At 64.2% G+C, this 115,343-nt stretch carries 102 protein-coding genes, 1 tRNA gene and 1 pseudogene (2 of these 104 only partly in view); 60 read left to right on the plus strand and 44 right to left on the minus strand.

The features are described 5' to 3' along the window. The 15 genes and pseudogenes from cpaB (QFZ40_RS04810) to QFZ40_RS04875 all read right to left on the minus strand — a co-directional run. Positions 1-81: the start of a Flp pilus assembly protein CpaB gene (cpaB, locus tag QFZ40_RS04810; protein WP_306903145.1), read on the minus strand. 687 nt of this gene lie to the left of the window's left edge; the window shows 81 of its 768 coding nt (coding positions 1-81); its start codon is at positions 79-81; the stop codon falls past the left edge of the window. 27 nt (positions 82-108) lie between these two features. Continuing rightward, the gene (locus QFZ40_RS04815) at positions 109-1,134 is read right to left on the minus strand and encodes a TadE/TadG family type IV pilus assembly protein (RefSeq protein ID WP_306903146.1); all 1,026 of its coding nucleotides are present in this window, start codon (positions 1,132-1,134) and stop codon (positions 109-111) included. Next, entirely contained in the window at positions 1,122-1,496 is a 375-nt protein-coding gene (locus tag QFZ40_RS04820; RefSeq protein WP_306903147.1) for a TadE/TadG family type IV pilus assembly protein, read from the minus strand. Before QFZ40_RS04820 ends, QFZ40_RS04815 begins: the two co-directional genes overlap by 13 nt. Positions 1,497-1,648: 152 nt before the next feature. After that, positions 1,649-1,840 (minus strand): Flp family type IVb pilin, encoded by a 192-nt coding sequence (locus QFZ40_RS04825; protein ID WP_306903148.1) that lies wholly within the window; start codon positions 1,838-1,840, stop codon positions 1,649-1,651. A 273-nt stretch (positions 1,841-2,113) separates the two neighbouring features. Next, complete coding sequence (locus tag QFZ40_RS04830; protein WP_306903149.1) at positions 2,114-3,019, minus strand: type II secretion system F family protein; 906 nt, start codon at positions 3,017-3,019, stop codon at positions 2,114-2,116. A gap of 8 nt (positions 3,020-3,027) precedes the next feature. Further along, positions 3,028-3,975: a type II secretion system F family protein gene (locus tag QFZ40_RS04835; RefSeq protein WP_306903150.1), complete on the minus strand. Its 948-nt coding sequence runs from the start codon at positions 3,973-3,975 to the stop codon at positions 3,028-3,030. After that, on the minus strand, positions 3,972-5,417 hold the full coding sequence (locus QFZ40_RS04840; RefSeq protein WP_306903151.1) for a CpaF family protein: 1,446 nt from the start codon (positions 5,415-5,417) through the stop codon (positions 3,972-3,974). Before QFZ40_RS04840 ends, QFZ40_RS04835 begins: the two co-directional genes overlap by 4 nt. After that, positions 5,417-6,610 (minus strand): AAA family ATPase, encoded by a 1,194-nt coding sequence (locus tag QFZ40_RS04845; RefSeq protein ID WP_306903152.1) that lies wholly within the window; start codon positions 6,608-6,610, stop codon positions 5,417-5,419. Before QFZ40_RS04845 ends, QFZ40_RS04840 begins: the two co-directional genes overlap by 1 nt. Further along, entirely contained in the window at positions 6,607-7,365 is a 759-nt protein-coding gene (gene cpaB / locus QFZ40_RS04850) for a Flp pilus assembly protein CpaB (RefSeq protein WP_306903153.1), read from the minus strand. The genes QFZ40_RS04845 and cpaB (QFZ40_RS04850) overlap by 4 nt, the downstream gene beginning before the upstream one ends. A 38-nt stretch (positions 7,366-7,403) precedes the next feature. After that, positions 7,404-8,255: a hypothetical protein gene (locus QFZ40_RS04855; protein WP_373427490.1), complete on the minus strand. Its 852-nt coding sequence runs from the start codon at positions 8,253-8,255 to the stop codon at positions 7,404-7,406. A gap of 63 nt (positions 8,256-8,318) precedes the next feature. Beyond that, a pseudogene (locus QFZ40_RS21600) lies at positions 8,319-8,546 on the minus strand (pilus assembly protein TadG-related protein); the annotation flags it as partial. Then, positions 8,459-8,902 (minus strand): TadE/TadG family type IV pilus assembly protein, encoded by a 444-nt coding sequence (locus QFZ40_RS04860; RefSeq protein ID WP_306903155.1) that lies wholly within the window; start codon positions 8,900-8,902, stop codon positions 8,459-8,461. The pseudogene QFZ40_RS21600 and the gene QFZ40_RS04860, both read right to left, overlap by 88 nt. Before the next feature lie 208 nt (positions 8,903-9,110). Next, entirely contained in the window at positions 9,111-9,293 is a 183-nt protein-coding gene (locus QFZ40_RS04865) for a Flp family type IVb pilin (RefSeq protein ID WP_306903156.1), read from the minus strand. Between the two features lie 25 nt (positions 9,294-9,318). Then, positions 9,319-9,510, minus strand: a complete 192-nt coding sequence (locus tag QFZ40_RS04870) for a Flp family type IVb pilin (RefSeq protein WP_306903157.1) — start codon at positions 9,508-9,510, stop codon at positions 9,319-9,321. Positions 9,511-9,784: 274 nt separating this feature from the next. Beyond that, positions 9,785-10,450 carry a prepilin peptidase gene (locus QFZ40_RS04875; protein ID WP_306903158.1) on the minus strand — a complete coding sequence of 222 codons (666 nt, stop codon included), beginning with the start codon at positions 10,448-10,450 and terminating at the stop codon, positions 9,785-9,787. 298 nt (positions 10,451-10,748) lie between these two features. Between QFZ40_RS04875 and rplM the strand changes: the two genes are divergently transcribed. Both rplM and rpsI read left to right on the plus strand, forming a co-directional pair. Next, the gene (gene rplM, locus QFZ40_RS04880; protein WP_015937805.1) at positions 10,749-11,192 is read left to right on the plus strand and encodes a 50S ribosomal protein L13; all 444 of its coding nucleotides are present in this window, start codon (positions 10,749-10,751) and stop codon (positions 11,190-11,192) included. Positions 11,193-11,230: 38 nt separating this feature from the next. Beyond that, positions 11,231-11,737 carry a 30S ribosomal protein S9 gene (gene rpsI, locus QFZ40_RS04885; RefSeq protein ID WP_214960656.1) on the plus strand — a complete coding sequence of 169 codons (507 nt, stop codon included), beginning with the start codon at positions 11,231-11,233 and terminating at the stop codon, positions 11,735-11,737. 63 nt (positions 11,738-11,800) lie between these two features. Here the strand turns inward: rpsI and QFZ40_RS04890 are convergent, their stop codons facing one another. Next, on the minus strand, positions 11,801-13,636 hold the full coding sequence (locus tag QFZ40_RS04890) for a glycosyltransferase family 39 protein (RefSeq protein ID WP_306903160.1): 1,836 nt from the start codon (positions 13,634-13,636) through the stop codon (positions 11,801-11,803). Positions 13,637-13,798: 162 nt separating this feature from the next. Here QFZ40_RS04890 and glmM point away from each other — a divergent pair, with 162 nt between their 5' ends. Beyond that, positions 13,799-15,160: a phosphoglucosamine mutase gene (glmM, locus tag QFZ40_RS04895; RefSeq protein ID WP_306903161.1), complete on the plus strand. Its 1,362-nt coding sequence runs from the start codon at positions 13,799-13,801 to the stop codon at positions 15,158-15,160. Positions 15,161-15,228: 68 nt separating this feature from the next. On the opposite strand, the gene mscL is transcribed toward glmM, so the two are convergent. The 4 genes from mscL to coaA all read right to left on the minus strand — a co-directional run bounded on the left by mscL (position 15,229) and on the right by coaA (position 19,074). Continuing rightward, a complete protein-coding gene (gene mscL / locus QFZ40_RS04900; RefSeq protein ID WP_306903162.1) occupies positions 15,229-15,618 on the minus strand; it encodes a large conductance mechanosensitive channel protein MscL in 390 nt (129 codons plus the stop codon). Positions 15,619-15,745: 127 nt separating this feature from the next. Next, complete coding sequence (locus QFZ40_RS04905) at positions 15,746-17,143, minus strand: glycosyltransferase family 87 protein (protein WP_306903163.1); 1,398 nt, start codon at positions 17,141-17,143, stop codon at positions 15,746-15,748. 80 nt (positions 17,144-17,223) lie between these two features. Further along, on the minus strand, positions 17,224-18,096 hold the full coding sequence (locus QFZ40_RS04910) for a M15 family metallopeptidase (protein WP_306903164.1): 873 nt from the start codon (positions 18,094-18,096) through the stop codon (positions 17,224-17,226). 3 nt (positions 18,097-18,099) lie between these two features. Further along, a complete protein-coding gene (gene coaA, locus QFZ40_RS04915; protein WP_306906820.1) occupies positions 18,100-19,074 on the minus strand; it encodes a type I pantothenate kinase in 975 nt (324 codons plus the stop codon). 123 nt (positions 19,075-19,197) lie between these two features. Between coaA and glmS the strand changes: the two genes are divergently transcribed. From glmS to QFZ40_RS04955, 8 genes are all read left to right on the plus strand, one after another. Beyond that, entirely contained in the window at positions 19,198-21,090 is a 1,893-nt protein-coding gene (gene glmS, locus QFZ40_RS04920; RefSeq protein WP_306903166.1) for a glutamine--fructose-6-phosphate transaminase (isomerizing), read from the plus strand. A gap of 4 nt (positions 21,091-21,094) precedes the next feature. Continuing rightward, positions 21,095-21,442 (plus strand): holo-ACP synthase, encoded by a 348-nt coding sequence (locus tag QFZ40_RS04925; RefSeq protein ID WP_306903167.1) that lies wholly within the window; start codon positions 21,095-21,097, stop codon positions 21,440-21,442. A 34-nt stretch (positions 21,443-21,476) separates the two neighbouring features. Continuing rightward, positions 21,477-23,069, plus strand: a complete 1,593-nt coding sequence (locus QFZ40_RS04930) for an NAD(P)H-hydrate epimerase (protein ID WP_306903169.1) — start codon at positions 21,477-21,479, stop codon at positions 23,067-23,069. A gap of 74 nt (positions 23,070-23,143) precedes the next feature. Next, positions 23,144-25,399, plus strand: coding sequence for a glycogen debranching protein GlgX (gene glgX / locus QFZ40_RS04935; protein WP_306903170.1), 2,256 nt, complete (start codon positions 23,144-23,146; stop codon positions 25,397-25,399). Then, positions 25,396-27,735, plus strand: a complete 2,340-nt coding sequence (gene treY, locus QFZ40_RS04940; protein ID WP_306903171.1) for a malto-oligosyltrehalose synthase — start codon at positions 25,396-25,398, stop codon at positions 27,733-27,735. Before glgX ends, treY begins: the two co-directional genes overlap by 4 nt. After that, positions 27,732-29,501 carry a malto-oligosyltrehalose trehalohydrolase gene (treZ, locus tag QFZ40_RS04945; RefSeq protein ID WP_306903172.1) on the plus strand — a complete coding sequence of 590 codons (1,770 nt, stop codon included), beginning with the start codon at positions 27,732-27,734 and terminating at the stop codon, positions 29,499-29,501. Before treY ends, treZ begins: the two co-directional genes overlap by 4 nt. 84 nt (positions 29,502-29,585) lie before the next feature. Next, a complete protein-coding gene (gene mgrA / locus QFZ40_RS04950) occupies positions 29,586-30,626 on the plus strand; it encodes an L-glyceraldehyde 3-phosphate reductase (protein ID WP_306903173.1) in 1,041 nt (346 codons plus the stop codon). A 172-nt stretch (positions 30,627-30,798) separates the two neighbouring features. Next, on the plus strand, positions 30,799-31,884 hold the full coding sequence (locus QFZ40_RS04955; protein WP_306903175.1) for an inositol-3-phosphate synthase: 1,086 nt from the start codon (positions 30,799-30,801) through the stop codon (positions 31,882-31,884). 159 nt (positions 31,885-32,043) lie between these two features. Here QFZ40_RS04955 and QFZ40_RS04960 read toward each other — a convergent pair whose 3' ends face one another. The 3 genes from QFZ40_RS04960 to mshA form a co-directional block, all read right to left on the minus strand. After that, the gene (locus tag QFZ40_RS04960) at positions 32,044-33,000 is read right to left on the minus strand and encodes a DUF559 domain-containing protein (protein ID WP_306903176.1); all 957 of its coding nucleotides are present in this window, start codon (positions 32,998-33,000) and stop codon (positions 32,044-32,046) included. A 185-nt stretch (positions 33,001-33,185) separates the two neighbouring features. Beyond that, positions 33,186-34,868 carry a formate--tetrahydrofolate ligase gene (locus QFZ40_RS04965; RefSeq protein WP_306903177.1) on the minus strand — a complete coding sequence of 561 codons (1,683 nt, stop codon included), beginning with the start codon at positions 34,866-34,868 and terminating at the stop codon, positions 33,186-33,188. 51 nt (positions 34,869-34,919) lie between these two features. Next, entirely contained in the window at positions 34,920-36,185 is a 1,266-nt protein-coding gene (gene mshA, locus QFZ40_RS04970) for a D-inositol-3-phosphate glycosyltransferase (protein ID WP_306903178.1), read from the minus strand. 133 nt (positions 36,186-36,318) lie between these two features. Here mshA and QFZ40_RS04975 point away from each other — a divergent pair, with 133 nt between their 5' ends. Continuing rightward, positions 36,319-36,846 (plus strand): GNAT family N-acetyltransferase, encoded by a 528-nt coding sequence (locus QFZ40_RS04975; RefSeq protein WP_306903179.1) that lies wholly within the window; start codon positions 36,319-36,321, stop codon positions 36,844-36,846. A gap of 52 nt (positions 36,847-36,898) precedes the next feature. On the opposite strand, the gene QFZ40_RS04980 is transcribed toward QFZ40_RS04975, so the two are convergent. After that, positions 36,899-37,849 (minus strand): LysR family transcriptional regulator, encoded by a 951-nt coding sequence (locus QFZ40_RS04980; RefSeq protein ID WP_306903180.1) that lies wholly within the window; start codon positions 37,847-37,849, stop codon positions 36,899-36,901. A 227-nt stretch (positions 37,850-38,076) separates the two neighbouring features. Here QFZ40_RS04980 and QFZ40_RS04985 point away from each other — a divergent pair, with 227 nt between their 5' ends. The 5 genes from QFZ40_RS04985 (at position 38,077) to QFZ40_RS05005 (ending at position 44,820) form a co-directional block, all read left to right on the plus strand. Continuing rightward, the gene (locus tag QFZ40_RS04985) at positions 38,077-39,198 is read left to right on the plus strand and encodes a PrpF domain-containing protein (protein WP_306903181.1); all 1,122 of its coding nucleotides are present in this window, start codon (positions 38,077-38,079) and stop codon (positions 39,196-39,198) included. 10 nt (positions 39,199-39,208) lie between these two features. After that, positions 39,209-40,669 carry an SLC13 family permease gene (locus QFZ40_RS04990; RefSeq protein WP_306903182.1) on the plus strand — a complete coding sequence of 487 codons (1,461 nt, stop codon included), beginning with the start codon at positions 39,209-39,211 and terminating at the stop codon, positions 40,667-40,669. A gap of 118 nt (positions 40,670-40,787) precedes the next feature. Further along, positions 40,788-41,885 (plus strand): ABC transporter ATP-binding protein, encoded by a 1,098-nt coding sequence (locus QFZ40_RS04995; protein ID WP_306903183.1) that lies wholly within the window; start codon positions 40,788-40,790, stop codon positions 41,883-41,885. Then, positions 41,882-43,669 carry an ABC transporter permease gene (locus QFZ40_RS05000; protein ID WP_306903184.1) on the plus strand — a complete coding sequence of 596 codons (1,788 nt, stop codon included), beginning with the start codon at positions 41,882-41,884 and terminating at the stop codon, positions 43,667-43,669. The genes QFZ40_RS04995 and QFZ40_RS05000 overlap by 4 nt, the downstream gene beginning before the upstream one ends. Positions 43,670-43,707: 38 nt before the next feature. Further along, entirely contained in the window at positions 43,708-44,820 is a 1,113-nt protein-coding gene (locus QFZ40_RS05005) for an ABC transporter substrate-binding protein (protein WP_306903185.1), read from the plus strand. A 154-nt stretch (positions 44,821-44,974) separates the two neighbouring features. On the opposite strand, the gene QFZ40_RS05010 is transcribed toward QFZ40_RS05005, so the two are convergent. Then, positions 44,975-46,405 (minus strand): family 4 glycosyl hydrolase, encoded by a 1,431-nt coding sequence (locus QFZ40_RS05010; RefSeq protein ID WP_306903186.1) that lies wholly within the window; start codon positions 46,403-46,405, stop codon positions 44,975-44,977. Between the two features lie 68 nt (positions 46,406-46,473). Between QFZ40_RS05010 and QFZ40_RS05015 the strand changes: the two genes are divergently transcribed. The 6 genes from QFZ40_RS05015 (at position 46,474) to tsaD (ending at position 51,782) form a co-directional block, all read left to right on the plus strand. Beyond that, positions 46,474-47,565 carry a carbohydrate kinase family protein gene (locus QFZ40_RS05015; protein ID WP_306903187.1) on the plus strand — a complete coding sequence of 364 codons (1,092 nt, stop codon included), beginning with the start codon at positions 46,474-46,476 and terminating at the stop codon, positions 47,563-47,565. A gap of 108 nt (positions 47,566-47,673) precedes the next feature. Next, positions 47,674-48,882, plus strand: coding sequence for an alanine racemase (gene alr, locus QFZ40_RS05020; protein WP_306903188.1), 1,209 nt, complete (start codon positions 47,674-47,676; stop codon positions 48,880-48,882). Further along, entirely contained in the window at positions 48,879-49,493 is a 615-nt protein-coding gene (gene tsaE, locus QFZ40_RS05025; protein WP_306903189.1) for a tRNA (adenosine(37)-N6)-threonylcarbamoyltransferase complex ATPase subunit type 1 TsaE, read from the plus strand. Before alr ends, tsaE begins: the two co-directional genes overlap by 4 nt. Continuing rightward, positions 49,493-50,164 carry a tRNA (adenosine(37)-N6)-threonylcarbamoyltransferase complex dimerization subunit type 1 TsaB gene (gene tsaB, locus QFZ40_RS05030; RefSeq protein WP_306903191.1) on the plus strand — a complete coding sequence of 224 codons (672 nt, stop codon included), beginning with the start codon at positions 49,493-49,495 and terminating at the stop codon, positions 50,162-50,164. The genes tsaE and tsaB overlap by 1 nt, the downstream gene beginning before the upstream one ends. A gap of 44 nt (positions 50,165-50,208) precedes the next feature. Next, the gene (gene rimI / locus QFZ40_RS05035; RefSeq protein ID WP_306906821.1) at positions 50,209-50,673 is read left to right on the plus strand and encodes a ribosomal protein S18-alanine N-acetyltransferase; all 465 of its coding nucleotides are present in this window, start codon (positions 50,209-50,211) and stop codon (positions 50,671-50,673) included. Then, a complete protein-coding gene (gene tsaD / locus QFZ40_RS05040) occupies positions 50,670-51,782 on the plus strand; it encodes a tRNA (adenosine(37)-N6)-threonylcarbamoyltransferase complex transferase subunit TsaD (protein WP_306903192.1) in 1,113 nt (370 codons plus the stop codon). Before rimI ends, tsaD begins: the two co-directional genes overlap by 4 nt. A gap of 138 nt (positions 51,783-51,920) precedes the next feature. Here tsaD and QFZ40_RS05045 read toward each other — a convergent pair whose 3' ends face one another. Beyond that, positions 51,921-53,072 (minus strand): glutamate--cysteine ligase, encoded by a 1,152-nt coding sequence (locus QFZ40_RS05045; protein WP_306903193.1) that lies wholly within the window; start codon positions 53,070-53,072, stop codon positions 51,921-51,923. 459 nt (positions 53,073-53,531) lie between these two features. Here QFZ40_RS05045 and QFZ40_RS05050 point away from each other — a divergent pair, with 459 nt between their 5' ends. Beyond that, positions 53,532-54,977, plus strand: coding sequence for a glycoside hydrolase family 3 N-terminal domain-containing protein (locus QFZ40_RS05050; RefSeq protein WP_306906822.1), 1,446 nt, complete (start codon positions 53,532-53,534; stop codon positions 54,975-54,977). A gap of 89 nt (positions 54,978-55,066) precedes the next feature. Then, a complete protein-coding gene (locus QFZ40_RS05055) occupies positions 55,067-55,897 on the plus strand; it encodes a shikimate 5-dehydrogenase (RefSeq protein WP_306903195.1) in 831 nt (276 codons plus the stop codon). Here the strand turns inward: QFZ40_RS05055 and QFZ40_RS05060 are convergent, their stop codons facing one another. Further along, the gene (locus QFZ40_RS05060; protein WP_306903196.1) at positions 55,898-57,139 is read right to left on the minus strand and encodes a class I SAM-dependent methyltransferase; all 1,242 of its coding nucleotides are present in this window, start codon (positions 57,137-57,139) and stop codon (positions 55,898-55,900) included. A 53-nt stretch (positions 57,140-57,192) separates the two neighbouring features. On the opposite strand from QFZ40_RS05060, the gene QFZ40_RS05065 reads away from it, so the two are divergent. The 3 genes from QFZ40_RS05065 to groL all read left to right on the plus strand — a co-directional run bounded on the left by QFZ40_RS05065 (position 57,193) and on the right by groL (position 59,781). After that, on the plus strand, positions 57,193-57,573 hold the full coding sequence (locus QFZ40_RS05065; protein ID WP_306903197.1) for a hypothetical protein: 381 nt from the start codon (positions 57,193-57,195) through the stop codon (positions 57,571-57,573). 225 nt (positions 57,574-57,798) lie between these two features. Beyond that, entirely contained in the window at positions 57,799-58,095 is a 297-nt protein-coding gene (groES, locus tag QFZ40_RS05070; RefSeq protein WP_050054380.1) for a co-chaperone GroES, read from the plus strand. A gap of 75 nt (positions 58,096-58,170) precedes the next feature. Continuing rightward, positions 58,171-59,781, plus strand: coding sequence for a chaperonin GroEL (gene groL, locus QFZ40_RS05075; protein WP_306903198.1), 1,611 nt, complete (start codon positions 58,171-58,173; stop codon positions 59,779-59,781). Positions 59,782-59,944: 163 nt separating this feature from the next. Here the strand turns inward: groL and QFZ40_RS05080 are convergent, their stop codons facing one another. Together QFZ40_RS05080 and QFZ40_RS05085 are read right to left on the minus strand one after the other, a co-directional pair. Further along, a complete protein-coding gene (locus tag QFZ40_RS05080; RefSeq protein ID WP_306903199.1) occupies positions 59,945-60,544 on the minus strand; it encodes a dihydrofolate reductase family protein in 600 nt (199 codons plus the stop codon). Beyond that, positions 60,544-61,143, minus strand: a complete 600-nt coding sequence (locus QFZ40_RS05085) for a dihydrofolate reductase family protein (protein ID WP_306903200.1) — start codon at positions 61,141-61,143, stop codon at positions 60,544-60,546. Before QFZ40_RS05085 ends, QFZ40_RS05080 begins: the two co-directional genes overlap by 1 nt. Before the next feature lie 88 nt (positions 61,144-61,231). On the opposite strand from QFZ40_RS05085, the gene QFZ40_RS05090 reads away from it, so the two are divergent. Together QFZ40_RS05090 and QFZ40_RS05095 are read left to right on the plus strand one after the other, a co-directional pair. Beyond that, positions 61,232-62,755 carry an ATP-dependent DNA ligase gene (locus QFZ40_RS05090; RefSeq protein ID WP_306903201.1) on the plus strand — a complete coding sequence of 508 codons (1,524 nt, stop codon included), beginning with the start codon at positions 61,232-61,234 and terminating at the stop codon, positions 62,753-62,755. Between the two features lie 137 nt (positions 62,756-62,892). Further along, positions 62,893-64,527 (plus strand): helix-turn-helix transcriptional regulator, encoded by a 1,635-nt coding sequence (locus QFZ40_RS05095; protein WP_306903202.1) that lies wholly within the window; start codon positions 62,893-62,895, stop codon positions 64,525-64,527. Between the two features lie 75 nt (positions 64,528-64,602). Here QFZ40_RS05095 and QFZ40_RS05100 read toward each other — a convergent pair whose 3' ends face one another. Together QFZ40_RS05100 and QFZ40_RS05105 are read right to left on the minus strand one after the other, a co-directional pair. Next, a complete protein-coding gene (locus tag QFZ40_RS05100; RefSeq protein WP_306903204.1) occupies positions 64,603-66,210 on the minus strand; it encodes an alpha-N-arabinofuranosidase in 1,608 nt (535 codons plus the stop codon). A gap of 31 nt (positions 66,211-66,241) precedes the next feature. After that, positions 66,242-67,246, minus strand: coding sequence for a LacI family DNA-binding transcriptional regulator (locus QFZ40_RS05105; RefSeq protein ID WP_306903205.1), 1,005 nt, complete (start codon positions 67,244-67,246; stop codon positions 66,242-66,244). A 209-nt stretch (positions 67,247-67,455) separates the two neighbouring features. Here QFZ40_RS05105 and QFZ40_RS05110 point away from each other — a divergent pair, with 209 nt between their 5' ends. The 12 genes from QFZ40_RS05110 to QFZ40_RS05165 all read left to right on the plus strand — a co-directional run bounded on the left by QFZ40_RS05110 (position 67,456) and on the right by QFZ40_RS05165 (position 85,716). Continuing rightward, the gene (locus QFZ40_RS05110; RefSeq protein WP_306903206.1) at positions 67,456-67,800 is read left to right on the plus strand and encodes a hypothetical protein; all 345 of its coding nucleotides are present in this window, start codon (positions 67,456-67,458) and stop codon (positions 67,798-67,800) included. Continuing rightward, positions 67,800-68,906 (plus strand): flavin-containing monooxygenase, encoded by a 1,107-nt coding sequence (locus tag QFZ40_RS05115; RefSeq protein WP_306903207.1) that lies wholly within the window; start codon positions 67,800-67,802, stop codon positions 68,904-68,906. Before QFZ40_RS05110 ends, QFZ40_RS05115 begins: the two co-directional genes overlap by 1 nt. Positions 68,907-69,000: 94 nt before the next feature. Then, positions 69,001-71,121, plus strand: a complete 2,121-nt coding sequence (locus QFZ40_RS05120) for an acyltransferase family protein (protein ID WP_373427391.1) — start codon at positions 69,001-69,003, stop codon at positions 71,119-71,121. Positions 71,122-71,315: 194 nt separating this feature from the next. Next, positions 71,316-72,827 (plus strand): IMP dehydrogenase, encoded by a 1,512-nt coding sequence (gene guaB / locus QFZ40_RS05125; RefSeq protein ID WP_306903208.1) that lies wholly within the window; start codon positions 71,316-71,318, stop codon positions 72,825-72,827. A 5-nt stretch (positions 72,828-72,832) separates the two neighbouring features. Then, on the plus strand, positions 72,833-74,674 hold the full coding sequence (locus QFZ40_RS05130; protein WP_306903210.1) for an ABC transporter ATP-binding protein: 1,842 nt from the start codon (positions 72,833-72,835) through the stop codon (positions 74,672-74,674). 21 nt (positions 74,675-74,695) lie between these two features. Further along, a complete protein-coding gene (locus tag QFZ40_RS05135; protein ID WP_306903211.1) occupies positions 74,696-75,832 on the plus strand; it encodes a GuaB3 family IMP dehydrogenase-related protein in 1,137 nt (378 codons plus the stop codon). Between the two features lie 86 nt (positions 75,833-75,918). After that, a complete protein-coding gene (locus tag QFZ40_RS05140; RefSeq protein ID WP_306903212.1) occupies positions 75,919-77,658 on the plus strand; it encodes a glycerol-3-phosphate dehydrogenase/oxidase in 1,740 nt (579 codons plus the stop codon). A gap of 45 nt (positions 77,659-77,703) precedes the next feature. Further along, the gene (locus tag QFZ40_RS05145) at positions 77,704-78,192 is read left to right on the plus strand and encodes a PTS sugar transporter subunit IIA (RefSeq protein ID WP_306903213.1); all 489 of its coding nucleotides are present in this window, start codon (positions 77,704-77,706) and stop codon (positions 78,190-78,192) included. Between the two features lie 77 nt (positions 78,193-78,269). Beyond that, complete coding sequence (locus QFZ40_RS05150) at positions 78,270-79,163, plus strand: SURF1 family protein (protein WP_306903214.1); 894 nt, start codon at positions 78,270-78,272, stop codon at positions 79,161-79,163. Further along, positions 79,160-79,714: a DUF3817 domain-containing protein gene (locus QFZ40_RS05155; protein WP_306903215.1), complete on the plus strand. Its 555-nt coding sequence runs from the start codon at positions 79,160-79,162 to the stop codon at positions 79,712-79,714. Before QFZ40_RS05150 ends, QFZ40_RS05155 begins: the two co-directional genes overlap by 4 nt. 89 nt (positions 79,715-79,803) lie before the next feature. Continuing rightward, positions 79,804-81,393 (plus strand): glutamine-hydrolyzing GMP synthase, encoded by a 1,590-nt coding sequence (gene guaA / locus QFZ40_RS05160; RefSeq protein WP_306903216.1) that lies wholly within the window; start codon positions 79,804-79,806, stop codon positions 81,391-81,393. Positions 81,394-81,519: 126 nt separating this feature from the next. Then, positions 81,520-85,716, plus strand: coding sequence for a DUF4011 domain-containing protein (locus QFZ40_RS05165; protein ID WP_306903217.1), 4,197 nt, complete (start codon positions 81,520-81,522; stop codon positions 85,714-85,716). Positions 85,717-85,762: 46 nt separating this feature from the next. Here the strand turns inward: QFZ40_RS05165 and cpaB (QFZ40_RS05170) are convergent, their stop codons facing one another. The 3 genes from cpaB (QFZ40_RS05170) to QFZ40_RS05180 all read right to left on the minus strand — a co-directional run bounded on the left by cpaB (QFZ40_RS05170) (position 85,763) and on the right by QFZ40_RS05180 (position 87,657). Continuing rightward, on the minus strand, positions 85,763-86,527 hold the full coding sequence (gene cpaB, locus QFZ40_RS05170) for a Flp pilus assembly protein CpaB (protein WP_306903218.1): 765 nt from the start codon (positions 86,525-86,527) through the stop codon (positions 85,763-85,765). Positions 86,528-86,637: 110 nt separating this feature from the next. Next, positions 86,638-86,913, minus strand: a complete 276-nt coding sequence (locus QFZ40_RS05175; protein WP_306903219.1) for an FmdB family zinc ribbon protein — start codon at positions 86,911-86,913, stop codon at positions 86,638-86,640. Positions 86,914-87,009: 96 nt separating this feature from the next. Next, positions 87,010-87,657 carry a 5-formyltetrahydrofolate cyclo-ligase gene (locus QFZ40_RS05180; RefSeq protein WP_306903220.1) on the minus strand — a complete coding sequence of 216 codons (648 nt, stop codon included), beginning with the start codon at positions 87,655-87,657 and terminating at the stop codon, positions 87,010-87,012. A gap of 124 nt (positions 87,658-87,781) precedes the next feature. Here QFZ40_RS05180 and galU point away from each other — a divergent pair, with 124 nt between their 5' ends. The 6 genes from galU (at position 87,782) to QFZ40_RS05210 (ending at position 94,181) form a co-directional block, all read left to right on the plus strand. Next, positions 87,782-88,687 (plus strand): UTP--glucose-1-phosphate uridylyltransferase GalU, encoded by a 906-nt coding sequence (gene galU, locus QFZ40_RS05185; protein WP_306903221.1) that lies wholly within the window; start codon positions 87,782-87,784, stop codon positions 88,685-88,687. 5 nt (positions 88,688-88,692) lie between these two features. After that, positions 88,693-89,322, plus strand: a complete 630-nt coding sequence (locus QFZ40_RS05190) for a GNAT family N-acetyltransferase (RefSeq protein WP_306903222.1) — start codon at positions 88,693-88,695, stop codon at positions 89,320-89,322. Positions 89,323-89,394: 72 nt separating this feature from the next. Beyond that, entirely contained in the window at positions 89,395-90,318 is a 924-nt protein-coding gene (locus tag QFZ40_RS05195) for a hypothetical protein (protein ID WP_306903223.1), read from the plus strand. 123 nt (positions 90,319-90,441) lie between these two features. Next, positions 90,442-90,514 (plus strand) — tRNA-Ala (locus QFZ40_RS05200). 144 nt (positions 90,515-90,658) lie between these two features. Then, the gene (locus QFZ40_RS05205) at positions 90,659-92,440 is read left to right on the plus strand and encodes a molybdopterin-dependent oxidoreductase (RefSeq protein ID WP_306903224.1); all 1,782 of its coding nucleotides are present in this window, start codon (positions 90,659-90,661) and stop codon (positions 92,438-92,440) included. 145 nt (positions 92,441-92,585) lie between these two features. Continuing rightward, positions 92,586-94,181: an ABC-F family ATP-binding cassette domain-containing protein gene (locus QFZ40_RS05210; protein WP_306903225.1), complete on the plus strand. Its 1,596-nt coding sequence runs from the start codon at positions 92,586-92,588 to the stop codon at positions 94,179-94,181. A gap of 22 nt (positions 94,182-94,203) precedes the next feature. Here QFZ40_RS05210 and zapE read toward each other — a convergent pair whose 3' ends face one another. Genes zapE through QFZ40_RS05230 form a run of 4 tightly spaced genes read right to left on the minus strand, consistent with a single transcriptional unit; the run spans position 94,204 to position 96,709 of the window. Then, positions 94,204-94,692, minus strand: a complete 489-nt coding sequence (gene zapE / locus QFZ40_RS05215) for an AFG1/ZapE family ATPase (RefSeq protein ID WP_306903226.1) — start codon at positions 94,690-94,692, stop codon at positions 94,204-94,206. A gap of 3 nt (positions 94,693-94,695) precedes the next feature. Beyond that, positions 94,696-95,691 carry a magnesium/cobalt transporter CorA gene (gene corA, locus QFZ40_RS05220; protein WP_306903227.1) on the minus strand — a complete coding sequence of 332 codons (996 nt, stop codon included), beginning with the start codon at positions 95,689-95,691 and terminating at the stop codon, positions 94,696-94,698. A gap of 43 nt (positions 95,692-95,734) precedes the next feature. Then, entirely contained in the window at positions 95,735-96,160 is a 426-nt protein-coding gene (locus QFZ40_RS05225) for a DUF1761 domain-containing protein (protein WP_306903228.1), read from the minus strand. Positions 96,161-96,169: 9 nt separating this feature from the next. Beyond that, on the minus strand, positions 96,170-96,709 hold the full coding sequence (locus tag QFZ40_RS05230) for an Lrp/AsnC family transcriptional regulator (RefSeq protein WP_306906824.1): 540 nt from the start codon (positions 96,707-96,709) through the stop codon (positions 96,170-96,172). A gap of 170 nt (positions 96,710-96,879) precedes the next feature. Between QFZ40_RS05230 and QFZ40_RS05235 the strand changes: the two genes are divergently transcribed. Beyond that, positions 96,880-98,133, plus strand: a complete 1,254-nt coding sequence (locus tag QFZ40_RS05235; RefSeq protein ID WP_306903229.1) for an MFS transporter — start codon at positions 96,880-96,882, stop codon at positions 98,131-98,133. Between the two features lie 85 nt (positions 98,134-98,218). Here the strand turns inward: QFZ40_RS05235 and QFZ40_RS05240 are convergent, their stop codons facing one another. Beyond that, complete coding sequence (locus QFZ40_RS05240) at positions 98,219-98,722, minus strand: Lrp/AsnC family transcriptional regulator (protein WP_306903230.1); 504 nt, start codon at positions 98,720-98,722, stop codon at positions 98,219-98,221. A gap of 117 nt (positions 98,723-98,839) precedes the next feature. Then, complete coding sequence (locus QFZ40_RS05245; protein WP_306903231.1) at positions 98,840-100,123, minus strand: MFS transporter; 1,284 nt, start codon at positions 100,121-100,123, stop codon at positions 98,840-98,842. 110 nt (positions 100,124-100,233) lie between these two features. Here QFZ40_RS05245 and QFZ40_RS05250 point away from each other — a divergent pair, with 110 nt between their 5' ends. Together QFZ40_RS05250 and QFZ40_RS05255 are read left to right on the plus strand one after the other, a co-directional pair. Next, the gene (locus tag QFZ40_RS05250) at positions 100,234-101,220 is read left to right on the plus strand and encodes a LysR substrate-binding domain-containing protein (RefSeq protein WP_306903232.1); all 987 of its coding nucleotides are present in this window, start codon (positions 100,234-100,236) and stop codon (positions 101,218-101,220) included. Positions 101,221-101,296: 76 nt separating this feature from the next. Then, positions 101,297-102,301, plus strand: coding sequence for an N-acetylglucosamine kinase (locus QFZ40_RS05255; protein ID WP_373427393.1), 1,005 nt, complete (start codon positions 101,297-101,299; stop codon positions 102,299-102,301). Between the two features lie 59 nt (positions 102,302-102,360). Here QFZ40_RS05255 and QFZ40_RS05260 read toward each other — a convergent pair whose 3' ends face one another. Continuing rightward, positions 102,361-103,389: a pirin family protein gene (locus QFZ40_RS05260; RefSeq protein WP_306903233.1), complete on the minus strand. Its 1,029-nt coding sequence runs from the start codon at positions 103,387-103,389 to the stop codon at positions 102,361-102,363. Between the two features lie 229 nt (positions 103,390-103,618). Here QFZ40_RS05260 and QFZ40_RS05265 point away from each other — a divergent pair, with 229 nt between their 5' ends. The 6 genes from QFZ40_RS05265 (at position 103,619) to QFZ40_RS05290 (ending at position 109,423) form a co-directional block, all read left to right on the plus strand. Further along, positions 103,619-104,716, plus strand: coding sequence for an ABC transporter ATP-binding protein (locus tag QFZ40_RS05265; RefSeq protein WP_306906826.1), 1,098 nt, complete (start codon positions 103,619-103,621; stop codon positions 104,714-104,716). Then, complete coding sequence (locus QFZ40_RS05270; RefSeq protein ID WP_306903235.1) at positions 104,716-105,426, plus strand: ABC transporter permease; 711 nt, start codon at positions 104,716-104,718, stop codon at positions 105,424-105,426. Before QFZ40_RS05265 ends, QFZ40_RS05270 begins: the two co-directional genes overlap by 1 nt. Then, positions 105,423-106,169 (plus strand): ABC transporter permease, encoded by a 747-nt coding sequence (locus tag QFZ40_RS05275; RefSeq protein ID WP_306903236.1) that lies wholly within the window; start codon positions 105,423-105,425, stop codon positions 106,167-106,169. The genes QFZ40_RS05270 and QFZ40_RS05275 overlap by 4 nt, the downstream gene beginning before the upstream one ends. Beyond that, a complete protein-coding gene (locus tag QFZ40_RS05280) occupies positions 106,166-107,125 on the plus strand; it encodes an ABC transporter substrate-binding protein (RefSeq protein WP_306903237.1) in 960 nt (319 codons plus the stop codon). The genes QFZ40_RS05275 and QFZ40_RS05280 overlap by 4 nt, the downstream gene beginning before the upstream one ends. A gap of 173 nt (positions 107,126-107,298) precedes the next feature. Beyond that, positions 107,299-108,519, plus strand: coding sequence for a pyridoxal phosphate-dependent aminotransferase (locus tag QFZ40_RS05285; protein WP_306903238.1), 1,221 nt, complete (start codon positions 107,299-107,301; stop codon positions 108,517-108,519). A 49-nt stretch (positions 108,520-108,568) separates the two neighbouring features. Continuing rightward, positions 108,569-109,423 carry a polyphosphate kinase 2 family protein gene (locus tag QFZ40_RS05290; RefSeq protein ID WP_306903239.1) on the plus strand — a complete coding sequence of 285 codons (855 nt, stop codon included), beginning with the start codon at positions 108,569-108,571 and terminating at the stop codon, positions 109,421-109,423. Positions 109,424-109,500: 77 nt separating this feature from the next. Here the strand turns inward: QFZ40_RS05290 and QFZ40_RS05295 are convergent, their stop codons facing one another. After that, a complete protein-coding gene (locus tag QFZ40_RS05295) occupies positions 109,501-109,719 on the minus strand; it encodes an exodeoxyribonuclease VII small subunit (RefSeq protein WP_306903240.1) in 219 nt (72 codons plus the stop codon). Beyond that, the gene (gene xseA / locus QFZ40_RS05300; protein ID WP_306903241.1) at positions 109,712-111,025 is read right to left on the minus strand and encodes an exodeoxyribonuclease VII large subunit; all 1,314 of its coding nucleotides are present in this window, start codon (positions 111,023-111,025) and stop codon (positions 109,712-109,714) included. Before xseA ends, QFZ40_RS05295 begins: the two co-directional genes overlap by 8 nt. A gap of 196 nt (positions 111,026-111,221) precedes the next feature. Between xseA and QFZ40_RS05305 the strand changes: the two genes are divergently transcribed. Together QFZ40_RS05305 and QFZ40_RS05310 are read left to right on the plus strand one after the other, a co-directional pair. After that, the gene (locus QFZ40_RS05305; protein WP_306903242.1) at positions 111,222-112,073 is read left to right on the plus strand and encodes a hypothetical protein; all 852 of its coding nucleotides are present in this window, start codon (positions 111,222-111,224) and stop codon (positions 112,071-112,073) included. Between the two features lie 9 nt (positions 112,074-112,082). Further along, a complete protein-coding gene (locus QFZ40_RS05310; protein ID WP_306903243.1) occupies positions 112,083-113,162 on the plus strand; it encodes a 4-hydroxy-3-methylbut-2-enyl diphosphate reductase in 1,080 nt (359 codons plus the stop codon). 6 nt (positions 113,163-113,168) lie between these two features. Here the strand turns inward: QFZ40_RS05310 and QFZ40_RS05315 are convergent, their stop codons facing one another. Next, complete coding sequence (locus QFZ40_RS05315) at positions 113,169-114,389, minus strand: DNA recombination protein RmuC (protein WP_306903244.1); 1,221 nt, start codon at positions 114,387-114,389, stop codon at positions 113,169-113,171. A 131-nt stretch (positions 114,390-114,520) separates the two neighbouring features. Here QFZ40_RS05315 and ychF point away from each other — a divergent pair, with 131 nt between their 5' ends. After that, a protein-coding gene (gene ychF, locus QFZ40_RS05320; RefSeq protein ID WP_306903245.1) for a redox-regulated ATPase YchF crosses the window boundary here: on the plus strand, positions 114,521-115,343 show its 5' portion. It continues 263 nt past the right edge of the window; only the first 823 of its 1,086 coding nucleotides appear in the window; the start codon lies at positions 114,521-114,523; its stop codon lies beyond the right edge, outside the window.

The raw sequence follows: 115,343 nt of genomic DNA on the forward strand, positions 1-115,343 counted from the left end.
TTGGGCGTAGGTGAACATCAGAATGGCGCCAATAAGGGCTAACACCACTGCTGCGACACCTGCCAACAGACGTGACTTCACTGACTGCTCCTGAATATTCGGGCTGAGTTAACTCAGACGGACGATGGTGGCACCAAAGGCGTCAACGGGCCCAAGGGTGTAACCATCAGCGAGAGATGTGTACTTGACGAAGCTTCCGATGATGCCGCGACAGTTGCCGTCGCAGATGAGCGATGCGCCCACGAAATCGGCTGTGTTCTGGAAAGTAAGGGGTGCCCCGCCATTGCCGGTAAACTTCCAGCCCTTTACTTTGAAGGCGGCGAACGAGATCAGGTGGTAAACGGCTCCGTTTCCCGTCCCAGTCACGGTCGTATACACGGGCAAGAGCACTATGACGTCTCGCCCGGCCGTAATCTCGTCGACCCATTTCTGCAACGTGGCCGAACAATTGTTGGGAGCGTTATTGCCGGGATCGCTGCCGCCTTCATTGACTGCAATATCTATGGTGCCGCCGCAAACGCCGGTGTCCTGGACCAGCCAGCCGAAGCCGCCTTCGACGGCTGCACCCGACGGGCCGTAGAGGCAGTCGGCATTCTGGTTCACGCCGTGATCCTGGAGTAATTGCAGGGCTCCACCGATAGAGTCCTTGACCTGACACACCGAAAACGCCAGTGGGAATGCAGTGCGTCCTGCCATCGGGCTGCCCCACGTAACCGTGGATTGGGCGTTGACCTCAGTCACAGTTATTCCGAGGGCTCGGGCGAAGAAAAATGATACCTTGTTGGGTACGTTTCCGGTCTCTTGCGCCCCTGCCGTAACGGTCACAGTTCGATTGGTTTTGTCCAGCAGCGTGGACTTGATGTTGCTTAGGCTGTCGTTGGCATTTGCATTGGCATAGCTGCTAGCGAGGGTAGAGGTGGTGGAGCAGTCCGAATCGCTTGTGTTCTTGGCGCATTTCTGGGCCACAAGGAGGGCCGCTGCGTCAGCCCCATTCTGAAGCTGTGCCTTCTCGGAATAGAGCATGCCGACGTCGACTGCAACGGCGGTGAAACCCAAGAGTGCCACCAGGACAAGGGCCACGATAACGCTTATGGCGCCACGTTCCCTCTGCTGCCGTTCGTCTAACCGCCGCATAGCATTACTCCCTTGCCCGTCATGGCGAATGGTCCAGCAATTCCAGTCAGGGTGCTGAGCGTGTAGTTGATGGTGACAGTCATCTGGGCATCTGTTGTGCAGGTGGTGGCGCTGAACGTGATGTTGGAATCCGCGAGGGATGGGTTAAGGGCGACGGCGGCGTTCTTTGCCGCAGTCCGCGCGGACGCCTGGTTATTGGAGATCGCCATGACCCGGACGCCCTCCCTGGCGGCATTGGTGAGAGAGACCTGAGCGTTGTAGGCGCGGCCGAACTCCATGATGCCCATGAGAAGCGTGATCAGTATTGGCGCAAGAATGGCGAACTCAACGGCAACTGCACCACGCTCCGATCGTCCACGCATCCGTTGCGTCCCTCTCTTTTCAAGCATTGATCTGCCCGATGGTGGTCCAGCAAATAGATTGTGCGGTGCAGGTTTAGGCCTGCACCGCACAATGGTTCAGCGTGGTTCTCCCGGCAGGTCCCAGGTCCAGCCTGCTCCCCGGTGCCGGCTGGCTAGACTTCGTTGCTGATCTTGGTGAACATGGCAGTCAGGTTTGTACCCAACGCGGTGACCGCGACGATGATGACGACGGCGATGAGGCCGACCATGATGCCGTATTCAACGGCGGTTGCGCCCTTTTCTCCGTTGAGGCGGTTCTTGAGGTGGAAGCCGAGGGTCTGGAAAGTGGCGATGAGAGAAAGCATTTGAAACTCCTGAGCGAGTTGGGGTGGCTGGTCCTGCACCAGCTCTGAAAAAAAGATAGCAACGCTTGACGCGTCGTTGACCGAAACTTGCAGCATCCTGTGCTAAGCCTTCCCGGCCTGTGCTTTTCCTGCGCTTTCCCTTCGCCGATGCTGCGCTGGAGCTTGGAAACGGGATCATCTGGACGCACAAACGGACCCCCTCGGTTCTGGGTGCCGAGGGGGTCCGGTCTTTGGGGCGCCAATGGCGCCGGGGGTCGCTCAGGGAGAATCAGTTCAGAAAGCGCCGACGAAGTTCTTCATGACATTGATCACTGCCGGGCCGATGATCACGATAAACAGGACCGGAAGTATGCAGAACATCAATGGGAAAAGGACCTTCACCGGGAGTTTCATCGCCTTTTCTTCGGCCCTTTGCCGGCGTTTGACACGCATCTGCTTGGCTTGAGCCCGCAGCACGTTAGCTATGGCGATTCCGTAGATGTCTGCCTGGACAACAGCCCGGACAAAGCTTCGCAAGTCTGATACGTCGGTTCGCGCTGCCATGGCCATATAGGCGTCCCGCCGGCTCCGTCCGACCTGCATGTCCTGCAACGTCCTCATGAGTTCGGCAGCGAGCGGCCCTTTTCCATTCTGGGCAGCCCGGGCCATGGCCGTCTCAAAACCGAGTCCTGCCTCCACCGAGATCAGCATTTGATCGAGGGTGTTAGGAATCTCCAGTTCTATCTCATTTTGCCGCTTAGCCCCACGGCCGTGAATCAAGATGTCGGGCGTGAAGTATGCGAGTGCCGCGAGGGCTACTACAAAAAGCACAGCTGGCCCGGTGGGACTCTTCATGATGTAAACGATGCCAAGGACGCCAACCACCAGTGCCAGAGCCGGCTTGGCGATCAGCAGGCGCTCCAGGGGCAGTCCGGCGGGCCTGCCAGCACGCGCGAGCAGCTTGTCCAGCCACGCAGTGTAGCCCTTGGGTGTCAAACGCAGCCCCAAGGGGATGGATGGTTTCGACTCTGTCGATAGACCAGACCCGGCCACGGCTATTCCCTCTGTCAGCCGAAGCCCGCGACCGAGGTTACTGCGAACAGCTGCAAAACCTCTCCTGTCCACGGACACAAGGGACCAGACCATGAAGGAACAAGGAAGTACGATCAGCCCTACGATTACCCACGCCATTGCCGTCATGATTCCTCCTAGAATTTGATCTGGACTACGCGGCTGAGCCAGAAGGTGCCGACAGCGAGCAGGACGGCTGCCGTCGCCAGCATGAACCAACCCAGCATGTTGGTGTACAGCGTCGAAATGTAGACGGCGTTAACCGCGCTCATATAAATGAACATTCCAACTGGCAGTGCAACAAGAATGTAGGCGGAAAGACGGCCTTCGGCGCTCAGGGCCTTCACCTGCCCCTTGATCTGCGATCTCTCACGAATGGTCTCGCCAACGTGGTCCAGCACTTCTGCCAGATCACCGCCGACCTCACGGTGAATTTCGATCGCCTGGCTGATCCAGTCGAAGTCTTCGCTGCGCAACCGCCGGGCGGCATCAACCATCGATTCCTGCAGATCCCGGCCAAGCCGCGACTCGTTGATTAGGCGGGCGAACTCCTCGGACGTTGGAGCCTCTGCTTCCTGCGAAACGGCGTCAATTGAACGCAGAAGGCTGTGGCCGGCCCGCAACCCTCCCGCGAGCATTTGGAGCGTGTCGCCGAGTTGCGCGTCGAACTTGCTGCGGCGACGCGCGGAAAGGATGCCCAAAAATAGCTTGGCGGCGAGCGGGGTGGCACAAACGAAGAGAATGCAAGCGACGGTGCCGCCCAAAATAAAGCCAACAACGCCCGCCGTTACGGCGATACACGCGATCAACAGGATGAAGTCCGCTTGCCGCATTTTGAGGCCGGCCTGCTCGAGTGAAACCCGACTTCCGAAGGCCGCATTCCTGCTGACTTTCCGGTCCAGGAATGTCGTAGCGGTAGCGGTCACCTTCGTCAGCATGGAGGGGCCGTTGACCACACCGGGCCGTCGCCGGGAGATGGCAATTTCCCCGCGACCGCTCTTGAAGGTAATCACGAGTAGAACTGCCAACGCAATGAAACAAAGCGCTATCCCAAGGGCCAGAAATACCGGATCTGTTACCGTCACCGGAAAACACCTCCTGCCGGCACGCTGCCAAAGACGGTTGGTGATAGCGGAATACCAAGCTCCGCGAAGTGATCCACGAATCGTGGACGGACTCCGGTCGGCATTGGCCGTCCAAGGAACTTTCCGCTGGCATCAACCCCCGCGCTGTAGTCGAAGACAAAGGCGTCCTGGAGTGTGACAACATCCCCCTCCATGCCCTGAACCTCCGTCACGTGGGTTACCCTGCGGCTTCCGTCCCGGAGCCGGGAAATATGGACTATCAGGTTCACCGCCGATGCTATTTGTTCTCTGATGGCACGAAGAGGCAAATCCATTCCCGCCATCAGGACAAGAGTCTCCAGGCGGGAGATCGCGTCCCTGGGGGAGTTGGCGTGAACGGTGGAGATAGAGCCGTCGTGTCCGGTATTCATGGCTTGAAGCATGTCCAGTGATTCCCCGCCACGGACTTCGCCGATGACAATCCGGTCAGGCCGCATGCGCAGGGAGTTTCGAACCAGATCGCGGATGGTGATCTCGCCCTTACCCTCAATGTTCCTCGGGCGGCTTTCCAGCCGCACTACGTGCTCCTGTTGGAGTTGCAGTTCCACGGCGTCCTCGATCGTGACAATGCGTTCTTCTGCCGGAATGAAGGAAGACAACACATTGAGAAGCGTTGTCTTGCCTGTGCCAGTTCCGCCGGACACGATGACGTTCAGCCGAGCCCTGACGCAGGCCTGCAGCAGTTCTGCGATCTCGGGAGACATGGAACCCAGCGAAATGAGGTTGTTGACAGTCAACGGCACCTGCCCGAACTTCCGGATGGTCAGCGACGAGCCGCTGACCGCTAGCGGAGGAATGATTGCATTGACACGGGAACCGTCAGAAAGCCGGGCATCCACGAGAGGAGAGGACTCGTCAATACGTCTGCCCACCTTGGTGACAATCCGTTCGATGACTTTCCTCAGGTGCCCCTCACCGCTGAATCTCGCGCCTGTTAGGGTTAGCTTTCCGTTACGTTCCACATAGATTTTGTCTGGCCCATTGACCATGACCTCTGTGATCTCGGCGTCGCTCAGAAACTTCTCGAGAGGACCCAGTCCCAGAACGTCATCGATGATTTCCTGGACCAATCGCTGACGCTCCGAGACGGTGAGGGGGATTTCATCCTCCTCGATAATGCTTCTCAGCTCATCTTTGACGTACTGCTGCAGTTCAGATTCCTCTATCGAAGAATCTGTAATCCGGCTGCCCATCCGCTCGTAGAGTGCAGTCCCCGCACGTTCTTTAACTGCAGTAAGGGCCTCGTTTGGTTCCGTGGCATAGTTTCGGGTGTCGAAGGGGTTCACAGATGGGTCTGTGCCTGCAGGGGAAGCCTTCCACTGTAGGTCCGGCCTCGGGCCAGCGGCGGCGTCCTTACCGCCATCGCTGCCTCGTGCGGCCTCTAATCTTCTGGCCAGGCTCATTAGACTATTACCCTTCTGTGAAGTTTCTTGTGTGGCCGTTGTTCCCAGTTGGGCTTAAACCTTTCCACGAGCTGTGCCATGCCGCGGGCAGCTGGGTCTCGGCTGCCGTCCTGCAACAGGGGTATCCCCTTGTTAGTGGAGAAAGGCACTGCCCGCGACCGCGGTAGGACGATGTCCACTGGGCAGCCAATGGTTGCCTCAACGTCTTGCAAAGTCAGGCCGCTCTTCCTGTCCGCAAAGTTGAGCACCACGTGGCGATTACCCGGCAGGAGATCAAGCTCGGTGAGAATACCGAAACCAGTCCTCAGGCCGCGGATGCTCGGTATGTCCATGCCGCAGATCCAGACGGCGTCAGTGGCCTGATCCAAGGTGGCCAGAACGTGCTCCCCCAACCCCGGAGCTGTGTCAACCACGACGAATTGGAATTCATTCGCAAGTTGACTGATCAGGTGGCCCACCTGTTCTCCACTGATTTTGTCCGCGTGGGCGGGATTCAGCGGGGCGCACAGTGCATAGATTCCCGACGGATGAAGGGTCAAGTACGACTTGAGGACCATATTGTCCTGCACAGCGGCTCCGGTCACAGCATCAGCCAAGGTGCGTTCCGGTTCGAGCATCAGCCCCGAAGCGACGTCGCCGAACTGTAGATCCAGGTCGAGCACCACGACGCTCATCGGGGCAATCTTGCCAAGTCCGACAGCCAGGTTGGTTGTGACCGTTGTTTTGCCAACGCCCCCTTTCGGGGACATGACCGCGACGATTCGACCTCCGGACCCGCCGTCCTCGACCGACGCCCCCAGGCCGCGTCGCCTGCCGGCCGCCGCCAGACTGGCCCGTTCAAGCATGTTGCGGATTTCCTCGCTGGTTGCGTCCGGGTGAAGTAGGTCGCGGATACCTGCCCGCATGGCCGGCAGAGCAATGTCTGCCTCACCTTCCGTCACCAGAACCACGCTGATCTCCGGATACTGGAGATCGAAAAGGCTGGCGAGGCGAATCGAATCTTCCGTGGGTAAACCTGGACCGAGCAGTATTACCTCAGCAAGTTCGCCGCTCAGAACCCGAAGGATGTCGTCCGGGCTGGGGGGCAAATAGTCGGCCGCCAGGGTTTGGAGACTGCCGTGCAGGCCGGCGGCCGCCTGTTGTGCCCTGTGGGAGAAGCCGGAGTCCGCTGTAATCAGCACGAATCTGCTCATCGGTACAGCTCCATTTTCTTGACTGTGAACGGAGCATTCTCCGTCGCGGACTCAGGTTCCTTTGTCAGCCACAGCTTCCCGAACTCTGCAGCGAAGGCGATCTTGGCTGCGTCGGTGTCACTCCGTGCAAAGGTGACCAGTAACGAACCTGTGGGCAGCTGCGTGTTTGCCTGTTCGGCAGAAGCCGTCTGGCTAGTGTTGCCGGACGCTTGGGCAGTAGCTCGCTGGACGCTTGTGACAAGCACCTTATGGAAAATCTGCTGTGCGGTTTCGACTGCGGGTGCCTCTTTGTTGGCCCCGTCTGCGAAAAGAGCAACGATGCCAACGGTGTCGCCTGCGACGATTCGACCACCGACGACCCGCTGTGCATCCAGCTGGACGGAGACCTCCTGCATTCCCGCAGGGACAGGGACGGATCCGGGGGCAGCCAGGCTGGTCGGATCAACAAGGCGGACTCCAAGAAGCGGCTCTCCCGGTACCAATTCTGCTGAGGTCACTTTGCCGTCCAATCCGTCAAAGCTCTTGAGTGCCCCGTTCGGCACAGATGCCGCCGGGAGGGAAGCCAGTCTGACGGAGGCTTTCACCTCGTCCAGGGTTGAGCCCACAGGAATCTGTTTCTCAACCACCAGAACATCAATTGGCTGTAGGTCTTGTTGGGCCCTGGCTTCAGAACCTTGAACATATGAGACGAGTAGCAGGGTGCCGACTATTGCCAGCACGAGTGCGACGATGCCTCCCAGTAGGCGGGTTTTCATTGGTGAATCTCCTTAGTAATGGTGATCGGAATAGTCGACTACTTAGATAGCCCTGCACCCGTAGCGCCGTAGGTGGTAGGACCTCCCATGACCGCTGCCTCTTCAAGAGAGACTTTCTTGATGAACCTCCCGAACAGTCCCGTGTCGGGGTTTTTGAGCTTCAATGAGCTGCTGAGGGCCGACGCTTCAGGCGTGTAGTAGGTATCCCCGCCTCCGCTGAAATGCCAGCCGCGGAGGGATATCTGGGCAAAAGCCTCAATATGGAAGCCCTTTCCGTTCTTGCCATAGGGAGAGGCCGAACACGGATCTGTACCAGTGCCGCCACTGTCAGGACAGGCGATGTCGAAGATTGGAACGAGGATCTCCACCGTCTTCCCCGCGCTGAGCGTTGCCTTCCACCCTGCGAAGACACTGGTGCAGGTGCCATCGAAGTCCTGGCCGGTATCGGCACTAACCCAAGGAGCCGCGATGTCGACGAGGACAGTGCAATTGGTTGTTCCGTGTTTTATCCAGCCAAAACCACCAGACAACTCCCACCCCGACGATGGCCCCTGTTTGCACTCATAGCCAGGATCGTCGTCTAGTCCGCTCCCGTGTGACGGAAAGAATTGAAGGTTCTTGGTGAAGCCCGGGTCAGATTCACATTTGGAGAATGCCAGTGGAACGACGTTTGCGGCCGAAAAACCGCCGAACCTTGCCTGCGCGGAGGCCTGAATGTCTGAGGTGTTGATACCGAGGGCTCGGGCAAAGACGAGGGAGAAGTGATTATTGCCGGCCGGGTCCTGGGCTTGGGTGGTGACATTGACGACCCCCGCTCCGACCGTTGCACTAACAAGGTTGCTATGCGCGTCCAAGGCGTTGTCGTTCGCCAGGCCTGTGGCCGCGGCCACGGGTGCAGCGCAGGCCGGCCCCGGGGGAGTCGCAGCGCAGGCTTGCGCGATCGCGAGGGCGGACGAGTCAGCGCCATTCTGCAGCTGGGCATGCTCGGAGTACATGGTGGCCACGTCTACTGCAAAGGCCGCCATTCCCAACAGAACAACCATTATTAGAGCCGTTAATGGGGCGACGACCCCACGCTCCGAACCCTGGACTTTCATCCGCCGCATCGCATTACACCCTTGCCTTGAATTGTGAGGCTGGCAGGCATGCCCGGAATCAGCGCGGGGAAGCCTGTCATCCATGGAGTTGTATAGCTCACCGTGACCACGGCATTGTTGCCGGGGGAACAGGTGCCAGTGCCGGAATAGCTGATGCCGATGTCCGCGGAACTCAGGGATACGGACGGCGCTGCGGCCACTCCGGCAGCCTGGGCGTTGGCGGCCGAGTACGTGCTCTCTGCGCAGTGGATGGCTGCATAGCGCGCAGCTTCACGACCTGCCTCCGTGAGCGAAACCTGAGTATTGAATGCCCTGCCGAATTCGGCGATGCCGAGCACAAGTGCCAAGAAGATCGGTAGTACGAGTGCAAACTCGACGGCGACAGCGCCTGCCTCGCGTGCACGACGTTTACGCCGTTCCGGGTTGCCAAGAGTCTTCATGATGATGTGACCGGATTCTCTGAAGCCCGGAAAACCTGACTGACCGGGCAAGCTTCTGTGGCGATGGGTTGGTGCAAAGAGTTCCCAACCGGACCGGGTCTCCAACGGTAGGCGTGACCCAAAAAACGAAACCCAGGCGCGGGGTGGGAGCCGGCGAGCGGTCTGCTCGCCATCCCGCCCCGCCCCTGGGCTTCGATAGCCTTGCTAGCTATAACGCGTTGGACATTGTGGTGAAAGCCGTGTTGAGTTGGCCTCCGAGAGTCGCGACGATGGTGACGATGACCGCCGCGATCAAAGCCACGAGAAGGCCGTATTCAACTGCCGTCGCGCCCTTTTCCGAGCGGAGTTCAGCCTTGACTTTCGTAATGAATCCCAGAATTGAAAGCATCATTGAATTCATAGCTTTCGGCTTTGCTCTAGAGCTTGTTGGAAATAGTGGTGAAGGCCGTGTTGATCTGGCCGCCCAGTGTTGCGACGATGGTGACAATCACGGCGGCGATCAGTGCCACGAGAAGGCCGTATTCAACCGCGGTGGCGCCCTTCTCGGAAGAGAAGCGATCCTTGACCCCGGCGACAAATGCGATCATTGAGACCATGAGAGAAGTCATTTTAGTTTCCTTAATTCGATGAAATTGATTGGGATACTTTCAACGAATTTCCAGCTGCCCCCATATTTCCTTAGCGGCTGGACTTCGCTAGGAAAAGATTGTCACTGGCGTTCAATGGCAACAATGCGTAGTGGTACTCGACTTTTTGCTGGCTAATGTACAGGCATACGCGCGACGTGATTTTGAGTACTCAGTTTTTGGCACGGATCAGGAGCAGGTACTACATGGTGCGGGCACAGCGAAGCTCCCAAAAAGTGAGTGGGGGAGCGTTCGCTCAACCCCAAATAACTGACACAGCGACGACGGCGGCGAGCATCGACGGACCGTAGGCCACTTCGGCAGGCCTTTCTTTCAGGTGAAACCTCAACACGAGAGCGGATGCGATTCCTCCGACAATGAAGCCGAGCAGGCCGCCGTACAGCAGTTGGTCCCAACCTAGGTAGCCCAAGTACAGGCCGACGGGTCCGGCGAGCTTCACGTCGCCCATTCCGATGCCGCCGGGGGTAATAATCGCCAAAATCAAGTAGGAAACGAACAACATCGCGGCGCCGGCCACCGCACGAAGGAGTTCTGTCCAGTGCGCCCCTGCAAAAACAGGCAGGAGAAACAGGACGAGGCCCGCCAGGAGAAGAGACAGGACTAAGGGATTGGGCAGCAAATGAAGCGAAATATCAATTCTTGCGAGTTGAACGCCCAGAACGGCAAGCAGGATAAATGCCGATAGCGCCGGATCGGAGCCAAACCTTATGGCAAAGGCTCCACAGATGAATCCGGTGATTATCGCCGTCGTAACTCTGGAAACGGTGGAAGGCAATCCTCCAAGCCGGGGGAGGAGCTTCGCGATAGCCCACTCGGCGAACGGGGACAGAATGAACCCCAGGAGGCCGAGGCAGGCCACCAAGAGTGTGCCAGCCGAGCCGGCATTGCCCAGAAAAGTCACGAAGTCCCCTGTATGCGTCAGTCCGGCACGTGGCGTGAAGAGCGTCCGGCTACCCCAATTTTGACCCTGACGCCCGGTACAAGCTAATATTGGTAGTCGTTGTGCGTGTCCTTTCTCGATGATGCGTGCCCGCTTGAGAATCCGGTTGCAGGATGACTACTCAACGAGCACATTCGGGACCTCAGGATGACTGGTTACATGGAGCCCTCACCTCTGTTCCGGTAGCGCATAGATAGTAGGTGCACACGCTTGAGTGACACCTAAACAAGAACGCCAGAACAAGAACGAGGCAAAAACCGTGCGTACGTACACCCCGAAGCCCGGCGATATCAACCGCCAGTGGCACGTCATTGACGCCACAGACGTTGTCCTTGGTCGTCTTGCGAGCCAGACCGCAATCCTGCTGCGCGGCAAGCACAAGGCCACCTTTGCGTCCCACATGGACATGGGCGACTTCGTCATCATCATCAACGCCGAGAAGGTAGCCCTGACCGGCGCCAAGCTGGAGCAGAAGCGCGCTTACCGCCACTCCGGTTACCCGGGCGGCCTGACCTCCGTCAACTATGCGGAACTCCTGGAATCCAACCCGGTCCGCGCCGTTGAGAAGGCCATCAAGGGCATGCTCCCCAAGAACTCCCTCGCTGCACAGCAGCTGGGCAAGCTGAAGGTGTACCGCGGTGCAGAGCACCCGCATGCCGCCCAGCAGCCCAAGACTTTCGAAATTACCCAGGTCGCCCAGTAGTCCTGGCCACCAAACAACTTATCTATACAAGGAGAATCGTGGCTCAGAACGAAGAGACCACCGAAGCCGTTGAGGCTGAGGAAACCCTGACCAGCTACACCTCGGAAAGCGGAGCTGCCGAGGCTGCTGCGCCGAAGAAGGAGCGCCCGGCCCTGACCGTGGCCGGCGCAGCTGTTGGCCGCCGCAAGGAAGCCGTTGCACGCGTTCGCGTTGTGCCGGGTTCCGGCAAGTGGACCATCAACGGCCGCGAGCTGGCAAACTACTTCCCGAACAAGCTGCACCAGCAGGACGTCAACGAGCCCTTCAAGATCCTCGATCTTGACGGTGCCTATGACGTCATCGCCCGCATCCACGGCGGCGGCATCTCCGGCCAGGCCGGTGCGCTGCGCCTCGGCATCGCCCGTTCACTCAACGAGATCGACGTCGAGAACAACCGCGCCATCCTGAAGAAGGCCGGTTACCTGTCCCGTGACGCCCGCGTCATCGAGCGCAAGAAGGCCGGTCTCAAGAAGGCCCGTAAGGCTCAGCAGTACTCCAAGCGCTAATCCCGCTTTCACGGAAGCCCGTCCCGCCGTTTTGGTGGGATGGGCTTCCTTTTTGGTGGTTTGTCAGGAATTCGGGAGCCGCAGGCGAAGATCGAAGACGTCCATCTCACCTATCTGGATGTGTGCAAAATGTTCTCGAACCCAGTTAGTCACCTCGTCGGCGAACCCAGCTTCGGCCTGGATATCGTGAGAGTCGTGCCGAACAAGGTAGTAGCGGATCTGGCCCGATTCAATGTAATTGCTGAACTGGGAAACGCTCGGATATGGTGTACCTCCGTTGAAACCTCCGACGGGCATGACCGGCCGTTGCAGGGTGAGCTGATACTGTGCAGCGTTCAGGGCGCCGGGAGAAGCTGCAGCCCAGCGTGACGCGGGATTGTCTGCCTGCCGAAGGAATGCTACAACTTGGGGATCGGCCAAGTGACCCAGTGCCGTTCCCCTCGTACTTTCGGTGTTGCCATCCGGCCAAAGCGACGGGTCAGGCGAGTCGAGAACCGCGTGGCTCCCGACCATGGATGCGGCGGGGGAGACTCCAGTGTGAGCGCTGGCTATGGCGGAAACTGAGAACAACAGCGGCCCGAAGCCACAGGTAGCCACAAGAGAGACAACCAAAAAACGGCGTGCCCTATGGTTCCGGAGGCGAAATACGGTTAATTCGCAGCCGACAAGGCAGAAGGCCAAGACAACCAAGGCAAGAACAGGGCCGAAGGGTGATGAGTTTGAGAGATAACCAAAGGCGACGATACCGCAGACTAATACCGCTGACGCTGCAACGAGCCGAAACGGTACCCACCTCTGGGCCGGGCGGAGCATTTCCCAAGTTGCCCCGATGACCATCGCGATTGGAGGAGCGATTGCAATCAGGTAGTAGGCGTGTACCACGCCTCCCATGAAACTGAAAGTGACCCAATAGCTGAGTATCCATCCTCCGGAAAAAAGCAGAGTCGCACGCCTTGCGTCGCAGCGAGGCTGAAATCGCAAGAGGACCAGCGTGGCGGCAAGAAGAAGGACCGCTGCCGGCAACAACCACGCCCCCTGGCTGCCGAAGGACGAATACTGTATGAGCCTCAAAAGCCCCGGGGGTGCAGCTTCCTGTCCTGGGGTCCCGCCGCCAGCAGATCCCAGGATCCTCCCCAAGCCATTCTGTCTGAGGAGTACTTCAACAAAGCTGTTGCTGAACGAGCCGCCTGCATAGGGTCTGGATTCTTGAGGTGTGGCTTCGGCAATGACCACCCACCATCCTGCCGCGGCGGCGACAGTGGCCAGACCTGCCACCAGCTGTAAGAACCGCCGCTTAAGCTGGCCCGGGCCTGAGTACAAGTACACCCCGCCCAGTGTGGGAAGGAGCAGTAGCGCCTGAGCGGACTTTGTCAGGAAGGCAGCTCCAATAACCGCCCCCGTGCCCAGCACCCACTGCCACCGCCCATCTTCGCAGGCACGGATCATGAGGTAGGTCGCGAGAGTCAGAAGAAAGGTGAGGAGAGCATCTGGATTGTTATAGCGAAACATCACTGCAGCGGCAGGAGTAAGCAGCAGGACAGTGCCGGCTATCATGGCAGAACTATGCCGAAAGTGCCGGCGGACGGTGAAATAGGTAAGGACTACGGTTCCGACACCGAGAAGGGCTTGCGGCCCCAAGAGACTCCATGAGCTGAGGCCAAACAGCCGCACTGACAATGACGATAACCAGATGCTGGCCGGCAACTTGTCCACCGTGATGGCGTTGCCGCCGTCCGAAGACCCGAAGAAGAATGCCTCCCAGTTGACAGCGCCGGCCTGAGCTGCTGCAGCATAGTACCCATTGCCCCAGCCGTTGGAATCCAGTCGCCAGAAAAACATGATCCCGGCAGCAGTGACGAGGGCCGCAAGGCCGAGCGCATCTCCACGTTTCACAGGCATGCCCCCAATGTTCATAACTCTGCTGCCGGTACGGGGAATCCCGAAGGCTATGTAGGTGAAGATACATGAGGCAGGTGCGGCGGACCACACGCACCACACGAAAACCGCAAGCAATGGAAGCCATCGGACGGCACGCTCACGGCATCCTCTACACTTGACCCGATGTCTAGATTATTTGGAACAGATGGTGTCCGGGGCCTGGCTAACGGCCTGTTGACAGCGGAGCTGGCGATGCAGCTGGCCCAGGCGGCCGCCGTTGTGCTCGGTCATGACCGCAACACCAACGGCACCCGGCCCCGCGCTGTGGTGGCTCGTGACCCCCGAGCCAGCGGGGAATTCATTGCCGCTGCCGTTGAGGCCGGGCTCTCAAGCTCGGGCATCGACGTATACGACGCCGGTGTCCTCCCGACGCCGGCGGCGGCCTATCTCGTGGCTGACTTGGACGCCGATTTCGGCGTGATGATCTCCGCCTCGCACAATCCGGCACCGGACAACGGCATCAAATTCTTTGCCCGTGGCGGCCAGAAGCTCCCGGACGACGTCGAGGACGCCATCGAGGAACGGCTGGGGACCGAGCCGGCCCGGCCGGTCGGGGCGGACGTAGGGCGCATCCAGCGGTTCTCGGATGCTGAGGACCGCTACGTCGTCCACCTGCTCCGCACCCTCCCGCACCGCCTCGAGGGGCTGAAAGTGGTCCTGGACTGCGCCCACGGTGCCGCGAGCGGCTGCTCACCTCAGGTCTTCAAAGACGCCGGCGCCGATGTCGTGGTCATTGGCGCGGATCCCGACGGACACAACATCAACGACGGCGTTGGTTCCACCCACCTGGGCCCGTTGAAGGCCGCAGTGGTGCAGCACGGAGCGGACCTCGGCATCGCGCATGACGGCGACGCCGACCGCTGCCTCGCTGTAGACCACGAAGGCAACGAGGTGGACGGCGACCAGATCATGGCCATCCTGGCCGTGGCGCTGAAAGCCTCCGGCAGGCTCAAGGACGACGTCCTGGTCGCCACGGTGATGAGCAATCTGGGCCTGAAGATCGCGCTCCGCGAAGCAGGTATCAGCCTCCGCGAAACTGCCGTGGGGGACCGCTACGTCCTTGAAGGCATGCGCGACGGCGGCTACAACCTTGGCGGTGAACAGTCCGGTCACGTGATTTTTGCCGACTACGCCACCACGGGCGATGGCATCCTAACGGGCCTCCAGTTAGCAGCGCAGATCGCCTTGACGGGACGTTCCCTTAAGCAGCTTGCTACCGTGATGACAAAACTCCCGCAGGTATTGATTAATGTCGCGGGTGTGGACCGCACCCGCGTGAACCATTCGGAGGCGCTGTCACAGGCAGTGTCCGCCGCTGAGGCCGAACTCGGCGAAACTGGACGTGTGCTGCTGCGACCGTCGGGAACCGAACCCGTAGTACGCGTCATGGTGGAGGCAGCCGACGAGGCGACTGCCCAAGCGATCGCCGAACGCCTTACCCAGATTGTCCGCACCGAGTTGGCGCTGGAGCTCGTCAGGGACTGATCCTGAAACGGATAAACAGAAATGGCCCGCCTCTCAACAGAGGCAGGCCATTTTCGCTGCACACGTTGTCAGGGCTGCCGAGCCTGCAGCGCATCCCGGATTTCGGTGAGCAGGGCGATCTGCGGGTCTTCCGCAGCTTCTTCCTTCACGTCCTTGTCGATTCCGAGCTTGCGGTTGCGGAGCGCGATCATGTGGTTCATCGGCAGCACCACCACGAAGTAGATCGCGGCGGCCACCAGCACGAACGAAATGACTGCGGAGATGACGGATCCGTACATGAATCCCTCCCATTGCATTTCTTCGATGCCCTTGGCACTGAACAGACGTCCGATGAGCGGCGTCAGCAGGCCCTGGACAATAGAGGTCACGACAGAGCTGAAAGCAGCACCCATCACGACGGCGACGGCAAGGTCAACGACGTTGCCCTTCATAATGAAATTCTTGAATCCTGTGAGCATGACAACCACGGTAGCCCACGGGGGTGGAGCCCAGATGGCGGATTTGTCGATTCCCGGAGAACGTGTCGTGCGCTAAGTCAGTGCGCTACGTGTTGTACGGCCATTCGATTCGCCGAGGGGTGGTCAATTATCGGCCCGCTTCTGGCTGACCTTCAATCTTGGGCACGGGCTTCACCGGCCGCGGCTGTGCGGAATTTCGATTGACCTTGCTGCTCGCTAGGCTTTCCGTGCGATTGGGTTGGAGTGCTTTAAGCGATTCAAACCATATGAGGGCCAAGGGTATGGCAGACCACGGTGCATCGATGACTGCAAGTGGCCAAGGGAGGGGAGCCGCTGCCAAATGAAGGACGGGCACCATCCACAAGAGGATAAAGGCGGCTGTAGAAGCTACACGAATCAACGGTGATGGCCGCCGCTGGAGGAGGTAAAGGATGATTGGAATGAAGAGAACTGCATCATAAGTGGCTAGGTGCGGCGAAAAGGTGGCCGTCGTTGCCAGAGTTGCGATCCATATTGCCTGAGCCTCGACCAGTTGCCCGCGGAGCCTGTGCAGCCAGAGGAGCAGTATTCCAGCTCCCACTGGGAGTGCTGAGGTCGTCAGTACCGGTGCCAGCACGCTGCCCCAAGCCGGCGGAAGTAGCGCCTGCACAAGAGAAGGTAGGCCTACCATCTTCCATGCTTGACCCTGCTGAACGTGATCCAAATACAGGGGACCCGAAAGCGTGGCAACCCATTGATACAGACCCTCACCTCCGACTATTCCCAGTGAGATGCCCATGAGAAGGGCGCAGACCGCCACAAAGGCGGCAAGGGCCCGGTAGTTCCGGGTAGCCAAAAGGACGAGCGGCACCAGGACGACAAGCTGAGGCTTGGCAAGGCCTAAGCCCAACACGGCTCCGGCCCAGAAAGAGTGACGGCTGATGAGCAACCGAATGCCGGCTAGCCACGCTGCGAGGATGAACGCAGAGTCCTGGCCGCTGCCGAGTATTTCAAAGACCACAGGTGATGCTAGGACCGCGATGACCACGAGGCTCCGCTTTCGAAGTATTAGTCCTGGCGCGAGAGACTTCAAACTTAGGGTGGTGCAGACGATCAGAGAGGCGCTCAAGATCAGCCAGACCAGCCCGCTCAGACCGTAGGGGAGGAGAGCCAAGGGGGCGTAGAAAGCGGCGACGAATGGGGGGGAGACAAACCACGAGAAGTCTACTTCCGTGCCGAGGGCATTCTTTTGGAACTCGTGCTGAATTTCAGGGTCATAAAGGTCCGTCGAATCCCCGAGAAGTAGCAGGCCCCCTCCACTCCAATGGGCCAGGTAGTCGGGCAAAAATGCACCCTGGACTGTGGGGTCCATTACCCGGACAAGCGAGGAGATTGTCAGGCCAAGCAGGGACGCGGCCAAGAATATTCTTGGGTATATTCGCACCCGATCCGGTGTGATAAGGCTGTCTAGCTTGCGCGTGAACAGGGCAGCACTTAGCTTGCCCGGTTCAACAAGAACGGCCTTTACCCTTCTGGTTCCCCACATGGATAGTGAGAATACATGCCCAGGACTCTTGGTGAGGACAGCAGGGAGCAGATCTCGGCCAGGCTCGAAGAACTTGTCGTTCAGGGATACCCAGGCGCCGCTTCCAGGCCGAAGTATTCCTCCAGGGTGTTGATGCCCCGGTTGGCCATGTCGGTGGCAGCCTCCACGCCGATGTACCGCAGGTGCCAGGGTTCGTAGTAATACCCGGTGATCGTATGGAACATCCATGGGTACCTGACCACAAAGCCGTACCGGTGGCAGTTCGCCTTGGCCCATACCGCGGCTGGCTGTTCGGCGAAGCACGGCTGGAAGCTGCAGGCCCCGCCGCCGTCGCCGATGTCGAAGGACCAGCCCGTCTGGTGCTCGGAATATCCGGGGCGCGCGCTGGCCGTGTCGGCGTCGGCCTGACCGCGCGAAGCCACGTAGCCGTTGTACGTCGAAACCTGGGTGGAGTACGAGCGGTAGCCGCTCGCCAGGGTCATGGTCACGCCATCCTTCGCGGCCGCAGCAAACAACGCTTCCGCGGCAGCCGCCGTCGTGCTGTTCAGATGCGTGGCCTCGCCGGACACCGCGAGCCTGATGCCCGGCAGCACCAGGTCCGCCGGAACGTAGTCGGCCGGAACCAGCGGGCGGTGCTTGTTGACCACCAGCCACGGGCTGGCAGGGTCTGTCAGTGAGTACTTCCGCGGCATCGCGGCAGCCGGCGACGGCGGAGCCGGCACCTCTGTGGGGGACTGTACAGCCGGCGTCGGACCTACGGTGGTCGTGTCCACGACAGGCGAGGGGGATGCGGAGGGAGCCGGGGGAGCGGTGGAGGAAGCGGACGACGACGGCGCCTCCTGGGCCGGGACGTCCGGCGTGCAGGCGGAAAGGACAGTCAGGCCGGCTCCTGCGGCCAGGAACCGGGCGAAGCTGCGCCGGCTGGCTCCCGCCGATCGGCAGTCTTGGCACATCCGCTAGACCTTCCGCAGGAGCATGCGGCGGATGGAGTGGTCAGCATCCTTGGTCAGCACCAGCTGGGCGCGGCCCCGCGTTGGCAGCACGTTTTCCTCCAGGTTGGGCTCATTGATGCGCTTCCAGATGTCCCGTGCGGTGCGTTCCGCCTCTTCAGCGGACAGTGTGGCGTAACGATGGAAGTATGACTCCGGCTGCGCGAACGCTGTGCTCTGGAGCTTGCGGAAACGGTCCACGTACCACTCCTCGATGTAGGACGTTTTGGCATCCACATAGATGGAGAAGTCGAAGAAGTCACTCAGCGCCAGGCCCTGCCTGCCGTCATGGCGCGGGCGGGCAGGCGCCAGCACATTCAGGCCTTCGACGATCAGGACATCCGGGCGGCGGACCACCACTTCCTTGCCCGGAACGATGTCGTACGTGACGTGCGAGTACCACGGTGCCCTTACTTCCTCGGCGCCGCCCTTGATCTCGCTCACGAAGCGCAGCAGCGCCCGCCGGTCATAGGACTCCGGGAAACCTTTGCGTTCCAGGAGCTGGCGCCGTTTCAGCTCGGCAAGCGGGTACAGGAAGCCGTCCGTGGTGATGAGCTCCACGTTGGGCGTGCCGGGCCAGCGCCGGAGCATCTCCCGAAGCACACGGGCAATGGTGGACTTGCCCACCGCCACAGACCCGGCCACGCCGATGACAAACGGTGTGCGCTGCGTCTGCTCGCCTAAAAACGTCGTGGTGGCCGAATGAAGCTGGTGGGAGGCCTCAACGTACAGGTGAAGCAGCCTGGACAGCGGCAGGTAGACCTCCCGGACCTCGTTCATGTCCAGGGGGTCGCCGAGGCCGCGCAGACGGACAATGTCCTCTTCATTCAGAGGCTGTTCCATCTGGGCTGCCAGCCGGGACCACGTTTGCCGGTCCAGCTCAACGAACGGGGAGACACCCTCGCCGTTCGTTTCATTGCGTTGCAAGGTCACGTTAGTGATTCTGCCCTTCACCCGGCTGAGAGTGAAATGGACGCACCTGTACCTGCGGGCGTGTCAGCGTTAGGGCCGCGTGGTCGACGGGTCAGTTTAGATCTCAACCCCGCTCCGGATAGGCTAGAGGCCATGTGTGGAATCGTGGGATACGTGGGTCGTTCGGCTGGCCGTGAAGATGCCGGTCATAGTGCACTGGATGTTGTCCTCGAAGGATTGCGCCGCCTGGAGTACCGGGGCTATGACTCAGCAGGGGTCGCTGTTGTTGCCGACGGCATGATCTCGTCCCGGAAGAAGTCCGGGAAGCTGAGCAACCTGCTGGCTGAGCTGGAGGCCCGGCCGCTGCCTGAAACGGCCACCGGCATCGGGCACACGCGGTGGGCCACCCACGGCGGTCCCACCGACCAGAACGCCCACCCGCACCTCTCCGACGGCGGCAAGCTCGCGCTAATCCACAACGGCATCATCGAGAACTTCGCCGAGCTGAAGAGCGAGCTGCTGGCCAAGGGCGTCACGTTCGCCTCCGAAACCGACACCGAAGTGGCTGCAGCGCTGCTGGGTGATATCTTCCGCAACAAACTGAACGGCGACGTGAGCGACGGCGGCCTCACCACCGCCATGCAGCTCGCCTGCCAGCGCCTCGAGGGGGCATTCACCCTCCTGGCCGTGCATGCCGACCAGCCCGACGTCGTGGTCGCGGCGCGCCGCAACTCGCCGCTTGTTGTGGGGCTGGGCGAGGGGGAGAACTTCCTGGGCTCGGACGTCTCCGGCTTCATCGACTACACGCGCCGTGCCGTGGAACTGGGCCAGGACCAGATTGTCACCATCACGGCTGACACCGTGGAAATCACCGACTTCTATGGTGCCCCTGCCGAGGGCAAGGAATACCACGTGGACTGGGACCCTGCCTCTGCGGAAAAGGGCGGGTTCAGCTCTTTCATGGCAAAGGAGATCAACGACCAGCCCGACGCCGTGGCGCAGACCCTCCTGGGCCGCTCGGACATCAACGGCAAGCTGACCCTCGACGAAATCCGCATCGACGTCGAGCTGCTGAAACAGGTCAACAAGATCATCGTCCTGGCCTGCGGCACGGCAGCCTATGCGGGCACCGTGGCCAAGTACGCCATCGAGAACTGGTGCCGGATCCCCACGGAAGTGGAGCTCGCACATGAGTTCCGCTACCGCGACCCCATTCTCGACAGCAATACCTTGGTGGTCTCCATCAGCCAGTCCGGGGAAACCATGGACACGCTGATGGCCGTGCGCTACGCCAAGGAGCAGGGCGCCAAAACCCTGTCCATCTGCAACACCAACGGCTCCACCATTCCGCGCGAGTCGGACGCCGTGCTGTACACGCACGCCGGCCCGGAAATCGCGGTGGCCTCCACCAAGGCCTTCCTCGCCCAGATCACCGCCGCCTACCTGCTGGGCCTGTACCTTGCCCAGCTGCGCGGCAACATCTTCTCCGGCCAAATCAAGGACGTCCTCGCGGACCTGAACAAGATCCCGGCGAAGATCCAGAGCATCCTGGACAACTCCGGTCCCCTCCGCGAGCTGGCCCGCAGCATGAAGGACGAGAAATCAGTCCTCTTCCTGGGCCGCCACGTGGGTTACCCGGTGGCCCTGGAAGGCGCCCTGAAGCTCAAGGAAATCGCCTACATCCACGCTGAAGGCTTCGCCGCCGGCGAGCTGAAACACGGGCCCATCGCCCTGATCGATGACGGCCAGCCGGTGTTCGTGGTGGTCCCGTCGCCTCGCGGCCGGGATTCGCTGCACGCCAAGGTGGTCAGCAACATCCAGGAGGTCCGCGCCCGTGGCGCCCGGACCCTGGTTGTCGCCGAAGTGGGTGACGAGGCCGTGAAGGCCTACGCCGAGCACGTTTTCTACGTGCCGGAGACTCCTCCGCTGCTGATGCCCTTGCTGACTACGGTGCCGCTGCAGATTTTCGCCCTGGAACTTGCCTCGGCCAAGGGCTACGACGTGGACCAGCCTCGCAACCTGGCCAAGAGCGTGACCGTAGAATAGCCCAATGATTGTTGGCATAGGCGTAGACGTTGTAGACATCGAGCGGTTCGGCCGCCAGCTTGAACGGACCCCCGGTCTCCGTGACAGGCTGTTCGTGCCTGCCGAGCGGGACCTGAACACCCGGTCTCTGGCCGCGAGGTTTGCCGCCAAGGAAGCCGTAGCCAAGGTTCTCGGCGCGCCCGCGGGCATGAACTGGCAGGACTGCTGGATCGGCCTGGACCAGCACGGGCCCACCATCCAGGTCAAGGACACCGTGCTCGCGGTGGCCGACGCCAAGGGCGTCAAGCGCTGGCACTTGTCCATGAGCCACGATGGCGGAATCGCCACCGCCACGGTATTGGCCGAAGGCTGAGTCGCAAAGCTGAGCCCGCCAGGAACCCGAGCCCATGATCAGCGGCTATACCGGAACCCAGATCAGGGCGGCTGAAGAGCCGCTCCTCGCCGCCGGCATGGGTGCCGTCCTGATGCAGCGTGCCTCCCACGGGCTCGCCAACGCGGTCATCCGCGAGCTGAAAGGCCGCGGGCACCGCATTTACGGAACGAGCGTTGCTGTTCTCGTCGGCAAAGGAAACAACGGCGGCGACGGTCTCTTCGCTGCGGCGTTCCTGGCGGCCAGGGGGATGAGTACGACTGCGGTGCTTACCGCCGAGGCTGCGCACCCCGAAGGTTTGGCTGCTTTTGAACGGGCCGGCGGCCGTGCGCATCTGCTCACCGACTCCACGCTCCGCCGGCTCACCGCGGACGTGGCGCGCGCCGACGTCGTTATTGACGCTGTCCTGGGGACTGGGGCCAAGGGCGGGCTGCGAGGCACTGCGGCCGCCCTGGTGTCCAGGCTTGCAGGCTCCGGAACATCAGGCGAGAGCCTGGTGGTGGCCTGCGATGTTCCCAGCGGCGTCGATGCCGATACCGGCCAGGTTCATGAGCCCGTGCTGGCCGCGGACCTGACAGTGACCTTCGGCGCCGCTAAGGCGGGCCTGCTTGCCGACCCCGGAGCCGACTATGCCGGACGGGTTCACGTCGTCCCGATCGGCATCGAGGAGAATCTTCCGCTGCCTGCGCTGCACCGTTTTGAGGCCGGGGACCTCTCGCGGTTACTGCCGCAGCCGGGACGGCGTTCGCACAAATACTCCCGCGGCGTGCTCGGGGTAGTGGCCGGTTCGGCCGATTACCCTGGCGCTGCCGTGCTGGCCTGCCGCGGCGCGCTGGCTGCCGGAGTGGGAATGGTGCGCTACCTCGGACCGCCGGAGGTGGCCAGCCTGGTCCGCCAATCCTGCCCCGAAGTGGTGTGCAGCATCGGCTCTGTGGCCGACACGCATGTCCAGGCCTGGCTGGTGGGATCCGGAATGGGTCCTGGTGATTCTGAGCAGCTCCAGCGGGCCCGGGAGGCCGTGGAATCAGGACTCCCGGTCATCGCCGATGCCGGTGCGCTCCCTGCCCTTCCCGCAGTTTTGGCCCCTCACGTCGTGCTCACCCCGCATGCAGGCGAACTCGCGTCCCTGCTTAAACGGCTGGGGTCAGGCCGGGATCCCGAGCTTGACCGTGCGGCGGTTGAAGCTGACACCCTTCGCGCCGTCAGGCTGGCAGCCGGCCTGACCGGAGCCACCGTCCTGCTCAAGGGCGCCACGACGCTCGTGGAATCCCCTTCACGGCACTCCTATAGCCAGGCCGAGGGCACGCCCTGGCTGGCTACTGCCGGCAGCGGCGACGTCCTGGCCGGAGTCATCGGTGCGCTGCTCGCACAGCTGGGTTCCGACGTCGGGCACTTCCGGGAATCAGGCATCGGTCCGGATGATCGCTGGGCAGCCATCGCAGCCCTGGCGGCAAGTCTTCACGGTCTTGCCGGAAGGGCCGCCACGGCCGGCGGACCGTTGACCGCAAGCCGCATCGCGGACACGCTACCGGAAGCATGGGATAAAGTAAGCAGGCTTACTACAGGGATGGAGCAGGGCCGTAATAGTCACGCCCACCCGTTACGGTAGGCATAGGTTCTGTATCGGCAGCGGGCACCGGAGGCGTTTCGAAACCTGCTGGCGAACAATGATGAGGAGCATGCATGGAAATCTGGCCCGGATCGGCTTACCCCCTTGGCGCCACTTTTGACGGGACAGGCACCAACTTCGCACTGTTCAGCGAACGCGCCGAAAAAGTGGAGCTTTGCCTCTTCGATGACGCCGGAGTGGAAACGCGGTACAGGCTGGACGAGGTGGACGGCTACGTCTGGCACTGTTACATCCCGCAGGTCCAGCCTGGCCAGAAGTACGGCTACCGCGTCCACGGGCCATACGACCCCGCCTCCGGCAACCGCTTCAATCCCCACAAGCTCCTCCTGGACCCGTACGCCAAGGCTGTGCACGGCCAGATTGACTGGGACCCGGCGCTGTTTGCCTACAACCTGGGCGAGCCGGACTCGATCAACAATCAGGACTCCGCACCCCACATGATGCTGGGCGTTGTCATTAACCCGTTCTTCGACTGGGACGGCGACCACAACCTCCGGGTCCCGTACCATCGGTCGGTCATCTATGAGGCCCACGTCAAGGGCCTGACCCAGCTGCACCCCGAGATTCCGGAAGAGCAGCGCGGCACCTATGCTGGGGTGGCGCACCCCTCGGTGATCTCGCACCTCCAGAAGCTGGGGGTGACCGCCATCGAGTTGATGCCCGTGCACCAGTTCGTCAACGACGGAACCCTGCAGGACAAGGGCCTGAACAATTACTGGGGATACAACACCATCGGCTTCTTCGCCCCGCAGAATACCTACAGCTCCACGGGCGACACCGGCCAGCAGGTCCAGGACTTCAAGGCCATGGTCCGTTCGCTGCACAAAGCCGGGATCGAAGTGATCCTGGATGTGGTCTACAACCACACGGCCGAAGGCAACCACCTTGGCCCCACCCTCTCCTTCAAGGGTATCGACAACCAGTCCTACTACCGGCTGATGGAGGGGGATGAAAAGCACTACATGGACTACACGGGCACCGGGAACTCCCTCAACGTCCGCCAGCCGCACTCCCTCCAGCTGCTCATGGATTCACTGCGCTACTGGGTCACGGACATGCACGTGGACGGGTTCCGCTTCGATCTCGCCTCCACGCTGGCCCGGGAATTTTACGACGTCGACAAGCTGTCCACGTTCTTCGAACTCATCCAGCAGGACCCGGTTGTTTCCCAGGTGAAGCTCATTGCCGAGCCGTGGGACGTCGGGCCCGGCGGCTACCAGGTGGGCAATTTCCCGCCGCAGTGGACAGAATGGAACGGGAAATACCGTGACACGGTGCGGGACTTCTGGCGCGGTGAACCGGCGACGCTGGGCGAATTCGCCTCCCGGATCACCGGCTCGGCCGATCTCTACGAACACTCCGGCCGCCGGCCTGTCGCGTCCATCAACTTCGTCACTGCCCATGACGGCTTCACCCTGTCTGACCTGGTGTCCTACAACGAGAAGCACAACGAGGCCAACGGCGAGGGCAACAACGACGGCGAATCCCACAACCGTTCTTGGAACTGCGGGGTCGAGGGGCCCACTGATGATCCTGCTGTCCTGGGCCTGCGCGCCCGCCAGCAGCGGAACTTCATCGCCTCTCTGCTGCTGTCCCAGGGCGTCCCGATGCTGTCCCACGGCGACGAACTGGGCCGCACGCAGCGCGGCAACAACAACGGATACTGCCAGGATTCGGAACTGACCTGGATCAACTGGGAGACCATCGACCAGCCGTTGGTCGAATTCACGGCCGCCGTCAACGCGCTGCGCGCCAAGCACCCCACGTTCCGCCGGAGCCGCTTCTTCGACGGGCGGCCCGTCCTGCGGGGCGAAGGCGAACGGCTCCCGGACATCGTATGGCTGGACGTCGACGGCGCGACCATGACGCCGGAGGACTGGCACAGCGGCTTCGGCCGGTCGGTGGGCGTATTCCTCAACGGCGACGGCATCCAGGGCAAGGACACCCGCGGACGACGGATCACGGACGTGAACTTCCTCCTGTATTTCAACGCCCACGACGACATGGTGCAGTTCACCCTGCCCTCTGACGAGTACGCCCCGGCGTGGGACATCATCATCGATACCGCTGGCCACAACGCTGACACTGAACCCGTGAAGGCCGGAGAGTCATTGCAGGTTGACGCGAAGTCGCTGGCGGTCCTCAGGGCCCACAGCGTGCCCGAGACCGAGCCGGACCACTCAGTGGCCGCATCGCTGGCGGCGCTGACGCAGACGTCCACCAGCGAGACGGAGGCATTGAGCACACCCACTGTCGCCGAACCGGGGAAAACCACGAAAGTCGGGGTCCGGAAGGACAAGAAGAAATGAGGGTTCCAGCTTCGACTTACCGGCTTCAGATCCGCCCCGGTTTCACTCTTCATGACGCCGCCAGCAAGGTGCCGTACCTGAAGTCCCTGGGTGCGGACTGGCTCTACCTGTCGCCCCTCCTGACGGCCGAGCATGGTTCCGATCACGGCTACGACGTGACTGACCCCTCCTCAGTGGATCCGGAGCGTGGGGGTCCAGAAGGGCTGGAGGCAATCTCCAAGGCCGCCCGGGAGCACGGCATGGGCGTGCTCGTGGACATCGTGCCCAACCACGTAGGCGTGGCCTCGCCGCCGCAGAACCCCTGGTGGTGGTCGCTTCTGAAGGAAGGCCGCGCCTCCCGCTATGCCGAAGCTTTCGACGTCGACTGGGACCTTGGCGGCGGCCGCATCCGGATCCCGGTGCTGGGCAGCGATGAGGACGTCCACCAGCTGGAGATCAGCGATGGCGAGCTCCGCTATTACGGGCACCGCTTTCCCCTCGCCGCGGGCACGTATGCAGACGGTGACTCGCCGGCCGCAGTCCATGACCGGCAGCACTACGAGCTGGTGGCGTGGCGCCGGGCGGACGCCGAATTGAACTACCGGCGCTTCTTCGCGGTCAGCACCCTGGCCGGGATCCGGGTGGAAATCCCCTGGGTCTTCGATGAGGCCCACGCCGAGGTCGCCCGGTGGTTCCGCGACGGCCTGGTTGACGGGCTGCGCGTGGACCACCCCGACGGGCTGGCGGACCCCGCCGGCTACCTGAACCGGCTCAAGGAAATCAGCGGCGGCGCGTACGTGCTGGTGGAAAAGATCCTGGAGCCGGGGGAGGAGCTGCCGCCGGAATTCAACTGCGAAGGAACCACCGGTTACGACGCCCTGGCCGATGTAGACCGCGTTTTCGTGGATCCCGCCGGCCAGGCGCCCCTGGACGTCCTCGACGCGCAACTCCGTCAGGCAGAGCAGCCGGCCGACTACGCTGCCATGATCCTGGGCACCAAACGCGCCGTCGCTGACGGGATGCTTCGTTCCGAGATCCTGCGGCTGGCGCGCCTGGTCCCTTCCGACACCAACCTGGGACAGGATGCAGCGGCTGATGCTCTCGCCCAGATCATCGCGGCCTTCCCGGTCTACCGCACCTACCTGCCCACGGGAGAGGACGTCCTGCGTGAAGCGTGCGCAGCGGCCGCCGAATCGCGCCCGGACCTGTCGGATGCGGTGGACACGCTGCTGCCCGTGCTGCTGAAGCCGGAGACCGAACTCGGGCGCCGGTTCCAGCAGACGTCCGGGATGGTCATGGCCAAGGGTGTTGAAGACACCGCGTTCTACCGCTACACGCGGCTGGGGACCCTGACGGAAGTGGGAGCAGATCCGACGGAATTCTCAGTGGACCCGGAGGAATTCCACCGGCGGATGCAGAAGCGCCAGGATACCCTCCCGTTGTCCATGACCACCTTGAGCACCCACGACACCAAGCGAAGCGAGGACACCCGGGCACGGATTTCCGTCATCGCCGAACGTGTTCCGGAATGGACAGCGGTGCTGACCGCCCTCCGGGAGGCCGCACCGCTGCCCGACGGACCGTTCTCGGCACTCCTGTGGCAGGCAGTGGTCGGCGCCTGGCCGGCCAGCAGGGAACGCCTGCATAGCTACGCGGAAAAGGCCGCGAGGGAAGCCGGCAACTCCACCACCTGGACGGACCCGGACGAAGAGTTCGAGGCCACGCTGGCCAAGGCCGTCGACTCTATATTCGACAACCCCTCTGTCAACGCCCTGATCGAGGATTTCGTGGCAGCCATAGATCCCTTCGCCGCGTCCAACTCGCTGGCCATGAAGCTGATCCAGCTCACCATGCCCGGCGTTCCGGACGTCTACCAGGGAACAGAGTTCTGGGACCGCTCCCTGACGGACCCGGACAACCGGCGGGCTGTCGACTTCGATGCGCGCGGGGCCGCACTGGCCGCGCTGGACGGCGGCCAGCTTCCTGAGACCATCCTGGACGAGACCAGCAAGCTGCTGGTGACGTCCCGGGCCCTGCGTCTGCGCCGTGACCGGCCCGAACTGTTTCAGGGCTACCGGCCGGTCCAGGCGTCCGGGCCCGCTGCGGACCACCTCGTCGCCTTCGACCGCGGTGCTTCCGGGTCCGGCCCCGGCCAAGGTGTCCTCACGCTGGCCACCAGGCTTCCCTACGGGCTGGAACAGGCTGGCGGCTGGCGCGGCACCGCCGTCGAACTCGCCACCGAAATGCGGGACGACCTCACCGGAAGCCGCTTTGGTCCGGGCGCGGTACCGGTGGCGGACCTCCTGCAGACCTACCCTGTGGCACTCCTGGTGCCCGTGAACGGAGACAGCGCATGAGCCTGGCACACAACGGATCCGGCCGCTTCGACGTCTGGGCGCCGGGCGCTGGATCAGTGACCTTGCTCGCCAACGGGGAGCAGTATCGGATGGCCAGGATCGATGCGGGGCCGGGAGCCGAGGGCTGGTGGTCGGCCGCAGGTGCACCCGGCGAGGGGGACGTGGACTACGGCTATTTGCTGGACGGGGATACCCATCCCTTGCCTGATCCCCGTTCACGCCGGCTGCCGGAAGGTGTCCATGCGCTGTCACGGACCTTCAGCCCGGCAGTGCACGAATGGCAGGACAGCGGCTGGCAGGGCAAGGAGTTGCGCGGCTCAGTCATCTATGAGCTCCACGTGGGCACTTTCACTCCGGCCGGAACGCTGGACGCCGCCGCGGACAAGCTCGGATACCTGGTGGACCTGGGCGTCGATTTCGTGGAACTGCTGCCGGTCAACGGCTTCAACGGAACCCACAACTGGGGCTACGACGGTGTGCAGTGGTACACCGTCCACGAAGGCTACGGAGGCCCGGCCGCCTACCAGCGTTTTGTCGATGCCGCGCACGCCGCGGGTCTGGGAGTCATCCAGGACGTCGTTTACAACCACCTCGGCCCCAGCGGCAACTACCTGGCCAGATTCGGCCCGTACGTCAAACAGGGCGACGCCAACACGTGGGGGGACTCCATCAACCTGGACGGACCGGGCTCGGATGTGGTCCGGCAGTACATCCTGGACAATGCCGCGCTCTGGCTCCGTGACTACCACGTGGACGGGCTCCGCCTGGATGCCGTGCACGCTCTGAAGGACGAGCGCGCCGTACACATCCTGGAGGACCTCGGCGCACTGGGCGACGCCATCTCGGCCGAGACCGGGCTTCCGAAAACCCTCATCGCCGAATCCGACCTGAACAACCCCCGACTCATCTACCCGCGAAATGCCAACGGGTACGGCCTGGCCGGACAGTGGAGCGACGACTTCCACCACGCGGTCCACGTCAATGTCAGCGGCGAAACCACCGGCTACTACGGGGACTTCGTTACCCTGGGCGTCCTGGCGAAGGTCCTCAAGGACGGGTTCCTGCACGACGGGAGCTACTCCAGCTTCCGCGGGCGCCACCACGGCAGGCCCATCAATACCTCCCTGGTGCATCCCGAGGCGCTTGTGGTCTGCAACCAGAATCACGACCAGATCGGCAACCGGGCAACAGGGGACAGGTTGTCCCAGTCGCTGCCCTTCGGGCCGCTGGCCGTGGCCGCCGTGATCACCCTGACCTCCCCGTTCACCCCGATGCTGTTTATGGGCGAGGAATTCGGCGCCTCCACGCCATGGCAGTTCTTCACCTCGCACCCTGAACCGGAGTTGGGCAAAGCCACTGCCGAGGGCAGGATCCGTGAGTTCGAGCGGATGGGGTGGGATCCCGCCGTCGTCCCCGATCCGCAGGACCCGGAAACCTTCCGCCGCTCCAAGCTCGACTGGGCGGAAACGTCCGCGGGCGAGCATGCGAGGCTCCTGGAGCTCTACCGTGATTTGACGGCTTTGCGCCGGCAGCACCCGGAGCTTGCGGATCTCGGGTTCACGGAGACGGAGGTCGGATTCAACGACGACGACGGCTGGCTGCGTTTCCGGCGCGGGTCCGTCGAAGTGCTGCTGAATTTTTCCGAACAAAAGATCCGGCTCGAGGATGCCCGGGGCGACCTGCTGCTCACCACCGACGAGGCCACGGTGCTCGACGGCGGTTCTCTGACTCTCGCCCCGTGGAGTGCGGCCGTGGTGAAGGGGTAGTGCTGCCGCGGTGTTTTGCCAGCCGGCGGCGTAACACTGCGAGAAGGTTCTGTAGCCTGCGTCACAGCTGGCAGGATAGGTAATATGACTTATTCTGCGGCAGATGACCGTTACGAATCCATGCCCTACCGCCGCGTTGGTCGCAGCGGACTGAAGCTTCCGGCCATCTCGCTTGGCCTGTGGCACAACTTCGGCGACGACAAGCGTTTTGACGAGCAGCGCGCCATCCTTCGTCGCGCCTTCGACCTGGGCGTCAACCATTTCGACCTCGCCAACAACTACGGCCCGCCGGACGGCACTGCGGAGATCAACTTCGGACGCCACCTTGCGGACGATTTCAAGCCCTACCGGGACGAACTCGTCATTTCCACCAAAGCCGGCTACTACATGTGGCCGGGCCCGTACGGTGAATGGGGCTCCCGCAAGTACCTGATTTCCAGCCTTGACCAGTCCCTGCAGCGGATGGGCCTGGACTACGTGGACATCTTCTACAGCCACCGCCCCGATCCGGAAACGCCAATGGAGGAAACCATGGGTGCGCTGGACTATGCTGTCCGCTCGGGCAAAGCCCTGTACGCCGGCATCTCGTCCTACACTCCGGAGCAGACCCTGGAGGCTGCCCGGATCCTGAAGGAACTGGGCACCCCGCTGCTGATCCACCAGCCCAGCTACTCAATGCTGAACCGCTGGACGGAGAACGGCACGCCCAACCTTTACGAAGCCTTGGACGAGGTAGGGGCAGGCTCGATCGCGTTCTCCCCGCTGGCCCAAGGGATGCTCACGGACCGCTACCTCAACGGTATTCCGGCAGATTCGAGGGCAGCGAAGGAACGCTTCCTGTCAGAATCAGCAATTACGGAAGAGAAGCTGGACCGGATCCGCGGCCTGAACAAGATCGCAGCGGACCGCGGACAGTCACTGGCCCAGATGGCGATTGCGTGGATTCTGCGTGACCAGCCTAAGGGCTCTCCGGTCACGTCGGCCCTGGTAGGCGCTTCAAGCGTCAAGCAGCTGGAAGACACCCTTTCCGCCATCAACAACCTTGAGTTCACGAGCCAGGAACTGACATCCATCGATGAATTTGCGGTGGAGTCGGACATCAACCTCTGGAAGCAGACGCCGTAACGTCACACCTTCGTGGCGGTAATACCCGGAGCAGGGGCGAGGAAACAATCCCCGCCCCTGCTCTGTTGGGTACTATGAAAAGGCGCCAAGTGGCGCCGTGCCGTCTGCCCGCCGTCGTACTCTCCGGTACCGACTGTTCCGGTGGCTGAAGTTTTGTCCTCAAAGGAGTTCCGTGTCTTCAAATCCGATTCGTGTTGCCATCGTCGGTGTGGGTAACTGCGCCGCCTCGCTCGTCCAGGGTGTGCACTACTACCGTGACGCCGATCCCGAGGCTACGATCCCCGGCCTGATGCACGTGGAGTTCGGCAAGTACCACGTCAACGATGTTCAGTTCGTTGCGGCCTTCGACGTGGATGGCAAGAAGGTCGGCGTTGACCTCGCGGATGCCATCCTGGCCAGCGAAAACAACACCATCAAGATCGCTGACGTTCCCCCCACAGGTGTGACCGTCCAGCGCGGCCACACCCTCGACGGGCTTGGCAAGTACTACCTTGAGACCATCGAGCAGTCCCCGGCAGAGCCCGTGGACGTGGTTCAGGCCCTCAAGGACGCCAACGTTGACGTCATGGTCTGCTACCTGCCCGTCGGTTCCCAAGAAGCCGCCGAGTTCTACGCCCAGGCTGCCATCGACGCCGGGGTTGCCTTCGTCAACGCCCTTCCCGTGTTCATCGCCGGCACCAAGGCGTGGGCTGACAAGTTCACGACCGCCGGCGTGCCGATCGTGGGCGATGACATCAAGAGCCAGATCGGTGCCACCATCACGCACCGTGTCATGGCAAAGCTCTTCGAAGACCGCGGCGTGACGCTGGACCGCACGTACCAGCTCAACGTGGGCGGCAACATGGACTTCAAGAACATGCTGGAGCGTGACCGCCTGGAGTCCAAGAAGATCTCCAAGACCCAGGCCGTCACCTCCAACGTCGAGGCCGAGCTGGCGGCCAAGGACGTCCACATTGGCCCGTCTGACTACGTCCAGTGGCTCGATGACCGCAAGTGGGCCTTCGTCCGCCTCGAAGGCCGCAACTTCGGCGACGCCCCGGTCTCGCTGGAGTACAAGCTGGAGGTCTGGGACTCACCCAACTCCGCAGGTGTGATCATCGACGCCATCCGCGCCGCCAAAATCGGCCTGGACCGCGGCATCGGCGGCCCGCTGCTGTCCGCCTCAAGCTATTTCATGAAGTCCCCGCCGGAGCAGTTCAACGACGACCTCGCCCGTGAAAAGGTCGAGGCCTTCATCCGCGGCGACCTGGAGCGCTAACCCCGACGCTCTCTCACTTCCTGCAGGTTTTGGCGCAACGCTCTCTCACTTCTTGGTGGGGGAGCGTTGTTCTGTCCGGGGCTTCCGACGCTTCCTCACGTCTTGCGGGGTTTCTCCTGACGCTTCCTCACGTCTTGCGGGGTTTCTCCTGACGCTTCCTCAGGTTTCGTCAGCGAAACCCGAAGCGGCCGTGTGGTCGCGCCTCGCTGCGCGTAGCGCCCGCTTGATTCTTACGACGGCCTTCTCGAATCCTTGGGCGAGATCGTCTTTGTCGAACGCCAGCACGTCCCAACCGGCGGATCTGAACGCTTTATCGCGCCGCCTGTCACTCAGGCTCTGGGGCGCCTGGAGGTGATGTCCGCCGTCGTACTGAATGGCCAGACGGTGCCGACGATAGCCAAGGTCACACGTCGGCGAGTTGGGGTCCTCCGGCCGCAGCGCGAGCTGGAGGTCAGGGTCCGGGAGGTTTGCGTCCCCCATTGCCAGACGAAGCAGTGTTTCAGGGGCGGAGCCCGCGCCCACCCTCATCATTTCCAAGGCCTCGCGGGCACGCACGACGCCCTGAAGATTGGGGTGTCGGGCAACGAGGGAATGCAGGCCTTCTAACGTGGCGAACGGCTGGGACCGCTCTTCAAACTGCGGCCGCGGAACACGGATCAGCTGATCGCCCATGCATATCAGCTCGCTTAACGACAGGTGTCTCGCCAGATCCAGCCAGGTGCGCGATCGGGTGCTGATACGGATAGCGTTGATTTCCTCGACCTCGTCTTCCCAGGCCAGCACCGAATGGCCGGTCACGCCCTTCCGGCGAGTTTCGGGCAATGACCGTGGTTTGCTCAAGTGCAGCTCTGTTGAGTCCGAAAGCCAGGGCGGCAGCAGCAGGCCCTCGATACGGGCAGCGGTGACATGGGAGATCCAAGCTGCCGGTGATGCTTCGGATAGCGCTCTCGCCGCTGCCTCCAGCTCGAAGTTCCAGTTTGAAGGGCGGTACAGCCCACGGCTGACATGCGCGATGTCGCCACCCCTCAACCTGGCCGGAGGAACACCCAGTTCCTGAGCTGTTGTAAGTGTGAACGGCGCAGTTCGCAGGGTGTGCGGGAGGTCCAGTTTGTGCATAGGGGAATTGTTGCCCAGTTTGACCTTCGGCGCAGAAGTTATCCACAGCTTTCCAACACGGCCTGAGAGAACGGTGGGGGAAACGTGCGAAAGGTGAGGAAGCGTTGGGGGAAAGGTGCGAAAGGTGAGGAAGCGTTGGGGGGAAACGTGCGAAAGGTGAGGAAGCGTCCGGACGGGGACGGGCCCTAGGAGAGGCCGACGGGGTTGCCGGCGTCGTCCACGTCCATGCGCATCGCGGCAGGCACTGGGGGAAGGCCCGGCATGGTCATCACCGCCCCCGTAAGGGCCACGATGAATCCGGCCCCCGTCTTGGGGATGAGGTCGCGCACGTGGATGGTGAAGCCCTTCGGCGCGCCAAGCCGGGAGGCGTCGTCGCTGAACGAATACTGGGTCTTCGCCATGCAGACGGGAAGCCCGGCCCAGCCGTTCTTTTTGATGTCAGCCAGCCGCTTCAGGGCCGGCACGGAGAAGTCCACGCCGTCGGCGCCGTAGATCTCCTGGACGATACTCATGATCTTCTCCTCGACAGGCAGGTCAAGGCTATACAGGTGCCTGAAGCTGTTGGGTGCGGAGAGCACAGCCGCGACCTTGGCTGCCAGTTCGTCGCCGCCGTCTCCGCCGCCGCCCCGCCCCCAGACATCGGCGACGGCCGCCTCTACTCCTTCCGTCGCACACCACTCCAGCAGCCAGTCCAGCTCCTCCTGCGTGTCGGTCGCGAACCTGTTGATGGCCACCACAGGAGTCACCCCGAACTTTTCCACGTTGCGCAGGTGCCGCCGGAGGTTGTCGACGCCGGCGAGGAGCGCTTCGAGGTCCGGCGCGGTGAGCTTGTCCTTGGCGACGCCGCCGTGCATCTTCAGCGCACGGACGGTGGCCACCACGACGACGGCGGACGGCGCCACGTCAGCCAGCCGCGCCTTGATGTCCATGTACTTCTCCGCTCCGAGGTCCGCGCCGAAGCCTGCCTCGGTGACCACGATGTCAGCAAGGCGCCGTGCGGTCTGGGTGGCGATGAGGGAGTTGCAGCCGTGGGCGATGTTGGCGAACGGGCCGCCGTGGACCAGGGCTGGCGTCCCCGCGATGGTCTGCACCAGGTTGGGTTTGATGGCTTCCTTCAGGAGCAGGGTCAGGGCACCCTGGACTCCGAGGTCGGCCACGGTGACCGGAGCGCGGTCATAGGTGTAGCCGAAGGTGATCTTGCCCAGGCGGTCGCGGAGATCGGCAAGGTCCGTGGCCAGGCAGAACACCGCCATGATCTCCGAAGCCACCGTGATGTCGAAGCCGTCCTGGCGGGGGACGCCCTGGGCGGGCCCGCCCAGCCCGATGACCACTTCACGCAGGGACCTGTCGTTCATGTCCAGGACCCGCTTGAACGTCATGCGCCGCGGATCGATGTTCAGTTCGTTGCCCTGGTAGATGTGGTTGTCCACCAGTGCCATGAGGGCATTATTGGCGGAGGTCACGGCATGGAAATCGCCCGTGAAGTGCAGGTTGATCTCGTCCATGGGCAGCACCTGCGAGTAGCCGCCGCCGGTGGCCCCGCCCTTCATGCCAAGGATGGGGCCCAGCGACGGCTCCCGCAGCGCGATCATCACTTTGTGCCCTGCACGCGCAAGCGAATCAGCGAGCCCTACGGTGGTGGTCGATTTCCCTTCGCCGGCCGGAGTGGGCGACATCGCGGACACCAGCACCACTTTCCCCGCCGGAGCAGGAGCGTCCAAGCGGGCCGGGTCGACCTTGGCTTTGTAGCGCCCGTACAGTTCCAGCGCCTCGGCGTTGATGCCCGCAGTCGCCGCGATATCCCCAATCGGCCTGATGTCGGCCTGCCGGGCGATGTCGAGGTCGCTTAGGGAATTCCGTTCAGACATCTTTGTCCTTTGTTCGGGGATCGTCTCCGGCGGGCACGGGCGGCTCCGGATTCAGGGTGCGCGGACCGCCGGTACCAGCCGGTGTCCCGCGTAATTGTCGACGGCGGCGTGGTAGCTTTCCAGCGTGATGGCGGCTGTCCGCTGCCACCCTGAGTTCTCTGCCCGGATGGAAGCAGCACGGCCCATGTCTGCGCGGGTGCCCGGGTCGTCATACAGCGCTTCGAGGGCATCGGCCCAGTCCGCGGCGTGATGGCCGTCCACCAGGAGCCCGGTCCGGCCGTGGCAGATCGCGCGTGAGAGCCCGCCCACCCGGGTTCCCACCACAGGCGTTCCGCAGGCCTGCGCCTCCAGGGCCACGAGGCCGAAGGACTCGCTGTAGGAGGGCATTACCACAACGTCGGCGGACCTGAACCAGGAAGCCAGCTCCGGCGCCCTGACCGGCGGCAGGTGCGTGACGACGTCGTCCATTCCTGCCTCCGCTATCAGCTGCCGCAGGTTGAAGTCCTTGTTGCCGCTCAGCGCGCCCAGGATGGTGAGCCGAAGATTGATGCCCGGACGGTGGGAGCGCAGCAGCGCCGCCGCCTTCAGCAATACGTGCGGCCCTTTCAACCGCTGGATGCGGCCGGCGAAAACCAGATGGAAAGTGTCAGGTGGCACGCCGCGCTCGGCCCGGGACCGTGCACGGAAGGCCGGCGTGAAGATACTGAGGTCCACGCCCGGCGGCGCCACATCGATGACGTCGAAATCCGCACCATAGTGGGACACGAGTTCCGCGGCTTCGGCACTGGTATTGGCGATGAGGCGGGCGGCTCCGTCAACGATCCTGTGCTCGCCCACCTCCCTGCGCCGCGGCTCGGGCTGTTCCCCGGACTCGAGCAGCAGGTTCTTGACCTTTGCCATGGTGTGCATGGTGTGGACCAGTGGCACGTCCCAGAGTTCGGACAGTTCCAGTCCGGCGATTCCCGATACCCAGTAGTGCGAATGGATGATGTCGTACCGGCCGTGGGGCTGGCGCCGGCGGATCTGCTCGATTTCGGCGACCATGCTGTGCAGCAGTTCCGGAAGGTGCTCCTTGGGGATTTTCCGCACCGGTCCGGCCAGGACGTTGTGCACGCACACGCCGGGATAAGGATGCTCGACGGCGGGCTGCCCGGCCGAGGTGGAGCGCGTGAAGATCTCCACTTCCACGCCGGCTTCCGCCAGCGCCGAGGCCAGCTCCCGAATATAGACGTTCATCCCGCCGGCGTCCCCGGAGCCAGGCTGCTCCATGGGGGAGGTGTGGAGGGAGAGTACCGCGACCCTGCGGATCACTGCCATGGCGTCTCCTTCCGACTACCGGGTGCCGCCACCGGTACTGCCCGGGCGGTGCCCTCGTGGTGCATCCGATAAAACATTACTCCTCTGTTAACCGGCGTCTTCACGGTCTGTGCCGGCTGCTAACGTGGCGTGCGTGAGAGCAACCGAGGATCCAGCAGCCAATTCCGCAGATTTTTCGGTCCGCCCTGCCACCGCGGCCGACTGGCCGGGCATGTGGGCCGTGCTGGAGCCCGTCATCAGGGCCGGCGAGACGTTCACTTGGGAGCGGGACACCGCCGAGGACGTTGCCCGTGGACGCTGGTTCAAGGAAGCGCCGGGCCAGGCTTTTGTGGCGGTCACCTCCGATGGCGGCGTGATCGGCACCGGGGAGCTCCACCCCAACCAGGGCGGAGCCGGCAGCCATGTGGCCAACGCCGGCTACATGGTCCACCGTGACCACGGCGGCAAGGGTGTGGCGCGGGCGCTGTGCAAGTACTCCCTGGACGCCGCGCGTGCAGCCGGCTTCCGTGCAATGCAGTTCAACGCGGTGGTGGAAAGCAATACCCGGGCTGTGGCGGCGTGGAAGGCCATGGGTTTCGAGGTGCTCACCACCATTCCCGAGGCTTTTAACCATCCCGTGCTCGGGTACGTCGGCCTGCACGTGATGTACCGGAAGCTCTAATTCACGTCTGCGGGCTCGTGGTTTTTAATCCTGGGCAACCCAACCTCCCGATCTAGAGGTAATCGCCGGCTCGTTCACCGGCGATTTCCAGCAGGGTGGAGTGAAAGGCCACCTCTGCCGGGGCGTAGACCTTGTCCTCGCGCTGGGCCAGCAGTACCCGTCGCAGAGGGGCGGCAGAACCGAGGCTCAGTACCGTCACGTCGGGATGCTGAAGCGCCACGGCAGTCTTGGGCACCATGGCAACGCCCATTCCCACACTGACCATCGCCTGGGCCTCCTGATAGTCGTTGGCCAGGAAGGCAATCTCCGGTTCGAACCCGGCGTCGTGGGCGGAACGCTGCAGGACCTCCACCACGGGGTGGGCCTCGGCGCGCACTATCCAGGACTCCTTGCGGAGATCCTCCATGCTCACCTCCTCCCGGTCGGCGAGCCGGTGGCCACGGGCTACCAGAATCACTGTGCTCTCCCGGAAGACCTCGGTCACACGAATGGAATCATCCCGGAAAGGATTCCAAGGGTAGTCCCAGAGCAGGCAAAGCCCTGTGACCCCGGACTGCAAATCCGCCACCAGTTCATCGAAGCGGGCGCTCCGTACAGAGAGGCCGATGGCCGGATATCGCTTCTTGAAGGTCCGGATGACGATGGGAAGAAAGGATCCGGCCACGGTGGGGAAGGTGCCCACGGTCAGCGACCCTCGTTTCAGGCCGGCCATCTGGCCCAGATCCGACCGCGCTGCCTGCATCTGCCGCACTATCTTGCGGGCGTGTCCGGCAAGGACCTGACCAGCCTCTGTGGGCACGACGCCGCGGGAGCGCCGGTTGAGCAAAGGCTGCCCCACCTCCTGTTCGAGCTTGCGCAGCTGCTGGGAGACAGCCGAGGGGGTATACATCATGAGCTCGGCCGCAGCTGTAATGGATCCCTGCTCCACCACCTCCAGCAGCAGTGCCAGCCGCCTCATGTCGAACAAATCAAGACTCTCATCGTTAAGCAATTCTTTACCCATTTGAAAAATCCGTTCATTGACTACCCGAAGCCAGTTTCGCAAGGCGATCCCAAGACAGAGTCTGCATGGGTAAGGCCGGAAGAGTGGTCAAAATCGCCTTGGCCTTCCATGAATTAAGTAATTCTACATCCCCCCTCTAAAATCCAACATTGTCTAAAGGTGTGACCTGGCTCAATCTCTTCTTAGGAACCTCATCAAAAATCCGAACCAAGAGAAGCGGGCTACCCATGAAGATTGAAGCGCAGTGGATGCGGGGAGGCACCAGCAAGTGCTGGGTGTTCGAGGCGGAGCATCTCCAGGAGGGCGGCGCCAGCCTGGATGTGCTGCTCCCGCGATTGTTCGGCAGTCCCGACCCTCGCCAGATCGACGGCGTCGGCGGGGCAACCTCAACCACCAGTAAAGCGGTGATCCTGCACCGCCCAGCCGGGGACGACGTTGACGTGGAGTACACCTTCGCCCAGGTGGGCATCGAGGAAGCTGCCGTGGACTGGGGAAGCAACTGCGGGAACGGCTCAGCGGTTGTGGGCTTGTACGCCATCGAGAAGGGGTGGGTGCTCCCCAGCGGAGACGTCACCCGGATCGTTACCCGCAACACCAACACCGGACAGATCATCGTCCAGCGCGTGGGCACCCCCGACGGCGCCCTGGCCGACGTTCCGGATGCGCAGATGCCGGGCGTACCGTTCCCCGGCTACCCCGTGGGGCTCGGCTTCCAGGACCCTGCCGGTAGGACCACCGGGTCGCTGCTGCCCACCGGATCGGCCACCGATACCATCACCGCCGGCGGAACCCGCTGGACCGTGTCGATGGTTGATGCCGGAGCACCTGTGGTGATGCTGCGCGCTGAAGAGCTGGGCCTGGATCCGGCCCGATACGACAGCTGGCGTGCAGGAGTGGAGCTGCAGTTGGATACCTTGGAGCTGGTCCGCCGGCAGGCCGCTGTCCGGATGGGGCTCTCGCCCACAATCGCCGGAGCGGCCCGGGCGATACCCAAACTCGCCATCGTCGCCGCGCCGTCCGAGGTCGAGGCCGGCTCCTTCGATGCGAACGTCCTGATGCTCTCGATGGGCAAGCCCCACCCGGCCCTGGCCGTTACCGGCGGCATCGCGCTGACCCTCGCGGCCAGCACCCCCGGCACTGTGATGCACACCATCACAGGGAAGGCTCCAGGAACCACCCTCCGGCTCCGCACACCCGCCGGAATGATCGAGACGTGGAGCGAGGAACACAACGGGAGCCTCCTCGTAGGCGTCGACCGCACAGCCCGCACCATCGCCAGCACCATCATCCACCTCCCCGAGGTTCCCGGCAGCGCAGTTGCTGCTTCCCTCGCGGGAGCCACCCGCTGAGGAGACCATCATGACCAAGACTGAGGACCGCACCACTGCCGCTGCGCGCGAGACTGTCGACGAGGCGCGGGGCGAAGGTGCCAGGCGTCCAACCCGACGGCGCCGTATCCTACTGGTGGCAGTGGCTGCGGGTTTCGCGATCCTGGCTTTGATTGCCCTCGTGCTGGGGGGTGGCATCTTCAATCCAGGGGCCACTGCGGAACCGGAGCACACCATGACCGCTGTCCAGATCGTCCCCCTTGTCATCCTCGTCTTGATGTTCGTGGTCGCCACCAAATGGCCGCTGAATATCGGCGTGATGGGGCTGGTGGCCTCCTTCGGCGTCGGCTATTTCATGCTCGGGATGACGGACAAGGAGATTCTCGAGGAGTTCCCGGCCAGCATCGTTCTGACGATCATCGGAGTCACCTACTTCTTCAGCATGGCCCAGCGGAACGGCACCATCGACATCATCGTCCAGAACTGCGTTCGCCTCGTCAGGGGCAGGACGATGCTGCTGCCCTGGGTGTTTTTCCTGATCGCAGCCGCCCTGACCTCGCTGGGCACCTTCTCGCCGGCTGCAGTCGCGCTGCTGGCACCGGCAGCCATCGGCTTCGCCTACGAGTCCCGCATCCATCCCGTGCTTATGGGCGCGTTCATCATCAACGGAGCCCACGCCGGCGGCTTTTCCCCGCTGTCCGTGGCCGGCGTGCTCGTCCACGACATTGCCCTCAAAAACGGCTTTCCCATCTCTTCGGGCGCGCTCTTCGTGGCCAGCTTCGCCCTGAACCTCATTCTCTCCGCGCTGACCATCGTGCTGTTCGCCATCATCGGCCGGTTGCGCGACGGCGAAGGCGGCCACCGTGCCGACCTGGACTCCCCCCGCACCACCCGTCCCCGCGGCCAGCAGATCCTCACGCTGGCGCTGATCGCAGTGATGCTCGTTTGTACCCTGGTTTTCCATATGCCGATCGGCTTTGTGGCCCTCTCCGCCGGACTCCTGCTTGCGCTGGTCAACATCAAGGAACACCAGACCTTCATCGGCGGCGTTTCCTGGTCCACCGTCCTGCTGGTTGCCGGCATGATCACCTACGTCTCCCTGCTCCAGCATGTGGGCGTCATCGATACCCTCGCCGAGCAGGCCCTGGCCCTGGGCGCACCGCTGCTGGTCGCACTGGTCCTCTGCTACGTCATCGGCGTCGGCTCAGCCTTTGCCTCCTCCACGGCGTTGCTGACTGCTTTCATCCCCCTCGCCGGTCCGCTGCTGGCCACGAGTTCACTGAGCGCCTCCGGAACAGTGGCAGCCCTGGCCATCGCCGCCACCGTAGTGGATGTCTCGCCCTTCTCCACCGACGGCGCGCTGGTGGTCGCCAACGCCCGCGCTGACGACAGGCAGCGCGTCTACCGGCAGCTGATGGCGTATGCCGGGGGAGTGGTGCTGGTGGCACCGGCCCTGGCGTGGGTTCTGCTGGTCCCCACCGGCATCATGTAACCCTTCCCTCTTCTTCTGCCGGATCCCCAAACGCTTCCATCGTGGGTCTGGCGGCGATGGAACCTGCCGTTTTCGCGAAAACCTCTCCCGACCAAAATCTCATTCACAAGGACGTGTCATGAAAATCAGCATTCAGAACCTGCAACTGAAATACGGCGATTTCGTCGCCATCGAAAACCTCAACCTCGATATCGGAGACGGCGAGGCTCTGGTCCTCCTGGGCCAGTCGGGCTGCGGCAAGACCAGCACCATGCGGTGCCTGGCCGGCCTGGAAGAGCCCAGCGCCGGCAGGATCATCATCGATGACGTCGTCGTCTTTGATTCGGAAAGAGGCATTAATCTGCCTCCCAACAAGCGCAACGTCGGCATGGTCTTCCAGTCCTACGCCGTCTGGCCGCACATGACTGTTTTCCAGAACGTCGCCTATTCCCTGAACCTGCAGAAACTCTCCAAGAATGAAGTCAAGGAACGCGTGACGGAAGTCCTGACGATGGTCGGACTGGAAAAGTTCGCAGACCGTGGCGCCAGCCTTCTGAGCGGTGGCCAGATGCAGCGCGTCGCCCTGGCCCGCAGCCTGGTCATGCGACCCAGCGTGCTGATGCTTGACGAGCCTCTCTCGAACCTGGATGCAAGGCTTCGTGACAGGCTCCGCGTCGAACTCCGGGAAATCCAGTTGCGCCTGGGCCTCACCTGCGTCTACGTCACCCACGACCAGCACGAAGCATTCGCCCTGGCCGACCGCATTGCCCTGCTGCAAGGGGGCAAGATTGTTCAGATCGGAGGCCCCCGCGAGATGTACGAAACGCCGGCCAGCGCCTCCATAGCCCACTTCCTCGGCGTCTCCAACGTCATGGACTGCGAGGCGGTGGCAGGCGGAGACGGTTCCTCGTCCGCGACGGTCGCCGGACACGACTTCACTGTCCACTCCTCACAACGCATCCCGTCGGGCACGCGGCAGATGAAGGTCTGCATGCGGGCCGAAGACCTCCAGATCAGTGCCCAGCCTAAAACTGCAGCCAACGCGTGGAAAGGGAAAGTCATGGTCGCCGGATTCCAGGGCAACGATGTCCGATACGCCGTCGAACTGGACAGCGGACTTGAACTTGACGCCCTCGGAACAATCAAACGGGGCGAACAACACGACGTGGGAGACTCCGTCTGGGTCACGATCGAACCCGGTCAGGTACAGATCCTCCCGGCGGAGGTGCTCGCATGAGCATCAAAACGCCACTGGCAACCCCCGCCATCGCAGCCGGGGAACGGAACACCGGACCGGCGCGCCACCGCCGAACCAAAGCACTGGCAAAACTGCGCAAGAGCACACCCGCGACGATCATCATCGCAATACTGAGTGTCCTGGTATTGCTCCCGCTGGCTCTGGTCCTGCTTGCTGCCTTCTCGGACGCAGTTCCCCGCCCGGGAAACATCTCCCTCGGTGGACTGACTTTTGACAACCTCGTGCTCCTGGCCACTCCCGAGGCCCTCGGAGCCCTCGGTAATTCGCTCATGGTGGGCGCCGGCTCAGCGGTTGTTGCACTGATCATCGGCGCCTTTCTCGCCTTCGTCTGTGCCCGCACCGACGCCCCGATGCGCAAGTTCATCTTCTTCATCGGCATGGCGCCCATGTTCATCCCGGCACTCGTCGGGGCACTGGCCTGGTCACTGCTCTCTTCCCCCAGTGCCGGCTACCTCAATATTCTGCTCCGGGACCTGGGCCTGGACTTCATCATCAACATTTACAGCCTGCCCGGCCTGATCTTCGTCCTCGGCATTTTTTACGCCCCCTATGCCTTCCTCCTCATGCACAGCTCGTTGTCCATGATGAACGCCGACCTCGAAGAAGCCGCGACAGTCCACGGGGCAACACTGAAGACCATGCTGCGGACAGTCACCCTCCCTTTGGCGCTGCCGGCAGTCCTCGGGTCAGCAATTCTGGTTTTTGCCCTGACCATGGAAAACTTTCCCGTCGCCCAGGTAATCGGCAACCCGGCAGGCATCGACACACTGCCCACCTACATCTACCGGCTGATGAACGCGACACCGGCCAAGAGCAACCAGGCTGCCAGCATCGCCATCGTTCTGACTGCAGCCCTGCTCATCATCACCGTCGTTCAGCAGCGCATCATCAACAAACGCAAGTTCACCACTGTGACCGGAAAAGGCAACCGGCCCCGCCAAGTACCGCTGCGGAAACTCCGCTGGCCGTTCACCATCATCGCCCTTGCCTACTTCGCGGTCGCAGTCATCCTTCCGATGCTTGCACTCCTGACAGCCTCAATGCAGGCGACACCGTTCGTTGCCTCAATTCCACAGCTGTTCGAAACGGGGGCGCTCAGCTTCTCCAAGCTCGGAGACGTCCTCAATTCCCATGATTTCCAGCTCGCCCTGCGAAACAGCGTCCTCGTTGCGATTTTCGCCGCCGCGGCAGGGACGACGTTGAGCTTCGTGGCCTCCTACGTCCGCTACCGGACCAAGTCCCGCGGCGGCCAACTCATCGAACTGATAGCCATGACTCCGCTGGCGGTTCCGGCCATCGTGATGGGCATAGGACTGCTCTGGACCTGGCTGCTCCTGCCCGTTCCGGTCTACGGAACACTGGCCATCCTCGCCATCGCCTGCGTCGCCGTATTCCTTCCCCAGGGCTACCGCGGCATCTCGGCCTCGATGCTGCAAATGGACCAGGACCTGGAAGACAGCGCCGTCATGCTCGGTGCCCGCAGGGCGAAGGCCATCATCTCAGTCACCCTTCCACTCATGCGTGTCGGCATCACGTCCTCATTCCTGCTCTTCCTCATGCTCTCCATGAGGGAGCTCAGCGCTTCCATCTTCCTGTTCACGTCCAATACGCGGATCCTCTCGATCCTGGTATTCGACAACTTCGACAACGGACAAAGCCAAGCCGCCGCAGCGGTCAGCGTGCTGTACATCGTCGTCATCGCCGTGCTGGCCGTGATCGCCCAAAAAGTGGGCGCCAACCGCAAGCTCGCCACCATCAAATAGAGCTGCTCCACCCAAAAACAGTTGAAAGGGTCCACACAATGAAGTTAACGTCCAAAATCCCCCTGATCGCCGCCAGCGTCCTTCTCTCCCTGGGCATGGCCGCCTGCGGGACAGCCCAAAGCAACAGCGTCGTCACGGCCGCTGCCGAAGTTAAGACCGACGACGGGCTCGTCATCAATGGCGAGTCAATCGCGGACAAGACGACCTACGACAAGGCCAAAACGCAGACCCTGAGCCTCTACTCCGGCTACACAGAGTCATCCGAAAGCGCACTGGTCGCAGCCTTCACCAAGGACACCGGCATCAAAGTCAACGTCGTGCGGTTGACCCCCAACAAACTTGCAGAACGGGTCCTGTCCGAACAGGGAGCCGGCAAGCTCGGGGCCGACGTGGTCCGCACCTCGGATTACCGGATCGCGAAGTCCCTGGAGGATGCCAAAGTCTGGCAGACCTACGACGTCCCGGGTGCCGCGCAGTTCAAGGACGTTACTGTCGACGGCGGACAGTTCACCCGCATGTTCAACTCCATCTACACCATCGGCTACAACAGCCAGCTGGTCAAAGAAGCCGACGCCCCGAAGTCCTGGTCCGACGCCGTCAGCGGAAAATATCAGGGCAAGCTCGGCATCGTCCAAGGCGGCTCAGGTGGCAGCACTGCGGCACTGAACAGGTTCATGGAAACCAAGATGGGCCCTGACTACTTCCAGAAATATGCGGCACAGAAACCGACCATCTACGACTCCCTCGGCGCTGAAGCCACCGCCCTCGCCCGCGGCGAAGTGGCCGTAGGAACCGTAACCGTCAGCGGAACCAACATCTCCGCCGTCCAGGACAAAGCGCCCGTGAAGTTCATCATCCCGGAAGAAGGCCTGGTCGCCTACGACTATTACCTCGGCATGGCAGCCTCAGCAACGAACGTTGAGGCCGCAAAGGTATTCATGAACTACAACCTCTCCAAGCAGGGACAGAAGGTCTTCGCGCAGCTCGGTGAATACCCGGCCCGGACCGATGTTGAACCGCCCACGATCATGGGTGTCCAGCTTCCTGCAGTCGACTCCGGCAAGGTCTACCGCATGCCGAACACTGACGCTGGAACCTTTGGCAAGGATGATCTGGCCAAGTGGAACAAGGTATTCGGTTACAGCAAGTAACCGCTGCTGGCTGCCCGGGCTGTTTCTGTCCGGGCCGGTAACCGCAGTGGGGCGGCGAATGATGATCACCGGGATCATCGCCTATTCGCAACGCGCGCCGCCCCACTGCCCTGATCTGCTTGCGCCACAAGCAACAGCACCGCAGCCTGCTGCGTTACGTCCAGGTGCGCCAGCGCAGCTGCAGTGCCGGAAATTCCCGTTCATATCCGGCCAATAAAGCAGCACCAAGTTCCGCTGAGTCCACCAGCGGGTGCCGGGCAAAGGCCTCGACGGCGGCCGCCCGGTCTCCCTGCGTTGCGGCTTGGACAGTGAGCCGTTCCACCTCCTTGACCTGCTGGAGGAGGGCAAGCTGCTCAGCTGCCGGCGCCGATTGCGCAAGCGGCACCGCCCCGTCGGGCGTTACGGTGCAGGGGACCTCGACGACGGCGTCCGGGGGCAGTCCGGGGATGGCTGCTTCTGCAGGACCCGGGTCCGCAGCACTGCCGCCACCCGGGTCGGCAGCAGCGCCCGCCGCCGGCAGCCTGTTGCGTGTGTTGAGGATCAGCTGGGCGCCACCGCCGCCGGAAATTGCCTTCATGACAGCCAGGGCCACGCGTTCGTACCCGCCGCCGGCGAGGTCGTCTTCGTCGCGCTGCTCACCATGGGTGCGGGCTTCGGCAAGGTAGCCTTCCTCCCGGGCTCTTCGGGCGCCGTCCCACAGGCGATAGGCTCCGGCTCCCGCCTCCGCCAGCCGGGGATAGAGGTCTGCCTGCTGGCGGTGGATGGACTCGCCGCGGGTCTGTGTCATTGCGCGAATCGCCGCGGCCGCACTGTCCCGCTGGTAGTAGTAGTACAGGTATTCATTGGGAAGGGCGCCCAGGCGGGCAAGGAACGGCTGGGGGAACAGCCGGCCTTCCTCGAACGATGCGAGCGCCTGCGGGTCGGACAGCAGGCCCGGAAGCAGGTCCCGGCCTTCGGACTCCAGCCGGTAGAGCCAGCCCAGGTGGTTGAGGCCGTAGTAGCCCACGCCGTCGAGCCTTCCATCAGGCAGCGACAGGCCGGCGGCCCGTGCGGCCCGGTGGACCAGCCCGCCCGCGGAGTCGCAGATCCCGATGACTTTCCGTCCCAGGACGGGCAGCAGGGCCTCGGTGACCATTCCGGCCGGGTTGGTGAAGTTGATGAGCCAGGCATCGGGGCAGTGTTCCCGCATTTCCCGGGCGAGGTCCAGCATTTCGGGGATGGTGCGCAGGGCGTAGGAAATACCTCCCGCCCCAGTGGTCTCCTGGCCCAGCAGGCCAAGGTCCTGGGCCACGCGTTCGTCGGCGATGCGGCCTGCCGTGCCGCCCGGACGGATGGCCGCGAAAACCAGCTGGGACCCTGCCAGTGCTTCGGGCAGGGAACTGGTGGTGCGTATGGCCGGCGGCCGGGCATCGGCTTCCGGCGGGAGCGGCATGGAGCGCAGCACCGCGGTGATGGCCTGGAGCCGGGCGGGGTCGACGTCGAACAGCACCAGTTCGCTGACCAGCCCGGCGAAGGCGCCGGAGGACAGCGCCCGATAGACAAGCGGAACGCGGAAGCCGCCGCCGCCGGCAATCATGAGCCGCATAGGCAGCAGTCTAGGCCCTGGCGGCGGGCCCCCTACCGCCGGAAGGCGCCAGGGCGTAGTGTGCCGACATGGACGCGATCCCCGCCCGCCGCTTCGACCCGCTGTCTGCCGTCCGCGCCCCGTCAGACGGGGAGTTTGACCTGATCCTCGCCGGAACAGTGTTCCAGGACATTATCTTCACCGGGCTGCCCCATGCCCCGGAGCCCGGGACGGAGATCTGGAGCGAGGGCATGGGCAGCTGCCCTGGAGGCGTGGCGAACCAGGCCATCGCGGCGGCACGGCTGGGCCTGCGGACAGGCCTGGCGGCGGCCTTCGGGGATGACGGCTACGGGGACTACAACTGGAAGATCCTGGCCGGACAGGAACACGTTGACCTCAGCCTCTCCCGCCGTATTCCGGGCTGGCACTCGCCGGTAACGGTCTCGCTGAGCGTGGAGAAGGACCGCTCCCTGGTGACGCACGGCCACCCGGCTCCGGTGACGTCCTCCGAGCTGATCGGCCTGCCCCCTGCCGCGCTCGCAGGCATCGCGGAGCTGGGCACGGAAATTGAGCCGTGGGCCAAGGCAGCGCACGCGGCCGGGGTCAAGCTTTTCGGGGACGTGGGGTGGGACCCCAGCGGTGAATGGGCGCCGGTGCGGCTGGACAACCTGCAGTATTTCCACGCTTTCCTTCCCAACCAGCGCGAGGCCATGGCGTTCACCGGGAAGGACGATCCGTGGGCCGCCCTGTACGCCCTCGCCGACCGTGTCCCGGTTGCCGTGGTGACGCTTGGCGCCCAGGGTGCCATGGCCGTGGACTCCGAGACGGGTGAGGAGGAATGGGTGCCGTCGCTTCCGGTCACGGCCTACGATCCGACCGGCGCGGGCGACTGCTTTGATGCGGCCTTCATTGTGGGCAGCCTGGCCGGCTGGCCGCTGGGAAACAGGCTGCGGTTCGCCAACTTGTGCGCCTCACTGGCGGTGCAGGAGGTGGGCGGTTCACTGGCCGCCCCCGGATGGGGCGACATCGCCGACTGGTGGCAGCGGGCCAACGCCCGGCGGGAACGCCAGAGCAGCCAGTGGCTGCGCCGGTTCGCGTTCCTCGCTGAGATCGTCCATGATGTCCCGCTGGCCGCACAGCGCCGGGCCACCGCCACCATCGCCCATCTCTCCGACGCCTGACGAACGGACTGAGCAAGGGACTGGGCAACCGCCTCAACAGGCGCGATTATCCGCCTGTGATTTGCGGCCGTGATTTGCGGCTGCGCTGCCCGCACTAGAATCACTAGGGTGACTTACCCCGTAGCATCCGGCGACTTCGGCGCGGCCTCAGGAGGGGACCCCCTGTACGAGAGGTCCGCCGTCATCGACCTCGACGCCATCCGGCACAACGTGCGCCGGCTGGCGGATGCGGCGTCACCGGCGAAGGTCATGGCCGTGGTGAAGGCCGATGCTTATGGACATGGGGCTGTGCCGGTGGCCAGGGCTGCCCTGGAGGCCGGGGCGTCGTGGCTGGGGGTTGCCCACATTTCCGAGGCCCTTGCACTTCGGGCTGCCGGAATCGAAGCCCCGATGCTGGCCTGGCTGCACACCACGGAAAGCAACTTCGGCGCGGCCGTGGCTGCCGGCGTCGACATCGGGTGCTCCGGCTGGGAGCTGGACCGGATCGTGGCCGCCGCCCGTGAACAGGAGCGGCCGGCGCGGATACACCTGAAAGTGGATACAGGACTGGGCCGGAACGGCGCGCCAATGGACGCCTGGGACCACGTTGTCGGCGAAGCCCTGGAGTACCAGGACCAGGGACTCCTCCGGGTAGTGGGTATTTTCTCCCACCTGTCCGTTGCCGATGAGCCGGAGCGGCCTGAAACCGACCAGCAGCTCGCGGCCTTCCGTGAAGTGCTGGCGGTGGCCGAGGACGCCGGCGTGGACCCCGAAGTCCGGCACCTCGCCAACACTCCAGCCACACTCTCCCGTCCGGATACCCACTTCGACCTGGTCCGGGTGGGGCTGGGCATTTACGGCCTCTCGCCGTTCGAAGGCCAGACATCCGCCGAACTTGGACTTCGCCCGGCCATGACCCTGCGGACGCTGGTGTCCCTGTGCAAAGACGTGCCCGAGGGACAGGGCGTGTCCTACGGGCTCCGCTACCACACGAGCGGCCCCAGCACCCTGGCCCTGATTCCGATGGGTTACGCCGACGGCGTTCCCCGGATCGCCACCGGCGGACCTGTGCGGGTGGCAGGGAAGACCTACCCCGTCGTGGGCCGTATCGCGATGGACCAGATGGTCATCGACCTCGGCAACATCGGCCCGGCCGGGGCCGGCCTGCTGGGTGCCGAGGCGGAACTGTTCGGCACCGGGGCCGGCGGCGGACCAACAGCGGATGACTGGGCGCGGGCGGCCGGCACCAACAACTATGAAATCGTGACCAGGATCAGCCCGCGTGTTCCGCGGCAGTTCGTCAACGAACCCGCACTCAGCGGACAGGAAAGGCCATGAGCCTCCCCGCCCCGGCGGACCGTCCGAACTGGGAAATAACACTAAGCGTTTCGACGGCGGAGCAGACCCATGCCCTCGGCGCCGCGTTGGGAGGATCACTGGAAGCAGGGGACCTGCTTGTACTCTCCGGCGAACTCGGGGCGGGCAAGACCACCTTCACGCAGGGGCTGGGGGAAGGGCTGGGCGTGCGCGCCGGGATCATCTCGCCCACCTTTGTGCTGGTCCGCATCCACCCGAACCTGCCGGACGGTCCCCGCCCCGGTGGTCCGGACCTGGTCCACGTGGATGCCTACCGGCTGGGATCGGCGTCGGAAATAGACGACATCGACCTGGAGAACACCCTCGACTCATCCGTGACCGTGGTGGAATGGGGACATGGGCGCGTGGAGCACCTGAGCGAAAGCCGGCTGGAAGTGGACCTGCACCGCCCCGTCGGCCAGCAGCCTCCTGCCAGGGCCGCCGGAACTACGGGCTCCGACAGTTCCGTACCTGACGCCCTGGACTTTGACACCGATGACGACGACGAACCCCGCACCATCGTGATGCGCGGCTTCGGTCCGCGCTGGATCGGCGCACCGACGCTCGCCGGGATCCCCGAAGGGACAGCCTGATGCTCATCCTTGCCATCGATACCTCCGCCGTGGCCAGCGCCGCGCTGGTCTCCGACGACGCCCTGGAAGGGGTAGTGGCGAGTTTCTCCACCGAAGACACGCGCAGTCATGCCGAGGTGCTGGCACCGGGCATCGAGGAGCTTCTCGCCTCGGCCGGTGTCACGGGCAGCGATATCGACGCGATCGTGACCGGAGTCGGCCCCGGCCCCTTCACAGGCCTGCGGTCAGGCATCGCTACGGCCCGGACGCTGGCCTTCGTGTGGGACAGACCGCTGTACGGAATGATGAGCCTGGACGCCGTCGCCCTCGAAGTCGCCGAATCGACAGCGGCGACGGCCGAGTTCCTGGTAGTCACTGACGCCCGCCGCAAAGAGGTCTACTGGGCGCGCTACAGCCTGGCACCGGGGCAGCTGCCGCAGCTTGAGGACGGCCCGCATGTCAGCTTCGCGGCGGACCTGCCGGACCTGCCGGCCTTTGGTGCAGGAGCGGGACTATACGCGGACGTCCTCCGTGCAGATCCAGCCTTCAGCGCCGAGCAGCCTGATGCGCTCTACCTGGGACAGTTCGCCCTCGCCCGGCTGGCCGCAGACGTGAAACTGCCCGATTCGACACCGCTCTACCTCCGCGAATCCGACGCGCAGGTCCCGGGACCGCGGAAGCGGGCACTGTGAGCACGCCGGCGGCGCCCGGCGTCGAGGGTGTCTTCCTGCGGGACATGACTCTGGAGGACGTGCCGGCCGTCAACGCACTGGAACAGCGGCTGTTCCCCGCGGACGCGTGGCCGCTGCAGATGTTCCTTGACGAACTGTCACAGACCACAACCCGCCGCTACCTCGTGGCGGAAACCAGTTCCGGGATCGTGGGCTATGCAGGCCTCATGTGCATCGAGCCGATTGCCGACGTACAGACGATCGCTGTGGTCCCTGAACTGGAAGGCCGGGGGATCGGCTCCGCCCTGCTGACGCAGCTCATCGAGGAAGCCCGGCGCCGCCGGGCCGAAGACGTCCTGCTCGAGGTCCGTGCGGACAATCCGCGCGCCCAGCAGCTGTACCTGAGGTTCGGCTTCGAGCAGATCCATCTCCGGCGGAAGTACTACCGGGACGGCGTGGACGCCCTCATCATGCGGCTCCAGCTGACCGGGCCCTCCGCCGCCCCGACAACGGAAGCAGGCCGGCCATGAACCGCTCACAGCCCCTGGTGCTGGGCATCGAATCCTCCTGCGACGAGACCGGCGTCGGCATCGTGCGGGGAACCACCCTCCTCACCAACACGGTGTCCTCCTCGATGGATGAACATGTGCGCTTTGGCGGCGTGATCCCGGAAATTGCCTCAAGGGCACATCTGGACGCTTTCGTGCCCACCCTGCGGCAGGCACTGTCCGACGCGGAAGTGGACCTGGAGGAAGTGGACGCCATCGCCGTCACGTCCGGACCGGGCCTGGCAGGGGCCCTGATGGTGGGAGTATGCGCGGCGAAGGCCCTGGCCGTCGCCACAGGCAAGCCGCTGTACGCGATCAACCACCTGGTGGCGCACGTCGGCGTGGGGCTCCTCAACGGGGGGCCCGCCGGAAATGCGGATGGCTCCGCCGACGGCGGTCTCCCGCTCCGGGACAACCTGGGCGCCCTGCTGGTATCCGGCGGGCACACCGAGATCCTGAAGATCAGCAGCATTACCGATGATGTGCAGCTGCTGGGCTCAACCATCGACGACGCCGCCGGCGAGGCCTACGACAAGGTGGCCCGTATCCTGGGACTGGGCTATCCGGGCGGCCCGGCGATCGACAGGATGGCCCGTACCGGGAATCCGAAAGCCATCCGCTTCCCGCGCGGTCTTTCCCAGCCCAAGTACATGGGTACGCCGGAAGAACCAGGGCCGCACCGGTATGACTGGTCATTCAGCGGGCTGAAGACGGCGGTGGCCCGGTGCGTGGAACAGTTCGAGGCCCGCGGCGAGGACGTTCCGGTGGCTGACATTGCCGCCGCTTTCCAGGAGGCGGTGGTGGACGTGATCTCGTACAAGGCGGTACTGGCCTGCCGCGAGCACGGAATCAAGGATGTGCTGCTGGGCGGGGGAGTGGCAGCCAACTCCAGGCTGCGCGAGCTCACCGGCCAGCGCTGTACTTCTGCCGGAATCAGCCTGCACGTGCCGCCGCTGGACCTGTGCACGGACAACGGTGCCATGGTGGCCGCCCTGGGTGCGCAGCTGGTCATGGCAGGGATCGGTCCGAGCGGCCTACGCTTCGCCCCGGACTCCTCGATGCCGGTGACCTCGGTGTCGCTTCCCGCCTGAGGCAGCCCGCACTCCCGAACCCCGGCGAACTGAACCCCCGGCGAACCGTCACGGGGCACCTTGGGGGCGTCGTCGTCGTAAATCACGACGGCGGCGGGCGTGTCCGTGTCGAAGTGCCCCGTTTCGGGAGGGCAACAGTCAGGCGGTGGGTCCGTTCCGCATCTGCCTGACGAGGTCCAGCACCACTGCCCTGAGGTCACCGCCGTGTTCGGCGGCCACCCGGCGCTGGCGCTGGTACCCGGCGCCGCGGCGGATGATCTTCTCGACGTCCGCCAGTTCGTCCGGGCAGCCCAGCTTGGCAGCGACCGGCTCGAGCCGGTTGAGGGTCTCAAGCAGGTGGTCCGTCACCAGCTGCTCCCTGCCCGCGGCGTCGAGGATGATGATGGCGTCCATCCCGTAGCGGGCGGCGCGCCACTTGTTCTCCTGGATGTGCCAGGGCGGCATGGTGGGAATGGTCCCGCCGTCGTCCAGGGTGGTGGAAAATTCCTCAACCAGGCACTGGGTCAGTGCTGCGATGGCGCCCACCTCCTCCAGCGTGGCCAGGCCGTCACAGATGCGCATTTCGATGGTGCCCAGGTTGGGAACCGGCCGGATGTCCCACCGTATTTCAGACAGGGTGTCTATCACGCCTGTAGTAAACATGTCCTGGACATAGGATTCGTACTCGTCCCACGACCGGAACTGGAACGGCAAGCCGGCGGTGGGAAGCTGCTGGAACATCAGGGCCCGGTGCGAGGCGTAACCGGTGTCCTCGCCGCCCCAGAACGGGCTCGACGCCGAGAGCGCCTGGAAGTGCGGGAAGTAGTTGACCAGGCCGTCCAGCACGGGCAATGCCTTCTCGCGCCTGTCCAGCCCGACGTGGACGTGAACGCCGTAGATCACCATCTGGCGCCCCCACCACTGGGTCCGGTCGATCAGCTTCGCATAGCGGGCTTTGTCCGTCACAGGCTGGAGCTGCGGCGGGCTGAAGGGATGGCTTCCGGCGCAGAAGACCTCCACACCCATGGGGTCGGTGATTTCCCGGACCGCGGCCAGTGACAGGCTGAGGTCTTCCTTCGCTTCGCCGGCCGTTTCGCAGATCCCGGTGACCAGCTCGACGGTGTTGAGCAGCAGCTCCTGCTTGATGTGGGGGTGCTCGTCGTCCTCATTGAGTTCGGGATGCTTGGAAGCGACGCCCCGAAGCACCTCGTTGGCCACGGACGCCAGTTCGCCGGTCTGGCCGTCCACCAGCGCCAATTCCCATTCCACCCCAAGAGTCGACTGCCTCGAAGAAGCGAAATCAATCTTCACGCGTTTCCTTACTATCCTGTCGTGGCTGGCTCACGCCGTACTGACAGGCCGCAAAGAAGGGGCAGAGAAAGGCGGCGGCCGGCAGGCGAACGGGTGTCTCAAGTCTAGTGCAGGGGTAGCATCGTATTGATGTCGTTGTTCCCTCGGACCCGTGGAAGTCTTCACAAGACCGCTGTGCACAGGACCACTCTGCACAGGGCCACCCTTCGCAAGACCATCCTCGCCGTGGCGGCCTTCGTCGCCGCGGCCAGTCTCGCCTCTTGCAGTGCGGCTCCGGCCCCGACGCCGTCGCCTACACCTTCGGTGCCCGTTCCGTCGTCCTCATCCGAGGAGCCGACGACGACGCCCGCACCATCCGCTGCTGCCTCCCCGGACGCCTCACCCGAGGATGGAACGCGGCCGCTGGGGTGGGGCCCTGAGCAGCGGGACCAGGATACGGCCGCGGCAGCCGTCGCAGCCATGACGGTGGAAGAGAAGGCCGGACAGGTCCTGATGCCGTCCTATGCCGGACCCAATGCCGAAGTCCAGGCAGCCACGATTGAACGGATGCATCTTGCCGGCTCCATCATCATGGGGGACAACGTTCCGCTGGACGCGCAGAACCAGCCAGACCCTGCGGCCATGGCTGCGGTGAACGCGCGGCTGGCACAGGCAGCCCGCGCCGACGGCAGGCCATGGCCCGGGCTTATCGGCGTGGACCAGGAAGGCGGGATCGTGGCACGGCTCGGGGCGCCGCTAACCGAATGGCCGGCGCCGATGAGCTACGGCGCGGCAGGCAGCCCGGAACTGACCAGGGATGCCGGCCGGGCCCTTGCCTCCGAGCTTGTGCCCCTGGGCTTCACCGTCGATTTCGCGCCCGACACCGACGTCACGGTCGGCCCGGCCGATCCCACCATCGGCGCGCGCTCCATGTCCGGCGATCCGGACACCGCGGCACGGCTCGGGGTGGCCTTTTCCCAGGGCATGCAGGAGGCAGGCATCCTGCCCGTTGCCAAGCACTTCCCGGGACACGGCTCAGTCACCACGGACTCGCACCTGAGCCTCCCCCTGCAGCCGGCCACGATCAACGAGCTCAGGGCCCGGGACTGGAAGCCCTTCTCGGCAGCTATTGGTGCCGGAGCTCCCGTGGTCATGACCGGGCACATCGCCGTCCCTGCCCTGGAACCCGGCGTTCCGGCGTCGTTGTCGAAGCCGGCTTACGCAGAACTGCGGGCGCTGGGCTTCAACGGGGTGGCAGTGACAGACGCACTGAACATGGGTGCCATCCAGGAGCAGTTCCCGGGCGGCTCCGCAGCCCCCGCGGCGCTCGCCGCCGGAGCGGACCTGCTTCTGATGCCGCCTGACGTGGACGCGGCACACGCCGCCATTGTCAGCGCAGTAGCCACCGGCAGCCTGCCGGCATCACGCCTGGACGAGGCCGCCCGACGCGTTGCTACCATGATGGTCTGGCGGGCCAGGACAGCACCGTCGCCCGGGTCAGTGTCCGTGTCAGCGCCCGGAAGCGGCGGCGCTGTCTCCGCACGGGTTTCCGCGGCCGCAATCACCATCCTGTCCGGCCAGTGTTCGGGACCCTTGGTCCCCGGAACTGTCAGGCTCGACGGCGGCTCCGCGCAGGACCGGGCCCGGTTCGAGGCTGCTGCGGCAAAGGTGGGCCTGGGTGTGGGGGAAGGTCCACTCCTCACCCTGATCGGTTATGGCGGGGTCCCGGCCGCTGGTGACGTCGCGGTGACCCTGGATGCGCCCTGGCCTTTGCAGGGCTCCAGCGCGCCGGTCAAAATAGCGCTGTACGGCCGGAGCCAGGGCGCCTTTGACGCCCTGGCGGCCGTCCTGGCCGGAAAGGCGGGGGCGCCGGGAAAGCTGCCGGCCGCCGTCGGAGGTTTCCCGGCGGGGACCGGCTGCCCCTAGCCCCAACTAAGTAGCAACAGGTGTCGTTTTCGACCCTCAGAACGACACCTGCTGCTACTTACTTGGGTGGGAACGCGTTTAATGGACAGGTGCCCATTCTCAATAAAGACATGACCCTCTGCATCTCGCTTTCGGCCCGGCCGAGCAACAACGGGACCCGTTTCCACAACCATCTGTACGAACAGCTTGGACTGAACTGGATCTACAAGGCCTTCGCCCCCACGGACCTCGCGCAGGCCATCGCCGGTGTCAGGGGCCTGGGAATCCGTGGCTGCGCCGTGTCCATGCCGTACAAGGAGGACGTCATCGCCCTGGTGGATGAGATGGATCCCTCAGCCAGGGCCATCGACTCGGTCAATACCATCGTGAACACCGACGGGCACCTCAAGGCCTACAACACCGATTACACGGCCATCGAGCAGCTGCTCCAGAGCAACGCCTTGCCTACTGACTACTCGGTGCTGGTCCAGGGCGCCGGCGGCATGGCCAAAGCCACAGTCGCGGCGCTCCGCGACGCAGGATTCGGGGATGTTACCGTGATCGCCCGCAATGAGGCCAGTGGACGGGCCCTGGCGGAACACTACGGGTTCCCCTGGCGCCAGGCGCTCGACGGCGGCACGGCGGACCTGATCATCAACGTGACCCCTATCGGTATGGCAGGAGGTATGGAGGGAAAAGCCGCCGCGGAGTCGCTGTCCTTCCCCCAGGACGCCATCGATGCCGCCAAGGTGGTGTTCGACGTTGTCGCCCTGCCCGGCGAAACGCCGCTCATCAAAGCCGCCCGCGCCGCCGGGAAGCCGGTCATCACCGGCGCCGAGGTGGCCACCATTCAGGCCCTTGAACAATTCGTCCTGTACACCGGCGTCCGCCCCACCAGGGAGCAGGTGCGCGCCGCCGAAGAGTTCATGCGGGCGCAGTAGTCAGACCGGCGCTACGGAGATTGCCACCCGGTCCTCGCCGATGCGGGTCAGGACCAGGGTGGCCGTCTTGGTTCCGCCTCTCTTTCCCGCATTTTTACCTGCGCCCTTGCCCGCGGGGAGCAGTTCTTTGCGCAGTTCTTCCGGGGTGATGGCCATGCCGCGCTTCTTGATATCCAGCACGCCTATGCCGTTGTCCTTCACCCAGGCCTTGAGCGCCTTGACGTTGTAAGCCATCACTTCCAGCACCTTGTAGGCGCGAGCGAAGGGCGTATCCACCAGGGCCGGAGCGCAGATATAGGCGATGTGTTCATCAACCAGGTGCCCGCCCAACTGAAGCGCGACGTCGGCGACCAGGCCCGCACGGATCACGGCGCCGTCGGGCTCGTACAGGTAGCCCTCCACCGGCCCCACGGGCGCGGCCGGTCCGGCGTCGAAGTCTTCGCCGCTGGTGATTTCAGCGGCGCCCTGCGGCCCCAGCAACAGAGCAGCCCTGCGGATTCCGGGCCGGCTCACCGCATTGAACCAGAGCGCCACCTCGGTGACGTCGCCGCCCACTGAAACCCACTGCGCTTCGCAGCCGGCCGGAACCGAGTCGTGCGGCATGCCTGGACCCATCTTGACTCCCACAGCGCGGCCTGTGGCGGCCAGGGATTCCACGAACGAGAGCGGAGGGGAAAAGGCCTCCGGATCCCAGATGCGCCTGGTCCCGGACGTGGATGTGACACGGCGGGCGGGATCCAGCCAGACGCCGTCGACCCCCTCCAGCGGTACCGTCGTCGCATCCGAATGCACCACCCTGGCGTTCGGAAAGGGAATGAGGTTCACGGTGGCGCAGGCGGCGGTGGTTTCGTCCATCTCCACTGCGGTGACAGTGATGTCCATGGACGCCAGGGCCAGGGAGTCTGCGGCAAGCCCGCAGCCCAGGTCGGCCACGTGGCTGATGCCCGCCTGCGCAAACCGCTCCGCGTGGCGGGCGGCAACGTTCAACCGGGTGGCCTGTTCCAGGCCGGCCGAAGTGAAAAGCATCTGCCGGGCGAACTCCCCGAACTTCAGTTGAGCCTTGGTCCGGAGCCTTGACTGGGTGAGGACTGCCGAGACCAGTTCGGGGGAGTGGCCGGCCTTGCGGAGTGACGCATTGAGCTCGAAGGCCTTGTCTTCCCGGTAGGGACCGAGGGACGCCAGGAGCTCCCAGCCTTCGCTCGTGAGCAGAGGGGCGATCTGGTCCTGCGGTGCTTGAGCCATGGCTTCAAGCCTAGTGGAGGAGGCTGACAGCAAGTCCCGATAGTGTTGATTGCATGGAAGACAGTGCAGCCACCCAGCCGTCCGAGCAACCCCGATCCAAGAACAGCGACCTGGTAAGGTTCGCCCGGCCGGCACTGATCGCCGGAGTCGTCGTGGCCGTTGTCTGCGTCGCGCTGCTCGTGATTGTCCTTTTCCTGGACACCTTCAACGCCGCTGTCTACTCGGTGGGCGGCAAGGATATCCAGGACGCCACGGACGAGGCGCGGGACATCAGGAGCCTCTATTCCGGGGCCCGGATCGGCGCCATCGTCCTGCTGGTGATCTCGCTGCTGGCCGCCATGGCCGGCGCCGTAGTGCTGTACCTGAAGCGCAGCACTGAACCCGATGAAGGCAATGGCGCCGAGGACGTGGACTTCGACGACCTCGGGCATTAAGGCTGCTGGAGAGTGAAAAAGGGGTTCGCCGAAGACGAAATGCTGGCACTCGCCTTGACCGAGTGCTAACCCTTACATAGAGTCTTCATTAGCACTCTCCCCAGGAGGGTGCTAATACATGAAGAGCTGCCAGCCAGGCTGCTGCCGGCACCGCGACGACGGTTTGCCAGCCAGGTGCCACAGTTTTCCAGTCCATGAATTTGCTGACGAAAAGGAGAGGTCCGAGTGTCGGTCTCTATTAAGCCTCTTGAGGATCGTATTGTTGTCCGCCCGCTCGAAGCCGAGCAGACTACGGCTTCCGGCCTGGTCATCCCGGACTCCGCACAGGAGAAGCCGCAGGAAGGCGAAGTTGTTGCAGTAGGCCCCGGCCGCTTTGACGACAACGGCAACCGCGTTCCCCTCGACGTTGCTGAAGGCGACGTTGTTATCTACTCGAAGTACGGCGGAACCGAAGTCAAGCACAGCGGTACCGAGTACCTCGTGCTGTCCGCCCGCGACGTTCTGGCGATCGTCGTTAAGTAACTCATGGACCCCGCGCAGCCGACTTGTCCGAGGACGTCGGCAGCGCGGGGTTTCTGTCTCTGAAAGGACAAAACCATGGCTAAGCAGCTCGCGTTTAACGACGCTGCCCGCCGGTCTCTTGAAGCCGGCATCGACAAGCTCGCCAACACCGTCAAGGTGACGCTCGGCCCCCGCGGCCGCAACGTCGTCCTCGACAAGAAGTGGGGAGCGCCCACCATCACCAACGACGGCGTCACCATCGCCCGTGAAATCGAACTTGATGACCCGTACGAGAACCTTGGCGCGCAGCTGGCCAAGGAAGTAGCCACGAAGACCAACGATGTTGCCGGCGACGGCACCACCACGGCCACCGTGCTGGCCCAGGCCCTGGTCAAGGAAGGCCTGCGCAACGTTGCTGCCGGCGCTGCTCCCGGCCAGATCAAGCGCGGCATCGAGGTCTCGATTGAGGCTGTTGCTGCCCGCCTGCTCGAGAACGCCCGCCCCGTCGAAGGCACCCAGGTGGCCAGCGTTGCTGCCATCTCTGCCCAGAGCGACGAGATCGGCGAGCTCCTCGCCGAGGCGTTCGGCAAAGTCGGCAAGGATGGTGTGATCACCATCGAGGAGTCCTCCACCACACAGACCGAGCTGGTCCTCACCGAAGGCATGCAGTTCGACAAGGGCTACCTGTCCCCGTACTTCGTCACGGACGCAGAGCGCCAGGAAGCTGTCCTTGAGGACGCCCTCATCCTGATCAACCAGGGCAAGATCTCCAACGTCCAGGAATTCCTGCCGCTGCTCGAGAAGGCGCTGCAGAGCTCCAAGCCGCTCTTCATCATTGCCGAAGACGTCGACGGGGAGGCACTGTCCACCCTGATCGTCAACCGTATCCGCGGCACCCTGAACGTGGTCGCCGTGAAGGCTCCGGGCTTCGGTGACCGCCGCAAGGCAATGCTGCAGGACATCGCCACCCTCACCGGTGCGCAGGTTGTGTCCCCGGAACTGGGCCTGAGCCTGGACACCGTCGGCCTTGAGGTGCTGGGTTCCGCCCGCCGCATCACGGTCACCAAGGACAACACCACCATCGTTGACGGCGCCGGTTCCGCAGAAGACGTCGCAGCCCGGGTTTCCCAGCTGCGCGCCGAGCTGACCCGCACCGACTCCGACTGGGACAAGGAAAAGCTCCAGGAACGCCTGGCCAAGCTGGCCGGCGGCATCGGCGTGATCAAGGTCGGCGCAGCCACCGAGGTCGAGCTGAAGGAAAAGAAGCACCGCATCGAAGATGCAGTGTCCTCCACCCGCGCCGCTCTCGAAGAAGGCATCGTGGCCGGTGGCGGTTCCGCCCTGATCCACGCGCTGAAGGCCCTCGACGAGGATCCTGCTGTCACGGCCCTCGAAGGCGACGCTGCTGCTGCAGTGGGCATCGTCCGCCGCGCCCTGGTCCAGCCGCTGCGCTGGATCGCCCAGAACGCGGGCTTCGACGGCTACGTCGTTACCGCAAAGGTTGCCGACCTGGAAACCAACAACGGCTTCAACGCCAAGAGCGGCGAGTACGAGGACCTGATTGCTGCCGGTGTCATCGACCCGGTCAAGGTCACCCGCGCGGCCCTCCGCAATGCGGCTTCCATCGCAGCGCTGGTGCTCACCACCGAGACCCTCGTGGTGGAAAAGCCTGCAGAAGAAGACGAGCACGCAGGCCACAGCCACTAGTCCCCACCGTCTCCCTAACCTCGCTTCGTCCCCACCGGCTCCCAAATCTCGCTTCGCTCGATTTGGGTCCCTCGCCGGTGTGGGCCCACGGTCAGGCGACGGAGTGGCCCACCCACAAAGACCGGTCCAGCATCTGCTGGGCCGGTTTTTGCGTTCCGGACGCCTACCGCTTGACCGCGTAGCGCACGTGCGTGGCGAACGTCGAGCTGACAGTTTTGATGATTTCGAGGTTGAGGTCATGATCGAAGCCGTGGAACAGAGGCTTGCCGGCGCCGAGGATCACGGGTGCTGTCGAGAGAACCAGTTCGTCCACCCGGCCGGCGGCAAGCGCCTGCCGGATCACGTCCGCTCCGCCGCCGATCGACACATCTTTTCCGCCTGCCTCACCAATCGCCTGCGTCAGGGCTTCGTCGAACCCGGACACGAAGGTGAACCCGGACCCGTCCGCTGGCTGGTCCTGGACCCGGTGCGTGAGCACGAACAACGGGCCGGGAAACGGGTTGGTCCCGCCCCAGGCCCCGGCCGCGTCATACATGCCGCGGCCGACGATACCTGCACCTATACCTGCTACAAGCTCGTCGTAGAAATCCTTGTCGGGGCCGTGCATCGCGAAGTTGTGTCCGCCGTCGTACGTCCAGGGGCCGCCCATCACCCAGTAATGAAGGCGCTCTCCGCCCCTGCCCAGACCGTACCCGGGACCGTCGTCGGGGCCGGTAATGTAGCCGTCAACCGACGTGGTGATGGCCGCGACGACCTTGGCCATTAGGCGCCCATTTCCTGCGTCTCGACCTCGCCCGCACGTTCGTAAACCAGCGACACCGCCCCCTTGGGAAAGGTGCGTGCAGGTTCGGCGAGCCGGAAGGTGGATGGAACGGTCCCGGCGTCGAACAGCCGTTTGCCCTGCCCAAGGACGACCGGATACAGCCAGAAGTGGAGGCGGTCGATCACATCTGCCTCCAACAGTGAACGGATGAGGGCTCCGCTGCCGAACATGTGCACCTGGTCATAGTCCTCCCGGAGCCGGCCGGCTGCCGCAGCATCGGGCAGCACAGTCGTACCCGCCCAGCCCGGCTCGGTCAGGGTGCTGGAGACGACGAACTTGGGCACCCGGTTGAGGACACCGCCGACGTCGTCGGACTGGTGCGGCCAGTAGGCCGCGAAGATGTCGTAGGTCTTCCTGCCGAGAAGCAGCGCGTCGATCCGGTCGATCTCGGCGCCTATGGCCGCGCCGGCCTCGTCGTCGGACACCGGCGCCTGCCAACCGCCGAAAGCGAAGCCGCCCTCAGTGTCCTCCTCCCGGCCGCCGGGCGCCTGGTAGACGCCGTCAAGGGTGATGAACAGGTTAGCGACGATGATTCCCATGGGTACAGTCTGGAACTGCGCCCCGGCACTGTCCAGAGCCTGTGGTTGCAGTCCGCCCCGGGTCCCGCGCGCGTGGCAGACTGGTGCCATGCTGCTCGACGAGCTCGTGAGAACCAACGATGCCGTGGCGTCGACCCGCTCCCGACTCGCGAAGGTCGATGCCCTGGCCGATCTTCTGCGCCGGCTCGAACCCGGGGAGATCCCGGCGGTTGTGGGCTTGCTCATCGCCAGGCCGCGGCAAGGCCGGGTCGGGATCGGCTGGCGCGGCATGACGGCGGCCATGGGGGAGCCGGCCGCGGAGCCAAGACTTACGGTCGCCGACCTTGACGCCGCATTGGACCGGCTCCTCGTCACCTCGGGGGCTGGATCGGCCGCGGAGCGCGCCGCCACCCTTCGGACGCTCACTGCGGCAGCCACTGAACGCGAACAGGCGTTCATCGCCGGCGTGCTGCTCGGAGAACTGCGCACCGGCGCTCTAGAAGGGGTGCTGACGGATGCAGTTGCCCGCGCGGCCGGTCGGCCGGTGGACGCCGTCCGTCGCGCCGCCATGCTCTCGGGCGATTTGGGCGGGACCGCGCTGCTCGCGATGACGGGGACGGCGGCCCAGCTTGACGACGTCGGCCTCGTCGTCGGCCGTCCGGTGCAGCCGATGCTGGCCGCAACCGCGGCCAGCGCCAGCGCAGCCCTGGAGGCCACGGGGGAGGCGTCCGTGGAATACAAGCTCGACGGGGCGCGGATTCAGGTGCACCGCGTTGGCAACGATGTGCGGATCTTCACCCGGACCCTGGCCGACGTGACCCACCGGCTGCCCGAGGTGGTGGAGCTGGTGCGCCGGCTTCCGGTGCGTGATGTGATCCTCGACGGCGAGACGCTCGCCCTCGACGAGGACGGCGGTCCGCGGCCGTTCCAGCAGACCATGTCGCGGTTCGGGGCGGACGCGGCCCGCGCCACGATACTGCATCCCTGGTTCTTTGACGTGCTGCACATCGACGGGCGCGACCTCCTCGACGAGCCGTTGTCGACCCGCATCAGCGTGCTCGAGCGGATCGCGCCAGGGCACCGGATCCCGGGCGAGATCACGGCGGATCCGGCCGTTGCTGAGCGGGTGTCCCGCGATGCGCTCGCCGCGGGCCATGAGGGCGTCGTGGTGAAGGCTACCGGCTCCGCCTACGCGGCCGGGCGGCGCGGCTCCAACTGGATCAAGGTGAAACCGGTGCTCACCTACGACCTGGTGGTACTCGCCTGCGAATGGGGATCAGGACGGCGGACCGGGCTGCTGTCGAACCTGCACCTCGGAGCCCTGGACCCCGCTGGTGAGTTCGGCGAACCGGGCGGCTACGTGATGGTGGGCAAGACATTCAAGGGCCTCACTGACGAGCTGCTGCGCTGGCAGACAGAAAGGTTTCAGGAGCTGGAGGTGCGGCGCACCGGGGGCACGGTGTGGGTGGACCCGGTCACGGTGGTGGAGATCGCCATCGACGGCGTGCAGGGTTCCTCGCGTTATCCGGGCGGGATCGCGCTCCGCTTCGCACGCGTCAAGCGCTACCGCGACGACAAGACAGCTGCGGAAGCCGACACCATCCAGACGCTGCGCTCCCTGCTCCGTCCGTAGTCCGGTGAGGATGTTGTCTCAGCTGCGCTGCGGGCGTACCGTGGCGCTTAACCCCGATCGGCGCGCCGGTATGGGCGTGACTGCGGCCTGAATGCACGACGACGGGAGGCCGGGAGGGTGGTATCCGAGGAGGCCAGATGACAGCTGAGACGGGCATTGACCAGGGCCGGTCAGCGTTCCGCGAGAACCGCTGGACCGAGGCCTCAGAAAACTTCCGCGAGGCCGACCAGCGGGGCGGCCTGCCGGCACCGGACCTTGAGCGGCTCGCGACCGCCGAGATCCTGACCGGCAACATCTCCGCAGGCCTGGACACCCTTACCCGGGCCCATGAGGAGTACCTGGTGGTCGGCGACGTCGTTGGTGCCGCGCGGTGCGCCGGATGGATGGGGATGCAGCTGATGCACGTGGGGGAAATGTCCCAGGCCGGCGGGTGGTTCGCCCGTGGGCAAAGGTTGGCGGATGAGCTGGCCGAGCCGGACGCGGTGCAAGGCTTCATGCTCGTCCCTGTGGGCCTGGGCAAGCTTTACGGCGGTGACCCGGCCGGCGCCCTCCAGATCTTCGCCCAGGTTGCGGACTTTGGCCAAAGATTCCAGGACAAAGACGTCTCAGCGCTGGCACTCATTGGTTTAGGCCAGGCAACCCTCATGCTGGGTCGCAACGACGAGGGCCTTCGAATGTTTGACGAGGTGATGGTGGCCGTGACAGCGGGAGAACTCTCCGCGGTCCCGTCAGGGATTGTCTACTGCGCAGTCATTGGCAACTGCCACCTGGTCTTCGACCTGGAACGGGCGCTGGAATGGACGGCGGCACTTGACCGCTGGTGCCGTACCCGCCCCGACATGATGACGTTTAGCGGCCAGTGCCAGTCACATCGGGCCGAGCTCTTCCGGTTGCATGGAGCCTGGGCCGAGGCGCTGGAGGCGGCAGCCGTAGCCCAAGGCCGTTCCACCAAGGGTGATCCGCAGGCGCTTTACGGGGGCTACTACCAGCAGGGCGAAGTGCAGCGGCTCAGAGGCGATCTGGACGCGGCCGCCGCTTCTTACGGGGAAGCGGCCCGAAGCGGCTATGAGCCACAGCCCGGCCTTGCGCTCCTCTCCCTGGCGCGCGGGGACGTGGAGCAGGCAAAGTCGATGATCCGCAGGGCCGCCGGCGTGGCGGATGCAGCCACCCGCCGGCACCTGTTGCCGGCCCTGGTGGAGATCGAACTCGCCGCCTCCGATGTTGAAGCGGCGAGGCACGGCGTCGACGAACTGGCGGCCTTTGCCCGGGAATGCCCTATGCCCATGGTCCGCGCAGTTGCGAGCCAGGCCGAGGGTCAGGTCCGGCTCTCCGAAGGCGATCCGGGGGGTTCCGCACAAGCCACCAGGCAGGCCTGGAAGCTCTGGCGGGAACTTGGCGTGCCTTATGAAGCCGCGCGCTGCCGGGTATTGATCGGGTCTGCATGCCGGGCCCTTGGCGACGAGCCGTCGGCGCTCATGGACTTCGAGGCCGCACATGCCGAGTTCCTGGAACTGGGCGCAGCTCCGGCAGCCGGTTGGGCGGCGTCACTCATGCGGGAAAGCGCTGGTGGCGGCAAGGGGCCGCTGTCCCCGAGGGAAACCGAGGTGCTTCGGCTCGTTGCCACCGGCAAGGGGAACCGGGCGATCGCCGCAGAACTCTATCTCAGTGAGAAGACAGTGGCCAGGCATCTCAGCAACATCTTCCTCAAGCTCGGCCTGTCCTCCCGGGCTGCCGCCACCCGGTATGCATTCGAGCACGGCCTGGCAGCGTGAGCTACGCGAAATCAGGAGGGGGAAAGACGGTGCCCCGCCGCACTTCGCCCGGCGGGGCACTTGCCGGGCCTCAGCTCAGCAGTTCAGGCACGGCTTCCCGGTCGAAGAGGAGTCAACGACGGCGGCAGATCCCGTTGCCTGCCTGGTCTCCGCAGCGGCACCCACGAGTGTTCCGCTCACGGTGGCGAAGGAATGTGCAGGCAAGCGCAGCACGAGCTGGCCATCCGCACGCTCCTTTACCTCCAGCGGGCGGGGCGCCACGGCTTCCAGGTGCTCGGGTGCGTTGAATGCGGCCATGTGGTCACCGCCCAGCACGAGCGCCACCACTTCTTCCAGCTGCCCGCCACGCAGATCGAGGACGATTTCCTTTTCGCCATCGAGTTCCAGGTTGGCGACGGAAATCAGCACCTTACCGTCTTTGCTGCTGGCCGAGGCGGTAAGGGTGGGAAGTTGTGCCCCCTCCAGATCGTGCGTGCTGTCTGAAACGATGTGCGTCAGCAGGGCGCGGGCGTCGTGGTGGCCGGCGTTCATGGCGAAGACGTGGAAGGTCGGAGTCTTGACCAGGGCACCTGTCTCCGGGTCGGTGAGCAGCATGGCCTGCAGCACGTTGACCGTCTGGGCGATGTTCGCCATGACCAGGCGGTCTGAATGCCGGTGAAAAGAGTCGAAGTGGATGGCCGCAACCAGGGCGTCGCGGACGGTGTTCTGCTGGTATAAGAAGCCAGGATGAGTGCCAGGCTCAACATCCCACCAGGTGCCCCATTCGTCCAGGACCAAGCCCACGGCCTTGTCCGGGTCATAGACATCCATCATGGTGGAGTGCATGGACAGGAGGGTCTCGATGTGCTGTGCGGCCTTAATGGTCTTCCAATACTCGTCCTCGCTGAACGCGGTTGCGGAACCCTTGGCATCCCAGTTGCCGGACATCGTGTAGTAGTGCAGGGAAATGCCTTGGTAAGGCGAGCTTTTGCGGCTGGCACTGCCCTTGTCGGTCAGGGCCTCCATGAGGGCTTTGGTCCACGCCACGTCGTCGTTGTTGGCACCGGCAGCGATCCGGTATACCTCGTTGCCGTTATGGTTCCGCACGTAGGTGCTGTACTGGCGTGCCAGATCGGCATACGCATCGGCACGCATATTGCCGCCGCACCCCCAGGGCTCGTTGCCGATGCCGAAGAAGGGAACCTTCCAGGGCTCGTCCTGGCCATTGGCCCGGCGTAGAGCGGCCATGGGGGAATCGTCCGCGCGGGTGATGTACTCGATCCACTCGCTCATCTCCCGGACGGTCCCGGAGCCGACATTGCCGTTGACGTAGGCTTCGGCGTCCAGGAGTTCACACAGATCCATGAACTCGTGGGTGCCGAAGGAGTTGTCCTCCACCACGTCGCCCCAGTGCGAGTTGATCATGCGCGGACGCTGATCGCGGGGGCCGATCCCGTCCTGCCAGTGGTATTCATCGGCGAAGCAGCCTCCCGGCCAGCGCAGGTTCGGAATGCGGAGTTCCCGCAAAGCGGCGACCACGTCATTGCGGATGCCGCGGGTGTTGGGGATCGTGCTGTCCTCTCCTACCCAGAAACCCCCGTAGATGCAGCGGCCGAGGTGCTCGGCGAAGTGTCCGTAGACGTGGCGGCTGATGGTTGGACCCGCGATGTCAAGGTTGACGATGAGCCGGGACAAAGATGCCATAAGGAAGACTCTCCAATATCTTTCAGGTGATTTAGCTGGTTGATTCTCTGGTGATGAGACGGAACGGCGCCACGAGCTCGCGCCCCGGGGCCGAACGGTCCTTGATCCGTTCGGTAAGGAGCGTGAGAGCGGCGCTCACCATCCATTCGTGGTCAGGGGCGATGGTCGAGAGCGACGGCGTGGAGAACTCAGACTGCTCGATGTCGTCGTAGCCGATGACACGCACATCTTGGGGAACCCTGAGACCGAGATCTGCCAGGCCTCGCATGATGCCCAGGGCAACGGCATCTGTCACAGCTACGACGCCATCGAACTCCACACCGTTTTTCCCCATTTGCCGGATGCCTTCAGCCGCATCACGCATGGTCAAATGGTCCATGGGGACCCGAAGCCCGGGATCCTCCGAAAGCCCTGCATCCGCGAGGCCTTGGCGGTATCCCAGCAGACGGTCAACGACCACGTTATGGGTTTCGCCCACGGGCGCAGGGCTGCTCGCCCAGGCGATGCGCTTGCACCCCTGCGATGCCAAGTGCACAGTCGCCGCCCTGGTCCCCTTGCTGTTGGGCATGGCGATGTGGTCCACGGTCTCCTCGAACAGCTTTTCGCCGAGCAGGACCAGGGGAATGGACTGGTTGAGGAAACGTGCTTCTTCGGGCCCGATCCCGATAGCGGAGAGGATGAGCCCGTCGTATTCAAGCGTCCTGGCGAGCGCGACCGCGTCGATCTCCCCCTGGACGTGGGCGCCGGTCTGTTCAACCGTCACTCTGTAGCCGAGCTGTGCAGCCTGGGCGACCACCCGCCCTCCAAGCTCGGCGAAGTAGGCATGATGGAGCGCCGGCACGGCCAGCCCAATCACACCCGTTGTGCCGGTGCGCAAAGTCCTGGCTGAACGGTTCATGACGTAGCCGCTCTCTTTAACGGCCTCAAGGACGCGCCGGCGGATTTCGGTATTGACCGAACGGCGACCATTGAGGACGTTGGACACCGTCATGGTGGAGACTCCTGCCAGGCGTGCAACGTCGGACATCTTGACCATGGCGGACCTCTCTCATAGAGGGATGTATCGATAAACGATGAGTTTGGGATCCATGAAAAACCATTGGCATTCAGGAGTGCGTTTATCGTTACACGGGTTCGCTTTTCCGTCAAGGGGTGGGACTGCATAAAAATACCCATAGAACCCCTGGCCAGAGTTACATGCTTTGGCCGACGCGGTCCGGCGGGCCCCAACCATAGCCTCAAAGCATGAACCTTCCAGTCCTTGCCGGCACCCTCTCGACGGTGCTGTTTGCCGTCGGAATGCTGCCGATGCTCGTCAAAGCCGTACGCACGCGGGACCTGGCGTCCTACAGCCTGGGGAACCTGGTCCTGAGCAACGTGGCCAACGCCGTTCACTCCATCTATGTCTTCAACCTGCCGGCGGGCCCCATCTGGGCCCTCCACGTGGCCTACGTTGTGGCATCCGCGTTGATGCTTGCCTGGTGGCTGCGCTACAGGGAGACGGGAAGCGCCGGGAGGAACGGCCGGACAAACATCAGTCTTGAAGGTTCAGCCGCAGGAATCCACGCAAGTGAAAGAGGAGAGCAGTGATGAATACCAACGACCTGACCGGCACGCTGGACACGATGATCATAGGCGGCGGACAAGCCGGCCTTGCCATGGGTTACTACCTGGGCAAACAACAACGAAGGTTCCTGATCCTGGATGAGAACGCCAGGACGGGCGACGCCTGGCGGCAGCGTTGGGATTCGCTCCGGGTGTTTACGCCCGCCAAGTATGACGGACTGCCCGGCGCACCGTTCCCGGCGGATCCGCTGTCGTTTCCCCCGAAGGATGTGCTGGCGGACTATCTTGAACGCTACGCTGAACAATTTGACCTGCCGGTGCAGCACGGCACCCGCGTCGAGCGGCTCTGGCGGGAAGGGGACCGATACATTGCCGCTTCCAACGGTCATCGCTGGGAAGCGCGGAACGTGGTGGTGGCAACGGGCGCCGAACGTTCACCCAGGATCCCGGAATTCGCTTCCCTGCTTGACCCGTCCATCGTTCAACTCCATTCCAGCGCCTACCGGAATCCCGGTCAGCTCAAGGACGGCCCGGTCCTTGTTGTCGGCATCGGAAACTCCGGCGCGGAGATCGGCATTGAGGTAAGCAGGACCCATCCCACCCTGGTGGCAGGGAAGGCGGGCGGCGAGCTCCCTGTGAAGCATGGGAGGGCAGCGGCCCGTTTCGTCCTCCCACTGGTCCGCTTCGCAGGGCTGCACGTGCTGAACGTCGCCACGCCCATCGGCCGCAAGGCCATTCCGGGCCTCCGAGCCCACGGGGCACCGCTGATCAGGACCAAGACCAAGGATCTCGCGGCTGCCGGTGCGCGGTTCGTTCCCCGGGTCACGGGGGTGGACAACGGACGGCCGGTCCTCGCGGACGGAAACCGGCCGGATGTCGCAAACGTCATCTGGTGCACCGGCTTCCACGCGGAGTTCAGCTGGATGGATCCGGCCTTGCTCGACGACGGCGGAATGCCCCGGCAATACCGCGGCGTTGCGTTGGACTCGCCAGGCCTGTTTTTCCTGGGACAGGACTTCATGTACGCAGTCGCGTCGGCAACACTGCCCGGTGAATGCCGCGATGCACGTTACCTGGCTCGAAAGATCCCCGTTCCGGTCAGCCGGGAGGCCGCCGCATCTGCCATTTGAGCCGCCAGGCCAAGCGAGCGGTGCCCGGGTGGGAGCCCGCCCGGGCACCGCCGGCTGGTCTGCGGATTGGTCATGGGTATGACAAATCAGTAAAATGGATGCTTTGGTTAACCGCTGCGAGAGGTTTTTTGTGCCGACTGCGAGAACCGCGCCCGCTCCCGGCCCTCGAAACGAAGCCACCCTGGCGGGCCGGAAACCAACCTTCCGACCCGAAGTCCAGGGGCTCAGGGCGCTCGCCGTGCTCATGGTGGTGACCTACCACGTGTGGCTGGGACGGGTGTCCGGGGGCGTGGATATCTTCCTGCTGATCTCCGCCTTCCTGCTGACGCTCTCCTTCGTGCGGAAGGTCGAAAACGGGCAGTCCTTTAATCTGTTGCCGCACTGGCTGCACCTGTTCAAGCGGCTGCTGCCGGCCGCAGTCGTGGTTCTCCTCGGTGTCCTCGCCGGCACGTGGCTGATCCTGCCGCAGAGCCGCTGGCCGGAGGTCCTGGACCAGGCCTGGGCGTCGTTGCTGTACCGGCAGAACTGGCTGCTGGCTGATACTGCGGTGGACTACTACGCGCAGGACCACTCAGGCGCCAGCCCGCTGCAGCACTTCTGGTCTCTGTCCATCCAGGGACAGGTGTTCATCCTGTGGCCGCTCATCTTCGCAGGTGCCGCCCTCGCATGGCGGCTCCTGCGGCGCAGCCGGTGGATCGCCGTCCGAAACCTCGGCTACCGCTCCGTCCTGCTGTTCGCCTTCGCCGGCATCTTCGTTGCCTCGCTCATCTTCTCGATCGATCAGACGGCCGGCAACCAGGCGTACGCGTACTTCGACACCAGGACCCGGCTGTGGGAGTTTGCCCTGGGTTCGCTGCTGGCCCTGGCCCTGCCCTACCTGAAGCCGGGCAAGGCCCTCCGGATCGTGCTCGGCTGGTCCGGGCTTGCCGCCATGCTGTCCTGCGGACTGGTGCTGACGGTGGACCGGTCCTTTCCCGGATACGTCGCTCTCTGGCCCACGCTAGCGGCAGCAGCCATCATCGTTGCCGGCCAAAGCGGGAGCCGTCTCGGCGTGGACCGGCTGCTGGGCTGGAAGCCGCTGGTGGCGCTCGGCGACAATTCCTACGCCCTGTACCTATGGCACTGGCCGGTGCTCGTGCTGGCCCTGGCCGGTGCCGGCATCCCGTCACCGGGCCTTGGCCAGGGCCTCTGCATCGTCGGCGCATCAATCCTCCTGGCCGTCCTCACGACGCGTTTCGTCGAAAAGCCGCTCCGCGAATGGCACTGGCCGAAGCTGCGGACCCGGCGCGCCGCCGTCGTGGTCGCTGCCTGCTGTGCAGTACTCGCCGGACCCGTGGCAGTCTGGCAGACAAGCATCACGGCTGATGAAGCCGCGGCGGCAGCGCAGCCGCGGGAGCTCACTCCGGGCGCCGCGGCCCTGGCCCCCGAAAACGCCGGCAAAGCCACACCGGCAGCGCGGATCATCCCTGCGCCCGCTGCCATGAAGAAGGAGTGGGCGGACATCGACGGGTTGTGCACCGACGAAAATGTCCCCTCGGATCCGATGCTGGCAGGCTGCCTGCAGAACACCAAGCCGGAACAGGTGACCAAGCGGATCGTGGTGCTCGGCGATTCCCACGCGCAGCAGTACATGGCCGCCTTGGGCCCTATCGCCAAAGAGCACGGGTGGGAAGTGGTGACGTTGCTCAAGGGGAACTGCCGGTTCGGTGCCGAATCGCCCGAACGGGACGAGGACTGCAACGCCTTCAACCGCGCCAGTGCCGGGTACGTCATGGAGCACCGGCCTGACGCTGTGTTCACGGTGGCATCGCTGACGCATGCAGAGGCCCCTTTTGAAACCGATGTTCCCGGCTACCTTGACGGCATCCGCCAGTTCACCGACGCCGGAATGGACGTGGTGGGCGTGCGGGACAATCCGCGGTTCAGCATCAACATGCCCGAATGCGTCCAGAAGCACGGCGCAGACGCGCCGGAATGCAACGTGCCCGTGAACGAGTCGCTGGCCGAGTCCTCACCGCTGGATAGCTACCGCGGCAAGGTGGACGGGCTCCACCTCATGGACATGAGTGACTTCATTTGCGCGGGTGGCATCTGCCCGGCGGTAGTAGGCAATGTGTACGTCTATAAGGACGACAACCACCTCACCAAGACCTACGTGCAGAGCATGGTTCCCATGTTTGAACAGCGCCTGCTGGCAGCCACCGGCTGGACCTGACGTTTGCCTCCCAGGCCCAGGGCGCCGGCGGCGCTGGTGCCGTTGCTCACATTGCCGCCACGGAATAGGGGGATCGGGCCCGAGGTTCTAATATTTATTCAATACTTTCTGCACGGACCAGTCCCGTAATGACGGGCTGGTCATCAGTTGCAACCCCTACCCGTGACCCCATAACCAAGGTAAGAGGCGCACTCATGACCCAGCCCGAACATGACCCCTTCGGCTTCATCGGCCTGACCTACGACGACGTCCTGCTCCTGCCCGGGCACACCGACGTTATCCCGTCCGACGCCGACACGTCCTCGCGGATATCGAAGCGGATCACCGTGGAGACCCCGTTGCTGTCGGCCGCCATGGACACCGTGACCGAATCACGCATGGCCATCGCGATGGCCAGGCAGGGCGGCCTGGGCGTGGTTCATCGCAACCTCTCCATCCAGGACCAGGCGGACCAGGTGGACCGCGTGAAGCGCAGCGAATCGGGGATGATCACCAACCCGCTGACCATTGGCCCTGAAGCAACACTGGCGGAACTCGATGAGATCTGCTCGCAGTACCGGGTTTCCGGTCTCCCCGTCGTGGACGATGGCATGCGGCTCCTGGGCATCGTCACCAACCGCGACACCCGGTTTGTCCCGGAATCGGATTTCCCGCTGCGCCTGGTCAGCGACGTCATGACCAAGATGCCGCTCGTCACCGGCCACGTCGGCATAAGCCGGGAGGAAGCTTCCCATAAGCTGGCCACGAACAAGATCGAGAAGCTTCCGCTCGTGGACGAGCAGGGCCGGCTGAAGGGCCTCATCACCACCAAGGACTTCACCAAGGCCGAGCAGTATCCGCTGGCCACCAAGGATGAAGAGGGCCGGCTCCGCGTGGGTGCAGCCATCGGCTTCTTCGGGGATGGCTGGGAACGCGCCATGGCACTCGTGGACGCCGGTGTTGACGCCCTGTTCGTCGATACCGCCAACGGCCACTCGCAGGGCGTGCTGGACATGATCCGCCGGCTGAAGTCCGACCCGGTCGCCGCGCACGTGGACATCATCGGCGGCCAGGCGGCCACCCGTGAAGGTGCGCAGGCCCTGATTGACGCGGGCGCCGACGGCATCAAGGTGGGCGTGGGACCCGGCTCCATCTGCACCACCCGCGTGGTGGCGGGAGTTGGCGTTCCCCAGATCACCGCCATCTACGAATCCGCCAAGGCAGCGATCCCCGCCGGAGTGCCGCTGATCGCCGACGGCGGCCTGCAGTACTCGGGCGACATCGGCAAGGCGCTTGTCGCCGGAGCGGACACCGTGATGCTCGGTTCGCTGCTGGCAGGCTGTGACGAGTCCCCGGGCGAGCTGATCTTCGTCAACGGCAAGCAGTTCAAGAGCTACCGCGGCATGGGTTCGCTGGGAGCCATGCAGTCCCGCGGCAAGAACACCTCGTACTCGAAGGACCGCTATTTCCAGGCCGACGTCTCCGGTGATGACAAGCTCATCCCGGAAGGCATCGAAGGCCGGGTGGCCTACCGCGGCCCGCTCGCCTCGGTGGCTTACCAGCTCGTGGGCGGCCTCCGCCAGACCATGTTCTACGTGGGTTCCCCGACCATTCCGGAGCTGAAAGCGCGCGGCAAGTTTGTCCGCATTACCGCCGCCGGCCTGAAGGAATCTCACCCGCACGACATTCAGATGACCGTAGAGGCACCTAACTACGGGTCACGCTAGAGAGCATGTCTGAGCTGCGGCCGGCCCGTGTGCCCGGCCGGAAACTGGCGCTGAGGCCCTACGCGGCTGCCGTGGCCCAGGTCCTCAGGGTCAGTTTCCGGGCGTCGCCCGCAGCAGTGGTCATGAAGGTGGTCGGATCCCTGATCTCGGCACTGCTGCCGCTCGTGACAACGTACTTCGCAGCCCTGACCACCACTGCCCTGGCGGCGGGCTACGCCGGAGACCCTGCAGCCGGCGAGAGGGCCATCCTTTACGTCATTATCACTGCTGCCCTTGGCCTTTTCTGGGGGTCCTTCAGCAGCGTGGACCGGTACATCCAGCAGCTCATGAGCTTCAAGGTCGGCGCCATCGTGGGCGACCAGATGTACGAACGGTTCCTGGCGCTGGAGTTCTGGCGGTACGACGACAAAGAAACCGTCGACCTGTATGACCGCGCCAAGCGTTTCTCGGACTCGTACGCGCGGGTCCTGGACCGCATCGCGGCCATCTTCACCCAGCTGGTGTCGGTGATCCTTGCCGTCGGCGCCCTGCTGCTGGTCAGCTGGTGGATCGCCGTCATTGTCCTCGTCGCGATCGTGCCGAGCGTCTACCTGCAGTTCAAGCTGTCCAGGGAGCAGATCGCGCACTGGAACACCCAGGTGGACTCCCGCCGCCAGCGGCGGATGATCGAGACCAACCTCCTGCGCCCGCAGCACATCGCCGAGATGCGCCTGTACGGAATTGTCGGCTACCTCATGGATTTCCGTTCCCGGCTCCGGGACGAGGATGAGCGTCGCCGCCTGGACTTCCAGAAGCGCTATATCCCCAAGCAGCTGGCGGCGGATGCGCTGCAGTACGGGGCAGAAGTCATTTCCCTGATCTGGGTGGTGGGCCAGATCATCGCCCGCGCCCAGCCTGTGGGACAGTTCCTGTACGTCCAGCAGATCGTCAGCCGTGCCCTCTCCACGGCCAGCAACCTGGTGTCTTCGCTGAGTTCCATCGACGAGGACCTGGCCAACCTCAAGGACTACGAGCTGTTCATGGCGCTGCCGGTCCATTCCACGGACGCCCCGCCGCTGCTGCAGGCACCCCGGACCGTGGAGATGCGCGATATCCGCTTCACCTACACGGGCAGCGACACCGAGGTGATCCGGGGCATCAGCATGACCATCCGGGAAGGCCAGCACATCGCCATCGTGGGAGAGAACGGTGCCGGCAAGTCCACGCTGATCCGCATTCTCGCCGGACTGTATCGCCCGGACACCGGGCAGGTAATGCTCGACGGCGTCGACCTCGCCGCCGTCGACGTCAAGTCCTGGCACCGGCATCTGGCGGTGTTGAGCCAGGAATTCCTGCAGTACGAGTTCGCCACGGCTGCGGAGAACATCTACTTCGGTGACGTTGATTCACCCCGGGACGACGAGCGGATCCGCAGGGCAGCTGGCGACGCCGAGGCCCTGGACTTCATCAACAAGCTGCCCAACGGCCTGGACAACCACGTCAGCAACTGGATGGAAGACCCGCGCGGGCGCAAGGGCAGCGGGCTGTCCGGCGGCCAGTGGCAGCGGCTCGCCATGGCCCGCAACTTCTACCGGAAGGCCTCGTTCATGGTGATGGATGAACCCACCTCGGCCATCGATGCCCTGGCTGAACACCGGATCTTCACCCGTCTCTTCGCTGACCGCAGCACCACGATCATCGCCATCAGCCACCGGCTCGCCACGATCGAGAAGGCCGACATTGTGTACATGCTGGAGGACGGCCGGATCGTGGAGCAGGGAACGCATAAGGAGCTCGTTGCCCTCCGCGGCCGCTACTTCCGGATGTTCGAGTCCCAGCTGGGCGTGGAAGAGCCCGAAGGCGTCTGAACACTGGGATAACCTAGACCAGTGACTTACGAGATTGAGATCGGCCGTGGCAAGCGTGGGCGTCGTGCCTACTCCCTGGATGACATTGCGATTGTCCCTAACCGTCGTACCCGCGATCCCAAGGACGTTTCCGTCTCGTGGCAGATTGACGCCTACAGGTTCGACATGCCGGTCATCGCCGCTCCGATGGATTCGGCCATGTCGCCGCAAACTGCCATTGCTCTCGGCCGCCTGGGCGGACTCGGCGTGCTGGACCTGGAGGGTCTTTGGACCCGCTACGAGGACCCGCAGCCTGTCCTGGACGAGATCGGCGCCCTGCAGGACGAGACCAACAGCCCCGCCGTGACCGGCCGCATGCAGGAGCTGTACCGCGCGCCCATTCAGCCTGAGCTCATCACATCCCGGCTCGCCGAGATGAGGGCCGCCGGAGTGACGGTGGCCGGATCGCTGACGCCGCAGCGCACCCAGGAGCACTACAAGACAGTGGTGGCTGCCGGCGTCGACATCTTTGTGATCCGGGGGACCACGGTGTCCGCAGAGCACGTCTCGAAGGACCACGAGCCGCTGAACCTCAAGCAGTTCATCTACGAGCTGGACGTCCCCGTCATCGTGGGCGGCGCCGCCGGCTACACACCCGCCCTTCACCTGATGCGGACCGGAGCGGCCGGAGTCCTGGTGGGCTTCGGCGGCGGGGCCACCAGCACCACCCGCCGCGCCCTGGGTATCCATTCGCCGATGGCCTCAGCCATCTCCGATGTTGCCGCCGCCCGCAGGGACTACATGGATGAGTCCGGCGGACGGTACGTCCACGTCATCGCCGACGGCGGCATGGGCAGCTCCGGCGCCATTATCAAGGCAATCGCCATGGGCGCGGACGCCGTCATGCTGGGCAGCGCCCTGGCCCGGGCGGCGGAAGCTCCGGGCAAGGGCTGGCACTGGGGCCAGGAGGCACACCACCTCGAACTCCCCCGCGGGGACCGGGCCAATGTCGGCACTGTCGGCCCCCTCGAGGAAGTTCTCTTCGGACCGGGCCACCACACCAACGGGACATCCAACCTGATCGGTGCCCTGCGCCGTTCGATGGCCACCACCGGATATTCGGACCTGAAGGAATTCCAGCGGGTCGACGTCGTCGTGTCACCGTACGCCGGCAACTAACTCCTGCCCCCTTCTTCCGGCCTGCCCAACGGTGCGGCAACGAAGTAGTCTGGTTTACTACCGGCCCGCGGCAATGGAGGCGTTCGATGAAGAGTGTTCCAAACAACCATGGAGCCCTCGGCCCTGAGGCCAGGGAAGCATCGATTGAACGGCTCAGGGCCACCTCCGAGCCCGGCCGGGAACTGGACATCCTCATCGTGGGTGGCGGGATCGTGGGCACGGGCACGGCCCTGGACGCTGTCACCCGTGGCCTGAGCGTAGGGATCGTGGAAGCCAATGACTGGGCGGCGGGCACGTCCTCGCGGTCATCCAAACTCATCCACGGCGGCCTGCGCTACCTGGAGATGCTTGACTTTGCCCTGGTCAAGGAGGCCCTGCGCGAGCGTGGCCTGATCCTGACTGTGCTCGCCCCGCACCTCGCCCGGCCGGTGCCTTTCCTGTATCCCCTGACCAGGCCCTTCCTGGAGCGGCCCTATGTGGGCGCCGGGATCGCCCTGTACGACGCGATGTCCGTCACCGGCGGCCACAGCCGCGGGGTGCCTTTCCACAAGCACCTGACGCGCCGGGGTACCCTTCGCGCCGCGCCCAGCCTGAAGGACGGGGCCTTCGTCGGTTCCATCAGGTACTACGACGGCCAGGTGGATGACGCCAAATATGTGGCCAACCTCATCCGTACGGCGGCCTACTACGGTGCCCATGCCGTGAACCAGATGTCCGTGGTGGATTTTCTGCGCGAGGGAGAACGCGTGGTGGGCGCGAAGGTGGTCAACCATGAAGATGGTTCCCGGTTCAACATCCGCGCCAAGCAGGTCATCAATGCCACCGGTGTCTGGACCGACGAGACTCAGGCCATGGTGACGGACCGCGGCCAGCTGAAGGTGCGGGCCTCCAAGGGCATCCACCTTGTGGTGCCCCGTGACCGCTTCCAGTCCACCGTTGGGCTGATCCTGCGGACGGAGAAGTCGGTGCTGTTCGTCATCCCCTGGGGGCGGCATTGGATCATCGGCACCACTGACACCGACTGGAACCTGGACAAGGCCCATCCTGCGGCGTCCAGCAAGGACATCGACTACATCCTGGAGCACGTCAACAAGGTGCTGAAGCGGCCTTTGACCAGGGAGGATGTCGAAGGCGTCTACGCTGGCCTCCGTCCACTGCTGGCCGGAGAGAATGATTCCACGGCAAAGTTGTCACGTGAACACGTCGTGGCCCACCCGGTGCCCGGCCTGGTGGTGGTGGCAGGCGGAAAATGGACGACGTACCGGGTCATGGCCAGGGATGCCGTCGACGAGGCAACCCGCACCATGGACGAGCGGGTCCCGCCGAGCTGCACGGAAACCATCCCCCTGCTCGGGGCCAACGGCTTCAAGGCAGCCTGGAACCGCCGGAACCGGACAGCTGAGGAAGCCGGCGTCCACGTTGCCCGGGTGGAGCACCTGCTCAACCGCTACGGCTCAATGCTGCCGGAGGTGCTGGCCATCATCGGGAATGATCCCGCCCTCGCCGAACCGCTGCCCGGCGCCGACGACTACCTGCAGGCCGAGGCTGTTTACGCGGCCACGCACGAGGGCGCCCGGCATGTCCATGACGTCCTGACCCGGAGAACCCGGATTTCCATCGAGGCGTGGGACCGTGGTGTCTCCGCGGTTCCGGTAGTCGCTAAACTGATGGGTGAAGTCCTTGGCTGGAGTGATGCGCAGCGCGAGAGCGAGATTAAGCATTACATTGCACGAGTCGAAGCCGAACGGCTGAGCCAGCAGCAGCCGGACGATGTGTCCGCTGACGCTGCCCGCCTGGGTGTGGAAGATATCGTTCCGTTGCGCTGAGGGGCTCAAGGACCAAACACTTTTGCCTCACTGAAGGGACACGCCTTGGCGGAACCACTTGACCGGTACGACGCCGAGCTCACCACCCCTGCGATGGTGCTCCTGGAGCTTGAGGCATCGGACAAGGCTGACGCGGCATCACAGCTGGCGGAACGCCTCTTTGCCGCCGGACGTATCACGGACCTGCCGGGGTTCCTGGAGCACGTGAATTCGCGGGAGCACCAGCTCGCCACCGGACTCCCGGGCGGAATCGGCCTCCCGCATGCCCGCAGCGAATTCGTGTCCCGGACATCCATCGCCGTCGGCATTACCAAGTACGGCCATGCGCTGGATTTCGGCGCTGCCGACGGACCGGCCAACGTCATCCTTCTGATCGCCACACCCGCCAGCTCGTTCTCAGACCATCTGGAGGTCCTGGCAACGCTGGCACGCTCACTGTCCAAGGAGTCTTTCCGGGAGTCGCTGCGGCGGGCCTACGACGCCGAAGTGATCGCCGAACTCATCAATTCCAGCCTGGTGTTCTTCGACCACTGAGAGCCTTGCCCTTAACCTGGTCCGGCCAAGGGCTCCCCATTTAGTTGTTCTACAGCGGAACGAAGTACGGTTAAGACGTGTGGAAAACAGCCCTTAAGCCCCGATGGATCGCAGGCCTGATCTTCGCGCTGGCCCTTTCCGGGGTGTTCGTCCTGCTCAGCCAATGGCAGTTCGGGCGGTCCACGCAACCGGAAATTCCCGTCAACCCCAGTACTGAGAAAGTCAAGGCGCTCACCGACACGCTCCAGCCGGGCGATTTCTTCCACGGCTCGGTAGCGGACCAGATGGTGACCGCTCAAGGATCCTATGATCCGGGCAAGCAGGTCCTGGTCGCCGGGCGGCTGCACGACGGCAAATCCGGCTACTGGGTGGTTACTGCCTTCGCCGTTACCGGAGCGCCTGTCCTCACCGGAACCGCGGCCACTCCACAGACCTGGATCCCGGTAGCCCGCGGCTGGCTGGCCGATCCGGCGGATGCCGCACCGCCGCCGTCGGGCACTCTGGAACTGACCGGACGGCTGCTGCCGTCAGAGTCTCCCGTTCCGGCCACCGACCCCGGCCCCGGATACGCAACGGCCGTCTCCGTCGCGGAACTCATCAACGACTGGGGCGTGAGCAGCTACCCCGGGTTCATCGCCGCCTCTTCTGAAGTGGCCAATGGTGCTGACGTCGGCGCGGCCGCGGCCGCCGGCCCGCTCAAGCCCCTGAACATCGGCCCGCAGCCGGCCACCCAGCAGATCAACTGGCTCAACCTCTTCTACTCCGTGGAGTGGATTGTCTTCGCCGGGTTCGCCGTCTTCATCTGGTGGCGACTGGTCAAGGACGACTATCGCCGCGAACTCGAAGACAGCCTGGACTATGCCTATGGCGAGGAGCCTGGCGGGGAGGCCGACGACGGGAACGCCGGCGAGCAAGCAAACATCCAGACCCACCCCTCTTCCGATCAGAACCAACAAAAGGTACAGCCATGATTGAACCTAAACCGGCCATGCAGGCGCAGCCGTCGGACGGAAACGGCCAGGGCGCCGGCCCCAACAGCTCCGGCCCGGGAAAGGCCCCTGGAAAAGCCGCCAGGAAACGCCGCTTCGGGGGAACCGCGGCACAGATCCGTTCGGCGCTGAAGTTCTACAAGGTGATGGCGTACCTCACCGGAACGATGCTGCTGCTGCTCTGCGCCGAGCTTGTGGTGCGCTACGGGTTCGGCCAGTACCTGTTTGCCGGCGGTACAAACGCCGAGACGGGCCAGCCGTTCGGCCTGGGATTCGCTGCCGCCGAACCGCTGGGCGTGACCGGCGGAGTGAACCTTTCGGTGACGGTACTGATCATCCACGGCTGGATGTATGTGGTGTACCTGATGTCCGACTTCCGCCTGTGGTCGCTGATGCGCTGGCCCTTTGCCAAGCTCATCCTGCTGGCACTGGGCGGTGTCGTCCCGTTCCTGTCCTTCATTGTCGAGAAGAAGTTCCACGCCGACGTCGAAGCCGAGCTGGCAGCAAACCCGCAGGCACCCCAGCGGTACTGAGCCGGCCGCCAACCGGGACGCGGCGTTCGATCCGTCACAGCAGGCGCCTCAAGGTGCGGCGGGGTGACGCCGCAAAGTAGGCTTGGACGGTGACTACTCCCACTGCATCCCAGACTTCCCAGAAGCCGGTGCTGGTTGTTGACTACGGTGCCCAGTACGCGCAGCTGATTGCCCGCCGCGTCCGGGAAGCGAATGTGTATTCGGAAGTGGTTCCGCATACCTTCACCACCGAGCAGCTTCTGGCCAAGAACCCTGCCGCGATCATCCTTTCCGGCGGACCAGCCAGCGTCTACGCCGAAGGCGCCCCCGCCGTCGGCGCCGATCTTTTCGAAGCGGGTGTCCCCGTCTTTGGCATCTGCTACGGCTTCCAGGCCATGGCCAATGCGCTGGGCGGGAAAGTGGACAAGACAGGCCTGCGGGAGTACGGCGCCACCGAGACCACCGTCCTCGGTGAGGGCCGCTCCGTGCTGGAGGGGATGCCGCAGCACCAGAACACGTGGATGAGCCACGGCGACTCCGTCCATGAGGCGCCGGAGGGCTTTGAAGTGCTTGCGACGACGGCCGGCGCTGAAGTTGCTGCGTTCGCCAACGAGGAAAAGGGCCTGTACGGCGTGCAGTGGCACCCCGAGGTCAAGCACTCCGCCTACGGTCAGCAGGTCCTGGAGAACTTCCTCTTCAAGGGCGCCAGGCTGGAGCCGAACTGGACCACCGGGAACATCCTCGAGGAGCAGGTTGACCGGATCCGCCAGCAGATCGGAGACGCCCGGGTCATCTGCGGCCTGTCCGGCGGCGTGGACTCGGCAGTCGCCGCAGCGCTCGTCCAGCGCGCGGTCGGGGACCAGCTGACGTGCGTCTTCGTGGACCATGGGCTGCTGCGCGAAGGCGAAGCCGAGCAGGTGGAGCGTGACTTCGTTGCCGCCACCGGCGTCAAGCTGTACGTTGCCAACGAGCAGGAGCGCTTCCAGGCCGCGCTGGCCGGGGTCAGTGATCCGGAAACCAAGCGCAAGATCATTGGCCGCGAATTCATCCGGGCCTTTGAGGAAGCCGAACTCGCCATCATCGCCGAGGCCGCGGCCCACGGCGAGAAGATCAAGTTCCTCGTCCAGGGCACCTTGTACCCGGACGTCGTCGAGTCCGGCGGCGGCGAGGGAGCGGCGAACATCAAGAGCCACCACAATGTGGGCGGCCTTCCCGAAGACCTTCAGTTCGAGCTCGTTGAACCGCTCCGTGCGCTCTTCAAGGATGAGGTCCGGGCAGTCGGCGCACAGCTGGGCCTGCCGCAGGAAATCGTAGGCCGCCAGCCGTTCCCCGGCCCCGGCCTGGGAATCCGCATCGTGGGTGAGGTCACCAAGGAACGCCTTGACCTGCTCCGTAAGGCTGATGCCATTGCCCGTGCGGAGCTGACTGCTGCCGGGCTGGACAATGAGGTATGGCAGATGCCGGTGGTCCTGCTCGCCGATGTGCGCAGCGTGGGCGTGCAGGGCGACGGACGCACCTACGGGCACCCGATCGTGCTCCGGCCCGTCTCTTCAGAGGACGCCATGACAGCGGACTGGTCGCGGCTTCCGTACGATCTCCTGGCGCGTATCTCCAACCGGATCACTAACGAGGTGGAGGGCGTGAACCGGGTGGTCCTGGACATCACCAGCAAGCCGCCGGGAACCATCGAGTGGGAATAGCAGCCTGAGTGGCCGGTCTCCGGGCGGAGACCGGCCACTGCTTTATCTGTTGTAATCCTCCGCAATTTGGCATGATCCAGTGTTGCGGTCTCTCACTGGGGCTTCTTTCCGGCTACGCTCGAAAGTATGCCGGTATGGTCCAGGGTGTCACGCGCAAGCGCAGAAAAGAAGGCAGTAGTGTCATTTGGTCAAGGCCACCCGGAGGGCTCCGAGGAGTTCAGGAAATGGCTGTCCGGGCTTAAGCCCGTCACCGGGGCGGACACCATGCTGCGTTTCACCAAGACCCCTGAAGGTTCCATCGACCTGACCCATGCCCATCCGTCCGGCCTCGCACAGCTGATGGCCGGCCGCCGCACCCGGCTCTCAACTTTGATCCGTGACCAGCAGCAGTACGTGGTTGCCGCCCGGGCATGCCGGAACATCCGCTCCAAAATCTTCGAGCTCGGAAATGACCGCGGCATCGACGCGGGGTACCTCTCGGCGGGCACGGTGGTGTGGACGTCCGCCGTCGGCGGCAAGCCCCAGCGGATTTCCGCGCCGGTGATGCTCACCGCGATTTCGCTCACGGTCCGCCCGGGCGAGGACGACTACGAACTGCAGCTCACCGAGCAGGCGCACATCAATCCGGCACTGGTCCGGCACCTGAAAAACATCCACGGCATCGTGTTTGACGTGAATGCGGTCACCCGGCTGGCGTACAGCACGGCCAGGTTCGACCCCCAGCCAGTCCTGGACAGGCTCGGCATGCTGATCCGGCCCATCCACGGGGCGGAAGCTGAGCATAACCTGCTGGTCTCAACCTTTGCTGATCTCTCCGGTAACCTCGATGACCCTTGGATCAACGAGGGGAATCCGCTGGTCTCCGCCCTGGCCAAAGCGTCCAACGGTGATGTTGTTGACATCGAGGAGCCGGACCCCTCCCGCTTCCCGAGCGTTGACAAACGGCACCCCGACGACGAACTGCTCCTGCTCGACGCGGACGCCGACCAGCAGTATGTCATCGATGCCGCCCGCGCGGGGGATTCCCTGGTGGTCAGCAGCCCGCCCGGGACCGGCCAGACGCAGACGGCCATCAACGCCATCGGAGCCTTGGTGGATGCGGGTAAATCGGTGCTGGTGGTGGGCGACCGCCGGGCCAGCCTGAACGAGGTCGCGGGCCAGCTTGAAGCCCTCGGCCTTGAATCCATCCTGTTCCAGCTGTCCGGAAACGCCACCCCGCAGCAGCTGAAGGCGCAGCTGGTACGGGCGATTGTCCGGAACGAAAAATCACTCGAGCCCCAGCTGGGGAACCTCCACAAGACGCTGACGGAACACCGGCACGCGCTGATGGACCATGTCGCTTCCCTCCACAACGTCCGCCAGCGCTGGGGATGCTCGCCCTACCAGGCCATGCAGTCGCTCGCCGAGCTCACCTCCATCCAGCCCGCTCCGGCCACGACCGTCCGGCTCAAACGGAGTGTGCTGGACAGCATCCGGGACCGCGATGAGCTTGCCGGCAGGCTGCGCCGCGCCGCTGAGCTCGGCAGCTTCAGCCGTGCCTCCACCACGAGCCCCTGGCACGGGGCCAGGCTGCTGACCCGCAAGGAGACAGAGGAGGCCCAGCAGCTGGCCCGCTCCGTCGCGACGAATTTGCCAGTGCTGAGGGACCGGATGAACGACGTCGCGGAGCACGCTGAGATCCGTCTGGGTTCATCGTTTGCGGAGTGGGGCGCGCAGCTTGAGCTGCTGATGGCCGTCCGGGAAAGCCTCGACAAGTTCACCCCGGATATCTTTGACCGCCCCGTCCACGATCTGATTTCCGCAACGGCATCCTCGGCCTGGCGCCGGGAACGCAACATCGACATGGCCTCCATGCAAAGGTCCCGCCTGCGCCGTGTGGCCAAGGAATACGTCCGCCCCGGAGTCCACATCGCGGACCTCCACAGCTCGCTCGTGCTCGTGCAGGAGCAGCGCGCCTTGTGGTCGGGCTACGCAACGACACAGCGCCATCCCGCCGTCCCCTCCGGGCTCGCGGAGATGAACGTCATGTACCGCTCCCTTGACCGGGAACTGGCCCAGCTGGGGGCTGCCTTGCAGCACACCGCAAAGGGCGGCTCGCTGGCCACCGCTCCTTACCGGGAACTGATGGACCGGCTTGGACGGCTGGTGGGGGATACTCACACGCTCAAGACGTTGCCGGAACGCACATTGCTGGTGGAGAACATGCGCGAGCACGGGCTGGGGGAGCTGCTGGCCGACCTTGCCGAGCGTGAGGTGCCGGCAGAATCGGTGGCTGCCGAGCTTGAACTGGCATGGTGGCAGTCGGCTCTCGAAGCGATGATCAGCGGCGACGATTATCTTGCGATGTCCGACGGTGAGGCCCTTCGGCAGCTGGAGGCCGAATACCGGCTGGCGGACAACGCCCACATCGCCAGCGGGGCCGCCCGCCTGCGGTGGGACCTGTCGGGAAGGTGGCGGGCAGCCATCGGCCAGCACCCGCGCCAGGCCGACCTCCTGCGCAGTTTGCTCAAGGACGGCAGGGTTTCGCTTGCCGCACTGACAGCGCAGGCGCCGGAGCTGGTGCCCATGCTCGTCCCGGTGTGGTCCGTGAGCCCCTATCTCATGACGGGACTCCTCCCGGCGCAGCAGCGCTTTGACGCCGTCGTTGTCCTGGACGCTGAAGCAACCTCACTCCAGGCCGTGCTGCCGTCCATTGCGCGCGCCAACCAGGTCATAGCCTTTGGCGACGCAAGGATCGCCAGCCCGCGGACCTTCACCGTCGGCGTAGAGCGGCTGGCGCCCGGGGAACCGGGACACCAGCGCGTGAAGAGCGCCTTCTCGGCGCTTTCGGAGGTGCTGCCCGTCTGGCGGCTGAATTTCGTCTACCGGGCGGTGGACGAGGACCTGGTCCTTCAGCTCAGCAAGAGTTTTTACGACGGCGGCCTCCGTCGCCTGCCGGAAGGCCAGTCAGCAACCGGGCTCGACAGGGCGCTGCTGGTTGAGTACCTGCCGGACGGGACCGGGCTGCCGAGTGCCGACCATGAAGGTGTGGAATCGGTGGCGGCCGAGGTCAACCGGGTGGTGCAGCTGGTGTTCGAGCACGCCAGGATGCGTCCCCGGACCTCGCTGGCGGTGGTGACGGCAAGCCTGCGGCATGCGGCCAGGATCGGTGAGTCCATCCGGCTGCAGCTGCCCAATTATCCGGGCCTTTCCGGATTCTTCAGCGCCGGACCCGAGTCGTTCCGCGTAGTCGACCTGGAACGCGCCCAGGGACTGGTCCGCGACCATGTGATATTTTCACCCGGCTTCGGCCGCACCCCGCACGGAAGGGCCCTGCATAACTTCGGCCCGCTCTCCGCCGAGGGCGGCCGGGAGAAATTCGCGCTGGCAATGTCCCGCGCCAGGAGGTCCCTGCACATTCTGACCTGCTTCCGGCCTGAAGACCTGGACCACACCCGCCTGGCACACGGCGCCGTTGACTTCTACGAGCTGCTGGACCGCGAGATTTCAGGCAACACCAACCTTGGCACACCGGCGTCCCGGGCCGCGGCCAGCGAGCAGGCTCTGGGAGCGGATCCGCTGGTGGCCGATCTGGGCGACAGGCTGCGGGCCCGCGGCGCCCGTGTGTGGCACCAGTACGACGGCGTCATTGACGTTGTGGCTGCCGCCGACCCGTTGACCACCATGGGCCAGGACGACGCTGAAATTCCCAGGCCGGTGGCGATAGAATCAGACGGTACTGAGCAGTACCGCAACATGAGCGTGCGGGAGCGGAGCCGCCTCCGGCCGCAGCTTCTGGAGCGCCTGGGCTGGCGGTACATGCCGTTGTGGACCATTGAAGTCTTTACCGACCCATCTGCCTGCGCGGACAGGATTGCCGGTTACCTGGGCCTTGAAAAGGTGGTGCTGCCCGGACGGGCCGGGGCCTCAGCCAGCTTCTTCGAGGATGATGTGGACTCCCTGACCCTCGACAGCGACGGCGTGGGGGAGCGGACACCCCAACGCGGGCCCGGGCAGGGCAACGGGCCGGAGAGCGGACCGGGCAACGGTCGGGCCCGGCAATACAGCATCGAAGACCGGGCGGACAGCCTGGGCAGTGTAGAAAACCCGAACAGTGAAGAAAACCTGGACAGTGAAGAGGAGGCGGTCGTGACACCGGGCAACACCAACAAGGAACCGGCTCGCGGCGAAGAGCCGGGTGACGCACCGGGCGGGGCCCGAGCGGCTGCGCCGGGCATTCTTCCCAACAAGGCATCCGAGGATGACCCGCGACGCTGGGGCGACGGCCCTGACGACGATCACGATGCCTGGCTGAAGGAACAGAAACCGCCTCACTGGGGCTAGACGGTACAGGGGCTAAGGGATCGGGAGCGGTCTGCCAGCAGCTGACCTAGCCGCCGGACCGGCCCGCCGCCTCCGCAGTCTGAGGCCCGACGAGGACAAAGAACAGCTTTCCCTGGGTCGAGGCACCTGCGAGCCGGGCTGCCTGCCCGGGGCTGGCTGCCACCACGATCAGCCCATCGGTCTCGCCGGTGCCGAGCCATTGTCCGGTCTTGCCGCCCTGCCCGGAGGTCCAGAGCACGGGAACCGCCGAGGCCAGTATCTCGGAAGGGGATTGCTGGTCATGGGTGTTCGCTCGGGTCAGTACCACGTTGACAAGCTGTCCGGGCGATACCAGCTGGATGGACGACGGATCGGCCATCCTCAGTGGCACGGCCGCTGATCCCGGGGGAGTGCCGGCCAACAGTCCGGGTCCCAGCAACTGCGCGTCCGTCACCAGTTGGCCCTTGCGCAGCGGCGCAGCCAGTTGTTTTCCTGCGGCCTCGCTGCCGTTGCGTACGGCTCCGTCAGCCATGAGGTCCGGCGGGATATGTGTCTCCTGCAGATCCTGGACGGCCAGGGAACTGCCGGCCGGAAGGTCCCGGGCTGCGGCAAATACGGTCATGGTATAGGCAGGCGGCGGGGTGAGCTGGTGGACCGTGATACCAGCGGCCAAGCAGAGCAGCAATGCAGCAGCGAGGCGGCGGTTCCGGCCCAGCCACCCCGCCAGCCGTTGGCGCCGCCTCCGGCCGGCTGCAGGCGGCGCTAGGGGGCGGCGCCCCGATCGCCGGGATGTGGCGTTTTTCAGGCTGGTACGAAAGAGGGCTGCGGGCATGCGCCCACGCTATGTCCGGCAGGCCAAACGGCAACAGCGGCAGGAACGCCTATGTGGACAACCAGGCCGCCGGCGTCGGACGCCCCTGCGGCGGCTTGGTGGGGACGGGGTTAGCTTGCTGCGGCCGCCGCGGCAGGCGCAGGGGAGGCGGGTGCGGGCGCGGCAGCAGCAGCCGTTGCCGGCGCCGGAGTGACAGTGCTTCCCTTGGCATCGCGGGAGTCGGTCCGGTAGAAGCCGGAGCCCTTGAAAACAACGCCCACGCTGTTGAACTTTTTGCGCAGGGTCCCCTGGCATTCCGGGCAGGACGTCAGAGTACTGTCCGTAAACGCCTGGACGATGTCAAAGGCATGGCCGCAATCCTTGCAGGCATATGCATACGTTGGCACTGGTGCTCCTCCTCTGGGACAAACGAGAGGTCCCGGGCTGCCGGTGGTGGAAACTTTCCGTCCATTAGCAGTCTCAGGGCCTGAGTGCCAATTCTATCATCCCGGCCCCGCCGTCGTTGTCTGTCCGGAGGCCCTCCCCAGGGCAATAAGCCCCGACGGCGTCAGGGCCGCCGGCACCTTCCGGTCGAAGTCCTCCGCGGGAAGGCTTCCGGCGGGCAGCAGTTCATGGTCGTAGATGATCGCCGCGAACGGCATATCAGGCCTGCTGGCGGCCAGTGAACCGAGGAAGACGTCATAGTATCCGCCGCCCTGGCCGATGCGATTTCCGCTGCGGTCCAAAGCGGTCGCGGGAATGAAGAGGGCCGTCACCTCAGCGATGATTTCCAATCCATGGCGCGTGCCTGCGGGTTCCAGGATGGGCGCGTAACGGCTCCGCACGAATTCCGATTCGGGAGTCCAGCGGACCCAGCTCAGGCGCCGGCCAGGTTCGCAGACCGGGAGCAGGATGCGGTGGCCGCGGGCCTGCAGGGCGGCCATGAGGGGAGCGGTGGGCGGCTCGAAGCCTACGCCCAGGTACAGGCAGAACGTGGCCGGAGTTCCGCCGGCGATTTTTTCGGCCCATTCCACGCCATGGACGGCAAACGCCGCACCGGCCTCCTCGCGCTGACGGGCATCCATGGCCGCGCGCTTTTCGCGGTGGAGTGATCGGATGCCGTCCTTTGCCGCTGTGCTGTCCCCGGACATTGCCGCTCCTCCGCCCGGCTCCCCGCCGGATGTTCCGATGTTTACCTGCCTGGCCTGGCCGCCCGGCCGCCGCCGCTGCGCCAGTAAATTACTGAATGAATCTTCCCTCCGTTAGATTAGTCCGGTGAGCACCGCTAACCAGACAGTACGCAAGGCCGTCATTCCCGCTGCGGGGCTCGGCACCAGATTCCTGCCTGCCACGAAGGCCATGCCCAAGGAAATGCTGCCCGTGGTGGACAAGCCGGCGATCCAATATGTCGTCGAAGAAGCAGTCAAGGTGGGCCTCAACGACGTACTGATGATCACGGGGCGCAACAAGCGGGCGCTGGAAGACCATTTTGACCGGGTTCCGGCCCTGGAAGCCACGCTGGCCGCCAAGGGAGACACGGCCAAACTCGAGTCCATCCAGGCTGCCAGCAACCTCGGCGATATCCACTACGTCCGGCAGGGCGACCCAAACGGCCTTGGCCATGCGGTACTGCGGGCCAAGCAGCACGTGGGTAATGAACCGTTTGCTGTCCTCCTCGGTGACGACCTGATCGACCCCCGTGACGAACTGCTCAGCACCATGATCGAGGTCCAGGCGAAAACGGGCGGATCCGTGGTGGCACTCATCGAGGTGGAACCGAACCAAATCAGCGCCTACGGTTGCGCAGATATCCAGGAAATCGACGGCGAGGGCTTCGTCCGGATTAACAAGCTTGTGGAGAAGCCGGAAGTGGACGAGGCACCTTCGAATCTCGCCGTGATCGGCCGCTATGTGCTGCACCCGGCGGTCTTTGAGGTCCTGGAACGCACCGGCCCCGGCCGCGGCGGCGAAATCCAGCTGACGGATGCACTGCAGGAACTGGCAGCCGGAGATAGCGAAGGCTACGGCGTCTACGGCGTAATCTTCCGCGGGCGGCGCTACGACACCGGCGACAAGCTTAGCTACCTCAAGGCCTGCGTCCAGCTGGCCATCGACAGCGATGACCTGGGGCCGGGTCTGCGTGCGTGGCTGCCGGGCTTCGCCGCCGGCCTGTCAAACTAAAGCCCGTGCGCGCCGGTCCCATTTGGCCAGTAACCCTGGAATGCGGTGACCTCATCCTGCGTCCCATCCGGTACCGGGACAAGAAGGAATGGACCCAGGTCAGGGCTCGCAACAGCCAATGGCTTGCACCTTGGGAGGCGTCCAACCCGATCCCCGGCGGAGGTCTTCCTGACTACCGGAACATGGTCCGCTCGCTCAACATCCAGGCTGCCCAGGGAACAGCGCTACCGTTCCTGATTACAGAACGCACCCCCGGTTATCGGTCCCCGGTGATCGTCGGGCAACTCACCGTCTCCTCAATCGTGTGGGGATCGGCGCTCATGGCAACGCTGGGCTACTGGGTGGACCAGGCCAGGGCCGGCCACGGTATCGCTCCCACCGCCGTCGCCATGGCCACTGACCATTGCTTCCAGACCCTTGGCCTGCACCGGATGGAAATCAACATCCGCCCCGAGAACGGTCCCAGCCTGCGGGTTGTCGAAAAACTGGGCTTCCGGGACGAGGGGTACAGGCCCCGGTTCCTGCACATCAACGGGGAATGGGCAGACCACCGTACATTTGCCCTGACATCCGAAGAAGTTCCGGACGGGCTGCTGCCGCGGTGGCTGGCGTCGCGTGGGTATGAGGCCGACTGATTTGTCACCTTGCCGGCGACACACCGCAGCTAATGCGGCAGCCACCAGGCTAATGCTCATACGGTTTTGATTGTGGACTTCCCTCTTAGCAGCTCAGTGATCCTTGTGGTTGCCGTCGTGCTTTGGATTGTGTGGGTCGCCCCGTATGTCCTCCGGAACCGCAGGCAGTTCCAGGCTGCAGCAGAGTTTCCGGCCGACGCACCAGCCACTGAATCATCGGACCCGAGAGCCGGGACGGTAATGAACATGACCGCCCAGCAGGAGAAACCCATGGACATCAGGAAGATCCCCGAAGCCACACTGGACTCTGGCACTGCCTCCACTACGGGCAGGTTCCGGATCCGGTACGGCAGGACGGGCATCGCACTGGTCGCCGTCGCGGCATTGTTGACCGCCTTTGTGTCCGGAGTGCTCCTGTTGTTCAGGCTGGGCACGCCGCTTTTGCCGGTGTCTTGCGTGGCAGTGACCTTGGCGGTGGTCGTGCTGCTCAGGCGGCTGGCTGTCCGCGACCGCAAGGCCAGGGTCAATGCAGCCTTCAGCGCCGCGATGAGCGCCGCTCCCCGTCGCCAGGATTCTCCCTCCACGCGTGCGGACCGGCCGGCGGCGGCTCAAGCCCTCCCGGACAGCCAACTGTTCGACGCCGAGGCCCACCAGGCCAAGCCCAAGCGGCTGACCGCCATGGAACTCCGGGAGGCCGCCCTGGCGGTTGCCCTGGAAGCCGGGGATACGAGCGTGAGGATAGCCGCCGAGCCCGTACCTACTGACACATGGGAGCCAGTGGACGTGCCCAAACCCGTATACGTCGAGGCCGCAAAGGCCGAACGTCCCGCCCCGGAGCCGCTGGACCTGCCCGAGGCTCCCAAGGCCCAGGGAAAGCCGTCACTCAAGCAGGGATCCGCAGCCGCTCCGCCGGCAGCTCCTGCAGCCAGGCCCCTGACCAAGGCCCAGAGCGCCCTCAGCAATCTGGACGATGTGCTGCAGCGGCGCCGTGCATAAGCCGTTCATCGGGCAACAAAGGGGTAAATCGGTGTCGGTTGGTAATGTGGCCGGAAAATTTGTAGCCTAGGGTCACCGGCGCCCGCAGTTCCCGCCCGCAGTTCCTTCGGGAGGCGCTGTTCCGGGGCTATAGCTCAGTTGGTAGAGCGCTTCGTTCGCATCGAAGAGGTCAGGGGTTCGAATCCCCTTAGCTCCACAATGTGGTGAGTCGGTACATCCTTCACAGGTGAGTCCAGTCATCCCTAACACCCCGGTCTTCGGACCGGGGTGTTTTCTTTATCTGGGCTGGTAGTACCGGGAACGTCAGGCCTCGACGTGCTGGGCGCTTAGACTTCGCTATATGGGCCCTTCGTCAGAAGATCGAGCGCTTCCCGCCGGCGGCGCCGGCGCGGAAGGACCACGGGCGAGCCTCCGGTCGGAACTCGACGGGCGCCGGTACACCGTGGTCGATGAGGACTGGGCCGGGGGCATCCCTGCACAGTACGGGGTCGCACCGCGGATCCGGATCGGTCAGACCAAGTGGTTCAATCTGCTGTGGCTGATCCCGATCGGACTTCTCCTGCTTATGGTTGGTGTAGCCGTCGCAAAGGGCATGCGGGGACTGCCGGCTGTGCAGGACTTCATGCACACCTACCCGGGCGTGTCCGAACTGCCCCGCGATGCACCCGTCGGATTCCCCGAGTGGCTCGGTTGGCAGCACTTCCTGAACCTGTTCTTCATGATTTTCGTGATCCGCTCCGGCCTCACGATCCTCACCGACCACCCACGGCTTTACTGGAGCAGGCACTCCACCCCGGGGAAGGACTGGTTCCGGATTCAGAAACCCGTTCCTTCCGATCCGCTCTACACGGCCAAGGAGGACTCGATCACCCTGCCGGACGGGGTCGGACTGCCGGGCAGACGGCACTCCATTGGGCTTGCCCGATGGTGGCACCTTGGGATCGATACCCTGTGGCTCGCCAATGGCATCGTGTTCTTCGTCCTGCTGTTCACTACCGGGCAGTGGATGCGCCTTGTTCCGCTGCATTGGGACGTCCTCCCGAACGCTGTTTCCGTCGCTATCCAGTACTTATCCTTGGATTGGCCAGCGGAGAGCGGCTGGAGCAACTACAACAGCCTGCAACTGCTCGCCTACTTCATCACCGTATTCATCGCCGCCCCGCTGGCCCTGATGACAGGCCTAGGAATGTCTCCGGCGCTGTCGACGCGCTTCCGGCGGATCAGCTCCTTGTTCAGCATCCAGTTTGCCCGCTCTGTGCACTTCCTGGTCCTTTGCTGGTTCGTGCTCTTCGTCGTCGTCCACGTCGCCCTCGTCATAACCACCGGGGCCCTCCGGAACCTCAATCACATGTACGCCGCGCAAGACGCCGAATCGTGGACCGGATTCTGTGTCTTCTTCGCCTCGATGGTCATCGTCATAGTTGCCTGGATTGCAGCGACGCCGTTGACCTACCGGCACCCGCGCGTCGTGCAGAAGGTCGGATTTGCCTTGGTCGGGCCCGCACAGCGGCTGTTCGAGCACATCGATTCCAACCCCGGTCAATACACCGACAAGGACATCTCCCCGTATTTCTGGCACAACGGGAAATATCCCGACACCGCCGGGTACAAACAGCTCCAAGCGGGCAATTTCGACCACTACAAGGTGGTCATCAACGGCCTCGTCGAAAACCCCGTGGAGCTGAGCCTCGACCAGCTGCGGGCCCTGCCACATCACGAGCAGATCACGCAGCATTTTTGCATCCAGGGCTGGTCCGGAGTCGCAAAATGGGGCGGGGTCAGCATGCAGACGATCCTCGACACTGTCCGGCCCGCTTCGGACGCGAAATGGGTGATCTTCTACTCCTTCGCTCTCGGGCCCGAGGGCGGTCTCTATTACGACGCGCAACCCATCGAGCAGATGAGTTATCACCTGACGATGCTCGCCTACGACATGAATGATGCGCCCGTGTCCTTCGGGCACGGGGCCCCGCTGCGCCTCCGGAACGAAACCGAGTTGGGTTTCAAGATGGTCAAGTGGATACAAGGAATCGAATTCGTGGCGGATTTCGCCGACGTCGGCGGTGGCCTTGGCGGGTATAACAACGACCACGAGTTCTTCGGGTACCGGCAATCGATCTGATCCATTTTCGTGAGAGAGTGTTATCTGGCTTGATTCGAGTTCGCATCGAATTAGTCAGGGTTCGAATCCCTTAGCTCTAGAAAAACATCAGTCTGATACGGGCGGTGCTTTCCGGCCTCAACCACCCCTGGATTGGACAGAATCAATGAGTTTGATCCGGCTGAACGACGTCAGCGTCGGCTTCGACAAAACACCCGTCCTGCGTGAAGCCTTCCTCCGGCTGGAACAAGGAGACCGGGTAGGCCTCATCGGCAAGAACGGTTCCGGCAAATCAACTATCCTCAAGCTTGTTCTCGGACAGGTGGCGCCCGACACCGGCAGCGTCGTCCTTGATCAGGGGATCAAAACGGCCTATTTTTCCCAGTTCTCGGAATTGAACGGGGAGTCCAGCATTGCCCAGGTCCTCGACGGCCTGTTCGCCCATGTCAAGGCCATCGAGTCTGAACTGGCCGCGATCGACGCAACCATAGCCGCCGATTCTGGCGACGCCGCGCAGCTCGACCAGCTGATCCACCGCCAATCCGGGCTTTTTGAGGACATGGACCGGCTGGATGGCTGGGACTACGGCCGCACCATCGATAAGGTGCTAACCACCCTGGGCTTCAGCGAGGCCCACCGTGCCTGCCCCATAGATGAGTTGTCCGGCGGCTGGCGGAACCGCGCCGCACTGGCTAAAATCCTGGTCGAAGCCCCTGATGTGCTGTTGCTTGACGAGCCCACCAATTTCTTGGACGTAGCGGGCGTGGAATGGCTCGAGGGCTGGTTCCGGACCTTCAAGGGCGCCGCCATCATCGTCTCGCATGACCGGAAGTTCCTGGACTCCGTGGTCACTCGGATTGTTGAAGTGGAGAACTTCCACCTGCACGAATATCCGGGTAACTTCGCTGAGTACGTCGTGGCAAAGCAGTTCAGGCTCAAGAGCCTGGCGAGCCAGTTTGTCCATGAGTCCGAGCTGCTGGCGTTCGAAGCCGAGGGAATCTCCGACCGCCGCGAGGCCGCCAAGGCCGCCAGCAAGGGCCTGGCGGGCCAGCTGGCCAAGATCAAGAAGTCACGCGCGCCCCGGCCGGTGGACACGATCATCACCGAAATCTACGGCGGCTTGTACGTTAAGGACGTGCTGTGCCGGGTGGACTCGCTCAGTAAGGCATATAGCGGGAGGACGCTGTTCAGCGGCCTGAGCTTCGAGATCGGGCGCGGCCACCGGATCGCGGTCCTGGGAGCCAATGGCAGCGGTAAGACCACCCTGCTCCGGGTCCTTACGGGGGAGGATCCTGCAGATTCAGGATCCGTCACCTGGTCCAAGGGGGCAGGCATCGTCTCCTACAACCAGGTTCTTGAAGAACTTGACGACGACGACACCGTCACCCACGCGGTCAACGCCATGCCGGACAGCCTGGCGCTGACCGCCACGAAGAAATCAGTGAACAGGTTCCTCGCCATGTTCCAGTTCTCCGAGGCAGACCTCAAGCAGAGAATCGGCAGCCTGTCGGGCGGCCAGCGTGCGCGCGTCGCCATGGCGCAGTGCCTGCTCTCCGGAGCCTCGGTTCTTCTCCTTGACGAGCCCACCAACCACCTCGACCTGTCCAGCACCCAGGTCATGGAGCGTGCCCTGCTGCATTTTCCGGGAGCCGTGGTGGTGGTCAGCCACGACCGTTTCTTCACGGACAAGATCGCGAACCGCCGGTTGGTGTTCCGGGGGGAAGCTTCGGGGCAGGGTAACGTCGAGATGCAGGCCGCTTGAGCCATTCCGCGTCAGGCAGGTACTAGCTTCCGGAGCCTTGGTCAACCGCCGGGATATCCGCGGATTCATCGATCTCCAGCAAGGCAATCCGGCCGGCTGCCCGTGCCAGGTCCGCGGACAATCCCGTCCCCACCAGGAAAACCGTGACGTCGTGGGCGTACAGAATTTCCACGAGTGTGCTGAAACTGTCCCACACGGATGACTGCTGAGGTGACGGGTCCCCCTCCTGCTGGGGAACGCCGTCGATGACCCACGTCCGGTGCCGGCGTGCCAGGACTTCATAGTCTGCCGCTGATGCCCAGCCGGTACAAAGCTCGCCGAAGCTGATCCACAGTAGATCGGGTTCCGCGTTCTTGGCGGTGAGCTTCAGTGTGGCGGGCATCAGCGTGCGCCGCTGCACGGGCGACGGCGGAAACAGTCCGTAAGCGCCCAGCTGATGGTCGGTGCCGGGCGTGATGATGCGTCCCTTCGCGAAGGAAGGCTTTGCCGCGGCGTCGGTTCCGCCGTCCATGTCCTACAGCCAGCCTTTCCTTTTGAAGATGCCGTACATCAGCGCTGCCGTGCCGGCCATCAGGAGGATGGCCATGGGGTAGCCAAGGGCCCAGTGAAGTTCGGGCATATGGTCAAAGTTCATTCCGTAAACGCCCGCCACGAAGGACGGAGCGAAGAAAATCGCCGCCCATGAGGAGATCTTCTTGACCTGCTCATTCTGCACAGCGCTGGCTTCGTTCTGCCGGTTGGCTGTGAGGGTCCCGTCAAGGGTCAGGGCGTTCTGCAGCAGGTCGCGGAACGAGTCTGCGCGGGAGATGACCCGCTCCACGTGATCCTCCACGTCCCGCAGGCTGTGCCGCAGTTCGGTTTCCACGCCGTACTTTTCGAATCCCCTCTTGAGCTGCAGCATCATATCCGGCAAGGGATGGATGGCGCGCTGGAACTGGATGACCTCGCGGGCCAGTTCGTAGATGCGACGCGACACAGTAGTTTCCCCGCCGAACAGCTGGTCTTCAATCTCGTCAATGTCGTTTTCAAGCCCGGCCACCACCGGCGCGTAATCGTCCACCACACGGTCCAGGAGAGCGTAGAGGACAGCTTCGGGACCGTGCCGCAGGAGGTCGGGGCGGGACTCAAGCCGGCGCCGGACCCGGGCAACCCCCACCATTTCGGCGTGCCTGACAGTGACAACAAAGTTCCTGCCCGTAAACACGTGGAGTTCCCCGAACTCGACGGTTTCGGTGTCGTCGAGGTACCGCGCCGGCCGGAGGACGGTGAAGAGGTTGTCGTCATAGCGTTCCAGCTTGGGACGCTGATGTGCGGATATGGCATCCTCAACGGCCAGCGCGTGGAGCCCGAATTCGGTGGCAACGGCTGTCATTTCTGCTTTGGTGGGCCGGTAGAGCCCGATCCAGGCCATGCCTCCGTTTTCGGCAAGGATCTCGAACGTCTGCTCAAGGCTTTGCGGTTCGGCGCTGCGGACACCGTCGACGTAGACGGCGTTGTCGATGATGGTCACAGGCGGTCAACCTCCATCCGGACCGCGGCCGGGGCCTGAGTTCTCAGGACATCGCTCCGATGATGACGCCGGCCGCGGTCATGGCAACCACATCGTGCCCGGAATCGATGAGCGTGACGGCCGCCGGGCGCCCTGCGAAGCCGTTGTGGATCACGTGGCCGCCTGCACGGAAGACCAGCGCCAGGACAAGCGCGAACCAGCCGCCGGCCAAGGCATTGTCCAGCCCTAGCTTGCTGATGAGTACCGCCAGCAGGATGGAGGTGAGGGCGGCAGTCAGCATCATCGGGAGCCAGATCCCCGCCCCGCCGCCGATCTTCTTGAGGTCTTCTTCCGTCTTGCCGATGGCGGCCATCCACCGCTTGCCGAGCACGGCGGGCATGTACCAGAGGAAACCGATGGCCATGTTGGCGATGAACGCCAGCAGCACCGCGAGCCAGTTGATCTGCGAAATATATGAGAGCCAGTCCATGCTCGAATCCTAGTCGCTTCGTCTGGGGGCGCCCTGGCGCCGGGCCTGCTGTTCGTGGGGCCGTGGTGGCTGCTGCTCTCCGAGGTCCGCCAGCCGGCTTATCAGGGGCTCTGTCCGGTACGGAATGTGCGTGTGAAGAGCCAGGACGGTTTCGGTCCGGATGACGCCTTTGATCCTGAGGATCTGCCGCAGCGCAGCCTGCAGGTTGTGCGTATCGGTGGCCACCACGCGACACCACACGTCGCCCCGGCCAGAGATCTCGTGCACCTCAAGGACCTGGGGCAGGAGCCGCAGTGAACCCACCACCCCGTCCAGGTCGCGGTGTGTCACCTCGATCGTTACGAAGGCGACGACGTCGTAGCCCACCGCTTCCAGGTCGATCTCCCGGCCGCCGTCGTGCAGGACACCGGTGCGGAGCATGCGGCGCATCCTCGACTGCGCCGTGTTCCGCGCGATCCCCAGGGACTCGCTGAGCTCGGTGATCTGGACCCGGGGATCGCGGACAAGTTCCAGCAGGATTTTCAGGTCAGTGCTGTCGAGATTATCCAAAACTGTCACTTTCACTTATTAGATGGAAGGAATGTTGATGATTTTGCTCAATCTTTCCATGAAAAACGGCTCGATCAGGCAACCTTGGCCCATGGTTGAAGCATCAGTTTTCCGTCCCTGGCGGCGTCCCATAAGGACAGCCTGCCCTGGCCAAGGCAAAGGCACTGTGAATGACAGTCTTCAGTGAGCTCCGCATGCGTCCGCTGGCAACAGCACCGACCGGGTGGGATGCATCGAACACGGCACGTCTGGTCATGGCGGGCTCTGTCATTTTCACCTTGCTGGTGGGGGCAAATCTGGCGACGCCCTTGTATCCCCTGCTCCAGGCTAACCTCGGACTTTCCCCGCTCGGGGTCACCGCAGCCTTCGCCAGCTACGTCCTGGCGCTCGTCATAACACTGATGGTGGCCGGTCACTGGTCCGACCACATCGGCCGGAGGGCTGCGCTCATTCTCGCAGTGATGGCGGGGCTGGCCGGAGGAGCAGTTTTCGCGCAGGCGGGAAACCTGGCCACCCTCTCCGCCGGCCGGGCCCTGCAGGGCATCGCGGTCGCGCTGGCAACCGGTGCAAGTGCAGCCGCGCTCCGCGAATTGCTCCCCTCACGCCCCGAGTGGGCGACCCGGTTCACTTTGCTTGCCTCGGCCGGCGGCGTGGCGGCCGGCCCCTTCATCGGCGGACTGCTGTCGCTGCTTCCGGGCCCGACTACAGCGCCCTACTATGTGCATTCAGCGGTCCTGGCGGCGATGCTGGTGCCGCTGTACCTGCTCCGGGCACGCCCTGCTATCAAACCTCCTGCCGGAGCCCGGCCGCTGAAAGCGCTGGCGCCGCGACGTCCATCGGTGTCCACCGAGGCCAGGGGCGCGTTCTGGCTGGCGTCCGCCGTCGGCTTCCTCAGTTTTTCCGTCTTTGGGTTCTGCCTTTCCCTGGCTCCCGCCTACTTTGCCGGGATTCTGGGGACCGATTCACGTCCCTTGATCGGCGCGCTTGCCGGCCTGACGCTGGGGGCCTCGGCCCTGAGCCAGCTGTTGACCGTACGGGGCCGCTATCTGGTTCCGGCGGGCCTGGCCGTCCTGGCCGTGTCCGTGCTGCTCCTGGCCGCGGCAGCAGGGTGGCGCAGTCCGCTGCTCCTGGTCATCGCCAGCATTTCCGCCGGCCTGGGCCAGGGGATCTCGTTCCGCACAGTCTTCAATGACATGGCCGGCATGGTTTCGCCGTCCGGCCACGCGCAGACCATCAGCGCCGTGTACGTCATTACCTACCTGGGCAGTGCCGGGCCGGTGATCGGGCTGGGCTGGGCGGCCGCGGTGTTTGGGCTGCAGTCATCGGTGGCTGTTTTCGCCGTTCTGTGCGGCGCCTCAGCCCTGGTTCTCGCCGCCGTGACTCTGCGTGCCGCTTTGCTGCCGCGTCCCAACCTCTGCGGGTAAGACACCTGGGTTGTGCCTCGCTCACGGACCTACGCCGGCGGACCTACCCGGGCAGACCTACGCGGGCAGACCTACGCGGGCAGACCTACTCGGGCAGGGGGCCGTGGTTTCCCTGGATGTGGTCGAAGACGAGGGTTGTCTCAGTGTGGCCCACAACGGGGTCGGTGGCGAGGTTGTCCAGCACCCAGTCCCGCAGATCCTCGGTGCTGGCGACGGCGATATGCAGGAGGTAATCGACCGAGCCTGAGGTGTGGAACGTGGAGAGGACGGCCGGCAGGTGCGGAACCCGCGCCGTGAAGCGGTCGATCTGGTCCCTGTCATGGGCCCTGAGCCGCACCGCGACCAGCGCCTGGACCGACCTTCCGATCGCTGAAAGGCTGAGCTTGGCTTCAAAACCCTGGACAATGCCGCGTTCGGACAGTGCACGGGTCCGCATCAGGGCCGTTGACGGAGCGATGCCGACCAGTTCTGCCAGCTGCTTGTTGGAGATCCGCGCGTCGTCGACGAGTGCTGCCAGCAGCCGTTCATCAATGGCGTCCAGGGGTTCGAGGTGTGCCCCGGCCCGGATGTTCTTCGCATTGCTGCTCATGGAATCTCCTCATAGTGTTCTAAGTTCATCCTAGACTCGCGATTCCGGCCGATCACCCGGCGGATCCCGCTTCGCCCGAATAATCACCGGAAGGAGACGGCCTTCACAACGGATAGTTCAGGCAGCGGTCTGCTGCGGCTTTTGGACGCTCCCGGCCGGAGCCGTCTCTTCCGCCCGGGGATGGACGACGGCGATAGTCACCGCTGTCAGGCCGGCCAGCACAGTCACGGTGAGGGCCAGGGCCGTCCAGCCCAGGAACTGGAAGACCAGGCCGCCGGCCCAGCCGATAACGCTTGATCCGAGGTAGTACGCCAGGTTGTACAGCGAAGCGGCCTGGGCCCGTCCGGTGGTGGCAATGCTCCCCGTCCAGCCGGCACCGATGCTGTGGGCCGCGAAGAAGCCCGCGGTGAAAACCAGAAGTCCGGTGAGGATGAGCGCCAGCAGCGGGACAAGGGTCAGGGCCAGCCCCGCAATCATCAGGAGTACCCCCGCCAGCAGGACATTCCTCCGGCCGTAGCGCTGGGTAAGCCCTGCCGCCCACCGGGAGGAAACGGTGCCGGAAAGGTAGGCAAGGAAGATCAGGCTGATTGCTGTGGCGGGCAGACTGAAAGGTTCACCGGACAGGCGGAAGCCAAGGTAGTTGTAAACAGCCACAAATCCGCCCATTAGCAGGAAAGCCTGAACGTAGAGCGCCAGGAGCCTGGGGGCACGCAGGTGGCCTGCGAGTGTCCTGACAGCACCTCGCAGTCCGGCTGCCCCCGCCGGGGTGAATCCCCTTGCCTTGGGTATCAGCAGCAGGAAAAGGACTGCGGCAATGGTCGCCAGCACGGAAACCGCGAGGGCGGCGGCCCGCCAGCCCCACAGCTCACCTGCCGGGCCTGCCACCAGTCGCCCCGCCAGGCCGCCCAGTGTGGTGCCGGCGACGTAGCTTCCGGCCGCCAGTGCTGCATGAGCCTTGTTTACTTCCTCATTGAGGTAGGCGATGGCTATCGCCGGGATTCCGCCTAGTGCCATTCCTTCCAGCAGCCTCAGGGACAGCAGGACGCCAAAGCTCGGGGCAAGCGGCACCAGGAGGCCAAGGATGGTGGCGGCTGAAATTCCCATGGTCATGGCTTTGATCCGGCCTATCCGGTCGGCCAGGAATGACCAGGGGATGACAGTGATGGCCAGGCCCACCGTAGCCAGTGAAATGGTCAGAGCGGCTTCGGCTGCCGTGACCTGCAGGTCGGCAGCCATGATCGGGAGCACCGCCTGAGTGGAGTACAGCTGGGCAAAGGTTGCCACCCCCGCAAAGATGAGCCCCGCCAGAATTTTCCGGTAGGCCGCGGAGTCCTTCGGGTGCCCGTTCCAGGCGTGGGGGATGGCGGACCGGCTTCCGGGCTCTGAAGGGGTGATGGGCATGGCACCAGCGTAAGCTCATTGGATATATGCTTCCAATGCATCTTTTGATGGTCATTGATAGCAAATGTTGAATGTTAAGTCGTGGGGCATGGCACCGGAAGGGGAGGCACATGGACGCCGATTACAAGCAACTGGTACAGCTGCTGCCGTTACTTCCCGTGCTCGCGGAACTGGGCCGCACGCAGCACGTCACGGAAACGGCGGAACTGCTGGGAGTGCCGCAGTCGACGGTGAGCAGGGCGCTGGCCCGCGCCAGCGCCGCCGTCGGAACGGAACTTCTGATCCGGGACGGAAGGGGCGTGCGCCTGACCCAAGCCGCCAGGACGCTGCTGCCGTATATCGAGTCGGCATTGACTGAACTCCAGGCCGGGCTGGACCTGGTCAGGCATGAGTCGGACGTGGTGCGGGGGAAGATCTCTATATCCTTCCAGCACACGTTTGGCGAGGCCACGTTGCCCTTGCTCATCAGTGCCTTCCGGAGCCGCCACCCTGAGGCAGCATTCACGCTCAGCCAGGGAGCACGGGACGACTGCCTCGCTGAACTGGCTTCGGGTCAGGCGGACCTGGCCCTCACCGCCCCGGTTTCAGCGGCCGGCAGCAGCCTCTCGTCGGCATCCCTCTATCGCGAACCCCTGCGGTTGGTGGTGCACCACGAGCACGCGTTGGCGGGACGGAGCAGTGCCCGGCTCCAGGACATCCGGAGGGACCCCTTTGTGGCGATGGGTCCCGGCTACGGCTTGCGGTCGCTGACGGACGCGCTCTTCCGCGAAGCGGGATTCAGGCCGCGGATTGGCTTTGAAAGCCAGGACTCCCACACCGTCCGCGGGCTGGTCTCGGCAGGGCTGGGGGTCAGCATCCTGCCGCCCGGAGGGCACGGGCCGGGGCGGCATGTCAGCGCGGAGACGGGAAACCTTGGATGGACCGAACTCCCGCTCGAATCCGGCCTTGCCTACCGGGAGATTGGGCTGGCCTGGCGCCGGCGCAAGCCGGGACCGGATGCAGAACCAGATCCTGTCCGGCTCTTCCGGGAGATGGTTCTGCTCGAGGGCCCCCGGCTGCTGGCCGGACTCGTCGCGGCGCGTTCACGCAGCCACTGAAATCCGCACCCTGAAACACGACGGACGCGCTGTTCTGCGAGGCGGGATTCCGGCTGCGCATCAGTAGGCTTGTGACGTGACCAACCCCGAGCAACCCCGTGCAGCCTCGTCCGTCAACGTCCCCGACTCCGTTAACGTCCCTGACGCAAAGCCGCAAGGCCAGCGAGGATCCGGCCCGCTGGCAGGAGCAATCATTGGCCTGGACATCGGCGGCACCAAGACCCACGGCGTGCGCTTCGAGGACGGCATTGCGGTGGCGGATTCCTCGGCAGGAAGCTCAAACGTCCAGAACGTGAGCCGTGAGGAGGCCGCTGCCCATCTCGCTGAGTTGTTTGCGCGGATTGCGCCCACCGGCGGCGGCGTGGCCAGGGTCTATGCCGGTTCCGGCGGCATAGATACCGACGACGACGCCGCGGCCCTGGCTGCCCTGATCGAGCCGCACGTGCCGGGGGCGAGGATCACCGTGGTCCACGACTCCCGCCTGCTGCTCGCCGCGGGCGGGGCAAGCACCGGCGTGGCAGTGATAGCAGGCACCGGGTCTGCCGCCTGGGGCAGGAATGAGGCAGGGGACGAAGCGCGTGCCGGCGGCTGGGGCTACCTGCTGGGCGACGAAGGCAGCGGCTACTGGCTGGGGCGCGAAGCCGTCCGGCATAGCCTGCGGAGGATGAACCAGGGCCTCCCGGTTGATCAGCTCACCTCCGCGCTGTTGGATTCGTGCGGAGTGGATGACCCGAACCGGCTGATTGCACTTTTCCATTCCTCCGGCACCGGCCGCCGTTTCTGGGCGCAGCAGGCCCGCCATGTCGTGGAGGCCGCCGCCGCTGGCCACGTTGCGAGCCAGGAGCTGTTGGATCAGGCCGGCAGCGACCTTGCGGACCTGGCGGTCCAGACATTGCGGAAGCTCGGCATAGAGGGCCCGGTGATCCTGGGCGGCGGCCTGGGCATGAACGTGGCAGGGCTGCAGGACGCGTTCCGCAAGCACCTTGGCGCCGCAGGCGTTACGGACGTCCGGGTCCTGGACCAGGAACCGGTCTTCGGCGTGCTGCAGCTCGTGGCGGAGCAGGACACGGCCCGGCGCTGACCGGCCCGGGGGTAGGCCAGCCCGGCGGTAGGCCAGCCCGGCGCGGATCCGGGGCAGGATCAGGGACTGGCGGCGCGTTTCCGCGGGGTCAGCCTGACCGCCGGCATCGGAGGCGCGGGTATGCGGCCGGCCTCGGAGCCGGCCTCGGGGCCGTGCCCCTTGACCAAACCGTAGCGGGCGGCGCTTGCCCCGGCCTCAGGCAGGCCGGCCTGGGCCTCCCAGTCTTCCCGGGCCTGCTCCACCTCGTCGTGGGACCGGCCCACGAAGTTCCACCACATCAGCAGTTCCTCCTGGAACGGCTCCCCGCCGATGAGGAGGAAACGCGTGCCAGGCAAAGCCTGCACCTCAAGCGATGTGCGGCCAATACCCAGATAGCCCAGCGGTCCCGGCCGGACTTCCTGCCCGTCCAGCGCCAGCCCGCCGTCGAGCACCAGGACGGCATGTTCAAAATCATGGTTAAGCGGCAGGACGGCATGCCCCGAGCAGGAGATGTCGGCTCCGATGATGGGCGAGTACATGGTCGCGGGGGACACGGCACCGGCGAATTCACCCACCATCACAGTTGCCGTAAAGCCTTCACCGGTTACCGACGGCAGTTCCCTGTGCTGCTCGAAGGCCGGCTCGCGGTGCCGTTCGCCGTCCGGAAGCGCCACCCAGAGCTGAAGTCCCCGCTGCAGCGGAAGCGAGTCCCCGCCGTCGGCCTGTGGAAGTACAGCGAATTCCGAATGGGAGACCCCGTGCCCGGCCGTCATGATGTTCAACTCACCGGGGCGGACCACCACGTCGCTGCCCACGCTGTCCCGGTGGCGGATGTTCCCGGCCAGGGGCCAGGTGACCGTCTGGAGGCCGATGTGGGGGTGGGGAAGGACGGACATGGCCGTCCGGTCAGGGCCAAAGCTGTCCAGGAAACACCATGCACCGATGGTCGGAAGTCCGCGTTGGGGGAGCGTGCGCTGGACGTTCATGGCGCGGACGCCGCCCAGCGGAACTTCCCGTTCCGGCCAGAGCTGAAGGCAGGGGCCGGAGGTTCCTCCGGGGCCGGCTGGCGGGCATACTTCCTGCTGGGGAGAGACTTCCAAGTTGGTCACCATCCAACTCTAAGCCGCCCTGGTCCCGAATCAGCGGCAGACGCCTGCGCTGGATCCGCCGCCATCCGCGCAGGGCACGTTTCCGAATCATTACAGTAGGGAGTCCCTTGCCCGGTTTGTCCATTGACTGGTTAAGCTGGGGGTGGATTGGGGCCGTTGTCCCGGTCTGTGTGCTTATGACCGGATCGCTCCAGTCCAATGCCGAATGAGAGAACAGGTACGTCCGGAAATGGACCAAGCCATGATTGAGTTCAAGAGCGTCACCAAGCAGTATCAGGGCGGGCATCCGGCCGTGGACCAGTTGACCATGTCCATCGGCAACGGGTCGATCACGGTCTTCGTAGGACCGTCCGGCTGCGGCAAAACCACCTCGTTGCGGATGATCAACCGCATGGTGGAGCCCACCTCAGGAGCCATCACGGTAGCGGGTAAAGACGTCACGTCCGTTCCGGCCGCCGAGCTGCGCCGGTCGATGGGGTATGTGATGCAGTCCTCCGGACTGATGCCGCACCGCTCCGTGCTAGATAACATCGCGACGGTTCCGCGCCTGAACGGAGTCCCGAAGGCACAGGCCCGCAAGCGCGCGGAAGAACTGCTCGACGTCGTCGGCCTGGCTTCCGCGCTGGGGAGGCGCTACCCGTCGCAACTGTCCGGCGGACAGCAGCAGCGCGTAGGGGTGGCCCGGGCACTCGCCGCCGATCCTCCGGTGCTCCTGATGGATGAACCGTTCAGCGCCGTGGATCCTGTGGTCCGCGAGGAACTCCAGCAGGAGCTGCTGAGGCTGCAGAAGGACCTCGCCAAGACCATCGTCTTTGTCACGCACGACATCGATGAGGCCACGATCCTGGGCGACAAAGTGGCGGTTTTTGGGCTTGGCGGCCGGCTGGCGCAGTACGCCACGCCCGAAGAGATCCTGCGGGCCCCGGCCAATGACTTCGTCGCGTCCTTTGTGGGCCGCGACCGCGGTTTCCGCCACCTCGGCTTTACGGTGTCCGACGGCGTGGCCATCCACCCGGTGCCCACGCTCACGGCCGGAGATTCCGGGTTTTCCGTGGACCCGGCAGGCTCGGAGTGGCAGTTGGTGGTGGACGCGGACATGCGCCCCCTCGGCTGGGCAAATCCGGCGACGGACGGTGACCTCATCCCTGGCGGCTCCCTCTTCCGCCCCGGCGATACTTTGCGCCGTGCCCTGGACGCGGCGCTATCTTCACCGTCCGGTCTGGGCGTTGCAGTGGATTCCGACGCCCGGCTTCTGGGTGTGATCCGGGCACAGGAGGTCCTGGCTCTCATCGAGGATGCCCGACGGCTCAGGCAGGCCGCTCTCTGATGGAGTGGATTCTCTCTAACAGCGGGATGATCCTGGAGCGGGCCGGCCAGCACATGGTGCTTGCCCTCGTACCTATGGTGCTTGGGCTGGTGATCTCGATTCCGCTGGCCCAGCTGGCCCGGATCAGCCCCGCGCTCCGTACCGTGGTGCTCACGGCCAGTTCGCTGCTCTATACCATCCCGTCGCTGGCGCTGTTCATCATCCTTCCTCCACTGCTGGGTACCAGGATCCTTGACCCGCTCAACGTGATCGTCGCCCTGACCATCTACGCGGTGGCCCTGCTGGTCCGGGCCGCCCTGGACGCGTTCGATTCCGTGGACGAAGAACTGCGCCAGGCCGCCGTCGCGATGGGGTACAAGCCGTGGCCCAGGTTCCTCCAGGTCGACCTGCCGCTCTCCCTTCCGGTGCTGTTTGCCGGCCTCCGCGTGGTGTCCGTCAGCAACATCTCGCTGGTGAGCGTGGCTGCATTGCTGGGGGTCGGGAACCTGGGCATGCTGTTCACGGACGGCCTGCAGCGAACTTTCGTGACCGAGGTGGTGGTGGGGATCGTGGCCATCCTGGTGCTGGCCCTGGTCATGGACGCCGCGCTGGTCCTGATGGAGCGGCTACTGACGCCCTGGACCCGGGCAGCGGATGCCGCCGGCCCTTCACCGGCGGTCAGCGCAGGAATCGTTGCTGATGTCCGGGTCCATGCGGGGGGCGGATCATGAGCAACATCTTCACGGACACGCTTGCCTGGATCGCGGACCCCGCCCACTGGACCGGAAGATCCGGAATCCCCGTCCGCCTGCTGGAACACCTGGAGTACAGCGGACTGGTGCTGGTGATTGCTGCCGCCATCGCCATACCGCTAGGGCTGTACATCGGGCACACCGGCCGCGGCCGGGTTGTTGCCGTAGGCGTCGCGGGCGCGCTGCGGGCCCTGCCAACCCTGGGCCTCCTGGTTCTCTTCGCGCTGATTGCCGGCAGCGGTCTCACGCCGCCGGTCTGGGCCCTGGTGATCCTTACCGTGCCGCCGTTGCTCGCCGGGACGTACGCCGGCATCTCCAGTGTGGACCGCGACGTAGTGGACGCCGCGCGGGCCATGGGCATGACCGAGCTGCAGGTACTGTTCGACGTCGAACTGCCCAACGGCCTTCAGGTCATGTTCGGCGGTATCCGCACTGCCGTCCTTCAAATCATCGCCACAGTGTCCGTGGTGGCCTACCTGCCGCTGGGGGGCCTGGGCCGGTATCTTTTTGACGGCCTGGTATTGCAGGACTTCCCGCGCATGCTTGCCGGTTCGCTGCTGATTGCCGGGCTTGCCATTGCAGTGGACCTCGTCCTGGCCGGGGTGCAGCGGTTGCTTCTTTCGCCCGGCCTTTCGCCTGAAACCCCCGGTGGCCGGAAGGCCACCACCGATCTCACAGCTGTCGCACCGGCGCCAGCTGCTGTCCAAGGAGGCAATACATGAAGAACCATGTTCGGACAACCGTGACCCGGCGGAGCGTGGCAGGCCTGGCCGCCTGCATAGGCATCGCCGTCGCTCTTTCGGCCTGCGGCGGCAGCGACCCGCTCGCCAAGCCCAGCACGAGCGCCGGAAACGGCAGCGGCCAAGGCAAAGCGCTCACCGTCGGCTCGGCGGATTTCCCGGAAAGCCAGGTCATCGCCGAGATCTATGCCGGGGCCTTGAACGCTGCGGGCATCACGGCAACCACCAAGCCGAATATCGGATCCCGGGAAATCTACTTCAAGGCCGTCCAGGACGGCTCCGTCGACCTGGTGCCCGACTACTCCGGGAACCTCCTGTCGTATGTGAATCCGGACGCCCCGGAAGTATCGGCTGACGATGTCTACAAAGCACTGCCGGGAAAGCTTCCCGATGGACTCGCCGTCCTTGAAGCCGCCAAGGCCGAGGACAAGGACGCCATGGTGGTCACCAAGGCGACAGCCGAAAAGTACCAGCTGAAGTCCATCCAGGACCTGGCCAAGGTGTGCAAGGACCTGACCATGGCGGCCCCGGCCACGTTCGAAACGCGCGCCTACGGCTTCCCCGGCCTCAAAGACAAGTACGGCTGCGAACTCAAGGCACTCAAGCCGTTCAGTGACGGCGGCGGAAACCTGACCCTGCAGGCCCTTCTCACCGACGACGTGCAGGTGGCCGACATTTACACCACCACGCCTTCGATCGCTGACAATGACCTGGTGGTTCTGGAGGATCCGAAGAACAATTTCAAGGCACAGCAGGTGCTCCCGCTGTACAACAAGGCGAACATGACCGACAAGGCCAAGGACGCCCTCAACGCAGTGTCGCGGGCCCTGACCACGGACGACCTGATAAATCTCAACCGTGCAGTCAGCGGCGACCAGAAGCAGAACGCTAAGGACGCGGCCGCCGCCTGGCTCAAGGACAAGGGAATCGTCAAGTAGTTGATTGTCCTGATGGACGGCTGTCCTGATGGACGACGCCGGGCGCCGGACTGTGGGGGTCCGGCACCCGCCGTCGTGCCCTGTTACGCGAGCCCCGCCGGCACGAATGGTGCGGCCCGCGCTGTGTCCGAGGTCTCAACGGAAGTACATCCGTCCTGTGGCATATTTGATGGATGGCAGAATTCAAGCAGTCCACCAAGCTCCATAACGTCCTTTACGACATCCGTGGACCGATTCTTCAGGCAGCCCAGCAGATGGAGGCGGAGGGTCACCGCATCCTCAAACTGAACATCGGGAACCCCGCGCCGTTTGGATTCGAAGCGCCGGACGCGATTCTGGTGGATATGATCCGCCATCTGCCGCACGCCCAGGGCTACAGCGACTCCCGCGGCATCTTTTCAGCCCGCACGGCCGTCTCGCAGTACTACCAGACGCGGGGAATCCAGAACATCCATGTGGATGACATCTACCTGGGCAACGGCGTCAGCGAACTCATCACGATGTCCCTGATGGCCTTGCTCGACGACGGCGACGAAGTCCTGATTCCCACGCCCGACTACCCGCTGTGGACTGCGTCCGTTGCCCTCGCCAGCGGGAAGCCGGTGCACTACCTCTGCGACGAGGAGTCCGGCTGGCAACCCGACCTTGAAGACATGGAAGCGAAGATCACTCCCCGCACCAAGGGAATTGTGGTGATCAACCCGAACAACCCCACCGGGGCCGTGTATCCCCAAGAGACGCTGAAGAAAATTGTGGCGCTCGCGGAGAAGCACGGGCTGGTGCTTTTCGCTGACGAGATTTACGAGAAGATCCTCTACGAAGACGCTGTGCACATCAACCTCGCGGCGCTGACCGGAGACGACGTTCTTTGCCTGACTTTCAGCGGCCTGTCCAAGGCCTACAGGGTCTGCGGGTACCGTGCCGGCTGGATGGCCATCTCCGGCCCCAAGAAGGACGCCTCGGATTACCTGGAAGGCATCAGCCTGCTCGCCAACATGCGCCTCTGCGCCAACGTGCCTGCCCAGCACGCCATCCAGACGGCATTGGGCGGGTACCAGAGCATCAACGACCTCATCCTGCCCGGCGGCCGGCTGCTCGAACAGCGCAACAGGGCGTACGACATGCTCAACGCCATTCCCGGGGTGAGCACCCAGCAGGCCCGTGGCGCCCTCTACCTCTTTCCGCGCCTGGACCCGGAGGTCTACAACATCCGGGATGACGAAAAATTTGTTCTTGACCTGCTCCGGGAACAGAAGATCCTGGTCTCCCACGGCCGTGCCTTCAACTGGGTACGCCCGGACCATTTCCGGATGGTCACGCTGCCTAACGTGAAGGACATTGAAGAGGCAGTCGGACGCATGGGGGACTTCCTTAGCCGGTACCAGGGGAACTAGCCTGTGGTGACGGGCCTCCGGCCCGTCACACTTCGGGAAGAGGATCCTCATGGCCGCCGTCGTTCAGTTCGAGCAGCACCCATCCGAGACGCTGAAGATCGGACAAGGCTTTACCCTGGCGGACGTCGACCCTGACTCGACGCCGGGCTACCGCGGGAACAAAGCCGACGGCCGGGCACTCCTGGCTGATCTGGACGGCAAACTGGGAGAACTTCAGGAAAAGTTGTTCGCCGAGTCCCGTTTCGGCGGGACCAAGCGGATCCTGTTGATCCTGCAGGCAATGGATACCGCCGGCAAGGGCGGCATTGTCAGCCATGTGATGTCCGCCATGGACCCGCAGGGTGTCCAGTTCAAGGCATTCAAGGCTCCTACCGACGAGGAGAAGTCCTATGATTTCCTGTGGCGGATCGAAAAGGAGGTTCCGGCCGCAGGCATGGTGGGCGTTTTTGACCGATCCCACTACGAGGATGTCCTGATCCACCGGGTCCACAGCTGGGCAACCCCCGAGGAACTCAAACGGCGGTATGTGGCCATCAACGAATTCGAGTCACGCCTGACCGAATCGGGAACGAAGATCATCAAGGTCATGCTCTATATCAGCAGTGAGGAGCAGAAGTCCCGGCTCCTGGCACGGCTGGACAACCCGGCCAAACACTGGAAATACAGTCACGGTGACCTGGACGAGCGCGCCTTCTTTGATGACTACATGTCGGCCTTCCAGGCCGCCTTCGATGAGACCAACAGCGAGGCGGCGCCCTGGCACGTGATCCCGGCGAACAAGAAGTGGTATGCCCGGATCGCCGTGCAGCAGCTGGTGCTGGGTGCCCTGACGGACCTGGATCTTCAGTGGCCCAAGGCCGAGTTCGACGTCGCCACCGAACGCGAGCTGGTGGCCAGGTCCTGAGGGCTTCTCGGAAATAACTGCGGATGGCGGGTCGGCAGCTTGGCGGCTTGGAGTCCGCGGCCGGTCAGCGCTGTCTGTCAGAGGGGCTGGTCGCGGGCGGCGGCGAGCCGCTTCCGGGCTCCCTCGAGCCACTCTTCGCAGCGCTTGGCCAGGGCTTCCCCGCGTTCCCACAGCGCCAGGGATTCCTCCAGGCTGGCTCCTCCGGCCTCGAGCCTGCCCACTACCGCGACGAGCTGCTCGCGGGCTTCCTCGTAGCTCAGGGCCTCAATGTCCGAACCCGGCTTGGTCTCAGCCATGTGTTTCTCCTTGTTGGATGCTTCCGGTGGATGTGGCGCCGAAACGGCCCCGGGCAACACGGACCGACAAAGGGGTGCCGGAGGGCGCCTCTTTGGGATCCCGGACCACGGCATGCCCTGCCGGGACGTCAGTTCCGGCCGCTCGGGCGTCGGCGAGCTCAACGACCGCATAGCCGCGATCCAGGGTTTTCTGCGGTGAAAGTGCCCGCACCTGGGCCTGAAGGTGGACGAGCTGGTCTGCTGCCCGCACCACGATGGAGCTGACAGCGGCGGATGACCTTCGCAGGAGGCGTTCAACGTCTTCGGACCGTGCCGTGACCATGCCCTCCGGGGCGGCCATGACGGGCCGGGAATGAAGGGACAGCAGGCGGTCGGCCTCCCGGTCCACCAGGCGGCCAATGCAGCGACGCAACTGCTCGCGGGCCTGGCGCACGTTGGCAAGTTCCTCGGCGACCTCCGGGACGATCCGTTTGCCTGCGTCCGTTGGGGTGGAAGCCCGAAGGTCTGCCACGTCATCGAGCAGGGGCCGGTCCGCCTCGTGCCCGATGGCGCTGACGACGGGCGTCGCCGCGGCGGCGACGGCGCGGATCAGCTCCTCGCTGTTGAACGGCAGAAGGTCTTCAAGCGCGCCGCCACCACGGGCGATGACGATGACGTCCACATCCGGACGTTCGTCGAGTTCCCGAAGAGCCCGGATGATCTGTGACACTGCCGTGTTGCCCTGAACCGCCACTTCGCGGACCTCGAATTCGACGGCGGGCCAGCGGAGCGCCGCGTTCTGGAGGACGTCTTTCTTGGCATCCGAGTCGCGGCCGGTAATGAGGCCGATCCGGTGGGGGAGCAGGGGCAACGGCTTCTTCCGGGAATCGGCAAAAAGGCCCTCAGCGGACAACGCCTGGCGCAGCCGTTCGATACGTGCCAGGAGGTCGCCCAGTCCCACCGGGCGGATGTCCCTGACCAACATATTCAGTCGGCCGGTCTTCAGCCAGAACTCAGGCTTGAGCAAGGCGACAACACGGGAGCCGCGCTCCAGAGGCATGTTCTGCCGCTCGAGGATTTTGGTCCAGACAGACGCCGGCAGGGATACCTCTGCGTCCACGTCGCGCAGGGTCAGGTAGGCGTTCGTACCGCGCCTGTTCAGCTCGATGACCTGCCCTTCGACCCAGGCCGACGGTGTCCGGTCGATATGGGCCTTCAGTTTTTGGGACAGGAGCTGCAGGGGCCACGGGTTGTCGGGTGTAGTTTCTGCCGCCGTGGCGGGAAGTGTGGTGGCTTCCGGCCCGGGAAGGGCCGCCGGTTCAGACATGCTCACGCCCTGGGGAAGCAATGGCTCGGGGCATGGGCATTCCTTTACTGGTTCTTGCACTGGTACTTGTTGTTGTGGCGAATTCGTAGCGGCCTTCATCCAACCTTATCCATAAGCTGTACCACTGGACTCTGACATTCCTTCTCCAGCCGCCCCCATAGGATGGCATCACCGCCGCTAACCCTAAGGACCTGATTTGCGCACTTTTGTTTCTGCCATTGCCGTCATCCTGGGCGTACTGCTGTCCGCTGTGGCTGTTCCGGCGATCTGGCTTGACCGCAATATCATGCAGGAGGACGGCTTTGTCGCACTCGCCGCCCCGCTGGGCAAGGATGAGGTGTTCCAGCATCGGCTCGCTGCCGCCGCGGTGGGAACCATCGATACCAGCGCCGCTCCCGAAGCCCTGGCCGGAATGGTCAAGCCCGTGCTGGAAGCGTTGGCAAGGTCATTGTCAGGGTTGCCCGGATACCCGGCCGCCTGGGAGGAGACGCTGCGCAAAAGCCACCGGCTCAGCATTGCCGACCCCCGCACCTTGCCGCCCGAAGCGGACTCCACCACGTCGCTCACGCTGGACGTGGCACCACTCGTGGCATTGGGGGTGCAGGAGATTTCAAAGACGTCCGGATTACCCCTGGCCGCTCCGGACCAGACATTGATCAGCATCGGACAGTCCAGTCAGCGTCAGCTGATTGAACGGGTTGCCGCCTACGCCCCCATGGGATACAGCCTGGCCATTGCAGCGGGGGCCGCATTCGCTTTGGCATTGGTTGCCGCCCGCCGCCGGTGGGCTGTCATCTTCAGTGCCGGTGTTGCCGGCCTGCTGCTGGCTGGCTTGTGGACGGCCGGATCGCAGCTCGCCGGCGACGCCGTTCTTGGTGCGGCGAGCGGCAACGAGGTGGCGGACATGTTCAAGAATGAATTCGTCGGCGCGGCTTCCAACAACTTCAGGTCCTGGATCCTGGCCACCGCTATTACCGGCGGGGCACTGCTGGTGGCGGGAATCGTGATCCGGGTTGTCTCGCCGGGACACGGCCGAGCAACCCGGTAGCATGGATAAATGACCTCCTCAGCAGTTTCCCTTTCGATGCCGACCGTCCCGCGAAGGCGGCGTTCCCCTGAGGACGTTGCCGCGGCCGCACCGGTTTCCGGTCCCAAGAAGGTCCTGCTGGCCGCTCCCCGCGGGTATTGCGCCGGTGTGGACAGGGCTGTTATCGCCGTGGAAAAGGCTCTTGAACACTACGGCCCGCCGGTTTATGTGCGGAAGCAAATCGTGCACAACGTCCATGTGGTCAGCTCACTTGAGGAACAGGGGGCCATCTTCGTCGATGAAACCGACGAGGTTCCCGAAGGAGCCCTCGTGATCTTCTCCGCGCACGGCGTATCGCCCGCCGTCGTCCAGTCCGCTGAGGACCGTGGGCTGCGCACCATTGACGCGACGTGCCCTCTGGTCACGAAGGTGCACAAGGAAGCCGTCCGTTTCGCCAAGGATGACTTCGACATTCTGCTGATCGGCCACGACGGGCATGAGGAAGTTGAAGGAACGGCCGGTGAAGCTCCGGAACACATCCAGATCATCAACGGACCCCACGAGGTGGATAAGGTCACAGTCAGGGATCCGGAGAAAGTCATCTGGCTGTCGCAGACCACCCTTAGCGTCGACGAGACCATGGAAACGGTCAGGCTGTTGAAGGAACGGTTCCCCACCCTGCAGGATCCGCCCAGCGACGATATCTGCTATGCAACCACCAACCGCCAGGTGGCCATCAAGAAGATCTCCCCCCAAGCAGATCTTGTCATCGTGGTGGGTTCAGCCAACTCCTCGAACTCTGTACGCCTGGTGGAAGTCGCCCTCGAATACGGCGCCAAAGCCTCCTACCGCGTGGACTTCGCCAATGAAGTGGACGAGACATGGTTCGAAGGCGTTGCGACCGTGGGCGTCACGTCGGGGGCGTCAGTCCCCGAAGTGCTGGTCAAGGACGTGCTGCGGCTGCTGGCGGATTACGGCTACGGCACCGTGGAAGAAGTCGTTACAGCGGAAGAGGACCTGCTTTTCTCGCTTCCGAAGGAGCTGCGGGCAACCCTTAAGGAGGCCGGCGACGTCAGCCGTGCACTGGGCGGACGCCGGCCCCGCAGCTAGCCCTCCTCAGGCCGCAGTTTCACGTTCATGAAACTCTGGCGCAGCCAGGGAACGCGGTGTCACCTCCACTGCGGCGGGAGTCACCAGGCCTGACTCGTCCAGGGCATTGAGTTTCCGGGCGGTCGGCAGGATCCGTGCCTCCAGCGTGCCCACCATGGAGTTGTACCGGTCCACCGATGACTTCAGGGACGAACCCAGCTTGCTCACGTTCTCGCCCAGGGTGCCCATGCGCTCGTACAGCTGCCGGGCAAGGTCGAACAGCTCACGGGCGCTGTCCGTGAGCACATCCTGCCGCCATGTGAACGCGACGGATTTGAGTACGGCCAGCAACGTGCTGGGTGAGGCAAGGACCACGTTCCGGGACAATGCATGGTCCAGGAGAGTCGCATCAGCCATCAGGGCCGCGGCCAGAATTGATTCCGCCGGGAGGAAGCAGATCACCAGCTCAGGGGAGTTGCCGGGGATGTCCCAGTACTTCTTGGTGCTGAGGGAATCGACGTGCGCACGGAGTGCTTTGGCGTGGGCGGCCAGCAGCGCCTGCTGGGGCCCCTGAGCCAGGCCAGCGTTCGACGAACCGCGCCCGGGCTCGCGGGAGCCGAGTTCCTGGGCCTCAAGGTAGGAGGACAACGGCACCTTGGCATCTACAACCAACTGCTTTTCACCCGGCAGCTGCACTACCAGGTCGGGGCGGACTGCTGAATCGCCGCCGCCGCTGTGGACCTGTTCCAGGAAATCCACGTGGCGCAGCATGCCGGAAGCCTCCACCACGCGGCGCAGCTGGACTTCCCCCCATTGCCCGCGGGCGCTGTTGGAGCGGAGCGCGGATTCCAGGGCATGCGTGGAACGGATCAGCTGCTCATCCGACAATCTCGCCTCCTGCAGCTGCTGGGCAAGCTGCCCGTACTGTTCCAGCCTGTCGCGTTCCAGCAGCGCGACCTGCTGCTGGACGGCTGTCAGTTTTTCCGCCACGGGAGCCAAGGCCCGGAGCACGTTCCCGTCCTGGCTGCGGGACTCGCCCAGCTCGCGGTTCTGCGAGGCGAGCAGCCGGCGCTCGGCGTCGGCGGCCGCGTACTGTGCACTGACCTCGGAAAGGCGCGATGAGACGGCGTCGAAATCCTCTTCGAGGGCATGACTGCGCGTGCGCAAGGAAAAGTACATGACAGCGGCGCCTACAAGCGCACCTAGCAGCAGCGTCAACAGGGCAAGAATCACGGCGAAAGCATCCATATCCTCACTCTGGCATGCCCCTGTGACAATTTGCCGGAGCGACAATTTGCCCGGGCGACAATTTCAGGAAGGGCCCCTCCGATCACAGCCGCTGAAGGCTTCGTAGCCTGCTGCGGGTAGAATCAATGCTCGTGGCTCTTACTATTGGCATCGTCGGACTGCCCAACGTCGGCAAATCAACTCTCTTCAACGCACTGACCCGCAACCAGGTGCTCGCAGCGAACTACCCGTTCGCCACGATCGAGCCCAATGTCGGCGTCGTGAACCTGCCGGATCCGCGGCTGAAGCAGCTCGCGGAGATCTTCGGCTCGCAGCGCCTGCTGCCGGCTCCGGTATCCTTCGTGGACATCGCCGGAATCGTTAAGGGCGCATCGGAGGGCGAAGGCCTAGGCAACAAGTTCCTTGCCAACATCCGCGAAGCCGAGGCCATTGCGCAGGTAGTCCGGGTGTTCGATGACCCCGACGTGATCCACGTTGACGGCAAGGTGGATCCCCGCTCGGACATGGAAACCATCAACACCGAGCTGATCCTGGCTGACCTGCAGACCATCGAAAACGCCATTCCCCGGATCGAAAAAGAAGTCAAGATCAAGAAGCGGGAAGCCGCGGAACTGGCGGCGATCAAGGCTGCGCAGGCGGTCCTCGAGCGCGGCGACACAATCTTCGCTTCCATCAAAAGCGACAAGCTGGAAATGGAACACCTCAAAGAGCTCAGCCTGCTCACGGCCAAGCCGTTCATCTATGTCTTCAACGCTGACGAAGCCATCCTGGGGAGCCCGGAAAAGCAGGAAGAGCTGCGGGCCATGGTTGCCCCCGCGGATGCAGTCTTCCTCGATGCCAAGCTCGAATCCGACCTCGTCGAGCTGGACGAGGAAGAAGCCCGGGAAATGCTGGAAATGAATGGCCAGGACGAGTCAGGCCTGGACCAGCTGGCCCGTGTGGGGTTCCACACGC

The sequence above is a fragment of the Arthrobacter pascens genome, from assembly GCF_030816475.1.
Classification (GTDB): domain Bacteria; phylum Actinomycetota; class Actinomycetes; order Actinomycetales; family Micrococcaceae; genus Arthrobacter; species Arthrobacter pascens_B.

Bases quoted from the DNA above. Each gene is read 5' to 3' on its own strand.
- QFZ40_RS04980 (WP_306903180.1), bottom strand. From the start codon at position 37,849: ATGGGTAAAGAATTGCTTAACGATGAGAGTCTTGATTTGTTCGACATG.
- QFZ40_RS04840 (WP_306903151.1), bottom strand. From the start codon at position 5,417: ATGAGCCTGGCCAGAAGATTAGAGGCCGCACGAGGCAGCGATGGCGGT.
- QFZ40_RS05015 (WP_306903187.1), top strand. From the start codon at position 46,474: ATGGACGCGATCCCCGCCCGCCGCTTCGACCCGCTGTCTGCCGTCCGC.
- QFZ40_RS05050 (WP_306906822.1), top strand. From the start codon at position 53,532: ATGACGGTGGAAGAGAAGGCCGGACAGGTCCTGATGCCGTCCTATGCC.
- QFZ40_RS05060 (WP_306903196.1), bottom strand. From the start codon at position 57,139: ATGGCTCAAGCACCGCAGGACCAGATCGCCCCTCTGCTCACGAGCGAA.
- QFZ40_RS04825 (WP_306903148.1), bottom strand. From the start codon at position 1,840: ATGCTTTCTCTCATCGCCACTTTCCAGACCCTCGGCTTCCACCTCAAG.
- QFZ40_RS05010 (WP_306903186.1), bottom strand. From the start codon at position 46,405: ATGCGGCTCATGATTGCCGGCGGCGGCGGCTTCCGCGTTCCGCTTGTC.
- QFZ40_RS05130 (WP_306903210.1), top strand. From the start codon at position 72,833: ATGTCTGAGCTGCGGCCGGCCCGTGTGCCCGGCCGGAAACTGGCGCTG.
- QFZ40_RS05100 (WP_306903204.1), bottom strand. From the start codon at position 66,210: ATGGCATCTTTGTCCCGGCTCATCGTCAACCTTGACATCGCGGGTCCA.
- QFZ40_RS04910 (WP_306903164.1), bottom strand. From the start codon at position 18,096: ATGTGCCAAGACTGCCGATCGGCGGGAGCCAGCCGGCGCAGCTTCGCC.
- QFZ40_RS05105 (WP_306903205.1), bottom strand. From the start codon at position 67,246: ATGGTCAAGATGTCCGACGTTGCACGCCTGGCAGGAGTCTCCACCATG.
- glmM (WP_306903161.1), top strand. From the start codon at position 13,799: ATGTCTAGATTATTTGGAACAGATGGTGTCCGGGGCCTGGCTAACGGC.
- QFZ40_RS05310 (WP_306903243.1), top strand. From the start codon at position 112,083: ATGACCTCCTCAGCAGTTTCCCTTTCGATGCCGACCGTCCCGCGAAGG.
- QFZ40_RS04960 (WP_306903176.1), bottom strand. From the start codon at position 33,000: ATGCACAAACTGGACCTCCCGCACACCCTGCGAACTGCGCCGTTCACA.
- QFZ40_RS04820 (WP_306903147.1), bottom strand. From the start codon at position 1,496: ATGCGTGGACGATCGGAGCGTGGTGCAGTTGCCGTTGAGTTCGCCATT.
- QFZ40_RS05315 (WP_306903244.1), bottom strand. From the start codon at position 114,389: ATGGATGCTTTCGCCGTGATTCTTGCCCTGTTGACGCTGCTGCTAGGT.
- mgrA (WP_306903173.1), top strand. From the start codon at position 29,586: ATGACTTATTCTGCGGCAGATGACCGTTACGAATCCATGCCCTACCGC.
- QFZ40_RS05065 (WP_306903197.1), top strand. From the start codon at position 57,193: ATGGAAGACAGTGCAGCCACCCAGCCGTCCGAGCAACCCCGATCCAAG.
- QFZ40_RS04845 (WP_306903152.1), bottom strand. From the start codon at position 6,610: ATGAGCAGATTCGTGCTGATTACAGCGGACTCCGGCTTCTCCCACAGG.
- QFZ40_RS05245 (WP_306903231.1), bottom strand. From the start codon at position 100,123: ATGCCCATCACCCCTTCAGAGCCCGGAAGCCGGTCCGCCATCCCCCAC.
- QFZ40_RS05120 (WP_373427391.1), top strand. From the start codon at position 69,001: ATGGATGCTTTGGTTAACCGCTGCGAGAGGTTTTTTGTGCCGACTGCG.
- QFZ40_RS05095 (WP_306903202.1), top strand. From the start codon at position 62,893: ATGACAGCTGAGACGGGCATTGACCAGGGCCGGTCAGCGTTCCGCGAG.
- guaB (WP_306903208.1), top strand. From the start codon at position 71,316: ATGACCCAGCCCGAACATGACCCCTTCGGCTTCATCGGCCTGACCTAC.
- QFZ40_RS04965 (WP_306903177.1), bottom strand. From the start codon at position 34,868: ATGTCTGAACGGAATTCCCTAAGCGACCTCGACATCGCCCGGCAGGCC.
- QFZ40_RS04870 (WP_306903157.1), bottom strand. From the start codon at position 9,510: ATGACTTCTCTCATGGTCTCAATGATCGCATTTGTCGCCGGGGTCAAG.
- QFZ40_RS05000 (WP_306903184.1), top strand. From the start codon at position 41,882: ATGAGCATCAAAACGCCACTGGCAACCCCCGCCATCGCAGCCGGGGAA.
- QFZ40_RS05275 (WP_306903236.1), top strand. From the start codon at position 105,423: ATGAGCAACATCTTCACGGACACGCTTGCCTGGATCGCGGACCCCGCC.
- QFZ40_RS05005 (WP_306903185.1), top strand. From the start codon at position 43,708: ATGAAGTTAACGTCCAAAATCCCCCTGATCGCCGCCAGCGTCCTTCTC.
- tsaB (WP_306903191.1), top strand. From the start codon at position 49,493: ATGCTCATCCTTGCCATCGATACCTCCGCCGTGGCCAGCGCCGCGCTG.
- zapE (WP_306903226.1), bottom strand. From the start codon at position 94,692: ATGGACGGCGGAACCGACGCCGCGGCAAAGCCTTCCTTCGCGAAGGGA.
- tsaE (WP_306903189.1), top strand. From the start codon at position 48,879: ATGAGCCTCCCCGCCCCGGCGGACCGTCCGAACTGGGAAATAACACTA.
- rimI (WP_306906821.1), top strand. From the start codon at position 50,209: ATGACTCTGGAGGACGTGCCGGCCGTCAACGCACTGGAACAGCGGCTG.
- QFZ40_RS05180 (WP_306903220.1), bottom strand. From the start codon at position 87,657: ATGTCCGGGGACAGCACAGCGGCAAAGGACGGCATCCGATCACTCCAC.
- cpaB (WP_306903153.1), bottom strand. From the start codon at position 7,365: ATGAAAACCCGCCTACTGGGAGGCATCGTCGCACTCGTGCTGGCAATA.
- mscL (WP_306903162.1), bottom strand. From the start codon at position 15,618: ATGCTCACAGGATTCAAGAATTTCATTATGAAGGGCAACGTCGTTGAC.
- QFZ40_RS04905 (WP_306903163.1), bottom strand. From the start codon at position 17,143: ATGTGGGGAACCAGAAGGGTAAAGGCCGTTCTTGTTGAACCGGGCAAG.
- QFZ40_RS05295 (WP_306903240.1), bottom strand. From the start codon at position 109,719: ATGGCTGAGACCAAGCCGGGTTCGGACATTGAGGCCCTGAGCTACGAG.
- QFZ40_RS04815 (WP_306903146.1), bottom strand. From the start codon at position 1,134: ATGCGGCGGTTAGACGAACGGCAGCAGAGGGAACGTGGCGCCATAAGC.
- glgX (WP_306903170.1), top strand. From the start codon at position 23,144: ATGGAAATCTGGCCCGGATCGGCTTACCCCCTTGGCGCCACTTTTGAC.
- glmS (WP_306903166.1), top strand. From the start codon at position 19,198: ATGTGTGGAATCGTGGGATACGTGGGTCGTTCGGCTGGCCGTGAAGAT.
- tsaD (WP_306903192.1), top strand. From the start codon at position 50,670: ATGAACCGCTCACAGCCCCTGGTGCTGGGCATCGAATCCTCCTGCGAC.
- xseA (WP_306903241.1), bottom strand. From the start codon at position 111,025: ATGTCTGAACCGGCGGCCCTTCCCGGGCCGGAAGCCACCACACTTCCC.
- QFZ40_RS05210 (WP_306903225.1), top strand. From the start codon at position 92,586: ATGAGTTTGATCCGGCTGAACGACGTCAGCGTCGGCTTCGACAAAACA.
- mshA (WP_306903178.1), bottom strand. From the start codon at position 36,185: ATGGCAGTGATCCGCAGGGTCGCGGTACTCTCCCTCCACACCTCCCCC.
- QFZ40_RS04925 (WP_306903167.1), top strand. From the start codon at position 21,095: ATGATTGTTGGCATAGGCGTAGACGTTGTAGACATCGAGCGGTTCGGC.
- QFZ40_RS05110 (WP_306903206.1), top strand. From the start codon at position 67,456: ATGAACCTTCCAGTCCTTGCCGGCACCCTCTCGACGGTGCTGTTTGCC.
- QFZ40_RS05225 (WP_306903228.1), bottom strand. From the start codon at position 96,160: ATGGACTGGCTCTCATATATTTCGCAGATCAACTGGCTCGCGGTGCTG.
- QFZ40_RS05115 (WP_306903207.1), top strand. From the start codon at position 67,800: ATGAATACCAACGACCTGACCGGCACGCTGGACACGATGATCATAGGC.
- QFZ40_RS04830 (WP_306903149.1), bottom strand. From the start codon at position 3,019: ATGACGGCAATGGCGTGGGTAATCGTAGGGCTGATCGTACTTCCTTGT.
- QFZ40_RS05265 (WP_306906826.1), top strand. From the start codon at position 103,619: ATGGACCAAGCCATGATTGAGTTCAAGAGCGTCACCAAGCAGTATCAG.
- QFZ40_RS05250 (WP_306903232.1), top strand. From the start codon at position 100,234: ATGGACGCCGATTACAAGCAACTGGTACAGCTGCTGCCGTTACTTCCC.
- QFZ40_RS04995 (WP_306903183.1), top strand. From the start codon at position 40,788: ATGAAAATCAGCATTCAGAACCTGCAACTGAAATACGGCGATTTCGTC.
- treY (WP_306903171.1), top strand. From the start codon at position 25,396: ATGAGGGTTCCAGCTTCGACTTACCGGCTTCAGATCCGCCCCGGTTTC.
- QFZ40_RS05270 (WP_306903235.1), top strand. From the start codon at position 104,716: ATGGAGTGGATTCTCTCTAACAGCGGGATGATCCTGGAGCGGGCCGGC.
- QFZ40_RS05280 (WP_306903237.1), top strand. From the start codon at position 106,166: ATGAAGAACCATGTTCGGACAACCGTGACCCGGCGGAGCGTGGCAGGC.
- QFZ40_RS05290 (WP_306903239.1), top strand. From the start codon at position 108,569: ATGGCCGCCGTCGTTCAGTTCGAGCAGCACCCATCCGAGACGCTGAAG.
- QFZ40_RS04865 (WP_306903156.1), bottom strand. From the start codon at position 9,293: ATGATGCTTTCAATTCTGGGATTCATTACGAAAGTCAAGGCTGAACTC.
- QFZ40_RS05140 (WP_306903212.1), top strand. From the start codon at position 75,919: ATGAAGAGTGTTCCAAACAACCATGGAGCCCTCGGCCCTGAGGCCAGG.
- QFZ40_RS04985 (WP_306903181.1), top strand. From the start codon at position 38,077: ATGAAGATTGAAGCGCAGTGGATGCGGGGAGGCACCAGCAAGTGCTGG.
- QFZ40_RS04930 (WP_306903169.1), top strand. From the start codon at position 21,477: ATGATCAGCGGCTATACCGGAACCCAGATCAGGGCGGCTGAAGAGCCG.
- treZ (WP_306903172.1), top strand. From the start codon at position 27,732: ATGAGCCTGGCACACAACGGATCCGGCCGCTTCGACGTCTGGGCGCCG.
- QFZ40_RS05085 (WP_306903200.1), bottom strand. From the start codon at position 61,143: ATGGGAATCATCGTCGCTAACCTGTTCATCACCCTTGACGGCGTCTAC.
- QFZ40_RS05080 (WP_306903199.1), bottom strand. From the start codon at position 60,544: ATGGCCAAGGTCGTCGCGGCCATCACCACGTCGGTTGACGGCTACATT.
- QFZ40_RS04860 (WP_306903155.1), bottom strand. From the start codon at position 8,902: ATGAAGACTCTTGGCAACCCGGAACGGCGTAAACGTCGTGCACGCGAG.
- QFZ40_RS05205 (WP_306903224.1), top strand. From the start codon at position 90,659: ATGGGCCCTTCGTCAGAAGATCGAGCGCTTCCCGCCGGCGGCGCCGGC.
- QFZ40_RS05090 (WP_306903201.1), top strand. From the start codon at position 61,232: ATGCTGCTCGACGAGCTCGTGAGAACCAACGATGCCGTGGCGTCGACC.
- QFZ40_RS04890 (WP_306903160.1), bottom strand. From the start codon at position 13,636: ATGCCTGTGAAACGTGGAGATGCGCTCGGCCTTGCGGCCCTCGTCACT.
- QFZ40_RS05240 (WP_306903230.1), bottom strand. From the start codon at position 98,722: ATGAGCAGCAATGCGAAGAACATCCGGGCCGGGGCACACCTCGAACCC.
- QFZ40_RS04990 (WP_306903182.1), top strand. From the start codon at position 39,209: ATGACCAAGACTGAGGACCGCACCACTGCCGCTGCGCGCGAGACTGTC.
- QFZ40_RS05155 (WP_306903215.1), top strand. From the start codon at position 79,160: ATGATTGAACCTAAACCGGCCATGCAGGCGCAGCCGTCGGACGGAAAC.
- groL (WP_306903198.1), top strand. From the start codon at position 58,171: ATGGCTAAGCAGCTCGCGTTTAACGACGCTGCCCGCCGGTCTCTTGAA.
- QFZ40_RS05165 (WP_306903217.1), top strand. From the start codon at position 81,520: ATGCCGGTATGGTCCAGGGTGTCACGCGCAAGCGCAGAAAAGAAGGCA.
- QFZ40_RS05235 (WP_306903229.1), top strand. From the start codon at position 96,880: ATGACAGTCTTCAGTGAGCTCCGCATGCGTCCGCTGGCAACAGCACCG.
- QFZ40_RS05285 (WP_306903238.1), top strand. From the start codon at position 107,299: ATGGCAGAATTCAAGCAGTCCACCAAGCTCCATAACGTCCTTTACGAC.
- cpaB (WP_306903218.1), bottom strand. From the start codon at position 86,527: ATGCCCGCAGCCCTCTTTCGTACCAGCCTGAAAAACGCCACATCCCGG.